General features: G+C 34.4%; 100 protein-coding genes, 1 tRNA gene and 2 riboswitches (1 of these 103 only partly in view). Of the genes, 32 read left to right on the top strand and 69 right to left on the bottom strand.

Annotated features, from left to right (window positions below; translation table 11 throughout):
* Positions 1 to 216: 216 nt before the first annotated feature.
* Together fbaA and accD are read left to right on the top strand one after the other, a co-directional pair.
* Positions 217 to 1,284 carry a class II fructose-bisphosphate aldolase gene (gene fbaA / locus ABW637_RS10400; RefSeq protein ID WP_367584619.1) on the top strand — a complete coding sequence of 356 codons (1,068 nt, stop codon included), beginning with the start codon at positions 217 to 219 and terminating at the stop codon, positions 1,282 to 1,284.
* 61 nt (positions 1,285 to 1,345) lie between these two features.
* On the top strand, positions 1,346 to 2,203 hold the full coding sequence (gene accD / locus ABW637_RS10395) for an acetyl-CoA carboxylase, carboxyltransferase subunit beta (protein ID WP_367584618.1): 858 nt from the start codon (positions 1,346 to 1,348) through the stop codon (positions 2,201 to 2,203).
* A 118-nt stretch (positions 2,204 to 2,321) separates the two neighbouring features.
* On the opposite strand, the gene ABW637_RS10390 is transcribed toward accD, so the two are convergent.
* Complete coding sequence (locus tag ABW637_RS10390) at positions 2,322 to 3,146, bottom strand: hypothetical protein (protein WP_367584617.1); 825 nt, start codon at positions 3,144 to 3,146, stop codon at positions 2,322 to 2,324.
* Between the two features lie 166 nt (positions 3,147 to 3,312).
* Here ABW637_RS10390 and rpsO point away from each other — a divergent pair, with 166 nt between their 5' ends.
* The 8 genes from rpsO (at position 3,313) to ABW637_RS10350 (ending at position 12,766) form a co-directional block, all read left to right on the top strand.
* On the top strand, positions 3,313 to 3,582 hold the full coding sequence (gene rpsO, locus ABW637_RS10385) for a 30S ribosomal protein S15 (protein ID WP_367584616.1): 270 nt from the start codon (positions 3,313 to 3,315) through the stop codon (positions 3,580 to 3,582).
* A gap of 226 nt (positions 3,583 to 3,808) precedes the next feature.
* On the top strand, positions 3,809 to 5,995 hold the full coding sequence (locus ABW637_RS10380) for a polyribonucleotide nucleotidyltransferase (protein WP_367584615.1): 2,187 nt from the start codon (positions 3,809 to 3,811) through the stop codon (positions 5,993 to 5,995).
* Between the two features lie 326 nt (positions 5,996 to 6,321).
* Positions 6,322 to 7,185: a sigma-70 family RNA polymerase sigma factor gene (locus tag ABW637_RS10375; RefSeq protein WP_027395748.1), complete on the top strand. Its 864-nt coding sequence runs from the start codon at positions 6,322 to 6,324 to the stop codon at positions 7,183 to 7,185.
* Between the two features lie 243 nt (positions 7,186 to 7,428).
* On the top strand, positions 7,429 to 7,836 hold the full coding sequence (locus ABW637_RS10370) for a BLUF domain-containing protein (protein WP_367584614.1): 408 nt from the start codon (positions 7,429 to 7,431) through the stop codon (positions 7,834 to 7,836).
* Between the two features lie 153 nt (positions 7,837 to 7,989).
* The gene (gene rpe, locus ABW637_RS10365; protein ID WP_367584613.1) at positions 7,990 to 8,652 is read left to right on the top strand and encodes a ribulose-phosphate 3-epimerase; all 663 of its coding nucleotides are present in this window, start codon (positions 7,990 to 7,992) and stop codon (positions 8,650 to 8,652) included.
* Between the two features lie 7 nt (positions 8,653 to 8,659).
* On the top strand, positions 8,660 to 9,793 hold the full coding sequence (locus ABW637_RS10360; RefSeq protein ID WP_367584612.1) for a helix-turn-helix domain-containing protein: 1,134 nt from the start codon (positions 8,660 to 8,662) through the stop codon (positions 9,791 to 9,793).
* A gap of 79 nt (positions 9,794 to 9,872) precedes the next feature.
* Complete coding sequence (locus ABW637_RS10355; protein WP_367584611.1) at positions 9,873 to 11,642, top strand: T9SS type A sorting domain-containing protein; 1,770 nt, start codon at positions 9,873 to 9,875, stop codon at positions 11,640 to 11,642.
* 143 nt (positions 11,643 to 11,785) lie between these two features.
* Positions 11,786 to 12,766 (top strand): YpdA family putative bacillithiol disulfide reductase, encoded by a 981-nt coding sequence (locus ABW637_RS10350; RefSeq protein WP_367584610.1) that lies wholly within the window; start codon positions 11,786 to 11,788, stop codon positions 12,764 to 12,766.
* Here the strand turns inward: ABW637_RS10350 and ABW637_RS10345 are convergent.
* Positions 12,747 to 13,535: a zinc-dependent peptidase gene (locus tag ABW637_RS10345; RefSeq protein WP_367585292.1), complete on the bottom strand. Its 789-nt coding sequence runs from the start codon at positions 13,533 to 13,535 to the stop codon at positions 12,747 to 12,749. The two genes, ABW637_RS10350 and ABW637_RS10345, sit on opposite strands and share 20 nt — an antisense overlap.
* A 413-nt stretch (positions 13,536 to 13,948) precedes the next feature.
* Here ABW637_RS10345 and ABW637_RS10340 point away from each other — a divergent pair, with 413 nt between their 5' ends.
* From ABW637_RS10340 to ABW637_RS10330, 3 genes are all read left to right on the top strand, one after another.
* Positions 13,949 to 16,168, top strand: coding sequence for a GMC oxidoreductase (locus tag ABW637_RS10340; RefSeq protein WP_367584609.1), 2,220 nt, complete (start codon positions 13,949 to 13,951; stop codon positions 16,166 to 16,168).
* Between the two features lie 226 nt (positions 16,169 to 16,394).
* The gene (locus ABW637_RS10335) at positions 16,395 to 18,611 is read left to right on the top strand and encodes a GMC oxidoreductase (protein WP_367584608.1); all 2,217 of its coding nucleotides are present in this window, start codon (positions 16,395 to 16,397) and stop codon (positions 18,609 to 18,611) included.
* Between the two features lie 713 nt (positions 18,612 to 19,324).
* Positions 19,325 to 20,482 (top strand): N(5)-(carboxyethyl)ornithine synthase, encoded by a 1,158-nt coding sequence (locus tag ABW637_RS10330; protein ID WP_367584607.1) that lies wholly within the window; start codon positions 19,325 to 19,327, stop codon positions 20,480 to 20,482.
* Positions 20,483 to 20,779: 297 nt separating this feature from the next.
* On the opposite strand, the gene ABW637_RS10325 is transcribed toward ABW637_RS10330, so the two are convergent.
* From ABW637_RS10325 to mraZ, 15 genes are all read right to left on the bottom strand, one after another.
* Positions 20,780 to 20,853: transfer RNA gene (locus ABW637_RS10325), tRNA-Arg, on the bottom strand.
* Between the two features lie 12 nt (positions 20,854 to 20,865).
* Complete coding sequence (locus ABW637_RS10320) at positions 20,866 to 21,315, bottom strand: GatB/YqeY domain-containing protein (protein WP_367584606.1); 450 nt, start codon at positions 21,313 to 21,315, stop codon at positions 20,866 to 20,868.
* 100 nt (positions 21,316 to 21,415) lie between these two features.
* The gene (ftsZ, locus tag ABW637_RS10315; protein ID WP_367584605.1) at positions 21,416 to 23,377 is read right to left on the bottom strand and encodes a cell division protein FtsZ; all 1,962 of its coding nucleotides are present in this window, start codon (positions 23,375 to 23,377) and stop codon (positions 21,416 to 21,418) included.
* A gap of 195 nt (positions 23,378 to 23,572) precedes the next feature.
* The gene (gene ftsA / locus ABW637_RS10310; RefSeq protein ID WP_367584604.1) at positions 23,573 to 24,922 is read right to left on the bottom strand and encodes a cell division protein FtsA; all 1,350 of its coding nucleotides are present in this window, start codon (positions 24,920 to 24,922) and stop codon (positions 23,573 to 23,575) included.
* Between the two features lie 7 nt (positions 24,923 to 24,929).
* The gene (locus ABW637_RS10305; protein WP_367584603.1) at positions 24,930 to 25,649 is read right to left on the bottom strand and encodes a hypothetical protein; all 720 of its coding nucleotides are present in this window, start codon (positions 25,647 to 25,649) and stop codon (positions 24,930 to 24,932) included.
* Positions 25,646 to 26,992: a UDP-N-acetylmuramate--L-alanine ligase gene (murC, locus tag ABW637_RS10300; protein ID WP_367584602.1), complete on the bottom strand. Its 1,347-nt coding sequence runs from the start codon at positions 26,990 to 26,992 to the stop codon at positions 25,646 to 25,648. The genes ABW637_RS10305 and murC overlap by 4 nt, the downstream gene beginning before the upstream one ends.
* Positions 26,993 to 27,002: 10 nt before the next feature.
* Positions 27,003 to 28,115, bottom strand: a complete 1,113-nt coding sequence (gene murG, locus ABW637_RS10295) for an undecaprenyldiphospho-muramoylpentapeptide beta-N-acetylglucosaminyltransferase (RefSeq protein ID WP_367584601.1) — start codon at positions 28,113 to 28,115, stop codon at positions 27,003 to 27,005.
* Positions 28,108 to 29,316, bottom strand: a complete 1,209-nt coding sequence (locus ABW637_RS10290; protein ID WP_367584599.1) for an FtsW/RodA/SpoVE family cell cycle protein — start codon at positions 29,314 to 29,316, stop codon at positions 28,108 to 28,110. The genes murG and ABW637_RS10290 overlap by 8 nt, the downstream gene beginning before the upstream one ends.
* Before the next feature lie 47 nt (positions 29,317 to 29,363).
* A complete protein-coding gene (gene murD, locus ABW637_RS10285) occupies positions 29,364 to 30,701 on the bottom strand; it encodes a UDP-N-acetylmuramoyl-L-alanine--D-glutamate ligase (protein ID WP_367585291.1) in 1,338 nt (445 codons plus the stop codon).
* A gap of 95 nt (positions 30,702 to 30,796) precedes the next feature.
* Positions 30,797 to 32,029 carry a phospho-N-acetylmuramoyl-pentapeptide-transferase gene (gene mraY / locus ABW637_RS10280; RefSeq protein WP_367584598.1) on the bottom strand — a complete coding sequence of 411 codons (1,233 nt, stop codon included), beginning with the start codon at positions 32,027 to 32,029 and terminating at the stop codon, positions 30,797 to 30,799.
* A gap of 45 nt (positions 32,030 to 32,074) precedes the next feature.
* On the bottom strand, positions 32,075 to 33,538 hold the full coding sequence (locus ABW637_RS10275; protein WP_367584597.1) for a UDP-N-acetylmuramoyl-L-alanyl-D-glutamate--2,6-diaminopimelate ligase: 1,464 nt from the start codon (positions 33,536 to 33,538) through the stop codon (positions 32,075 to 32,077).
* Positions 33,535 to 35,529 carry a PASTA domain-containing penicillin-binding protein gene (locus ABW637_RS10270; protein ID WP_367584596.1) on the bottom strand — a complete coding sequence of 665 codons (1,995 nt, stop codon included), beginning with the start codon at positions 35,527 to 35,529 and terminating at the stop codon, positions 33,535 to 33,537. Before ABW637_RS10270 ends, ABW637_RS10275 begins: the two co-directional genes overlap by 4 nt.
* 6 nt (positions 35,530 to 35,535) lie before the next feature.
* Entirely contained in the window at positions 35,536 to 35,847 is a 312-nt protein-coding gene (locus ABW637_RS10265; protein ID WP_367584595.1) for an FtsL-like putative cell division protein, read from the bottom strand.
* Positions 35,844 to 36,740, bottom strand: a complete 897-nt coding sequence (gene rsmH, locus ABW637_RS10260) for a 16S rRNA (cytosine(1402)-N(4))-methyltransferase RsmH (RefSeq protein ID WP_367585290.1) — start codon at positions 36,738 to 36,740, stop codon at positions 35,844 to 35,846. Before rsmH ends, ABW637_RS10265 begins: the two co-directional genes overlap by 4 nt.
* 81 nt (positions 36,741 to 36,821) lie before the next feature.
* Complete coding sequence (gene mraZ, locus ABW637_RS10255) at positions 36,822 to 37,289, bottom strand: division/cell wall cluster transcriptional repressor MraZ (protein WP_367584594.1); 468 nt, start codon at positions 37,287 to 37,289, stop codon at positions 36,822 to 36,824.
* A gap of 302 nt (positions 37,290 to 37,591) precedes the next feature.
* Between mraZ and ABW637_RS10250 the strand changes: the two genes are divergently transcribed.
* Positions 37,592 to 38,362 (top strand): alpha/beta fold hydrolase, encoded by a 771-nt coding sequence (locus ABW637_RS10250; RefSeq protein ID WP_367584593.1) that lies wholly within the window; start codon positions 37,592 to 37,594, stop codon positions 38,360 to 38,362.
* A gap of 15 nt (positions 38,363 to 38,377) precedes the next feature.
* On the top strand, positions 38,378 to 38,983 hold the full coding sequence (gene yihA, locus ABW637_RS10245) for a ribosome biogenesis GTP-binding protein YihA/YsxC (RefSeq protein WP_367584592.1): 606 nt from the start codon (positions 38,378 to 38,380) through the stop codon (positions 38,981 to 38,983).
* Here the strand turns inward: yihA and ABW637_RS10240 are convergent.
* The 4 genes from ABW637_RS10240 to gldB form a co-directional block, all read right to left on the bottom strand.
* A complete protein-coding gene (locus ABW637_RS10240; protein WP_367584591.1) occupies positions 38,970 to 39,338 on the bottom strand; it encodes a GTPase in 369 nt (122 codons plus the stop codon). The genes yihA and ABW637_RS10240 overlap by 14 nt on opposite strands.
* 85 nt (positions 39,339 to 39,423) lie before the next feature.
* Positions 39,424 to 41,865, bottom strand: coding sequence for a T9SS type A sorting domain-containing protein (locus ABW637_RS10235; RefSeq protein ID WP_367584590.1), 2,442 nt, complete (start codon positions 41,863 to 41,865; stop codon positions 39,424 to 39,426).
* Positions 41,866 to 41,990: 125 nt separating this feature from the next.
* Positions 41,991 to 42,329 carry a gliding motility protein GldC gene (gldC, locus tag ABW637_RS10230; protein ID WP_367584589.1) on the bottom strand — a complete coding sequence of 113 codons (339 nt, stop codon included), beginning with the start codon at positions 42,327 to 42,329 and terminating at the stop codon, positions 41,991 to 41,993.
* On the bottom strand, positions 42,329 to 43,297 hold the full coding sequence (gene gldB, locus ABW637_RS10225; protein WP_367584588.1) for a gliding motility lipoprotein GldB: 969 nt from the start codon (positions 43,295 to 43,297) through the stop codon (positions 42,329 to 42,331). Before gldB ends, gldC begins: the two co-directional genes overlap by 1 nt.
* Positions 43,298 to 43,409: 112 nt before the next feature.
* Between gldB and nadE the strand changes: the two genes are divergently transcribed.
* On the top strand, positions 43,410 to 44,198 hold the full coding sequence (nadE, locus tag ABW637_RS10220; protein WP_367584587.1) for an NAD(+) synthase: 789 nt from the start codon (positions 43,410 to 43,412) through the stop codon (positions 44,196 to 44,198).
* 129 nt (positions 44,199 to 44,327) lie between these two features.
* Complete coding sequence (locus tag ABW637_RS10215) at positions 44,328 to 44,960, top strand: response regulator (protein WP_367584586.1); 633 nt, start codon at positions 44,328 to 44,330, stop codon at positions 44,958 to 44,960.
* Positions 44,961 to 45,005: 45 nt separating this feature from the next.
* Here ABW637_RS10215 and dnaG read toward each other — a convergent pair whose 3' ends face one another.
* The 16 genes from dnaG to rsgA all read right to left on the bottom strand — a co-directional run bounded on the left by dnaG (position 45,006) and on the right by rsgA (position 65,559).
* Positions 45,006 to 46,967, bottom strand: coding sequence for a DNA primase (gene dnaG, locus ABW637_RS10210; protein WP_367584585.1), 1,962 nt, complete (start codon positions 46,965 to 46,967; stop codon positions 45,006 to 45,008).
* Between the two features lie 149 nt (positions 46,968 to 47,116).
* Entirely contained in the window at positions 47,117 to 50,401 is a 3,285-nt protein-coding gene (locus ABW637_RS10205; RefSeq protein ID WP_367584584.1) for a fibronectin type III domain-containing protein, read from the bottom strand.
* A 541-nt stretch (positions 50,402 to 50,942) separates the two neighbouring features.
* Positions 50,943 to 52,013 (bottom strand): coiled-coil domain-containing protein, encoded by a 1,071-nt coding sequence (locus ABW637_RS10200; protein WP_367584583.1) that lies wholly within the window; start codon positions 52,011 to 52,013, stop codon positions 50,943 to 50,945.
* 75 nt (positions 52,014 to 52,088) lie between these two features.
* Positions 52,089 to 52,925: a hypothetical protein gene (locus ABW637_RS10195; RefSeq protein WP_367584582.1), complete on the bottom strand. Its 837-nt coding sequence runs from the start codon at positions 52,923 to 52,925 to the stop codon at positions 52,089 to 52,091.
* Complete coding sequence (locus ABW637_RS10190) at positions 52,906 to 53,475, bottom strand: RNA polymerase sigma factor (RefSeq protein WP_367584581.1); 570 nt, start codon at positions 53,473 to 53,475, stop codon at positions 52,906 to 52,908. The genes ABW637_RS10195 and ABW637_RS10190 overlap by 20 nt, the downstream gene beginning before the upstream one ends.
* A gap of 168 nt (positions 53,476 to 53,643) precedes the next feature.
* Positions 53,644 to 54,621, bottom strand: a complete 978-nt coding sequence (locus ABW637_RS10185) for a polyprenyl synthetase family protein (RefSeq protein WP_367584580.1) — start codon at positions 54,619 to 54,621, stop codon at positions 53,644 to 53,646.
* Between the two features lie 139 nt (positions 54,622 to 54,760).
* Positions 54,761 to 55,801, bottom strand: coding sequence for a dual-specificity RNA methyltransferase RlmN (gene rlmN, locus ABW637_RS10180; RefSeq protein ID WP_367584579.1), 1,041 nt, complete (start codon positions 55,799 to 55,801; stop codon positions 54,761 to 54,763).
* Positions 55,802 to 55,929: 128 nt separating this feature from the next.
* On the bottom strand, positions 55,930 to 56,862 hold the full coding sequence (locus ABW637_RS10175) for a chalcone isomerase family protein (protein WP_367584578.1): 933 nt from the start codon (positions 56,860 to 56,862) through the stop codon (positions 55,930 to 55,932).
* Positions 56,863 to 57,153: 291 nt separating this feature from the next.
* Positions 57,154 to 58,203, bottom strand: a complete 1,050-nt coding sequence (queA, locus tag ABW637_RS10170; protein WP_367584577.1) for a tRNA preQ1(34) S-adenosylmethionine ribosyltransferase-isomerase QueA — start codon at positions 58,201 to 58,203, stop codon at positions 57,154 to 57,156.
* 77 nt (positions 58,204 to 58,280) lie between these two features.
* On the bottom strand, positions 58,281 to 59,501 hold the full coding sequence (locus tag ABW637_RS10165) for a 3-phosphoshikimate 1-carboxyvinyltransferase (protein ID WP_367584576.1): 1,221 nt from the start codon (positions 59,499 to 59,501) through the stop codon (positions 58,281 to 58,283).
* Between the two features lies 1 nt (position 59,502).
* The gene (locus ABW637_RS10160; protein WP_367584575.1) at positions 59,503 to 59,757 is read right to left on the bottom strand and encodes a hypothetical protein; all 255 of its coding nucleotides are present in this window, start codon (positions 59,755 to 59,757) and stop codon (positions 59,503 to 59,505) included.
* Positions 59,757 to 60,083 (bottom strand): nucleotide pyrophosphohydrolase, encoded by a 327-nt coding sequence (locus tag ABW637_RS10155; RefSeq protein WP_367584574.1) that lies wholly within the window; start codon positions 60,081 to 60,083, stop codon positions 59,757 to 59,759. The genes ABW637_RS10160 and ABW637_RS10155 overlap by 1 nt, the downstream gene beginning before the upstream one ends.
* A gap of 2 nt (positions 60,084 to 60,085) precedes the next feature.
* Entirely contained in the window at positions 60,086 to 62,098 is a 2,013-nt protein-coding gene (locus ABW637_RS10150; protein WP_367584573.1) for a DUF3858 domain-containing protein, read from the bottom strand.
* 21 nt (positions 62,099 to 62,119) lie between these two features.
* Positions 62,120 to 64,036, bottom strand: a complete 1,917-nt coding sequence (locus tag ABW637_RS10145) for a DUF3858 domain-containing protein (RefSeq protein ID WP_367584572.1) — start codon at positions 64,034 to 64,036, stop codon at positions 62,120 to 62,122.
* Between the two features lie 26 nt (positions 64,037 to 64,062).
* Positions 64,063 to 64,515: a D-aminoacyl-tRNA deacylase gene (gene dtd / locus ABW637_RS10140; RefSeq protein ID WP_367584571.1), complete on the bottom strand. Its 453-nt coding sequence runs from the start codon at positions 64,513 to 64,515 to the stop codon at positions 64,063 to 64,065.
* 93 nt (positions 64,516 to 64,608) lie between these two features.
* Positions 64,609 to 65,559 (bottom strand): ribosome small subunit-dependent GTPase A, encoded by a 951-nt coding sequence (rsgA, locus tag ABW637_RS10135; RefSeq protein ID WP_367585289.1) that lies wholly within the window; start codon positions 65,557 to 65,559, stop codon positions 64,609 to 64,611.
* 141 nt (positions 65,560 to 65,700) lie between these two features.
* On the opposite strand from rsgA, the gene ABW637_RS10130 reads away from it, so the two are divergent.
* On the top strand, positions 65,701 to 66,156 hold the full coding sequence (locus ABW637_RS10130; protein WP_367584570.1) for a hypothetical protein: 456 nt from the start codon (positions 65,701 to 65,703) through the stop codon (positions 66,154 to 66,156).
* Positions 66,157 to 66,212: 56 nt separating this feature from the next.
* Here ABW637_RS10130 and ABW637_RS10125 read toward each other — a convergent pair whose 3' ends face one another.
* The 6 genes from ABW637_RS10125 to ABW637_RS10100 form a co-directional block, all read right to left on the bottom strand.
* On the bottom strand, positions 66,213 to 67,295 hold the full coding sequence (locus ABW637_RS10125) for a chorismate mutase (protein WP_367584569.1): 1,083 nt from the start codon (positions 67,293 to 67,295) through the stop codon (positions 66,213 to 66,215).
* Positions 67,296 to 67,317: 22 nt separating this feature from the next.
* A complete protein-coding gene (locus ABW637_RS10120; RefSeq protein ID WP_367584568.1) occupies positions 67,318 to 68,166 on the bottom strand; it encodes a prephenate dehydrogenase in 849 nt (282 codons plus the stop codon).
* Positions 68,163 to 69,320: a pyridoxal phosphate-dependent aminotransferase gene (locus tag ABW637_RS10115; RefSeq protein ID WP_367584567.1), complete on the bottom strand. Its 1,158-nt coding sequence runs from the start codon at positions 69,318 to 69,320 to the stop codon at positions 68,163 to 68,165. Before ABW637_RS10115 ends, ABW637_RS10120 begins: the two co-directional genes overlap by 4 nt.
* Positions 69,317 to 70,147, bottom strand: coding sequence for a prephenate dehydratase (locus ABW637_RS10110; protein WP_367584566.1), 831 nt, complete (start codon positions 70,145 to 70,147; stop codon positions 69,317 to 69,319). Before ABW637_RS10110 ends, ABW637_RS10115 begins: the two co-directional genes overlap by 4 nt.
* A 345-nt stretch (positions 70,148 to 70,492) precedes the next feature.
* Positions 70,493 to 71,680: a glycine C-acetyltransferase gene (gene kbl / locus ABW637_RS10105; RefSeq protein WP_367584565.1), complete on the bottom strand. Its 1,188-nt coding sequence runs from the start codon at positions 71,678 to 71,680 to the stop codon at positions 70,493 to 70,495.
* A gap of 55 nt (positions 71,681 to 71,735) precedes the next feature.
* On the bottom strand, positions 71,736 to 72,710 hold the full coding sequence (locus tag ABW637_RS10100) for an NAD-dependent epimerase/dehydratase family protein (protein ID WP_367584564.1): 975 nt from the start codon (positions 72,708 to 72,710) through the stop codon (positions 71,736 to 71,738).
* 182 nt (positions 72,711 to 72,892) lie between these two features.
* On the opposite strand from ABW637_RS10100, the gene ABW637_RS10095 reads away from it, so the two are divergent.
* Positions 72,893 to 73,354 (top strand): Lrp/AsnC family transcriptional regulator, encoded by a 462-nt coding sequence (locus tag ABW637_RS10095; RefSeq protein ID WP_367584563.1) that lies wholly within the window; start codon positions 72,893 to 72,895, stop codon positions 73,352 to 73,354.
* Between the two features lie 77 nt (positions 73,355 to 73,431).
* On the top strand, positions 73,432 to 74,331 hold the full coding sequence (gene gldA, locus ABW637_RS10090; protein WP_367584562.1) for a gliding motility-associated ABC transporter ATP-binding subunit GldA: 900 nt from the start codon (positions 73,432 to 73,434) through the stop codon (positions 74,329 to 74,331).
* A gap of 56 nt (positions 74,332 to 74,387) precedes the next feature.
* Here gldA and ABW637_RS10085 read toward each other — a convergent pair whose 3' ends face one another.
* The 5 genes from ABW637_RS10085 to ABW637_RS10065 all read right to left on the bottom strand — a co-directional run bounded on the left by ABW637_RS10085 (position 74,388) and on the right by ABW637_RS10065 (position 79,953).
* The gene (locus tag ABW637_RS10085; protein ID WP_367584561.1) at positions 74,388 to 74,798 is read right to left on the bottom strand and encodes a response regulator; all 411 of its coding nucleotides are present in this window, start codon (positions 74,796 to 74,798) and stop codon (positions 74,388 to 74,390) included.
* Entirely contained in the window at positions 74,785 to 76,707 is a 1,923-nt protein-coding gene (locus tag ABW637_RS10080; RefSeq protein WP_367584560.1) for a PAS domain-containing protein, read from the bottom strand. The genes ABW637_RS10085 and ABW637_RS10080 overlap by 14 nt, the downstream gene beginning before the upstream one ends.
* 246 nt (positions 76,708 to 76,953) lie before the next feature.
* A complete protein-coding gene (locus tag ABW637_RS10075) occupies positions 76,954 to 77,700 on the bottom strand; it encodes a head GIN domain-containing protein (RefSeq protein WP_367584559.1) in 747 nt (248 codons plus the stop codon).
* On the bottom strand, positions 77,697 to 78,794 hold the full coding sequence (locus ABW637_RS10070; protein WP_367584558.1) for an acyloxyacyl hydrolase: 1,098 nt from the start codon (positions 78,792 to 78,794) through the stop codon (positions 77,697 to 77,699). The genes ABW637_RS10075 and ABW637_RS10070 overlap by 4 nt, the downstream gene beginning before the upstream one ends.
* 184 nt (positions 78,795 to 78,978) lie before the next feature.
* Positions 78,979 to 79,953, bottom strand: coding sequence for a leucine-rich repeat domain-containing protein (locus tag ABW637_RS10065; protein WP_367584557.1), 975 nt, complete (start codon positions 79,951 to 79,953; stop codon positions 78,979 to 78,981).
* A gap of 342 nt (positions 79,954 to 80,295) precedes the next feature.
* Between ABW637_RS10065 and ABW637_RS10060 the strand changes: the two genes are divergently transcribed.
* On the top strand, positions 80,296 to 80,973 hold the full coding sequence (locus ABW637_RS10060; RefSeq protein ID WP_367584556.1) for a haloacid dehalogenase type II: 678 nt from the start codon (positions 80,296 to 80,298) through the stop codon (positions 80,971 to 80,973).
* A 27-nt stretch (positions 80,974 to 81,000) separates the two neighbouring features.
* Here the strand turns inward: ABW637_RS10060 and metF are convergent, their stop codons facing one another.
* The 3 genes from metF to ABW637_RS10045 form a co-directional block, all read right to left on the bottom strand.
* Positions 81,001 to 81,954 carry a methylenetetrahydrofolate reductase [NAD(P)H] gene (metF, locus tag ABW637_RS10055; RefSeq protein WP_367584555.1) on the bottom strand — a complete coding sequence of 318 codons (954 nt, stop codon included), beginning with the start codon at positions 81,952 to 81,954 and terminating at the stop codon, positions 81,001 to 81,003.
* 443 nt (positions 81,955 to 82,397) lie between these two features.
* Positions 82,398 to 85,088 (bottom strand): methionine synthase, encoded by a 2,691-nt coding sequence (gene metH, locus ABW637_RS10050; RefSeq protein ID WP_367584554.1) that lies wholly within the window; start codon positions 85,086 to 85,088, stop codon positions 82,398 to 82,400.
* 3 nt (positions 85,089 to 85,091) lie between these two features.
* Positions 85,092 to 86,093, bottom strand: a complete 1,002-nt coding sequence (locus ABW637_RS10045; RefSeq protein WP_367584553.1) for a homocysteine S-methyltransferase family protein — start codon at positions 86,091 to 86,093, stop codon at positions 85,092 to 85,094.
* Positions 86,094 to 86,229: 136 nt separating this feature from the next.
* Positions 86,230 to 86,357, bottom strand: a riboswitch (SAM riboswitch).
* A 292-nt stretch (positions 86,358 to 86,649) separates the two neighbouring features.
* Between ABW637_RS10045 and ABW637_RS10040 the strand changes: the two genes are divergently transcribed.
* A complete protein-coding gene (locus tag ABW637_RS10040) occupies positions 86,650 to 87,078 on the top strand; it encodes a cytochrome c oxidase assembly factor Coa1 family protein (RefSeq protein WP_367584552.1) in 429 nt (142 codons plus the stop codon).
* A gap of 5 nt (positions 87,079 to 87,083) precedes the next feature.
* On the opposite strand, the gene ABW637_RS10035 is transcribed toward ABW637_RS10040, so the two are convergent.
* The 9 genes from ABW637_RS10035 to ABW637_RS09995 all read right to left on the bottom strand — a co-directional run bounded on the left by ABW637_RS10035 (position 87,084) and on the right by ABW637_RS09995 (position 95,559).
* Entirely contained in the window at positions 87,084 to 87,404 is a 321-nt protein-coding gene (locus tag ABW637_RS10035) for a 2Fe-2S iron-sulfur cluster-binding protein (RefSeq protein ID WP_367584551.1), read from the bottom strand.
* Positions 87,405 to 87,509: 105 nt separating this feature from the next.
* Complete coding sequence (locus ABW637_RS10030) at positions 87,510 to 88,565, bottom strand: NAD(P)/FAD-dependent oxidoreductase (protein ID WP_367584550.1); 1,056 nt, start codon at positions 88,563 to 88,565, stop codon at positions 87,510 to 87,512.
* Complete coding sequence (locus ABW637_RS10025; RefSeq protein WP_367585288.1) at positions 88,552 to 89,127, bottom strand: precorrin-2 dehydrogenase/sirohydrochlorin ferrochelatase family protein; 576 nt, start codon at positions 89,125 to 89,127, stop codon at positions 88,552 to 88,554. The genes ABW637_RS10030 and ABW637_RS10025 overlap by 14 nt, the downstream gene beginning before the upstream one ends.
* Before the next feature lie 89 nt (positions 89,128 to 89,216).
* On the bottom strand, positions 89,217 to 89,984 hold the full coding sequence (gene cobA, locus ABW637_RS10020) for a uroporphyrinogen-III C-methyltransferase (RefSeq protein WP_367584549.1): 768 nt from the start codon (positions 89,982 to 89,984) through the stop codon (positions 89,217 to 89,219).
* A 53-nt stretch (positions 89,985 to 90,037) separates the two neighbouring features.
* On the bottom strand, positions 90,038 to 92,128 hold the full coding sequence (locus tag ABW637_RS10015; protein ID WP_367584548.1) for a ferredoxin-like domain-containing protein: 2,091 nt from the start codon (positions 92,126 to 92,128) through the stop codon (positions 90,038 to 90,040).
* A gap of 108 nt (positions 92,129 to 92,236) precedes the next feature.
* A complete protein-coding gene (locus ABW637_RS10010; RefSeq protein WP_367584547.1) occupies positions 92,237 to 93,484 on the bottom strand; it encodes a sulfate adenylyltransferase subunit 1 in 1,248 nt (415 codons plus the stop codon).
* Between the two features lie 170 nt (positions 93,485 to 93,654).
* Positions 93,655 to 94,614 (bottom strand): sulfate adenylyltransferase subunit CysD, encoded by a 960-nt coding sequence (gene cysD / locus ABW637_RS10005; protein WP_367584546.1) that lies wholly within the window; start codon positions 94,612 to 94,614, stop codon positions 93,655 to 93,657.
* Positions 94,615 to 94,635: 21 nt separating this feature from the next.
* Positions 94,636 to 95,262, bottom strand: coding sequence for a phosphoadenosine phosphosulfate reductase domain-containing protein (locus tag ABW637_RS10000; RefSeq protein WP_367584545.1), 627 nt, complete (start codon positions 95,260 to 95,262; stop codon positions 94,636 to 94,638).
* 30 nt (positions 95,263 to 95,292) lie between these two features.
* A complete protein-coding gene (locus ABW637_RS09995; RefSeq protein WP_367584544.1) occupies positions 95,293 to 95,559 on the bottom strand; it encodes a DUF2061 domain-containing protein in 267 nt (88 codons plus the stop codon).
* 302 nt (positions 95,560 to 95,861) lie between these two features.
* On the opposite strand from ABW637_RS09995, the gene ABW637_RS09990 reads away from it, so the two are divergent.
* Entirely contained in the window at positions 95,862 to 96,425 is a 564-nt protein-coding gene (locus ABW637_RS09990; protein ID WP_367584543.1) for a hypothetical protein, read from the top strand.
* 72 nt (positions 96,426 to 96,497) lie between these two features.
* Here the strand turns inward: ABW637_RS09990 and ABW637_RS09985 are convergent, their stop codons facing one another.
* The 5 genes from ABW637_RS09985 to ABW637_RS09965 form a co-directional block, all read right to left on the bottom strand.
* Entirely contained in the window at positions 96,498 to 97,676 is a 1,179-nt protein-coding gene (locus tag ABW637_RS09985) for a trans-sulfuration enzyme family protein (protein ID WP_367584542.1), read from the bottom strand.
* Positions 97,673 to 98,098 (bottom strand): OsmC family protein, encoded by a 426-nt coding sequence (locus tag ABW637_RS09980; RefSeq protein WP_367585287.1) that lies wholly within the window; start codon positions 98,096 to 98,098, stop codon positions 97,673 to 97,675. Before ABW637_RS09980 ends, ABW637_RS09985 begins: the two co-directional genes overlap by 4 nt.
* Before the next feature lie 133 nt (positions 98,099 to 98,231).
* Complete coding sequence (thrA, locus tag ABW637_RS09975) at positions 98,232 to 100,652, bottom strand: bifunctional aspartate kinase/homoserine dehydrogenase I (protein WP_367584541.1); 2,421 nt, start codon at positions 100,650 to 100,652, stop codon at positions 98,232 to 98,234.
* A gap of 22 nt (positions 100,653 to 100,674) precedes the next feature.
* On the bottom strand, positions 100,675 to 101,640 hold the full coding sequence (locus tag ABW637_RS09970; protein WP_367584540.1) for an alpha/beta fold hydrolase: 966 nt from the start codon (positions 101,638 to 101,640) through the stop codon (positions 100,675 to 100,677).
* Between the two features lie 84 nt (positions 101,641 to 101,724).
* Complete coding sequence (locus ABW637_RS09965; RefSeq protein ID WP_367584539.1) at positions 101,725 to 103,011, bottom strand: O-acetylhomoserine aminocarboxypropyltransferase/cysteine synthase family protein; 1,287 nt, start codon at positions 103,009 to 103,011, stop codon at positions 101,725 to 101,727.
* A 123-nt stretch (positions 103,012 to 103,134) separates the two neighbouring features.
* Positions 103,135 to 103,267: riboswitch (SAM riboswitch) on the bottom strand.
* 332 nt (positions 103,268 to 103,599) lie between these two features.
* On the opposite strand from ABW637_RS09965, the gene metK reads away from it, so the two are divergent.
* The 3 genes from metK to ABW637_RS09950 all read left to right on the top strand — a co-directional run bounded on the left by metK (position 103,600) and on the right by ABW637_RS09950 (position 106,172).
* On the top strand, positions 103,600 to 104,856 hold the full coding sequence (gene metK / locus ABW637_RS09960; protein WP_367584538.1) for a methionine adenosyltransferase: 1,257 nt from the start codon (positions 103,600 to 103,602) through the stop codon (positions 104,854 to 104,856).
* 236 nt (positions 104,857 to 105,092) lie between these two features.
* Positions 105,093 to 105,458: a hypothetical protein gene (locus tag ABW637_RS09955; protein ID WP_367584537.1), complete on the top strand. Its 366-nt coding sequence runs from the start codon at positions 105,093 to 105,095 to the stop codon at positions 105,456 to 105,458.
* A 417-nt stretch (positions 105,459 to 105,875) separates the two neighbouring features.
* Positions 105,876 to 106,172: a hypothetical protein gene (locus ABW637_RS09950; RefSeq protein ID WP_367584536.1), complete on the top strand. Its 297-nt coding sequence runs from the start codon at positions 105,876 to 105,878 to the stop codon at positions 106,170 to 106,172.
* A 22-nt stretch (positions 106,173 to 106,194) separates the two neighbouring features.
* Here ABW637_RS09950 and ABW637_RS09945 read toward each other — a convergent pair whose 3' ends face one another.
* Complete coding sequence (locus ABW637_RS09945; RefSeq protein WP_367584535.1) at positions 106,195 to 106,617, bottom strand: DoxX family protein; 423 nt, start codon at positions 106,615 to 106,617, stop codon at positions 106,195 to 106,197.
* A gap of 102 nt (positions 106,618 to 106,719) precedes the next feature.
* The gene (locus ABW637_RS09940; RefSeq protein WP_367584534.1) at positions 106,720 to 107,892 is read right to left on the bottom strand and encodes a heparan-alpha-glucosaminide N-acetyltransferase domain-containing protein; all 1,173 of its coding nucleotides are present in this window, start codon (positions 107,890 to 107,892) and stop codon (positions 106,720 to 106,722) included.
* Between the two features lie 293 nt (positions 107,893 to 108,185).
* Here ABW637_RS09940 and ABW637_RS09935 point away from each other — a divergent pair, with 293 nt between their 5' ends.
* The gene (locus ABW637_RS09935; RefSeq protein WP_367584533.1) at positions 108,186 to 108,566 is read left to right on the top strand and encodes a DoxX family protein; all 381 of its coding nucleotides are present in this window, start codon (positions 108,186 to 108,188) and stop codon (positions 108,564 to 108,566) included.
* Between the two features lie 108 nt (positions 108,567 to 108,674).
* Positions 108,675 to 109,016 carry a hypothetical protein gene (locus ABW637_RS09930; RefSeq protein WP_367584532.1) on the top strand — a complete coding sequence of 114 codons (342 nt, stop codon included), beginning with the start codon at positions 108,675 to 108,677 and terminating at the stop codon, positions 109,014 to 109,016.
* A gap of 12 nt (positions 109,017 to 109,028) precedes the next feature.
* Here the strand turns inward: ABW637_RS09930 and ABW637_RS09925 are convergent, their stop codons facing one another.
* Positions 109,029 to 109,433 carry a DUF302 domain-containing protein gene (locus ABW637_RS09925; RefSeq protein ID WP_367584531.1) on the bottom strand — a complete coding sequence of 135 codons (405 nt, stop codon included), beginning with the start codon at positions 109,431 to 109,433 and terminating at the stop codon, positions 109,029 to 109,031.
* Positions 109,434 to 109,773: 340 nt separating this feature from the next.
* Here ABW637_RS09925 and ABW637_RS09920 point away from each other — a divergent pair, with 340 nt between their 5' ends.
* Both ABW637_RS09920 and ABW637_RS09915 read left to right on the top strand, forming a co-directional pair.
* Positions 109,774 to 110,388: a deoxynucleoside kinase gene (locus tag ABW637_RS09920; protein ID WP_367584530.1), complete on the top strand. Its 615-nt coding sequence runs from the start codon at positions 109,774 to 109,776 to the stop codon at positions 110,386 to 110,388.
* Positions 110,389 to 110,414: 26 nt separating this feature from the next.
* A complete protein-coding gene (locus tag ABW637_RS09915; protein WP_367584529.1) occupies positions 110,415 to 111,071 on the top strand; it encodes a DUF2461 domain-containing protein in 657 nt (218 codons plus the stop codon).
* A gap of 38 nt (positions 111,072 to 111,109) precedes the next feature.
* On the opposite strand, the gene ABW637_RS09910 is transcribed toward ABW637_RS09915, so the two are convergent.
* Positions 111,110 to 112,357: a 3-deoxy-D-manno-octulosonic acid transferase gene (locus ABW637_RS09910; protein ID WP_367584528.1), complete on the bottom strand. Its 1,248-nt coding sequence runs from the start codon at positions 112,355 to 112,357 to the stop codon at positions 111,110 to 111,112.
* Between the two features lie 189 nt (positions 112,358 to 112,546).
* Here ABW637_RS09910 and ABW637_RS09905 point away from each other — a divergent pair, with 189 nt between their 5' ends.
* Positions 112,547 to 114,349 carry a T9SS type A sorting domain-containing protein gene (locus ABW637_RS09905; RefSeq protein WP_367584527.1) on the top strand — a complete coding sequence of 601 codons (1,803 nt, stop codon included), beginning with the start codon at positions 112,547 to 112,549 and terminating at the stop codon, positions 114,347 to 114,349.
* Between the two features lie 177 nt (positions 114,350 to 114,526).
* A protein-coding gene (locus ABW637_RS09900; RefSeq protein ID WP_367584526.1) for a DegT/DnrJ/EryC1/StrS family aminotransferase crosses the window boundary here: on the top strand, positions 114,527 to 115,343 show its 5' portion. The gene runs 353 nt beyond the window's last position; 817 of the gene's 1,170 nt are visible here — the first part of the coding sequence; it begins with the start codon at positions 114,527 to 114,529; its stop codon lies beyond the right edge, outside the window.

Here is a 115,343-nt window from a genome sequence, read left to right as displayed (position 1 = left end):
TCATCAAAAACCTACCTCATTAACTTAAACTTTATTTTCTTTCGGCAGTTTCTTCTAATAATTTTATATTAGCCCGCTAAATAATAAATAACCATACCAACAGGCAAGTTTAACAATTAAAATAATCATCATCGGCAATAGTAAAGATTATTTTAATCATGCCGGTTTCGGTATAATTTTACTATTTTTGTAAGCTTATTAAACCAAAACTAAATTATGAGTCACAACATCAAACCAGGAGTTGCAGTAGGAGACGAGGTACAGGCAATTTTTAAGTACGCAAAAGAAAAAGCGTTTGCTTTACCAGCGGTCAATGTAATAGGTTCTAACTCTATTAATGGAGTTCTAGAAACTGCTGCAGAATTAAACGCCCCGGTAATTATTCAATTCTCTAATGGAGGAGCACAATTTAATGCCGGAAAAGGGTTATCTAACGAAAATCAAAAAGCTGCTATCGCAGGAGCCGTTGCTGGTGCCAAACATGTGCATTTGCTAGCCGAAGCTTATGGGGTTCCAGTAATTTTGCATACTGACCACTGTGCAAAAAAACTATTACCTTGGATAGACGGACTATTAGATGCCGGAGAACAATTCTATAAAGAAACAGGAAAGCCTTTATACAGCTCTCATATGATTGATTTATCTGAAGAGCCTCTTGAAGAAAATATTGAAATTTGTAAAGAATATCTAGCTCGCATGAGTAAGATGGGTATGACACTAGAAATAGAACTAGGAATTACTGGAGGTGAAGAAGATGGTGTTGACAACAGTGATGTAGACGATTCTAAATTATATACACAACCTGAAGAAGTTGCCTATGCTTATGAAGAATTAAGCAAAGTGAGTGATAAATTTACAGTTGCTGCTGCTTTTGGAAATGTACATGGTGTATACAAGCCAGGTAATGTGAAATTAACACCAAAAATTCTTAAAAACTCGCAAGAATATATCTCTGAAAAATATGGAGTCGAACATAACCACATCGATTTTGTATTTCATGGAGGAAGCGGATCTTCTTTAGAAGAAATTAGAGAAGCAATTGGATACGGAGTTATTAAAATGAATATCGATACTGATCTTCAATTTGCATTTAATGAAGGAATTCGTGATTACATGAATAATAACATTGAATATTTAAAAACTCAAATTGGTAATCCAGAAGGATCTGAAGAACCTAATAAAAAATATTACGATCCAAGAAAATGGTTACGAGAAGGTGAAGTCACTTTTAAGAACCGTCTTAAAAAGGCATTCGAAGATCTAAATAATGTAAATACATTATAATGACTAAAAACCAAGCTGGAACTCATCCAAAAGAGTTTCAGCTTTTTTAATATAATAATTTATGGCTTGGTTTAAGAGAACACAAAAAGGTATACAAACTGCTACCGAAGACAAAAAAGATGTCCCAAAAGGACTTTGGTATAAGTCACCTACAGGAAAAATTGTAGACGCAGAACAACTCGAAAAGAACTTTTACGTAAGTCCAGAAGATGGATATCATGTAAGAATTGGTAGTAAAGAATATTTCGAAATTTTATTTGACGACAACAAATACAAAGAACTAGATAAGAATCTTAGCTCTAAGGACCCTCTTAAATTTGAAGACAAGAAAAAATATGTCGATCGCCTTAAAGATGCACAAGAAAAAACAAAACTAAAAGATGCCGTTAGAACAGCAGTAGGAAAATCAGGAGGTAATGACTTAGTTATTGCTTGTATGGATTTTTCGTTTATTGGTGGTTCTATGGGAAGTGTTGTCGGTGAGAAAATTGCAAGAGCTGCAGATTATTCACTGAAGCATAAAATCCCATTTATGATTATTTCTAAATCTGGAGGTGCTCGTATGATGGAAGCTGCATTATCATTAATGCAATTAGCTAAAACCTCAGCAAAATTAGCACAATTAGCAGATGCTAATATCCCTTATATTTCTTTATGTACCGATCCAACTACTGGTGGTACCACTGCCTCTTTTGCAATGCTTGGAGACATTAACATTGCAGAACCCGGAGCATTAATTGGATTTGCCGGGCCTAGAGTAGTTAGAGACACAACAGGAAAAGAACTACCCGAAGGTTTTCAAACTTCAGAATTTGTATTAGAACATGGGTTCTTAGATTTTATTACCGCTAGACAACACCTTAAACAAAAGATAAATCTTTATCTGAATCTAATTTTAAATAGACCTTTAGCGAATTAAAATCAGAAGTATTAGTATAAAATTAAAGAAACCCGACTTAACGTCGGGTTTTGTTTTTAATAAAAAAAGCGCCTTTAATTAAAAAGACGCCTTCAAAACTCAATCAATAAACCAAAACCTACAAACTAATCTCTCTTTCTATACCGTCTACACTAGTAAACACAGCCTTATTATCACATTCTCCATCACCATAATCTAAAGAACCACTATAGTTAGTACGTACCAGATCAACAATACCACTCACTAAAAACCTGCAACTAGCCTCCCTACGCAATGGGGTTGTAATGGTAGTACTATGTGTATTACCATTAGCAAAATCAGTTTGCCAGGCTCCTGTAATCAAGAAAACATTATCTCCCCAATTACCACTAAAAGATCCTTCAATCCACTCACGTGTTTTGTTTCCTGTTCTTGTGGCTATAGTACCATCTGCAAACGTAACTATCAAATCCATGTTCATCACATATTGAGGGTTACCTACATCATTAGCTTTTTGCCTTGTCACTGTTTTAGCTCCTTCAAACTGAACATCATCTATAAAAAAGTCTTCCAAATTATAATTGATAACCAATGTTTCTGCAACAATATCTGCCTCATAGGAGATATTAACTTTTCCTTTAATAATATGCCCTCTTACTTCGCAACCCTCGGATCCAAAATCCACTAATACTGTTTTAGAAATATTGGTAATTTCTATGGTTATGATAGCACATTCAGGCAAAAAAGGATGAATCGGACTTTTTACCAAGCTTTCTTCTGCTTCATATATTTGTAAAAAAGTATCGCTTATTACCTCGGTTGCATTATCAACTTTGGCAGTAAGTTCTGCTTCTTCCTGATTGAAAGATTCAATAATTTCACTATCAGATTCATCGCTATTACAACCAATAAAAATCATTGATAAGCATGTAATCAAGCTAAATTTTAAAATGCTGTTTTTCATAATATTTAATTTTAACGTTACTATCCTAAGACCAGCTATTTTGATAAAGGTTTAATCGAAAGATGATTTTTTTTAATATGAAGTATTTCTAAACCAAAAAATACTATATTTGCACGCTCATAGCAAAGAGCTATGTATACATAAAAATCATTTAAATAATATTGGAATGTATTTAACAAAAGAGATTAAAGAAGAAATCTTCGCAAAACACGGTAAAGGAAAGAATGACAGTGGTTCTGCTGAAGGTCAAATTGCACTATTTACGCACAGAATTACTCATTTAACTGAGCATTTAAAAAATAATCGTAAAGATTATAACACTGAGCGTTCTTTGGTAAAGCTTGTAGGTAAGCGTAGAGATTTATTAGATTACCTTATCAAAAAAGATATTTTAAGATATCGTGCAATTGTAAAAGAATTAGGATTAAGAAAATAAAAAAAAGAGGCTGCGCGCCTCTTTTTTTATTGTAATATATTTAAAACGAAAAACATTCATTGCCATAAGGAGTGAATGAATGCCTTAGTTTTTCATTGGTCGCGCAATTTACTACACAACAACACAACCTTGTCCATCCGAGTAAGATGGAAACCAATGTTTAATTAAGCCTGTACTAGGTATGCCGTTATTTGATGGTACCGAACGGGCATGAATCAAAAAAATTATGATTCCACAAGTTTATAAAGAGGTCATAGACCTAGGTGACGGTAGAGAAATTTCTATCGAAACCGGAAAATTAGCAAAACAGGCTCATGGTTCTGTTGTTGTACAATCTGGCAAGTGTATGTTATTATGTACAGTTGTTTCTAATTACAAGCAAAGTGATGTAGATTTTCTACCCTTAACTGTAGATTACAGAGAAAAATTTGCAGCTTCTGGTCGTTATCCAGGTGGTTTTTTCAAAAGAGAAGCCAGACCAAGTGATGGTGAAGTATTAACAATGAGATTGGTAGACCGTGTATTACGTCCACTCTTCCCTAAAGATTACCATGCCGAAACTCAGGTAATGATTCAGTTAATGTCTCATGATGAAGATGTAATGCCCGATGCAATGGCAGGATTGGCAGCATCAGCAGCAATACAATTGTCGGATTTCCCTTTTGAATGTGCAATTTCAGAAGCACGTGTAGGTCGTGTAAATGGTGAATTTGTCATTAATCCAACCAGAGCACAACTAGAAGAATCCGATATCGATATGATGATTGGTGCTTCGGCAGATTCTGTAATGATGGTTGAAGGTGAGATGGATGAAATTTCTGAAGAAGAAATGGTAGAAGCCATTAAATTTGCTCACGAAGCAATCAAAGTGCAGTGTGCTGCGCAACTTAGGTTAGCAGAAGCATTTGGTAAAAAAGAAGTTCGTGAATATGATCCAGAAAGAGAAGACGAAGATTTAGCGAAGAAAATTCACGATATGGCATATGATAAAGTATATGCTGTAGCAAAAGCAGGATCTTCTAAAAAAGAACGTGGTTTAGCATTTTCAGAAATAAAAGAAGAAATAAAAGCTACTTTTTCTGAGGAAGAGCTAGAAGATTTTGGAGACCTAGTTTCTAAATATTACGCTAAAGCAGAAAAATCCGCTATACGTGATTTAACTCTAAATGAAGGACTTCGTCTTGATGGTAGAAAAACTACCGATATACGACCAATCTGGTGTGAAGTAGATTATTTACCATCTACACACGGATCTTCTATTTTCACAAGAGGAGAAACTCAAGCATTAGCTACAGTAACATTAGGAACTTCTAGAGAAGCTAATCAAATCGACATGCCTTCTTATGAAGGAGAAGAAACATTCTACCTTCACTATAACTTCCCTCCTTTCTGTACTGGTGAAGCAAGACCAATACGAGGAACGTCTCGTAGAGAAGTTGGTCATGGTAATTTAGCACAACGTGCACTTAAAGGAATGATTCCTGCAGATTGCCCATATACTGTACGTATTGTATCTGAAGTTTTAGAATCTAACGGTTCTTCTTCTATGGCTACTGTTTGTTCTGGAACTATGGCATTGATGGATGCTGGTGTACAAATGACAAAACCAGTTTCTGGGATTGCTATGGGATTGATTTCTGATGGAGAAACAGGAAAATATGCAGTTTTATCTGATATCTTGGGTGATGAAGATCATTTAGGAGATATGGACTTTAAAGTAACAGGTACTGCAGATGGTATTACTGCTTGCCAGATGGACATTAAAGTAAAAGGTCTTTCTTATGAGATCCTGGTAAATGCATTAAAGCAAGCTGCTGATGGTCGTATCCATATTTTAGGAAAATTAACAGACACTATAGCTGCTCCGAATGCTGATGTAAAAGCTCATGCTCCTAAAATGGTGACTAAAACAATACCAGGAGAATATATTGGTGCTTTGATTGGGCCTGGAGGTAAAGTAATTCAAGAATTACAAAAAACTACAGGTACTACTATTGTAATCAACGAAGATCCGGTTACCGAAGAAGGTAATGTAGAAATTCTGGGTACTAATCAAGATGGAATCGATGCCGTTTTAGCGAAAATTGATTCTATTACCTTCAAACCTCAAGTAGGTAGTGTGTATGAAGTAAAAGTAATCAAAATGTTAGATTTTGGAGCCGTAGTAGAGTATATGGAAGCTCCAGGTAATGAAGTATTACTTCATGTTTCAGAATTAGCATGGGAACGCACAGAGAATGTTAGCGATGTTGTAAACATGGGCGATGTTTTTGATGTGAAGTACTTTGGAGTAGATTCTAGAACGCGTAAAGAAAAAGTTTCAAGAAAAGCTTTATTACCAAGACCTCCTAGACCAGAAGGTGACAAACCAAGAGGTGATAGAAAGCCTAGACCCGACAGAAGAGAAAATTAATCTTTTTTAGTATATAAAAAAATACCTTCAGGATTCTGAAGGTATTTTTTTTACATCAATCCAAACAAGATAAAAATAGAATATATACCTAATACATGTATTATATAAGAACACAAAAACGATTCGCCATTAGAGATATAGATTAAATTTTTGTATTACATCAAAAAAAGCACTGTAATTTATCCCCCAATACATCGACTAATATTCTAAAGTATTTCAGTCGAAACAAAATAAATTTATCTTTTTTGTAACATTTTGATAACATATTACGTATTATTAATAAAAGCCCTAAAATATTCACAAATTAAATTTCAAGGAGAACATAGATGAGACAACTTAAAATTACGAAGCAGGTAACGAATCGTGAAACTGCATCGCTAGACAAGTATTTGCAGGAAATTGGTAAAGTAGATCTTATTACTGCAGATGAAGAAGTAGAATTAGCTCAACGTATTAAGGCAGGTGATGAAAGAGCCCTTGAAAAATTAACAAAAGCTAACCTTAGATTTGTAGTATCGGTAGCTAAACAATACCAAAATCAAGGACTTACCCTTCCAGATTTAATAAACGAGGGTAACTTAGGGTTGATAAAAGCAGCAAAACGTTTTGACGAAACTCGAGGATTTAAATTTATATCCTATGCAGTATGGTGGATTCGTCAATCAATTTTACAGGCGTTGGCAGAACAATCTCGTATTGTGCGTTTACCATTAAATAAGATTGGTTCTATAAACAAAATTAATAAAACATATGCATTCTTAGAGCAATCCCATGAGCGCCCACCAAGTGCCGAAGAGATCGCAAAAGAATTAGATATGACGATCAATGATGTTAAGGAATCTATGAAAAATTCTGGGCGTCACGTAAGTATGGATGCTCCTCTTGTAGAAGGAGAAGATTCTAACCTTTATGATGTATTAAACTCTGGAGAGTCTCCTAATCCTGATAGATCATTATTACATGAATCTTTACGTACAGAAATAGAGCGTGCTTTAGAAACTCTTACACCAAGAGAAGCTGATGTGATCAGGTTATATTTTGGCCTTGGTGATCAACACCCAATGACTCTCGAGGAAATTGGAGAAACATTTGATCTTACTCGTGAACGTGTACGACAAATCAAAGAAAAAGCAATTCGTAGATTAAAACATACATCTAGAAGTAAAATATTGAAGACATATTTAGGATAAATTCCTAAATTGCAGTTACAAACAGTTTTATAACATAACTGTTCGTTTTTTGATTGATGAATGACCTCCGGCTGATTACCGGAGGTTTTTTCTTACCCTAATCCCAACTAACCTATACTGAAAACCATATATTTCATAATAAAACAACAATAAAGATCTAGTTGTTATCAAAAACACAATAAACTAGTAAAAACATTATAAAATTTATACCTTTCCATATCTATTACCCCTAATACTTTACTTATGAGATATACCATAAGTTATGTAAGCACTTCGAATCCAGACTTATCTGATATAGATATTACCCACCTTATGGATTATGTTAGGGCTCATAATTGTTTGTTGGATATTACAGGGATATTAATTTATTCTGACGGTAATTTTTTACAGGTTATAGAAGGTAAGAAAGAAACTGTTACGGGAATATTTGAAAAAATAAAAAAAGATCCACGGCATTATAATATCATTAAGATTTTAGATAAGGAGATTGATGGTGGCTCTTTTTCTGATTATCACTCTTCTTTTACCGTTATCTCAGGTCACAATGGCCCTATTGAACTTCAAAAGTTCCTAGAAAAAGAAAAGTTAAGTAATCCCGAACACTTCAAAAGTATCGCATATTTAACTCAAAAATTTATGAAGCTCTCATAAAAAGATCAACCAAATCTTAATGTTCAGATCCCACTTTACATCTGGATTAGATTGGCTAACCGTTTTTGAATTCTTTACTATCTCAAATTTTCAAAACAGAGTCCCTCTAATTTAAAAGTTAAGTAGTATTTTTGCTTGAAACAACACAACTTTATGACTTCAAAATTAATAGCTCCATCTGTATTAGCAGCCGATTTTGCTAACCTACAACGTGATATAGAAATGATTAACAACAGTAATGCAGATTGGTTTCATATCGATATTATGGATGGCGTATTTGTTCCCAATATCTCTTTTGGTATGCCCGTACTTAGAGATATCGCAAAACATGCAAAAAAAACCATTGATGTGCACCTTATGATTGTTGATCCTGATCGCTATATCAAAACATTTGCAGCACTAGGGAGCAATATTCTAACAGTGCACTATGAGGCTTGTACCCACCTGCATAGAACCCTACAAGCTATAAAGGTAGAAGGAATGAAAGCTGGGGTTGCCATAAATCCACACACCAATGTAAATTTACTAGAAGACACTATTCAGGATATTGATTTAGTATGCATTATGAGTGTTAACCCTGGTTTTGGGGGGCAGTCATTTATTGAAAACACCTATGAAAAAGTAAAACAACTCAGAAAAATTATTGAGAAAAAAGGTGCAAATACCTTAATCGAAATTGATGGCGGTGTAACGAATAAAAATGCAAAACAACTCATCGATGCCGGTGCAGATGTACTCGTTGCCGGAAGTTTTGTCTTTAAAAGTGAAAACCCAACAAAAACCATCGAACAATTAAAAGAGATCATCAAAGTATAAATAGTTTATGGAACAGAATCTTGCGCCATCTTTTGATACCTGGACATCAATGTTCTTACTGGTTAGTTCATTGGGATTCTTTCTAAGCATTATTTTAAGTATCAATAAAAATGGCAGAACGAATAATTTACCCATTATCTTATTGATCTTAGGATTCTCTTTTATACTTATACAATATGTTTTTTTTTGGACCAAGTACGAGTCCCTCTACCCGTATGTCTATTTTTTTGATTCAAGTTGGTATCTGGCATTTGGTCCGTTATTATACAGCTACCTCATACGATTTTACCGTAAATCCTTTAAAATAAAATGGTATCATTTTCTACCAGCGGTTATCTCGTTTTTCTTAAACGGTTATTACCTCATTAAATCAAATGGATTTCAAAATCTTGATGAATATAGAGGAGATATACTATTCTCGATTTTTTGGCCCCTAAGATCTCCTTGGCTTCCAGCTTTATCGATGGTGATTTACTTAATTACAATAAGAGATTTCACCTCTTTTTACAAAAGAGATAAGGACTCCCAGTATGAAGCCATTAGAAAAAAATGGTCCAACTTATTACTAAATTTATTTTCAGTTTTCACTGTTTCTTATATCAGTTATTATGTTCTTGTAAAATTTCCATTTTTTAATGTGGGCTGGGATTATACTATTTCTTTTTCTATGACCATCTCTATATATGCAATAGGATATATGGTATATAAAGAGCCTTCGATTTTTAATGGTGAATTATTATCTAATTTATTTTTAAAAGAAGGAACTAACAATGGAGAATTAACAGAAAACACAAAAGATGAATTTTATGAAAAACTACTCAATTACATAACTCAAAATAAACCTTATTTAGACAACAATTTACGATTGGTTCAGCTTGCCGATAATATCGGCTTTTCTACACATATCCTTTCGAAACTTATCAATGAAAAATCAAGGAAAAATTTTAATCAGTTTATTAATGAATATAGGTTAGAAGAAGCAAAAAAAATGCTCCTTGAAGATGCAGAAATTAGTATTAAAACCATCTATTTTGATGTAGGTTTTAATAATAAAGCTACATTTAATACCGCATTTAAAAGTAAATTTAATTGCACCCCTTCAGAATATAAAAGAAAACATTTAGAGGTTCAGGATAAATAAGTAAAAAATTATAATTCTAAACCCATTCCCACCTGTTTTTGACGAATTTTATTGGTATAAATCTTAAAATCTTGGGCTTATGAGAACTATACTTTTATTCTTTTGTTTTAGTTTTACTTTTTCTGCTTTTTCACAAAAATTCACTTTAATTACAGACGCAAATAATCCAATTGTTTCAGAACCAACAATTGGAGGTACTTACTTTGGTACTGCCTGGACAGATATCGATAATGATGATAAACTTGATTTGTTTTATGGAGGTGCTATTTATAGAAATCTTGGAAATGGAAATTTTGAAGTCGCCGAAGGTGGAGCTGCAATACCCTTTGCCACAGCGTTAGTGGGTTGTAGCTGGGCTGACTACGAAAACGATGGTGATCTGGATTTGATCTATTCTAGGTTTTCTACCCCTGGCACGTTGCAAACCAGAATCTATACCAATACCGGAGGAGGAAAATTTATTGAGGCCAACACTATCTTGAACACTATAAGCTCGGGAACCTGGAGTACACAATGGTGTGATTATAACAATGATAGCTATGTTGATTTTATACTCACTTTCGCGGATGGTTTTTTAAATCCCTTAAGCTTTCCGAACAGGTTATATCGAGGTAATGCCGACGGTACCTTTACCCAAGTTACCGAATCTTATGAATTTCTAACAGAAAAAGAGGCATATACCGTATCTAGTTGGACCGATTATGATGAAGACGGAGATACCGATTTATTTATTGCCAGTGGTCCGGCGGCTGGTCCTGCAGGAATCAAACAAGATTTCTTATTTAAAAACCTACAAATCGAAACAGGAAATGAAGGTTTTCAAAAATTAACGAGTACAGATCTTTCTTTTGCAGAAGACCCACAAGATGGGCAAAACTATAATGTAATTGATTATGACAATGATGGCGATCTCGATATTTGCCTCACCAATTATTCTGGAATTGAAAATAAATTTTATGTTAACAATTCAGGAAATTATGTTAGCACTAATGTTCCTTTTACGACTACTAATGATCAGAATTTATCAAATGCCTGGGGTGATTTTGATAACGATGGTGATTTAGATGTTATTATTACAGCTTCAAGTGCAACTGGTAGTGGTTATTTTATTAATAATGGAGATGGTACATTTACAGAAAGTGGCTCTAATCTTATCAATTCAACCACTTCTGGAAACTCTACAGGAGCAACAATTGGGGACTATGATAATGACGGTGATCTTGATTTTTTTGTAGTTGGGAGAGGCATAAAAGGTCTTTTTAGAAATGATCTTGCCGTAAAAAATCATTTTGTAAACATTAAGCTTATTGGTAATCCATCTAACAAAGCCGGATTGGGTGCTAGATTAGAAATAAACACCAGAATTAAGGGTAAAATAGTAACACTAAAAAGAGAAATCTCTGCCTCTAATACATTTATGGGACACAATAGTTTACGTGCACATTTTGGGCTTGGCAAAGCCCTTAAAATAGATAAATTAACCATTTATTGGCCTTCGGGAAATGTAGACATGTACAAAAATCTTAGAGTTAACAGGTTTTACACTCTTGAAGAAGGCAAAAAAAAGCCCGTATTCCCTCCTATTAAAGAAAGAAAAGACAAAAATATCAAAGTAATTGTATATCCAAATCCTTCAAAAAAACGGGTAAAAGTTAACATCGAAAATATCAAATCAAAAAACGCAATTACAGTTAGTATTAATGATGTTACCGGACTCTTGATTTCAAAAACAACTTTTGCGCATAATCAAGATATAGAACTAAATACATCATCCTTACCTAAAGGCAGTTATTTTTTAAACGTAGCCATAGATGAAAAGAGGATAGTAAAAAAGTTAGTGATTCAATAAATGTTCCCTTTTTCATCTATAAGGGCAAGTTTCTTCTACGAAGCTTGCCTTTTTTAATTATTAAGTATTTTAAAATGATTAGTTTTATAAAACATAAGGTTTCTGTTAGAAATACGACATAAAAAGAAGAACATTATTTATACATGAAGCATATAGATTTAATAATCGTTGGAGGAGGTCCTATCGGAATTGCTTGTGGGATAGAAGCCAAGAAAAATGGTATTAACTATCTAATCATCGAAAAAGGTCCCATTGTCAATTCATTATTTAACTACCCTATAAATATGCAATTTTTTTCTTCGTCAGAGAAGTTAGAAATTGATGATATTCCGTTTATAAGCAAGGAAGCTAAACCAAAACGTAATGAAGCTCTTGAATATTATCGCAGAATCGTTACTTCTAATGATCTAAATATTAATTTATTTGAAAAAGTCAACGCTATAAAGAAACAAGAAGGAATCTTCTATATCGAAACCGAAAAACAACAATATACTGCTTCTTTTATGATAGTTGCCACTGGTTTTTACGATATGCCTAATACCATTGATGTACCAGGAGAGCATTTACCTAAAGTATCTCATTATTATAAAGATCCACATTTTTATGCTAAACAAAAGCTAGCTATAGTAGGAGCTAGTAATTCTGCTGTTGATGCTGCCCTAGAATGCTACCGCAAGGGAGCAGAAGTAACCATGATAGTACGCGGACCAGAGATTGGCGAGCGTGTTAAATACTGGGTGCGCCCCGATATTCTCAATAGAATTGAAGAAGGAAGTATCAAGGCATTTTATAATGCCACGGTTAAAGAAATATTCCCTGATAAAATTGATATCACTGTTCCAGAAGGTGATTTAAGTCTCAAAAACGATTATGTACTTGCATTAACAGGCTATAAACCTAATTTTAAGTTTCTTCAAAAAATAGGAATACAGCTCTCTAATGACCATAAGTTATACCCCAAATATGAAGAAGAAAGTATGGAAACAAATATAAAAAATCTATATCTGGCGGGTGTTATATGTGGTGGAATGGATACTCATGTATGGTTTATCGAAAACTCTAGGATCCATGCTAAAACGATATTAAGATCTATCACCAAAAAAATTAATCTTCAAAATATCTAAAATTTAACATCTGTACCACATACGCGTATATTTCTGGGAATTTTTGCTTTAGCTCATTGGGAGATTCCATAAAAACCTCGATCAATACTGCGATAAATTCGAATTTATCGGTAAAGGCATATTCCCTGAGTATTTTGGCGTTTACAATCTCTTTTCTGATTTCAATTGAACCTAAATATTCTTCCAATTGCAAAAAAGTGTCATAAAATATTTCAGAACTTATGTCATTATTTTTTATAGAATTATAATGAATAGCATGAGTAATCTCATGAATTCCCAGGTTTCTCCCATCATCTTCATGTAAGTTTCCTTTCTGAAAATCTTTCCAGGATAAAGCTAGTGCCTTAGATCTGGGGTTAAATTCTCCTATGTTTTCAGTTTTATTCAAAATCGAATAAAAAGAAGCCGGATACAAAACTATGGTATTAAGATATTCTAAAAGATAATGCCTCATCCCAAAAGTAAGCTGTATTACCATCATGGTAATTTGCATTCTCATAAAATCGTCTACCACCAAGCCTTCTCTACCCACAAAGTGTATGTCATCCAAAAACACCGCTGTTCTGTGTACAAAATATCGTTTCCTTTTTTTATCCAACGTATTATAAAAATCATTTTCATTTATAAACAACTGTAAGTGAGATGGCAGCTTCTTAATCTTTGGGTAAAAATGTATAAAATAAGGTTTCTTATTATATTTAACATACACCGATTCTAAATATCGCAAAACGTAATAAACACAAATGGATACAATACCAACAGTAACCATAACCCCAAGTATATTTTGGAATATTGAGTTAGAAGGCTCCTCGTTTAATGATAATAAATTTGATATATATAAGTTCAAAAAAAAGAAATATGTAGGTTGAGACCTTTAAAAATAGCGTTTTTGAAATAAAAACCTTGTTAATACGGTAATTTAACATTAATTGCTTTTATAGAATAAGTTGATTAACTCCTATTCTCCTTATCAAAGTCACTAAAACTCTTACTAATGGTTGATTCAAAGTTAAGATCTCCTCTTATTGTTAAGGTTTAAACTACTGAATAAAATATCGTCATAGTATACTTCATAGAATAAATTAAAAAGTCCTTCGTTATATAACAGTTTGTTATGCGCGCATAGTACTTGTTGTTTTTTATATTCGCGCTTTGAACTCAACTATTTAACCTAACACCAATATGAGCAATTCTAAAAAATTATCAAGGAGAAAATTTGCCAAAAAATCTGCAGTTTTAGCCGCTGCAGGGGCTGTAGCTCCGCAATTATTAAATTCTAAAACACAACAAAACACCTCAAACATAGACTATGATTATGTTATTGTAGGGTCTGGAGCCGGAGGAGGACCTCTTGCGGCCAACTTGGCAAGACATGGTTTTAAAGTTTTAGTATTAGAAGCAGGAGCTAAAGATGCAAAAACCGACAACTATAAGGTACCCGCCTATCATACATTTGCGTCAGAAGATGAAAATTTGTCCTGGAGTTATTTTGTAAAACATTATTCTGGAGAGCGAGATCAATTAGACAGTAAGTATGTGCCCGGAAAAGGAATTCTATATCCAAGAGGAGCGACCATTGGAGGATCAACAGCCAATAATGCCTTGATCACGGTATATCCACATGCCAATGATTTTGAATATATAGCCGATCTAACAGGTGATGATAGCTGGAGAGCAGAAAACATGCGAGAGTATTTTAAGCACCTGGAAAATTGTGAGTATCTAAAAAGTTGGGAAGCCAGAAGAGAAGATCATGGAACAGATGGATGGCTACCCACCAACTACCAAAATTTAGATATAGGTACTTTGTTGCAAAATATTCCTTTGGCTGGTTTGATCAAAGCGAACCTTGCACATGCCGGCAGAAACATTTTGGATTTACTTTTTAATGAAAAATCTTTTGATGTAAATCAACGATCTTTTGAAAGAGGTGCCGAAGGACCAATACTAGTCCCTCAAACCATGGATAATAAAGCTTCTAGACATTCTGTAAGAGAATATCTTTTGGAAACTCAAGAGCAATTTCCAGAGAATTTGACAATTATCACCGATGCTTTAGTAAGCAAAGTTGTATTTAATGAACAAAAAGAGGCTATAGGTGTTGAATATATTAAGGGTGGCAACTTATATGAAGCTGATCCTTTATACAAAGGTTCATCAAATACAAATACTACGCAATTCGTAAAAGCATCTAAAGAGGTTATCTTATCAGCCGGAACATTTAATACTCCTCAATTACTACAATTATCAGGAATAGGAGAAGCATCTTTATTAGAAGAAAAAGGAATTGATGTACTACAAGACTTACCGGGAGTAGGTAAAAATCTACAAGATCGATACGAATTAGGGCTTACCTATGAATTGAATGGTCGTCTATTAGAAAATTGTACTTTTTCTGAAGGTGATGATGATTGTTTAGATAATTATAATAGAAATGGCGCTGGCCCATATACCAGTAATGGTGCCGTTGCTGCCAACATCATAAGAACAGATCCTAAATTACAAGATCCAGATCTTTTCAATTTTTGCTTGATTAGTGATTTCAAAGGATACTATCCAGGGTATAGCGAAAAGATAAAAGAATCAAAAAATAGAGTAACCTGGGCAATATTAAAAGGGCATACAGAAAATACAGCGGGAGAGGTTAAAATACAAAGTGTTGATCCAACTAAAACTCCGGACATTAATTTTAAGTATTTTAATGATGGTCAGGATCTTAATGGAAAAGATATGCAAGCTCTTGTAAAAGGGGTTGATAACATTAGGGACCTTATGAATAATTGGAAAGTTCGTAATTCTATCAAAAAAGAAGTTTGGCCTGGAGCTGAAGTAGTTACTAATCAAGAAAAACAAGATTTTATAGCCAAAGAAACTTGGGGACACCATGCTTGTGGTACCTGTAAGATTGGAAATGGGGATACAAACGATGTTTTAGATAGTAATTTTAAAGTAAGAGGAGTTAAAAATTTACGTGTGGTTGATGCATCTGTATTCCCTAAGATTCCTGGGTTTTTTATCGCTGTGCCTATCTATTTAATTAGTGAAAAAGCTACCGATGTTATTCTTAAGGATGCAGGTGTAGAAAGAAATCAAAGTCTTTTACGTAGAAAAATCAATCAGTTTACTAAGTCCAGAGCAGAACAGAAATTAGAAGCTGTTAGTGTAAAAACATATCCTAACCCTTGTATTAATGAAATTCATTTTAAAGTGGATCATGATTATGCTTCTTCTGCCGGTTATTTAATCATTGTAGATAATAGCGGGAAAATAGTTTTCAATCAATCCTATTCGGATTTTGAAAATATTACTGTCGATACAAGTAGCTATCAAGCAGGTGTTTACAACTACTTGTTACATTTAGGAAATGTAAAGAAAACCGGAAGATTTGCTAAACATTCTTAGTCCATGACTTTCAGATAGGTTATTTAACCGAAATAAAGAAAAACCACGCTATACTAGCGTGGTTTTTCTTTATATAAAAAATTCATAATCAACACCTTATAAATACTAGAATCATTCCAATATGTTAAAAAAATAGCTTTTAACATTAGTTTTTGTGTGGTATTAACGGAACCCAAACCTCTATTATTTTGGTATATTTAAAACACACAAACTCAAACCAATAACAATGAATAATTCTAAGAAATTATCAAGGAGGAATTTTGCCAAAAAATCCGCTTTGATAGCAGCAGCTGGGGCAGTTGCACCGCAACTTTTAAATTCTAAATCAACAGAAGAAACGCTCAACACCGACTACGATTATATTGTCGTGGGCTCGGGAGCCGGAGGAGGTCCTCTGGCAGCTAATTTGGCACGACACGGCTTTAAAGTATTAGTATTAGAAGCAGGAGCTAAAGACCCTAAAACCGATAATTACAAAATACCGGCATACCATCCTTTAGCATCAGAAGATGAAAAACTGTCATGGAACTATTTTGTAAAACATTATTCTGGAGATCGAGATCAATTAGACAGTAAATATGTCCCCGGAAAAGGAATTCTATATCCAAGAGGAGCTACCATTGGTGGATCTACTGCGGTAAATGCTATGATTACAGTATATCCGCATGCTAATGATTTTGAATACATAGCCGAACTAACCGGAGATGACAGCTGGAGGGCCGAAAATATGCGTGAATATTTCAAACGTTTAGAAAATTGTGAATATCTAAAAACTAATGAAGCGATAAGAGAAGATCATGGACTTGATGGATGGCTCCCAACCAATTATCAAAATCAGGACATTGGTACTTTATTAGAGAACACATCGTTACTAGGAATTATTAAGGCCAACCTTGACTATACCGGTAGAAATATATTAGAGATGTTTTTTAATGAAAAATCTTTTGATGTAAACAAACGATCTTTTGAACGAGGTGGTGAAGGAGCTTTATTAATTCCGCAAACTATGGATAAAAAAGCTTCAAGGCATTCGGTAAGAGAATATCTATTAGAGACACAAGAACTATATCCAGAGAATTTAACCATTATCACCGATGCTTTAGTTAGTAAAGTGGTCTTTAATGAACAAAAAGAAGCTATTGGCGTAGAATATATTAAAGGAAACAACCTTTATGAAGCAGACCGTCTTTATGATGACACGTCGAATCCAGATGCTCCCTTATTCGTAAAAGCCACCAGAGAGGTTATTTTATCAGCTGGAGCATTCAACACTCCTCAAATACTACAATTATCTGGTGTAGGAGAAGCTTCTTTATTAGAAGAAAAAGGAATACATGTAATACAAGATTTACCTGGAGTAGGAAGAAATCTACAAGATCGATATGAAGTAGGTGTTAGTTATAAACTAAAAGAGAAAATATTAGAAACCTGTACCTTTTCTGAAGGTAATGATGTTTGTCTTAATAAATATAACAACAGTGCTGTTGGTCCGTATACTAGTAGCGGTGTTGCAGCGGCTAACATTAAACGATCAGACCCACAGCTACCTGACCCAGATCTTTTCACTTTTTGTGTAACAACAGATTTTATAGGGTATTATCCAGGCTATAGTGAAACGATAAAGACCACTAGAGATAAAATTACTTGGGCATTATTAAAAGGTCATACAGAGAATACTGCCGGAGAAGTTAAAATAAAAAGTGGGGACCCCAGAAAGACTCCAAATATTAATTTTAAAAATTTTACTGATGCCCAGGATTTAGATGGTTCAGATATGAAAGCTTTAATAAAAGGAGTAGATAACATTAGGACCATCATGAAGAGCCGTCATGTGCGTAATATTATCGAAAAAGAAACTTGGCCAGGAAGCGAAGTCGAATCATATGAAGATATGCGAGATTTCATTGCAAGAGAAACATGGGGTCACCATGCCTGCGGTACCTGTAAGATTGGAAATGGGGATACAAATGATGTATTAGATAGTAATTTTAAGGTACAAGGAGTTAAAAATCTACGTGTGGTTGATGCATCCGTATTTCCTAAGATTCCTGGTTTTTTTATTGCCGTGCCTATCTATCTGATTAGTGAAAAAGCCACCGATGTTATTCTAAATGATGCAGGTGTTGAACGTAATCAAAATCTTTTACGCAGAAAAATCAATCAGTTTACTAAATCTAGAGCAGAGCAGAAATTAGATGCGATTAGCGTAAAAGCCTATCCCAACCCTTGTATTGATGAAGTTCACTTTACTGTCGACAAAAATCATGCTACTACAAATGGTTATTTAATCATTGTAGATAATACCGGAAAAATAGTTTTTAATCAATCCTATTCAGGTTTTGAAAAAATTACTGTGGATACAAGCCAATTACCTTCTGGTGTTTATACCTACTTACTACAATTAGGAAACATCAAGAAAACCGAAAGGTTTATAAAGCAATAAAATACAATCTACCCGTTTTGCATTTAGAAAAAATAGTATAACAAAAGCGCCAGTTCGAAATTCTAAATGCACAACGGGTTCATTTAACAATAATTAAAACGAACTGTTTCTTTACTATTATTTATCATATACTATTACAAATCAGTGTTATTCGGATCTTTCCTTTTTCCAATACTCTTTTTTTGCTTTCTTCTGTTTTATAATATGCCACAAAAAATTAATGATACCGGAAAGAATAAAAAATCTAGAAGAAATTACAAAATATACAAAAGAGTATCAAGCCTTATTGATAGACTGCTAAGACCATTATACCATAAAAAGTTAGCTTTATTATAACTTTTGGAAGACAATTAAATAATGGATTATATAGAGCCGCTTTTTTGTGGAGAACGAGTAAATATTGTTGCTTACTTTTCTCTATTTCAAATTGCTAGTGTATGCGGTTTCATGAATTGCATTTATTACGACTTAATAATACAATTATTTAAGGTATCTTTGGTATTGGATTATTTATCCGTTGATATTATCACACTTGTAGGTTCTAGTCTTGGGAACCCAAAAGGTCATTTTTATGTACCTCCTTTCTGATTATTGATGCGCTATCACTTAATGACTGATTTTTAATAAGTAACCATTTATAAGAATCTTATTAAGACGTCTTGTTTATTTCATTAATAGCAGTCGTCGATTTCAATTGAAAAAACAAAAATCATATGACTTTATCAAAAATCGGTGTTATTGGAACTTCAAAAAAAGAAGACGAAAGGCGGGTACCTATTCATCCAGAGCACCTAAAAAGACTTCCAGAAAACATTCGCAGACAGCTCATTTTTGAAAAAGGATATGGAGCACCTTTTAATATTAAAGATGAAGAAATCGCAAATCAGACAGGGGGAATAGCTACACGAAATGAAATATTATCAGATATTGGGTCTGCTATTATAGCTAAACCTGTAGTGTCTGATTTTAAAGCATTGAAAATTGGTGGCGTTCTTTGGGGTTATCCTCACTGCGCTCAGCAAATGGAAGTTACCCAAACTGCTATAGATAGAAAACTAACCTTAATTGCCTTTGAAGATATGTTTATTTGGAAGCCAAATGGAGAAATGGGTAGGCATACTTTCTATAAGAACAATGAAATGGCAGGTTACTGCGCTGTTATACATGCTTTGCAACTTAAAGGAATAGACGGACACTATGGAAATCAAAGAAAAGTGATTATATTTAGTTTTGGTGCCGTTAGCAGAGGGGCTATATACGCATTAAAAGCTCATGGCTTTAGAGATATCACTGTCTGTATTCAAAGACCTGATCATGAGGTCAGAGAAGAAATATTGGATGTAGATTACGTTAGAATTGTAAAAAGCGAAGTAAATGATCCTCGATTGCTTATTGTAGAACATGACGGATCGGAAAAACCCCTATTAGATTTGATAAGTGACTCCGAAATCATAATTAATGGTACATTTCAAGATCCAAATAACCCTCTCGATTTTGTGATAGAAGAAGAAAAGTCTAGATTAAAGCCAGGTACATTGATCATCGATGTTAGTTGTGATGAAGGAATGGGTTTTTATTTTGCTACCCCAACCACATTTAAAAATCCAATTATAGTAGTAGATAATATCGATTACTATGCGGTGGATCATACTCCCAGTTATTTTTGGGAAAGTGCTTCAAGATCAATTTCTGCTGCATTGATTGTACATTTAAGATCTGTGCTTGAAGGTCGAGAGGGTTGGTTAGAAAATACTACGATCAAAAATGCAATAAATATAGATGAAGGGGTTGTAGTAAAAGAAGCCATTCTTAGATTCCAGAATCGCCTAGAAGCTTATCCACATTCAGTGAAATTAAGTAAGGTAATCTAGATATGATTTGTGGTATTATAGGTAACCGTTATATAAACATATTTGGGTTCATTTCTAATAAAAAAAAGTAATAACAATCAACGAAAAAGCCAGGTAGAATTGTCTGGCGCTGGACAATATTGTTGAAAAAGCGACCGCAGAGGAATTAACTAATTTTGATCCCATTGTGCTCCCTTTGCAAATAGAAAACCACGAGCTATCGCTCTAGTTCTTTATTTTATTCCAAAGCTTCAAACTACGTTTGGCTTTTCCATAAAACAAAGAACCACGCCAAATGGCGTGGTTCCTTACTTGATGTGACCGCGGAGGGATTCAAACCCCCAACCCTCAGAGCCGAAATCTGATGCGCTATTCAGTTGCGCCACGCGGCCTAATATTTTGTTTTATGCTAATTTACTTTTTACTATGGTAGAAATTATTTTACCATCTGCTTGTCCGGCCAATTCTTTAGAAACGATTCCCATTACTTTACCCATATCCTTCATACCAGATGCTCCAAGATCATCTATAGTCATCACTACGACTTTCTCTATTTCTTCTTCACTTAATTGCTCTGGTAAAAATTGCTCGATTACCTTAGCCTGATCAATCTCTGGCTGAGCCAGATCATCTCTTCCTTGCTCTGAAAAAATAGTTGCACTATCCTTACGTTGCTTCACCAGCTTTTGAAGTAATTTTAACTCTTGATCCTCGGTTAATTCTTCTTTGGCACCGCTTTCTGTTTGAGCCAACAAAATAGCTGATTTAATAGCGCGCAATGAGGTTAATGCATTGGTATCTTTGGCTTTCATTGCCTCTTTCATTGCAGTCATTACTTCTTGTTGTAAACTCATACCTATTGGTTTTTAATCTTTGGATTGCGAAGATAAAAAATAAACCGATAATCTAAGACTAGATTATCGGTTTATCTATTATTTTGGTTTTATAAAATTCTTAGTCCACATTATCATGAAGAAACGAATTGTTCTTACGCAATTGTATATCATCATTACTATCTGTTCCTAATGACGTTCTGGATAGCCCAGAATCATCTGGTTTAGCATCAACATCTATTCCAGCGCGTTTATATGCTGGTTCTTTTTCAATATCATCAACCTTAGAATTGCTATTTTTAAATTTATAGTTAAATTCTTTCATTTTAGCACGACGTTCTGCCGCTCTTGCCTTTAAAGTTTCAGAAATTGGTTGATTCATCGGATCGGGATCTTCTAATTTCTCAGTCTCGGGAGCAGGGTCCACAGTTTTCTTTTCAAAAACTACCTCTTCTTCTTCAATCACTTCGGTAGGTTGAGCTTCGGTAAGTCGTTTTTCCTCTTCCATATAATCCTCTAGACTATATCTTTGTACTCCTTCAGATACTGTTTCTCCAACTGGTACTACTTCTATAGGGTCATTAACTTCCATATCCAAAATATCATCACTCAAATCAAAAACAATTGGTTGTTCTTCTTCGATTTTTTGTTCTTTTGGAACAGATTGTTGATCGTCTAACTCTTCATTAGTATCACCACTTGCAGGCATATCAAAAGCCAATGCAAATTGATCAGCTTTCTCTTCTTCTTCCTCTTCCTGGTTTACTTCTTTAGCATCATTTACTTCTATTTGTTTAATAATATCCTGTGCATTAATAATCACAAAATCATTATCTGAAGAAAATGGGTCAACCACTTCATACTCTACATTGATATTTTTTAATAAATCTGTTGTAGGTATAAGTAAAGCATCTTCGTCTTCGATCAACTCATGTTTTATAACCGGCTCTTCTACTTTATCCTTCTTTGATAATGGAGAAAAGACAGGAGCAACCTTACCTGTAGATTTAGGTGTTAAATCTTGTACTGCTGCACGTTGTTCATCCTCTAGGGTATGAATTATTTTCTTAGTTTCTGTATTTACAATCTCATCTTGTTGTTCTACATCAAATCCAGTAGCAATTACAGTAACAGAAATTGCATCTTCTAGAGATTCATCTTCTCCAACTCCCATAATTATATTAGCGCCATGACCTGCTTCTTGCTGAATATGATCATTGATTTCACCAATCTCATCAATAGTTATTTCTTCTTTTCCGGATACGATTAGAAGGAGTACATTTTTAGCACCGGTAATCTTATTATCATTAAGTAAAGGAGAATCTAATGCTTTCACAATAGCATCGTGAGCACGTTTATTACCAGAGGCATTAGCAGAGCCCATGATTGCAGTACCACTATTACTAAGAACGGTCTTAGCATCACGTAAATCTATATTTTGTGTATAGTGATGTGTTATTACTTCGGCTATACCACGAGATGCCGTAGCCAGGACTTCGTCTGCTTTAGAGAAACCAGCTTTAAACCCTAGATTACCATAAACTTCTCTTAATTTATTATTATTAATTACAATCAAAGAGTCTACATGTGCTCGAAGTCGCTCTACTCCCAAATGTGCTTGTTCATTACGCATTCGTCCTTCGAACTGAAAAGGGATCGTTACAATACCTACGGTAAGAATATCAAGCTCTTTTGCCATTTTTGCAATAATCGGAGCGGCTCCGGTACCTGTACCTCCACCCATACCAGCTGTGATAAATATCATTTTGGTATTAGTGTCTAGCATTGTTTTTATGTCTTCATAGCTCTCTACAGCAGATTGCTCACCAACTTCTGGGTTTGCTCCAGCACCTAATCCCTCTGTTAATGATACACCTAATTGTATCTTATTGGGAATTGAGCTATTCTCCAGTGCCTGTGCATCTGTATTACAGATTACAAAATCAACTCCTTTAATCCCTTGCTGGAACATGTGGTTAATGGCATTGCTACCTCCTCCACCTACTCCAATGACTTTGATTACATTAGATTGATTTTTAGGCAAATCAAACGAAATATTTTCGAACTCCTCCTTTTTACTCATAATTGCTAATTTTCTGGTTCTCCTACTTTTCTTTATATATTTTTCTGTTCAAAACATGAACATTTTCCTATCCAATCCTTCAGTTCTGGCCCTTTCAACAAAATAGTTTACAGGACAATTTCTTTACTTTTCCAGCCCCTCAACGCTGGCCCCCTCGCTAAAAATGTCCACAGGACATTTTCTTTACACTCGGTCCTATTCTGCATTATCCAAGAATTCCTTGAATTTTTCCGTCCATTTCTCTAGAATATTCTTTCTAGGTTTCATATCTACTCTTGGATTTTCTTCTTCTTCGATAACCGTATTCTCAACTTCAGCTTGCGTTGTTGATTCTGCATTTGCCAAGGTTTCTTTTTTTGCTGTCTTTTTTTGTTTTTTGATATATACCAGACTATCCATTACTAATCCTACCGCTGTGGCATACATAGGACTTGTGGTTTCAGAATCGCTATTACCCGCCAAATGTTCATTTGGGTATCCTATTCTTGTATCCATCCCCGTAATGTATTCTACAAGTTGTTTAAGATGTTTTAATTGTGAACCACCTCCTGTCAATACAATTCCCGCGATTAACTTTTTCTTTGGGGACTCATGTCCATAATTCTTAATTTCTAAGAAGACCTGTTCCACAATCTCCACAACACGGGCATGAATAATTTTGGATAAATTCTTTAATGTAATTTCCTTTGGTTCCCTTCCGCGTAAACCAGGTATCGAAACAATCTCATTATCCTTATTTTCACCTGGCCAGGCAGATCCAAATTTTATTTTTAATAATTCTGCTTGCTTTTCTATAATCGAGCATCCTTCTTTAATATCTTCTGTAATGACATTTCCACCAAAAGGAATCACTGCAGTATGGCGAATAATACCATCTTTAAAAATTGCAAGATCTGTAGTACCACCTCCTATATCTATTAAAGCAACTCCTGCTTCTTTTTCTTCCTGGCTTAATACTGCATTAGCAGAAGCTAAGGGTTCTAATGTTACATCAGACAGCTCTAATCCAGAGCTTTTTACACATCTTCCGATATTACGAATAGAGGTTACTTGCCCTACTACTACATGAAAATTAGCTTCTAACCTTCCTCCATACATTCCTACCGGTTCTTTTATTTCGGCTTGACCGTCTACTTTATATTCTTGCGGCAATACATGTAAAATTTCTTCTCCTGGTAGCATTACCAGTTTATGTACTTGATTACATAACTTATCTATATCATCGTCGTCAATAACTGCATCAGCATTAGGCCTGGTGATATAATCACTATGTTGTAAACTACGAATATGCTGTCCTGCAATACCTACAGTTACATCGTTTATTTTCATTCCCGAAACACTTTCTGCCTCTTGAACCGCTTGTTGTATGGATTGAATCGTTTGTGTTATATTATTTACTACTCCACGGTGTACTCCCAAGCTTTTAGATTTACCAACGCCCAATACTTCCATCTTTCCATATTCATTATACCGTCCAACCATAGCAACAATCTTAGTTGTCCCTATGTCTAATCCCACCGCTATTTCATTTACTTCTCTTTCCATATTGGTATTATTTTATTGTGCATACCACTTGATTACTAAATTGTAAGCTTACTTTTTTATATTTATCAAGGCTTTGATCCTTTAAAGCTTTTTGATAAAATGCCTTAAAATTTCTGACCTTACTCTCCAAATTTTCAACTTTTCCTACCACTACTCTAAAAGGATACACTCTAAACTCAAGTTCATAGTGTCCTTTAAATGTCCTGTACACTCCAACCACATGTTTTTTTAAAAATTCATCATCCTGAATTTTCTTCAACAAGGGAAAAACCTCAGGAACTTCTCTCTCTGATACATTATGCACCAAAGGCACATGTGCTGAATAACTATCGGATAAAGGCATCGTACTACCGGTAACATCTACATAAAAAGAAGTAACCGCGTTAACCCTAGCAATGGGGGAGCGTTGCTTGATTCGTGCCTTAAGTTCTCCATTTACAGTTAGATACACATCAGAATGTTCAATCATTTTGTGTGCATCCAGCCCCTTCTCTACAGTATTCAAAACTAAAATTTCTTTGCCCACGTTCGTAACCCTCTCCTGATTTTGTATTAACAATTTATTAACCGCCCTTTCATTTACATAAGGATCTTGTTCTTCAATAAATTCTACAAGTACTTTATTAATTTTTCGTTGCTTATTACGATTGCTCGTAAAAGCAAAAAGAACAATGATCAAAATAGCAAGACCACTAAACTTTACATATGTATACATTCTTTTTTTCATACCAATAATGCTTCTTTTATACGCCCCACTTCTTCCCCAATATCTCCAGCACCAATAGTTAGAACAACTTGAGCACCACTATCTGTTATTTCTTTAATCAGTTTATCTTTGAATGTTATTTTCTTGTTTGTATTATCTATCATTTCTAACAACCAGCTTGAGGTTATTCCTTCTATCGGTAATTCTCTTGCCGGATATATATCCAAAAGCAAAAGTTGATCAAACTGACTAAGGCTTTTTGCAAAATCGGAAGCAAAATCTCTGGTTCTACTAAATAGATGCGGTTGAAAAATGGCTAACACATTTTTTCCAGGGTGCATTTCTCTAACGGCTTGATGCAAAGCATTAATCTCTGTTGGATGATGTGCATAATCATCTATATATACCAGATCATCTGTTTTAATTTGGTAACTAAATCTACGTTGCACACCTTTAAAAGAAAATAAAGCCTTTGCTAAAGATCCGGTTGGGGAGCCGTAAAGCAAAGCTATAGCAAAGGCCGTAACAACATTTAATAAATTATGTCTTCCAGGTAGATTTACACGTAAATCTTTAATTAATTTACCTGGTGTTTTTAAATCAAAAACATAAGTGCCATTATCAATTCTTATGTTTTTGGCACAATAATCAGAACTATCCTCTATCCCGAAGGTAATACCAGAAAGTGGCAACCCATTACGCACTAACAGATGGTCTTTTGCTCTGGATGAAAACTCAACAAAAGAATCCTCTAAAGCATTAGCTTTTTCATAAATATCTAAATGATCAGCATCCATTGATGTTATAGCAACAATATCAGGGTAAAGTTGCAAGAACGATCTATCAAACTCATCTGCTTCAACCACTACCACTTCATTTCCTTCTAAAATTAGGTTAGAGTTGTAATTCTCGCTTATCCCTCCTAAAAAGGCAGTCACTTTTGCCCCGCTCTCTTTTAACAAATGAGCAAGGATAGCCGTTGTAGTGGTTTTTCCATGGGTTCCCGCTACTGCCAGCGTATATACATTCTTGGTTATTATCCCTAATACTTCTGCTCTTTTTTTAATTGTAAAACCATTATTCTGAAAATATTCAAATTCTTTATGACCTTTAGGAATTGCAGGTGTATATACAACTACACTTTCTTCTTTATTTAAAAATTGATCAGGAATAGCATTTATATCATCTTCAAAATGAATATCGATACCTAATTCGGACAAATCCAAGGTAATTTGAGTTGGCGTTTTATCATAACCAGCGACATTTTTTCCTAAAAACTTAAAATATCGAGCAAGCGCACTCATTCCGATACCGCCAATACCGATAAAATAAATATTCTTTATGTTCTCTAAATTGTTATTCATTTATACACTACTAGTTCTTTAAAGAACCTTCTTCTATTAATTTTTCTATTTCATCAACTATATCTGATGTAGCATTGGGCAATGCCAGTTTTTTTATTGCCGCTCCCAACTTCAACTGCTCATCTTCTGATTTCAGTAATTCTGAAATCGTATATTGAAAACTCTCATCCAATTCACTTTCTCTAAGCATTTTGGCTCCACCCTGATCTACGATAGCCTTAGCATTTTTGGTCTGATGATCTTCGGCTACGTTTGGAGAAGGAATAAACAATACTGGTTTTGCCACAATACACAATTCTGAAACCGAACTTGCCCCGGCTCTCGAAATAATAATATCTGCTGCGGCATATGCTTGATCCATAGTATCCAAAAACTGATGAACCTGAACATATTCTTGATCAGAATATTTTTTATATGCTGAGTAATACAACTTACCACATTGCCAAATCACTTGGACTCCCTTCTCGATAAAGAAACTGAGTTCTTTCTCAATCAATTGATTAATTCTTCTGGCACCAAGGCTTCCACCAAGAATCAAAACCGTCTTTTTTTCTTTATCCAGTTTATATTTGGATATCCCTAAGTCTCTTTTACCGGTTATTTCTAACAAATCCTGCCGAACCGGATTACCAGTTTTAATAATTTTATTTTTCGGAAAAAATCGCTCCATATCATCATATGCAACACAAATTTTACCTGCATCTTTTGATAACCATTTATTGGTGATTCCGGGAAAAGAATTTTGTTCTTGAAGCACAGTTGGGATCTTTTTTGCATTTGCCATTTTTAATAATGGTCCACTTGCAAACCCTCCGGTTCCTATAACCACATCAGGTTTAAATTTTTTGATCACCTTTCTCGATTTCCAAAGACTACTTAGTAATTTTATAGGAAACAACAGATTACTGAGTGTTAGTTTTCTTTGAATACCACTAATCCACAGTCCTATAATTTCATACCCTGCTTGAGGAACTTTTTGCATTTCCATTCGATCTTTGGCTCCCACAAACAAAACTGAAGCCTCTGGATATCTATTACGCAATTCGTTTGCAATAGCGATAGCAGGATAGATATGCCCTCCTGTTCCTCCACCGGATAATATGACTTTCAGTTTTTTACTCATATACTTCTCTCAAAACCTCAAGTGGGTTTTCTTCTTTCTCTCTTGTTAATTCTTCTTCAATTATTTCTTCTCTTCTACTGCTTACACTTAATACTATTCCTATTGCTAAACAGGTCATCCAAATGGATGTCCCTCCGCTACTTATAAGTGGTAATGTTTGTCCCGTAACCGGAAATAATTCAACGGCTACTGCCATGTTAATTAAAGCCTGAAATACTATCGGAAGCCCTACACCAATCACTAATAATTTCCCAAACATATCAGAGCTTTTATGGGCAGCAATCACTAATCGAAATAATAACAACATATATAACAGCATTAGAAAAACACCTCCCAAAAACCCCCATTCTTCAATGATAATGGCGTAAATGAAATCTGAAGACGATTGCGGTAAAAAGTTCCTTTGTACACTCTTACCTGGCCCTGTACCGATAACTCCGCCTCTTGCAATTGCGATTTTTGCTCGCTCGATCTGATAATCTTCTTGCGTATCTTTCTTATCTGTAAAATTCTCTATTCTACTCACCCAGGTATCTACTCTATTTGGAAACATCCCAGGAAATGCCTTAGCAAATAATATAAAAAAGATCAGCACCATAAGTCCTGTCCCTAAAACAACTGTGATATATTTTAAAGGATATCCACCAAGAAATACCAGCATAATTACCATACAAAATATAATTGCTGCTGTAGAAAAATTAGCCGGTAGAATTAACATCAAAATCAAAGACACTGGTAACCAAAGTGGCAATAAAGATTCTTTAAAAGAAACAACTTCATTTTTTATTTTAGAAAGATACCTTGCAACATAAGCCATTAAAACAACAGCCGCCAATGTAGAAGGTTGAAAACCAACTCCAACAAATGGCAAACGAATCCACCTACTGGCATTAGCGCCTCCTGCTGTAGTATTTTGAGCCAATGTGACCAACAACAATATGATCACAATAGGTATCATAATAATAGACAAGCCTTTGAAATAGTGATACGGTATTTTATGTACACCATACATAATCAAAAACCCTAAAATCAAATGTGCAAAATGCTTTACCAAAAAGCTAAATGTATCTCCATCCCCCCCATATAGATATGCTAAATTACTACTTGCACTATATACCGGAAGAAATGAAAACAATGCCAACAACGCAGCCACGGCCCATATCACTTTATCTCCTTTTATATTTGATAGTACTTTAGTCATTTAAATCGTTTTATAATCTATCGTAATTCTTTATTCATCATATACTATTATAATTCTCTTACTGCTTCTTTAAACTGTCTGCCTCTCTCCTCATAATTTTTAAACAAATCAAAACTTGCACATGCGGGAGACAACAATACATTCTCATTTCTCTCTGCAATCTTATATGCTATATTTACAGCTTCTTTCATAGATTGTGTTTCTATAATATTATCAACACAATTCCCAAATGCGTTAATAATTTTTGAATTATCTACTCCTAAGCAGATGATTGCTTTTACTTTTTCGTTAACCAAAGGATACAACTCGGTATAGTCATTACCTTTATCTACACCTCCAACAATCCATACGGTGGCAGATTTCATAGCATCCAACGCATAAAAGGTTGCATTAACATTGGTAGCTTTAGAATCGTTGATGTACTGCACATTATTTATTTTCAGCACATTTTCTAATCTATGTTCTACCCCATGGAAATTCTCCAGGCATTCCCTGATAGTGGTTTTCCTGATTTTTAACAATTGTGCTGCAGTAGACGCGGCCATTGCATTTTTCACATTGTGATTCCCCTTTAATGATAAATTTGTTGTTGGCATGATTAGTTCGTTGTTATCTATTATTATTTTTATATTTCCATCTTCTAAATACGCGCCGTTTTTCACTTTTTTTGTCAATGAAAAAGGCAATAATCTTGAGCGAATGGGATGTTGTTCTAAATATTCTACTATTACTTTATCATCTTGATCATAGATGAAATAATCTTCTTCTGTTTGATTCATTGCTATTCTGAATTTTGAAGCGATATAATTTTCAAATTTATAATCATATCGATCCAAATGATCAGGTGTAATATTGGTTAGAATTGCAATATGTGGAGCAAAGTCTAGTATGCCATCTAACTGAAAACTACTAAGCTCTAGCGCATAATAAGGGGCATCATTTTCTGCTACTTGTTTTGCAAAGCTATCTCCTATATTACCCGCCATATTTACATCCAGTCCTCCTTGCTGAAGTAGATAATGCATTAACATAGTGGTAGTCGTTTTTCCGTTACTACCTGTTATACCCACTATTTTTGCATTCGTATACTTTGACGCAAATTCTATCTCAGAAATTACCGGAATTCCTTTTTCATTTAACTGTGCAATCAATTCAATTTTATCCGGAATTCCAGGACTTTTCATGACCACATCAGCATCCAAAATTTTAGCAACTGTATGTTTTTGCTCTTCCCATTCGATTTCAAAATTTCTAAGAACGTCTTTATAATCCTTTGCAATCGCCCCTTTATCAGAAACAAAAACATCAAATCCTTCTTTTTTACCTAAAATAGCAGTCCCTACTCCACTTTCTCCTGCGCCTAAAACGACAAGTCGTTTTTTTATTTTAGAATTATAATTCACGATTCTAATCTTTATGAGGATTTAACATCCCCCTAACCCCCTTCAAAGGGGGAATAGTTATTACTTATATAATCTTATCATCTAACCTTTAATGTTAGTACAGCAATGATTGCCAGAAAAATCCCTACAATCCAAAACCTTGCAACTATCTTACTTTCATGTATTCCTTTCTTTTGATAATGATGGTGTAATGGAGACATAAGAAATATCCTTCTTCCTTCTCCGTGTTTTTTCTTAGTATACTTAAACCAGCTTACCTGCATCATAACCGATAAAGTCTCAATAAAAAAGATTCCACATAGGATAGGTATCAAAAACTCTTTACGAATAGCAATCGCTATTACCGCGATTATCCCTCCTATAGTAAGACTACCGGTATCCCCCATAAATACTTGAGCGGGATATGTATTATACCACAAAAACCCTACTAAAGCTCCAGCGAATGCAGTGATAAAAATGGTTGTCTCTCCAGAATTAGGGATGTACATCACATTGAGATAATCTGAGAAAATGATATTACCCGAAACCCAGGCAAACAAAGCCAAAGTCAATACTATAATAGCAGAGGAACCTGCTGCCAACCCATCAATTCCATCAGTGAGATTAGCACCATTTGATACCGCAGTGACTATAAAAATCACTATTGGAATAAAAATCAACCAAGCATACTTGGCTAGCTCGGGACTTATCCAGGTAATCAAATCTGCATAATCAAATTCATTGTTCTTAAAAAACGGCAACGTGGTTTTGGTAGACTTTACTGCCGGATTGAAATCTGATTTTTCTTCTCCTATATTTGAAACTTGCTCTATTTCAGACTTTGCTTTTTCTTCTCTAACTGTAATATCATTATGAAAATACATGGTACACCCAACAATAAGCCCAAGTCCAACCTGGCCGATTATTTTAAACTTTCCTGCTAAACCTTCTTTATCTTTTCTTTTAATCTTTAAGAAGTCATCTGTAAAACCAATCGCCCCCATCCAAAGTGTAGTTACAATGAGCAGGATTACATATATATTATCAAGTTTTGCAAATAACAGTACAGGAACAAGTGTTGCCAAAATAATAATGACTCCTCCCATAGTAGGTGTTCCCGCTTTTTCGGCTTGACCTTCTAATCCCAACTCACGAATACTTTCACCCATTTGTTGTCTACTTAAAAAGCGTATGATTCGTTTACCATAAATTGTAGAGATCAATAGCGACAGTATAATTGCCATTGCAGCTCTAAACGTGATAAACTGAAACAACGTGGCCCCGGGGAATTGGTACTCGCTTTCCAAATATTCAAATAGATAATACAACATAAGTTAATACCTTTATTACACTCTTAAATAAGTGCTTTTAGGATTTTATTTATTTAGTTTCTTCAGTTCCTCTTTTACGATTTCAAAATCATTAAAATCAATTCGTTCTCCATTAATTTCCTGATAGGTTTCATGTCCTTTTCCTGCTATCAGAATAATATCATCCTTCTCTGCCAATTGGCATGCCGTTTTAATTGCCTGCTTTCTATCTGTTATTGCAAGTGTTTTTTTATAGTCTTGCGGCTCTACTCCTTTTTCAATATCCTCTATAATCTGATCTGGATTTTCTGTTCTTGGATTGTCACTTGTGAAAATTGACTTATTACTTAATTTTGCAGCTATATTACCCATCACAGGCCGCTTCATTTTATCACGATCTCCACCACATCCGACCACAGTAATAAGAACTTCATTATTGGTTCTGATATCATTAATAGTTTCAAGTACATTTTTTAATGCATCTGGTGTATGAGCATAATCTACGATTGCTGTAATTTTCTCATCAGAAATCATGTATTGAAATCTACCACTCACACTTTGTAAATCGCTTAATAAGCGTAGGGTTTCAAGGGTTTCGAGGCCTAATAACTCAGCAGTACCGAAAATTGCCAGTAAATTGTACGCATTAAAGCTACCGATAAGCTTGGCCCACACTTCATGATCATTAAGCTTAAGCAATAATCCCTCGAGGCTGCTTTCAAGGATCTGCCCTCTAAAATCTGCATACGACTTCAACGCATAACCATATTGTTTGGCATTTGTATTTTGAAGCATGAAAGCCCCATTTTTGTCATCTCTATTGATTAATGCAAAAGCATTAGACGACAGTCCATCGAAAAATACTTTTTTCACATCACGATACTCTTTAAATGTATTGTGATAATCCAGGTGATCATGAGATAAATTTGTAAAAATTCCTCCTGTAAACTCTAATCCTTCAGTTCGTTTTTGGTGGATACCGTGAGAGCTCACTTCCATAAAACAATACTCAACACCTTCGGCATTCATTTCTTTGAGATAATAATTAATTGCCAAAGAATCAGGTGTCGTATGGGTAGCTTTATACTCTTTATTATCCACCAGGACTTTAACCGTTGATAGTAATCCAACTTTAAACCCTGCTTTCTTAAATAGTTGATACAACAAAGTGGCTATGGTAGTTTTACCATTGGTACCCGTTACTCCTACTAGTTTTAAGTTTCCTGAAGGGTTATCATAATAATTTGAAGCCATTATAGCCAATGCAGATTGAGTGTCCTCTACCACTACATAGATTACATCATCAACCTTAAGTCCTGGCAATTCTTCGCAAACTACAACCACAGCTCCTTGATCAATAGATTTTTGTATAAAACTATGGCCATCAGAAACGGAACCACGAATAGCTACAAACACATCTCCTTTATCAATCTTCCTGGAATCAAATTCGATCTTATTGACACCGATTGTTGTATTACCAACTACAGCATTAATAGCAACTTTATATAGAATGTCTTTTAACTCGATCACGATAATTCTAGTCTAATGGTTTGGTTAATTTTTACTTTAGTTCCAGGTTCTATTGATTGTGTTTTAACTGTTCCCGATCCTACTAATTCAACTTTGAGTCCCATATTCTCTAAAAGTGAAATAACATCCATTGCGGGCATACCTTTTACATTAGGCATGATTGTTTTATATTTTTGAGCTTTTTGATAATATTCCTCATAGCTTTTAACCACAGGATTACTTTCGACTACAGCGTAAGACACTTCATCAATGACAGGTATGTCGTTATATATTTTTGTTGCTATGGTTTTAAACACAGGTGCGGCAACTTCACTACCATAATATCCTTTTTCCTTGTTAGGCTTATGAATCACAACTATACTAGAATATATTGGCTTATCAGCAGGAAAATAACCCGCAAAAGACGATATATACTCCCTCTCTCTATCTTTCCCATAGTTACCCCAACAAGTCCCTGTTTTACCTGCGATAAGGAAATTATCGGTATGAATATTATCAGCCGTACCTCTTTTCACCACATTAAGCATCATTTCCTGAACCACCTTTGCTGTTTGTTTAGAACATATTGTAGGATTCAGAACCTCTTTATCAAAACTTTCTCGGGTTTTATCCCAGGTTTTTACTTCTTTAATAAATCTTGGTTTCACCATTTCTCCATCATTAGCAATAGCATTATAAAACGCAAGTGTTTGCAAAGGCGTGAGTGCAACACCATAGCCATGAGCCATCCAAGGTAAAGTAGTACCATACCAATCATCATCGCCTGGATATGGGATTTTAGGTTTTCCTTCTCCTCTAATTGACAATCCCAATGTTTCTGCCAATCCCATATTAATCAATCGATCAACAAATTTTCGAGGATTGTCTTTATACTTTTCATTAATCATTTTAGCAAAGGCTGTATTCGAGGATACTTCGAAAGCTTTTGCTGCAGATATTTTACCATATCCCCCCCAGCGAGAGTCCTTTACCACTCTATCATAGAATTTTACACGTCCGTTTTCGGTATCTATTACATAACTAGAATCGATTGCCCTATCTTCTAAAGCCGCTACGATTGTCATTAATTTAAATGTAGAACCAGGTTCATGAGATTCACCCACCGCATAATTGAGTTTTTCATAGTATTTACCCGCCTTGGTCCGACCCAGGTTAGAAATTGCTTTAATCTCTCCGGTTTTGGTTTCCATGACAACCACCGTACCATGTTCTGCTTCAAATCTTTCTAATTGCCCTAAAAGTGCATGATGCGCAATATCCTGGATATTCACATCTATGGTAGACACCACATCATAACCATCTTGAGGCTCTACCTCATTATCATCACCAATAGGTTTCCATTGGTTTTTTGCAATTTTTTGTTTCTTACGCTTTCCTTCTTTACCTCTTAAAAAAGGACCATATGCACCCTCTAATCCAACCCTGGTATAATATCCTTGTTCATCTCTTCTTTCGTACCCAACAGTACGCTCGGCTATCTTGCCGATAGGATGTTCTCTCACTGTACGTTGTTCTACAATTAACCCTCCTCTATTGGCACCAAAAACAAATAAAGGAAACTCTTTAACCTTCATGTATTGAGAATATCCCAAGTTCCTACAAACCAATAAATATCGATTTTTATTTGCCCTAGCAGTTCTTATATTCTTGTCATAGTATGAAATCGGTTTTCCAAATTCTTTGGATAATGCTTCACACAAAGGCTTAACATACTCCCTAAAATCTTTATCAGAGACTGTTAGTGCGTCAAATCGTATATCATACTTTGGAACAGATGTAGCCAATAGATTACCCTTACTATCATAAAGATTACCTCTATTAGCTGGAATATCAAAAGTTTTAAAAACTCGTTCCTGAGCTTTTTTACGATACATATCCCCTTCTACAAACTGTATATTTACCAATTTCACCATTACAGCAACAGCAAAAACGAACATACATGCTGCTATAAAATACAACCTGTTTAATATGTTTTTTTCTTTTATCGCCAAAGCAGTTTAGTTTTTTACAATTATTTTCCTTGGTGGCTTGGTAGGCCTCTTTAATCCTTTTTGAGTCATCTTTTTGATTATTGAAGACTCCATTTTTAACCTCATCAATTCGGTTTTTCCATCGACAAATTGCGTTCTTAACTCTCTTACTTCATTATTCAACCCTGCAATTTTATGTACCTTACGTTCTGCATTATGAGAGCTTGCAATCATTATTATTGCCAAAAAAGACAGAAACAACAACATTCTCCAATTCTTCATTGCATCATCTGCAATAAGAAACTTCCCTTTTAATATGTCATAAATTGTTTGTTTCAAATCCTTTCTGCTATTCTTAGTTTAGCACTTCGTGCTCTATTATTCTCTCTAATCTCATCTGCTTCGGGAATAATCAATCCTCCTACCTTTTTAAATGGCACCGAAACATTACCGTATAAATCCTTCTCGGGCTCTCCTTCAAACATTCCATTTCGGATGAATCTTTTAACCAACCGATCTTCTAAAGAATGATAAGAAATCAAACTAATTCTACCTCCAGCATCTAAAAGCTCTTCGGTTTGAATTAGAAACTCCTTAAGTACTTGGATCTCCTGATTTACTTCAATCCTAATTGCCTGATAAATCTGAGCCAGTATTTTATGTTCTTTATGTTTAGGCAAAAACGGCTTTAACACCTCTTTTAATTGAACACTTGTTTTTATCGGATCTGTTTTTCTGGCCCCCACGATGGTTCTTGCCAGCTTAGGAGCATTTCGTAATTCGCCATACTCTAAAAACATCGTTCTCAAATCTGATTCCTCATATTCATTAATCACGTTATATGCAGACAACCCTCCACTCTGATTCATTCTCATATCCAAATCAGCTTCAAATCTTGTAGAAAACCCTCTTTCTGCCACATCAAATTGATGAGAAGAAACTCCAAAATCCCCAAGGATCCCATCTACTTTTTTCACCCCATGAAACCGAAGAAAACGTTTAATAAACCTGAAATTTTCATTGATAAGCGTAAATCGCTCATCATTAATTGAATTCTTGAGAGCATCTTGATCCTGATCAAAGGCAAATAGCCTTCCTTCTTTCCCTAATCTTTTAAGAATTTCTTTAGAATGCCCTCCTCCTCCAAACGTAACATCTACATATATTCCGTTAGGCTTAATCGCAAGGCCATCTACAGTTTCTTTTAATAAAACCGGGTTATGATATTCCATTTGTTTCATCTGTTCTTCTTCATTGAATTTTAAGAGTCAGATGGAATCGCCAATACACCATTTAACTCACATCAATTTTCATTAATCATGGCTTATTTCATCATCAAATCCCATTACTTCTTCAGCTAAATCTGCAAAATCAACCGCTACGTCATCAATTGCTTTTTCATACTTATCCTTATCCCAAATCTCTATGATATTAACCGCTGACGACAATACCAATTCCTTGGTTATTCCCGCAAAACCAATTAAATCTTTTGGAATTAACAAACGACCAGCTGAATCAATTTCTACTATCTTCACACCAGCAGTAAACTTTCTTATAAAATCATTATTCTTTTTCTTAAAGCGGTTGAGTTTGTTTATTTTTTGCATAAGCAGATTCCATTCCGCAATTGGATACAACTCTAAACACGACTGAAACACCGATCTCTTTAACACAAAACCATCTTGTAACACTGGTGATAATTGCTTCTTAAAAGCAACAGGCATCATGAGACGTCCCTTAGCGTCTGCCTTACACTCATATGTACCGATTAGATTTACCACTTTACTTCACTAAACGTTTAATTAGTCAAATATATTGAAAAAATTACCACATTTTACCACATTTTACCACATTGTTAATAAGTTACCTTATACATAATGCTTATATATTGACTAAAAACTTTAAGAATTTGTCTATCAAGACTCTACAGCAAAGCTTATAAAATATTGGCCTTAACGACTTTAGAATAGAAATAAATGAGTAGTAAAAAAAATTATAAAATTCATTCGGTAGTATTAACAAAAAAACTTAAAACTAATTATGAAAATGCTATATTTGCGTTTAATTCTTGTAAGGAGTATTAATGAAGCACGAATTAAAAAAAGACGGAAAATTTAGTTATCTAGATTTAGGAGAAGGCACACCAATTATCATTTTGCATGGATTAATGGGTGGGTTGAGCAACTTTGAAGGAGTAGGCTCATACTTCCCTAAACAAGGATACAAAGTACTGATCCCAGAACTCCCCGTCTACACACTACCTCTAATAAAAACTAAGGTAAGCACCTATGCCAAATACCTAAAAGATTTTATTGATCATTTGGGATATGGTAATAAAGAGGTCATCTTACTAGGTAATTCTCTAGGAGGTCACATTGGACTTTTATGCACCAAAATGTTTCCGGAAAAAGTAAAAGCTCTTGTGATCACAGGAAGTTCGGGACTTTATGAAAGTGCGATGGGTGAAAGTTATCCTAAACGAGGTGATTATGAATACATCAAAGCCAAAGCTGAAAACGTTTTTTATGATCCTGCCATTGCCACAAAAGAGATTGTAGACGAAGTTTATGAAACGGTTAATGATCGTAACAGACTAATAAGAACACTGGCAATTGCCAAAAGTGCCATACGTCATAACATGGCAAAAGATTTACCTCAAATGAATACTCCTACATGTATTATTTGGGGAAAAAATGATAATGTAACTCCACCTGAAGTAGCAGATGATTTTTATAGACTGTTACCAGACTCTGATCTGTATTGGATTGACAAATGTGGCCATGCCGCTATGATGGAGCACCCTGATGAATTTAATCGATTATTATATAACTGGTTACAAGAACGTAATTTCTAATCATTATTAAACGCTATGAAGATTAACAGCGCTGAATTTGTGATAAGTAATAGCGATGTTGCCAAATGTCCAAAAGACAAACTCCCTGAGTATGCTTTTATTGGTAGATCCAACGTAGGTAAGTCATCATTGATCAATATGATAACCGATCGAAAAAGCCTTGCCAAAACATCTGGAAGACCTGGAAAAACTCAATTAATCAATCACTTTATCATCAATAAAAATTGGTTTTTGGTTGATTTACCTGGTTATGGATACGCCAGGGTATCTAAATCTGCAAAAAAAGTATTTCAAAAATTTATTACATCGTACTTTTCTAAACGCACTCAGCTGGTTAGCGCTTTTGTATTGGTTGATTGCAGACATGAACCACAAAAGATAGATCTCGAGTTTATGCAGTGGTTAGGGGAAAATCAGATTCCTTTTTCTATCATCTTCACCAAGGCAGACAAACTTTCTAAAAACAAACTTCCGGCCCAAATTAATAGTTATATAGAAGAAATGCTTAAGTATTGGGAAGAAATGCCTAATTACTTTATTACCTCCTCTTCTTCTGGACTAGGAAAAGAAGAGGTCCTTAATTATATTAAAGAAATTAATTCTCAACTCAAGATGTCTTAGGCAACATCTTTTTCTGTAATTTTTTAATCAACTCTTCTGTTGATTCTAAAGAAGCTATTTTTTTCGAATCAAACAATACCTCAATAGTGTTTTTATCTTTCTGAAGAATCATAGGAAAATCAAATTCTTTTATATTAGGATATGCATCCTCGAATTCATTTTTATACATAAACTCAATCTCCAGACCTGAGTTTTGTTTAAAATCCTTCCATATTTTCTTTTCAGAAAAATTACCATGGGTTAAACTACACAAATCACAAGAATATGTACTAGGACTAATAATTTTATGAATACCGTCTAATTGTTTATTCCAATAATCTGATTTTGCATTATATACAAAAGTTAGTGTTTTCATCTTAAAAAAATACAAAAAAAAGAGCTGTAATAGTTAGTTACAACTCTTTTTACATAATTAATATATTATTCCCAATCTTACAACATTAAAACCTACCCCTTACTACAATTTGCCTCGTAGTTGAAGCTCCTGTTAAGTCATCTCTTACAGAAAGCAGATACACTCCAGGCTGTAAGTTACTCACATTAATTCTTATAAAATTTCTTCTTTGGAACGTTTGTACATCAACAGGGTTACCCGACATATCATAAAGCTGTATGCTTGGGCTACTATTAATAACACCTCTTAAAATCACATTTACAAACCTAGATGCAGGTATAGGAAAAACAATAACATTCAACTCTACCTGCTCATTACGAACTACTGCTATAGAATTGGATAAATCATAACAACCCGATAAATCAGTCAATGCATTATTCCCTGGATCCAATCCTTCTAAACCATCTTCATAACGGATATACCAGATCAAACATGTACCTACTCCTGCTCCATCAAAATCAACACCCTCTAAAGCTTCAACTGTGGGTGGCAAGCCCAATATCGTACCCCGATCATCGGTAATTACCCAACTGGCATTACTACCCGAACTACCCGATACTGAAACTCCACTAACAAAATCCGGAGAACCATCTACCGTAAAACTAAAAGGACCTCCTGTAATTTCTCCACCATCAGGAGCATTACGTGTTACACTAATAGAATTCGACAAATCATAGGTCCCTGATAAATCGGTCAAGGCATTATTACCCGGTTCTAAGCCTTCTAGACCATCGGCATAGCTCAGATGCCAAATCAAACATACTCCCGCTCCGGCACCATCAAAATCAACACCTTCTACGGCAGCTATTGTTGGAGGTAACCCTAAAATCGTACCTTGATCATCGGTAATCACCCACGTCGTATTACTTCCTATGTTACCAGATAATGATATATCGCTCACATTATCTGCTTCGCCATCGACACAAAATACGAATGGACCGCCAGTAATCTCTCCACCATCCACGGCTTCATTACGAACTACTGCTATAGAATTGGATAAATCATAACAACCCGATAAATCAGTCAAAGCATTGTTCCCTGGATCTAATCCTTCTAGACCATCTTCATAACGGATATACCAGATCAAACATGTACCTACTCCTGCTCCATCAAAATCAACACCCTCTAAAGCTTCAACTGTGGGTGGCAAGCCCAATATCGTACCCCGATCATCGGTAATTACCCAACTGGCATTGCTACCCGAACTACCTGATACCGAAACTCCACTAACAAAATCCGGAGAACCATCTACCGTAAAACTAAAAGGACCTCCTGTAATTTCTCCACCATCAGGAGCATTACGTGTTACACTAATAGAATTCGACAAATCATAGGTCCCTGATAAATCGGTCAAGGCATTATTACCCGGTTCTAAGCCTTCTAGACCATCGGCATAGCTCAGATGCCAAATCAAACATACTCCCGCTCCGGCACCATCAAAATCAACGCCTTCGACGGCAGCTATTGTTGGAGGTAATCCTAATATCGTACCCTGATCATCGGTAATCACCCACGTCGTATTACTTCCTATGGCACCTGATAGTGATATGTCGCTTACATTATCTGCTTCACCATCGACACAAAATACGAATGGACCGCCTGTAATCTCTCCACCATCCACGGCTTCATTACGAACTACTGCTATAGAATTTGACAGATCATAACAACCCGATAAATCAGTCAATGCATTGTTTCCTGGATCTAATCCTTCTAAACCATCTTCATAACGGATATACCAGATCAAACATGTACCTACTCCTGCTCCATCAAAATCAACACCCTCTAAAGCTTCAACTGTTGGGGGCAAACCTAATATCGTACCCCGATCATCGGTAATTACCCAACTGGCATTGCTGCCCGAACTACCCGATACCGAAACTCCACTAACAAAATCCGGAGAACCATCCACCGTAAAATTAAAAGGACCTCCGGTAATCTCTCCGCCATTTGCTGCACATGCACTCCAAAAACTTAATCCATTCTGTGCACCATTTCCAACATACGTATAAGGAGCAGGTCCTGAAATAAAATCGCCTGCTATCCATAATCCTTGAGCTACCGCTAAAGCCTCTCTAATATTCCCAGCTGCACCCCACTGAACAAAATCAATTAAATTGGTAGCTTCTCCAAACCCTCCATTAGAAGTTGTATCAGGAAGATACAAGGACAGCCCGTCACTTTCTACGCCTACAGCAACATTGTAAGAAACCGTTATTGAACCTGAGGGCATAACATTTAAATCACCACTAGGATTTAGGGAATTTAACTGTCTATACGTACCTGGACGTAGACATAGCCAATAATCACTGAGATCAACAGAGACATCACCAAAATTAGTTATTGTAACTGTTGCTAAATTAGTTACAGGATCGACTACAGTTAAACGAGGGTTTGCCTGGGAAAATCCGTTGTGTATTGTCCCTATTAAGAAGATAAGAACAGAAATTGTCTTTATAAATGAGTTTTGATCAAGGAATTGTGTTTTCATTTGAGTATGGTTAAAGGTTAAGAATTTGTGTAATTCTTCAAAGAAGAATTACAAATATATTACTCGGAAAACACAAAAAGTGTTAGCTACCTAACACTTTAATTATCAAATATTTACTATATATACTATTTTTTTACAAGTTCTAATTTCTCTGCAAAGTAATCACAAAAATCTTTCATAGTTGCCGACATTTTTTCATCTTGGGTTGCACGCTGGAAAGTGTCACTCATAGCAACCAGTGTTTGATGAAAAAACACCTTCATTTCATCAACCGGCATATCTTTTGTCCATAAGTCAATACGCAGGCTTTCTTTATTTTTACTATCCCATACAGACAAAAGCAATGCCTTGGTCTCTTCATTTTCTACGCCACCGTCTTTTGCTGTCCATTTTAATTGTTCAGGAATACGGTTTTCGTCTAATTCTATATCTATTTTGATTTCTGATTTATGCTTGCTTGCCATTATTTCGAGGGTTTATATTTTGAAGTATTAAAAATTGTTTCGGCATCTGCCAATATTAATTGTCGCAAAGATACATTGTTATTCTTCATATACGAAGCAACAATTCTCCAACCTATAAATTGACCTACTCTATCCGGAGCTTCTTTATCAATTTCTTCTAGATAAAATTTTGAAAAAGGTGCAGGATATAGAAATCTAGGCATCAGCTCACTATCTGTACTATACAACAATTTTCTGTCTATAAAATATCTCCAAATCTCTTCTTCGTTTGCCTGCACCCAGGCATACTGATCATCTGTATACTTCATTTTTTGAGCATTGCTATAATCTGGCAAAAATAAATCCATAAGATATAGTTCTTTCCCAATCGATATGAGGTTTCCTAAAAAAGTTCTATCCCTAATTGGCCCTACCAGATTTTTGGCATATATAGAAGCTACATCTGGTAATATTTGTTGTCTTTTAAAATTTCGCTTCAGATATTGCTGAATTCCTTCGTAAAAATGATGATCTCCACCTAAATAGGTGTCGAGCGAAATAATAAGCAACCCTTTATCCACAACAATTCTATTTCTGTAATTCACATCAGAAGTAATAGTAATCACTCTAGGCTCTTTGATCTCTGGAAAGTAAAATTTAATATGTCGAAAAAATGCCTCAAGCTCCTCTTTTTCTTTAGAGAGATCAGAAAAAGTCTTTTCTACTTCTGTATTTATTTCTAGCTGTATCGTATCCTTAATTTTATTTAACCAAATGCTATCTGCATATTTTTCTGGAAACAAAAAGGGATAATTTTCTTTAAGACCAGGCAGGTTTTGCGGTGTTAATTCTGCAAATGATTGATCAAAACGTTCAATATTAACCTCAACAGGGATTTTGGCGATTTCTTTTTCATTTTTGCTTTCTTTGCCACAGGATAGTACTAAGCAAAAAAGGATAGAAAATTTTAAAAATTTAATACTATTCATTCCTAAACTATAATATCTCTTCAAATAATTCTTATTACTACAGAACGCCATCTTTTTTTATTAATTTTATAACCACAAAGTTAAAGTAAAGAATCTATTAAAAATAAAAAATATGCAGGTAGAAAAAGTAATTGATCATATCGTGAATTGGCTAAAAGATTATGCCACTAAAGCTAATATTGAAGGTTTTGTGGTAGGAGTTAGTGGAGGAATTGATAGTGCCGTTACTTCTTCTTTATGTGCAAGGACTGGTTTAAAGACGCTGTGTGTAGAAATGCCTATTCATCAAGCCGAAAGCCAAGTGAACAGAGCTCAGGAGCATATTGCTCAACTAAAAGAGAGGTTTCAAAATGTATCAGACACCAGAGTTGATCTTACCCCTGTTTTTGAAGAACTAAAATCAGCAGTCCCTAATGTTGAATCCAGTGCACAACTCGATCTTTCTTTAGCGAACACAAGAGCTCGTTTAAGAATGTCAACACTCTACTACTTTGCGGGTTTGCATAAATATCTGGTTGCAGGCACTGGTAACAAGGTAGAGGATTTTGGGGTTGGATTTTATACCAAATATGGAGACGGTGGTGTAGATTTAAGCCCTATTGCTGATTTATTAAAAAGTGAGGTTTATGCCTTAGCGAAAGCCTTAAAAATACCAGAATCTATACAAGTGGCAGCTCCAACTGATGGTTTGTTTGGTGACAGCCGAAGCGACGAAGATCAAATTGGGGCAAGTTACGATGAATTAGAATGGGCTATGAAAATGAAAGATAAGGGAAAAATTCCTGATGATTTTGAAGGCCGAAAGCAGGAAGTTTTTAAAATTTTCATAAGGCTAAATACCGTAAATCAACACAAAATGAATCCCATACCTGTCTGTAATATACCCATTAGTCTATTATAATCAACACTTTATCGATAAATCGGAAAAAAAAAGTTTACTAGGACTAGTTCTTATTAATTTTGCATAAAGATTACAAAATTACCCCTAGCCTAACATGTTAATTAATAAACCAACATTAAGTAAACTAGAATGACAACCGTACTAATCGCTGATCATCATCCTATTACCAGGAAAGGGATCGTTTCTTTATTTCGTAATTCGGAAGAATACGAAATTACCGGTAAGGTAAGTAATGGAAACGAAATGTATGACGTTTTGAAAGCCAATACGCCAGATGTGCTTATCATGGAATTAGACCTTCCACAAATTAATGGGATAATGGCACTAAGAACTATCAAAAAAGAATTTTCTGGAATTAAAGTTATTATCTTTAGCTCCCACCCTGAAGAAATGTATGCATTAAGCGCTATAAAAGCTGGTGCATCTGCATATTTATCAAAAACAGTTCCTACAAAAACACTAAAAAAAGCAATTGAACGCGTAGCTAGAGGAGGAATATATTTAAATGACAACCTTACACAACAATTGGCAAATGGAAATGCCAGTGAAAATAATATGGTTGTAAAATACAAGAAATTATCTTCTAGAGAAATAGAGGTGCTTAACCTACTATCCTCTGGAAAACGTAATAAGGATATCGCAACAACATTATCTATTAATGAAAAAACAGTGAGCACCTATAAAACCAGGCTGCTTAAAAAATTAAAAGTAGATAATCTTGCTGACTTGATTCACCAATCCCGATTATTACACATTAGCTAACATTAGGAGTTTATAATCGATGGCTCATTATCGATGAGCTATCGATTAAACCACTCGGTTAAGTTTTACAGACAATATTTTCTTAAGAGATTGATAATCCATGATATTCTGAATGGTTTCTTGATTATCGTTAGTGCTTTGCGCTTTCACTTCTTGTGATAGTTCTTCTACTTTTTGGCTAATTAAAAACCTGCGCAAGTTTAAGATAGTATCACTTACATATTGAGGCACTGTATAATCCTTTTGTTTTACATGAATCTCCATATCATGCCAACGATGTAATGCGTATCGCTCTTCATGCATCATAATAGCTGTAATCTCAGAAGCAATTTCGGGAGGAGTATGATTAATAAAATTTTCTATTTTAAAATCATCTTCTTGGTGTAATTGTTCTATCAAAATAGAATATACTTCTTTAAAATTATCATTAGTAAATTCTATTTCATCATCCTGAAGATCCAGATATATCTTCTCGAACACCTTTACGGTATGTACTTCTGGTTCTAATACGAGTTCACCATCTTCATTTTCTTTTAAAACAAGGTCCTCAAACTCTTCTTCACGTTTTCCATACAGCAATAGTATCTCGATGATTTTACGCTCTAATTCATATTGCTCATTTACTTTAGGAGCTTTTGCTGTATCTGGTTTTACAACCTCTAGAGATTTTTGTTGTTGTTTTTGCTGCTTTCGCTGATCTTTTATATCTGTATTTCGAAGCTGAGCCAGGGTATTAAATAAAACATCTTCAGAAATATCCATAATCCGAGAACACTCTTGTACATAGATCTCTCGTTTGATCACATCCGGAATTTTAGAGATACTGGTTACCATATCTCGAACTAATTCTGCTTTTTTTATAGGGTCATTCTTAGATTCTTTTTGTAACAATGATGCTTTAAAACTTATAAAATCCTGAACATTTTCTTCAAGGTATAATGTAAGCTCTTCTAAGGTATTTTGTTTTGCAAAACTATCCGGGTCTTCGCCTTCTGGGAAGCTGCATACTTTTACATTCATTCCTTGTTCAAGAATGAGATCTATACCTCTTAGAGAAGCTCTCATTCCTGCAGCATCACTATCAAACAACACAGTAATATTCTTAGTGAGCCTACTTATTAAACGAATCTGATCTGAAGTTAATGCCGTTCCTGATGATGAAACCACATTTTTTACTCCCGTTTGATTAAATTGGATAACATCGGTATATCCTTCTACCAAATAGCAGTTATCTTCTTTGGCAATAGCTTGCTTAGCATGATAAATCCCATAAAGCACTTTACTTTTATGATAGATATCACTTTCGGGAGAGTTTAAGTATTTAGCAGCCTTCTTCTCATTCGTTAAAATTCTACCTCCAAATCCCAATACCCTTCCAGACATGGATTGAATAGGAAACATCACTCTGCCTTTAAACCGATCAAACTGTTTTTCTTCTTTTACAATGGTAAGTCCGGTTTTCTCAAGATACTTCAGCTGATAACTTTTTTTTATAGCTTCAGTGGTAAATGCATCCCAGGAATCGGGAGAATACCCTAATCCAAAATTTCTTATCGTTTCTTCTGTAAACCCTCTCTCTTTAAAATAAGTTAATCCTATAGCCTTACCTTGCTCTGTTTTGTGTAGTGAATTCTGAAAAAAAGTATTAGCAAATTCGCTAACCAGATACATGCTTTCCCGCTCATCTGCTTGTTCTTTTTGTTCATCTGTTTGCTCGGTTTCCTCTACTTCTATATTGTACTTTTTAGCTAAATATTTTATAGCTTCGGGATAGGTGAAATGCTCATGCTCCATTAAAAAAGCTACCACATTGCCTCCTTTACCACTAGAGAAGTCTTTCCAGATTTGTTTTACTGGCGAAACCATAAAAGAAGGTGTTTTCTCATCACTAAAAGGACTTAAGCCCTTAAAGTTACTCCCAGCCTTTTTTAATAGTACAAAGTCACCTATTACCTCTTCTAATCGAGAGGCATCAAAAACGGCATCTATGGTAGACTTATGGATCATGTAACAGTTTTAACTAATTATCTGAAACAAAAATAGCATAATTCCTGAGACACATTTCTAAACTGTATAGAATAAAAAAAACCTGATAGGTACACGGACCTATCAGGTTTAAATTAACTATTACTTAAATCTTTAAGTTTAGTATATAATTATTGCTTAATAGCTTTTCTTGTATATATTTTCTCATCTACTGTAATTCGAACGAAATATGTTCCTCGAGCGTAATTACTTATATCTATACTACTACTAGTACCTTGATATACACGTTGCCCATACATCGAAAACATTTCTACATTTTGAATAGGTGCTGATGATTTACCTACAAAAATATTTAAGGTGTTTGTTGCAGGGTTTGGAGACAATCTATATGCTCCATCATCACTTTTATCAAGATCAGTTAGTTGATAGGTATCTATTGCTCTAGCACTTGATCCAGAAACACAGAAATCTGTTGCCTCAGAGTTTGTAAACTCTCCTCCAGATACTATAGTTCCTGCACTACTAGATAATGCGTATGAACCATTACCAAATCCACAGCAAATACCATCTCCAAAAGAATCAGAAATTGTGAAGGTGTAGTTTCCATTAGCCAATCCACTAATCGTTTCATTAACAGTAGATCCATCAGGGTTAGCAGTAGAATAGCTTTCTGAAGCCACTACGGTACCTGTCGAATCTGTTACTGCCCAAGAAGTTTCTTGTGGATAGTTATCAAATGTAATACTTAGGGTTAAGTCTCCAGAAGCACAATCTCCTCCTGGACCACCATCGCCAGCTGTCAATGAAACATTATCTATTGCAGCATCTGCTCTCCAAGTATTTCCTGTTAAACGGTTAAATCGTAATTGCACTCCTGTACCTACATAAGCCGCAAGATCAACTGTTGCTGTTTGCCACGAGTTTCCTTGATTTCCACTTCTATTCCAGATGCTAGTCCATGTAGCACCCTCATCATTACTTGCTTCAAGATCTAGTGATCCAAAATTACTTGCTCCAAACATATGATAGCTAAAAGAGAACGTAGCAGAAGTCGCTGCACCAAGATCAAAACAAGGAGAATTAATAATTGCACGCTTATTTGGGAACCCAGTACCATTTCCTGAAGCTTCTACATATAAATAGAATGTTCCGTCATCTGCACTTGATGGCCCTGTATTTCTAGATGGTGTACCATTGGCATCACGTGTCCAATCTAAATCATCTCCAGAATCCTGAGTCCAAGATCCTAATCCTGCTTCAAAACTTTCGCTATAAGGAGCTGCCACACCATTTAAACATCCTGTTGCTCCTGGCGTAGTTACACTAAGTGGGCTACTAGCAGCTGATGCATTTCCAGCTGCATCTTTTGCAACTACTGTAAACTCATAGGTAGTTTCTGGAGTTAAACCTGTTACAGCTACTGTAGTCTCTGTAACTGTGTCGACAACAACCCCATCTTGTAAAACGTCATATTCTGCAACCCCAACATTATCTGTAGATGCATCCCAGCTTATAGTAACCTGGTTAGCAGAAAGGTTTGATTCTACCAGGTTAGCAGGTACTGATGGTGCTTCTGTATCAGGAGCTAAAGTAGTTACATTTAAAGTAGCACTTGCTGCTGATTCGTTCCCCGCAGCATCTTTTGCCACCACAGTGAAATCATATGATGTATTGGCAGTTAGTCCTGATACATCAAAAGTAGTAATAGTACCGGCAACAGTTCCTATCACGGCTCCATCCTGAAGTACATCATACCCAGTAACTCCTATATTATCTGTTGATGCATCCCAGCTAATCGTCGTAGAAACATCAGTAGTATTAGATGCTACTAGATTTGCAGGCACTGTAGGCGCTTCGGTATCAGGAGTATCTGGTTCTAATTTAAATGCAACTACGTGACTTCTTCTTACATTAGGAGAAGGCCCCTTCATATACTCGGCAATATGCCAGAAGGTCATATCATCTAATGGATCTATAGTCATTTGCCCATAATCTCCATAACGACCATCAGAACGATTGTTTTGAGCATCTCCATTTGCAGAAACTTGTTCTACTGCTGTCATCGTACCAAGAGGATCACTTGCCAATCTTCCTGTGTAACGTAAAGAAGTAAATACACTACTACTAACTACAGTATATCCTAATCCGATATTACCTTGTGCATCTTGTGCTATACTACCACAAAAAGCACTAAGTCCATCTGGCTGAACATAGGTACCTTCCTGGAAAATTGTCCAAGGAGCACCATCACCGGTTTGTCTTAGCTCGTACCAACGAATACCAGCTAAACTATCTGTGCCATCTAAATCAACTACGAAATTTAGTACTATAGAATTATGAGTACCAAAACGACGGTATTGAGTCATATACATCATCGTTGCTTGTAATGCATCTATATCTGGACCATTACCTGGTTCATCAAGGTTTTGGAAAGACCCTCCGTCAAATACACTATCAAAAGGTGTTGTAGAAATTTCTTGAGGAGCAGAAATTGTAGAACTACCAGGGTTTGTCCAATTCACATCTGTTGTCCATACTTTTATATGATCATTAGATACTCCAGACCAACCATCATCCTGAAGATATAATATAGAATGACCAGTACCAACCGGAGGAAGCGTCGTTCCTGTTGCGTTTGATCCACCTGGGCTATAAAAACCACTTGTCACTGCCGCCGGAAGTGGAAAACCTATCAATCCAGCAGAAGCATCACCTACCAGCATTTTATCTCTCTCAACTGCAAACACTACATCATTAGTTGTTGGTGCATTTTGATCCTTATTAGCAGTGATATAATATCCATCACTCCAAATAGATAGTTTTTCATAATCTGGAAATGAACCTGTATTAAATCTATAGGTAAACCATCCATCATTAACTGGATCTGGTCCCTGACCTACAGCGATCAAAAATCCGTTTGGAGTATTACTAAACTCCATAATGATAAATCGATCCGCAAAATTGTCATACACCACAACTGGGTCTCCTAAAGTTTCACCTGGGAAAAGTGTTCCTAATGACGCTTCTGGCACTAAAACGTTACCATTTCTGTCTAGAATACCAAAACCAGAATTAAATGCATATACATAATGATTCGGTCCTATTGCACCCGTTGCATCATTTAGTACAGTACCAATATGAGCATCAAAAGAAGCTACTTCATTAGTAATAGCCATTCTAGACGTGCTCTTTTGTTGAACTGCCATAAGTGGATCCATACCATTTTCTGGCATAAAACCTTTACCAGGAACAAACTTGTTAGTACCTTTTCGTTTAGGTGGAGCTACAGTCGCGAAAGCCTTTGCAGAAATAATGTTGTCCATGTCTGCCAAAGCAGGAATTATTCGAAGATACTCTGCTTCGCCAATAGTACTGGGGCCCATTTTACCGGTTTGTGCGAACAAACCGAAGCCGCAAAACATAAATAATGTTAGATAAAAGAATTTTGTTTTCATTTTGTGTGAAGTTTAATTAATTGTTTGTATTAGTATTAATTGTATTAGTATAAGTTTCAAAATTAGATACTATAATACGTCATACTTACGATCAAAAAAGTAAGCCCTTTTTTATGATCATATTTTGAGAAGAACAACTTCAATTATGACGAGGCTAAATATAGAATAATTCATCAAGAAACAAAAAAAATATTCGTCATAAAATACTTACAACCAACAGGTTACGTTAAAACCGTAATACACCTAAGGGTTTTGTTTCTATTTATATATTTAACAAATTAGTAATTTTAGTATACTATTTAACACAAAAATTTAGCTTTATTGATGGTACAATTTTAGTAGAACATGAGTCATACCAAGGCTTGAAAAAGATAACCCAGGCGGGCTTTTTCTTCATAAAAAACAAAAAGAGTGGCCTAATAATGCCCCTCTTTTTTAAAACAATCAGTAAATATTTTATTTATAAATTGAAAGCTATTGCACCCTTAATAACTCCCTAATTCACAGAAACTTGCAATTAATTCAAAATTTTAATTATCGATTAAAGGTCAAAACGTAATCCTAACGACACATTATTTTGATCTACCTCTGCATTTCTGAATATTGGAGATATATCATATTTAGCATATATAGACATGTCTCCAAAACCGATGTAACTACTTAATCCATAGATCAAATCACTAGTATTGTAATCTCTCTTGATTTTATCCTTAATATTATCTCCATTTTCATTATACTTCAGTTTTTGGCGAGTACTAATATTAGCACCTACATACCCTCCTAATCCAATTCTGAATTTTCGGGCAGTAGAATATCGAATTGTATTTTCGGTTTCTTTTACAGTAGACGGGCCAAATTCAAAATACAAAGGAGCTACAATATTATCCATTCTAAACTTAGATTTGTCCAACTCTAATCCAAATTCTTCGAGTTCGGTTTGATTTCCGTTCTCGACAAAGTACCGATTATCTGTAGGCTTAAGACCATTGGATTGGTATGATATCCCGTACTTTACTCTTAAAAAATTCGAATTTTTAAAAACTCTTGTGCTCCAGGTCCATCCAAGTTCGAAAAACCTGCTTCCTAAAATTTTGTAATCAGAATCATCTAATGATTGTCCGTCAACAATCGAATTGTTTAACCCAAAAGCAACAACCAAACTAGAATATGTACGTCTATCATATTTGGCTTTTCGTTTTTTCCCCGTGTTTACTTCAACTCCAAATAAAATATCTCCGCTATCTTTATTTTCTGCACCTAGCCCTATTTCAATTTTACCATCTGGGGAAGTAGAATACTCAGAACCATTTCGTTCTAAAAGAGCTATTTTGTTATCAATAATCGCTATTAAGTTTTCTATATTTAGTGCTCGCTTTTTTGCAACTGCTTCTTTTTGTTGTTGTGCTTCTTCAACTGTTATCTCTGCTCTAGCTAATTTTTCATTAATCGCTTCAACTTCTTTTTTTAATGCTTCTTTTTCTGAAATAATGATACTTTCTTTTTCCTCGGTGAGTTGTTCTATTGCATCACTGTTATTTATTTCTTGAGCTTTTAATAATTGCGCACAGAGCGTTAGGGTCACAAGTGTGACAATTGTAATTATTGTTTTCATTGTTATTGAAATTTGTTTCCCTGCATTACCCCTCTTAACAACGAGGGGATCTGCAGGTTTGATTGATGAATGAATTTAATTTTTCCTTTCGGCGACAGTAGTTTTTACTTTTTGAAAACCTGTTTTAAGCGCTTCATAAACACGTTCTTTAAAAGTTTCATCAAGCTCTTCTTCTATATCTTGTAAAAGAGCTGATGCACTCACCGTATTTTGTTTCATTATTTTTTTTGTTGTAATCTCTCGCTGTGCCTGAAGCAATAGCGCATTAATTTCGTCTTCGGTGACTTCTACATTGTTATTCTGCATATCCTGAATCTTAGCAACCACGTTCGCTACTTTGTCTTCGATCGTATTAGCATTAAGCAATAAAACATCTTCTTGTTTCTTATCGTCTACTCTATTTTCATCATTCCTAGCTATACTTGAGTCATAATCTTTTGCTTTTAAAACAGCATCAGACTCTAAGCTTTTAGGGTTCAATGTATTTGATGAAACATTATTTTTCGGTGATATCACTTCTTTTTCCTTAGGAAAGGATGTTACTAGTTGATCTGAATCTATGCTGTTATCAATAGTAAGTATTTCTTTTTCTTTTATTGATTTCTGCTCTATATTCTTATCTAAAGTACGATCATCATTTTGTTTCTCTATACTCTCTTTACTATTAGTATCTACAAACTGTGTATTCATTTGATCAGAAGCCGAATTATTATTCTTCACTACTGAAGTAACTACTATAACTCCAATAAATACAGCCGCAACACTGTACCACCAGACAGTTTTAAATCCTTTTTTTTGATTTTGCGCATTATCTAATTGAGCAGATAATTTCTCCCAAGAATTTTCTGAAGGCCTTATAGAGCGATGCTCTAACTTTTCTTTAATTTTTTCTTCAAATTTTAATGGAGCCATTACTTATTTTATTTTGTTCATTTAATTTTTGCTGCAGCATCTTTCTCGCTTTAAATAATTGAGATTTTGAGGTACTTTCAGAAATCCCCAACATCTTAGCTATTTCAATATGTTTATACCCCTCTACAGCATATAGTACAAACACCATTTTATACCCTTCTGGTAGACTATCAATTAAATCCTGAATTTGTTCTACTTCTAATTCTGTATTGATATTATTCCAGGATTCTTCCTTATAACTTTTTATTTCTTCTGTAAAAAAGATTTGTTTTTCCTTTCTTAAAAATGAAATAGATTCATTAATCATAATTCTACGCATCCATCCTTCAAAACTACCATCAAATTTGAAGCTCTTCAGGTTTGTAAACACTTTAAGAAATCCATTTAACATCACTTCTTCGGCAAAATGAAGATCTCTAACATATCGCCTACAAATACTCAACATTTTGGGCGCATGCATTTCATATAACTGATACTGAGCATCACGTTGATGTTTTGCCGCTTCCTTAATGAGTTGTGTTTCGTTTTTATAAAACTGAATTACCTTCAATGCGAAATCAATTAAATTAGATCTTCTATTTACATAGACGAGATTAAAAATAAAAAGGTTGCCTGGGGTTTTAAATTTTTAAATTCTGAAGTTTCAAAAATACTATAAAACCCTATTGTAAAGAGAAATAACCTTTTTTAAAGGTATTTATTTTTTTGTTATTAAGGCTTATTTTTTTCGATCAATAACATAATCTACCATTAACATTAAAGAAGATTTGTAATCTGAATCCGGATATTCTGATAAAATTGAAAGTGCTTCTTCTTTGAACTGGTGCATTATCTTAATAGCATACTCCAATCCTCCACTTTTTTTAACGAAATCAATAACTTCTTTAACTCTTCTTTTATCTTTATTATGGTTCTTTACAGAATTAATAAGCCACTTCTTTTTTTCTTTAGTGCAATGATTGAGTGTATATATTAGCGGAAGTGTCATTTTCTGCTCTTTGATATCAATCCCGGTGGGTTTACCTATAGCTGCATCACCATAATCAAAAAGGTCATCCTTTATCTGAAATGCCATACCAATAAGTTCTCCAAATTTTTTCATTCGTTGAACATTATCCGATTCCGGATCTACAGAACATGCGCCTAAACTACAGCATGCTGCAATTAATGTTGCCGTTTTTTGTCGTATGATTTCGTAATAGATTTCTTCTGTAATATCTAAATTTCTGGCTTTTTCGATTTGTAGTAACTCACCTTCACTCATTTCTCGTACTGCTACAGAAATAATTCTTAAAAGATCAAAATCCCCATAATCTATAGATAGTAATAAGCCCTTAGACAATAAATAATCCCCTACCAGCACTGCGATCTTATTCTTCCAGAGTGCATTTATTGAAAAAAAACCTCTTCGACGATTTGAGTCATCTACTACATCATCATGTACGAGGGTAGCTGTATGAATTAACTCAATAACCGAAGCTCCACGATATGTTCTTTCATTTACTTCGCCTCCCGAAACCATTTTGGCAACAAGAAAAACAAACATAGGTCGCATTTGTTTACCCTTTCTATTCACTATGTAGTGGGTAATTCTATTGAATAAGGCTACTTTTGAAGACATTGATTCTGAAAACTTTTGTTCAAAAAGTTCCATTTCATCAATTATTGGTAGTTTTATTTGTTCTACTACTTTCAATTATTATACAGGTACTAGGTTTTCTTTTCTTATGAGCTACGAAGATAATGTAAATAGTTATTTCTCAGAAGGCGATACTATTATATTAGACATTACAATTAAATAAAAATTATTTATTCACTAGTATAAAGACAAAGCTTTACGACTTATTTGCCAGTTGACCACATGCTGCATCAATATCTTTTCCTCGGCTACGTCTTACATTCACTACTATCCCCCTTGATTCTAATGCGTTAATGTAGTTTTCAATTGCACTACTGGATGCTTGCTGAAATTCTCCATCATCAATTGGATTATACTCTATCAAATTTACTTTGCTAGGAACATACATACAAAACCTGATCAGTGCATCAATATCTTTTTTTCTGTCGTTTATACCCTTCCAAACCACATATTCATACGTTATTCTACTATTGGTCTTTTCATACCAATACTCAAGAGCTTCTTTTAGGTCTGAAAGTGGAAATGTTTCATTAAACGGCATTATTGATGTTCGTAATTCATCTATAGCCGAATGTAATGATACCGCTAATTTAAACTTTACCTGATCATCAGCCATTTTTTTAATCATTTTGGGTACTCCCGAAGTAGATACTGTAATTCTTTTGGGAGACATCCCCAACCCTTCTGGCGAGGTAATTTTATCAATTGCTTTAAGTACATTATTATAGTTCATTAACGGCTCTCCCATACCCATAAAAACAATATTAGATAAGGGTCTATCATGATATAACCTACTTTCTTTGTCTATAGCAACTACTTGATCATATATTTCATCTGGATTAAGGTTTCTCATCCTTTTTAATCGTGCAGTAGCACAAAACTTACAATCTAAGCTACATCCTACCTGGGATGACACACAAGCCGTTGTTCTTGTTGGTGTTGGAATCAAGACTGATTCTACAATTAACCCATCATGTAGTTTAACTGCATTTTTTATGGTCCCATCTGTGCTACGCTGCATTTGATCAACTCGAATATGGTTGATTACAAAATTTTCTTCAAGCATTTTTCGGGTCTCTTTAGAGATATTGGTCATATCTTCAAAACTATGCGCCCCTTTACTCCATAACCATTCATAGACCTGATTCCCTCTAAACGATTTATCTCCATTTTCTTCGAAGAATTCTCGTAACTGGTCTTTTGTTAATGTTCTTATATCTTTTTTCTTAACACTCATAACTTCTGCAAAAGTAAAAAGATAAAATGGTACTCTATTAGATATCTTTTATTTATTGTAGTTGATAAATTAAAAATCCCCTGATGTGCCATCAGGGGATTTTTAATTATCTATTCTTTAGCGTAAAATTATTTTTTTACTTTTCTCCATTCATAAACACCTTTACCACCTTTATGCTTCATTTTAAGTATATCAGGGTTATCAGCATCAATCCAAATTTGGCAATCAGAAACACTACCATCTTTTATATTAGTGTATGTTCCTCCTGTATATTTGTTATCTCCTTTAGCGACAAGATTTTTTAAAATAACCAAACCTTCAACTTTTTGGTTTTTATCATCACCTTGACAATCGTAGCAAATATTATCTCTTTCTGATTGTCTCAGCATTTGTTCTATAGTACCAAATACTTTATTTTCTATCATATACACTTGCACAATATTGATGGCTACACCTGTATTGATATCATACGTTTTCCATTTTCCTAAAACAGGATTAGGGTCTATAGATGAAAGCAAATCATCTTTTAATTCTAATCCAACAGGGTTTTCTCCCAGCCATATTTTAAATAAAGCTTTTTTGAAATCCAGACTGTTAAGGCTTCCTAAAAGTGTTTTATTTTTGAACACAGAAATCTCTCCTCCTTTTTTATAAAGAATTCTAAAGATGTCGAATTTTTTCACCTCATTCGGAATAAGGTTTATAAAATCTCTTATCTGATCTTCTAAAACATAACTATTACCATCGGTTGCTCTTTCTAATCCATTTCTAATAATCTTTTTTAGATCATCACCAGCCATTGAGGAGGTAAGCTTAAGAGTGATTGCCATAGTAGCATCTTTATCGGCTACTTTGTTACCATCTTCTAAATCATCGAGATCAAAATCAAGATCCAGGTACAATGCCATAGCATATAGCCTATCTCTTGTTCCTGCGCCATTAAGCATAAGTTCTGTATCACCAAAAACATCTTCATTATTGAAGTAAACAGTTCCAACTTTAGTTTGTGCAAAAGAGCACACAGTGATAAAAAATGTTACGTAATAAATTACTTTTTTCATTATATAATAATTAGGTTTTGTTCTTATTAAAAATTTGGATTGCAAAAAACGCTCCAAATTAGATAAAAAGTACGATTACAGTCTTTATATACTCTATTTTTTCGATAAAAAACTATTTTTATCGCCATAATACACAGTATGCAAATTACGGTAAAACCATAATTTCTAGCAAGTTAAATGCCAATAATTCCTATATAAAGAAGAGTTTAACAAATTAATTTTGATGAAAAATAAAAAAAACCTGCCTAATTTAAGATTAAACAGGTTTTTTAATAATTTGTTGCTTTATCCTTAAATTATTAACATTGCGTCTCCGTAAGAATAAAATTTATACTTTTCTTTAACAGCTTCTTCGTATGCTTCTTTGATGAAATCATGCCCTGCAAATGCAGAAACCATCATTAGTAATGTTGATTTTGGTGTATGAAAGTTAGTAATCATACAATTAGCTATGCTAAAATCATACGGTGGAAAAATAAATTTATTTGTCCATCCTCTAAACTCATTCAAAGTTTTCTCTGAAGACACAGAGCTTTCTAATGCTCTCATTACAGTAGTTCCTACCGCACAAACTCTTTGTTTATTAGCTATACCGCTATTAATAGTTTCTGCTGCTTTTGCAGTCACGTATGCTTCTTCACTATCCATCTTATGCTTGGACAAATCTTCAACCTCTACGGGGTTAAATGTTCCTAAGCCCACGTGTAAAGTCACCTCTGCAAAATCAACTCCTTTAATTTCTAAGCGTTTCATTAAATGCTTAGAAAAATGAAGCCCTGCAGTTGGAGCCGCAACAGCTCCTTCATTTTTAGCATATATCGTTTGATATCTTTCCTCATCTTCGGGTTCGGTATCTCTTTTGATATATTTTGGTAGCGGAGTTTCTCCTAAATCTGTGAGTTTTTGCCTAAACTCATCATAAGAACCATCGTACAAAAATCTCAATGTACGACCTCTAGAGGTCGTATTATCTATAACTTCTGCAACTAGACTTTCATCATCGCCAAAATAAAGTTTATTCCCTATACGTATTTTTCTGGCTGGATCTACAAGTACATCCCAAAGACGGGTTTCAGAATTTAACTCACGTAATAAGAACACTTCAATTCTGGCTCCTGTCTTCTCCTTATTACCATATAATCTGGCAGGAAAGACTTTAGTGTTATTGACAACCATTACATCATTTGGCTCAAAATAATTAATAAGATCCTTAAATTGTTTGTGTTCAATTGTTTGATCTTTTCGATTGAGAACCATAAGACGTGCTTCGTCTCTGTTTTCTGCCGGATACTCAGCTAATAATTCCTGTGGAAGGTTAAAATTGAAATGTGATAACTTCATTCGTATTTATTTTATAAAGGTGCAAATATACAATCTCACAATAGGCGTTGTCAAGTAAATTGAGATATATTTAGAATTTATAAAATTTTAAACCCCAATTTCTTTACATCTGCCCAAAAATCCGGGTACGATTTCGACACCACATCGGCGTCTTCAATAGACAAAAATGTCCTAAGAGCTAATGGTGCGAATGCCATTGCCATACGATGATCATTATATGTTGAAATAGAAATATCTTTTTTGATAACCGATGAAGGTTCTAATCGCAATGTATCATCTGTAATATGAACTTTGCCTCCTAATTTCTCTATTTCAGTTTTTAATGCTTCTAATCGATCGGTTTCTTTAATTTTTAATGTATGAAGCCCCGTTAGGTAACAACCAATACCTAATCCAAAACATGTTACGGCAATGGTTTGTGCTATGTCTGGAGAATTCGACAAATCTAATCCATCTGGTAATGCATACTTTGGATCAGACACCTTTTTTAGAGTAATAGTATTTTCTCCAAATACAGTTTCTACTCCAAGATATTTATATATTTCTACCAAAGACGAATCTCCTTGATAACTTTCTTTTTTATAACTCCCTAATGTAACTGTAGTATTATCAGACAATGCAACTATACTATAAAAATAAGAAGCAGAGCTCCAATCTGATTCTACTACAACACTTTTTGATTCAACACTTTTAGTAGGGTTAATTGTAATTAGATTGTTATTATAAGAACCTTCAACACCAATATCACTCAATAAACTTAAGGTCATTTTGATGTATGGAACTGAAGTAACTTTACCTTCTAATAAGATTTCTAAACCATTAGGTAATGATGAAGCGATTAGCATTAAAGCAGAAATATACTGACTACTAACATTAGCTTGCAAGGAAACCTTATTCATAACAGGTTGTTTACCTTGAATTCGTATAGGAGGGTAACCTTCTTCTTTTTCATAAGTGATTGTACAGCCCAACTGTTCTAATGCATCTACTAATATTTTAATAGGTCGTTCTTGCATTCTTTTACTCCCTGTAAGAACTGTTTCTCTTCCTTCTTTAACAGCAAAATATGCAGTAAGAAAACGCATGGCTGTTCCTGCATGATGTATATCAACCACCATATCATCACTGGCTAATGCTTTTTGCATTAATCCAGAATCATCACTATTGGAGACGTTCTCGATTTCTATATTTGGGTATAATGCTTGCAGAATTAATAATCTGTTGGTTTCACTTTTAGAACCTGTTATTTGTAATGTGCTATTTTCTATGTTAGAAATGTGTTGAAGTTTCAAATTCATGTTATCGATTTGATTTTCGTTTTTTTAGTTCAAAATAGTATCCCATGATCATTCCGTATAATAATCCGCCTACTACTCGGGAAATTAAATATCTCACCCATTGCCCATTATTAATTTTTTCTTTTACAAAAGAGTCTAATGCAATCCCACCATGCTGCATTATGTGCTCTATAACGCTAAAAATAATTACAAAGCCCAAACCTACATAAATTACCGTAAGCCAATATCTTTTTGATGAAATTATTGCTCTAAGCATTATTTTAATTTTTCGTTATTATGGTGACGATCATGATCTCTTTTGGTTTTAATATCTAATTTTTTATCAAAAGCCTCTTGAAGATCAACCCCTGTTTGGTTTGCTAAACATAAAACCACAAAGAGAACATCTGCTAACTCTTCGCCAAGGTCCTTATCCTTATCACTCTCTTTTTCGCTTTGTTCACCATAACGCCGAGCTATTATTCTTGCCACCTCTCCAACTTCTTCAGTTAACTGGGCCATATTGGTTAACTCATTAAAATACCGTACTCCGTGATTTTTTATCCAATCATCTACGGCTTGCTGTGCATTTTGGATGTTCATAATTATATTTTTTTAAGCACTACTTGTTCTCCTTCTTTTTGAATTATCTGACTATAAAATTGTTTTAGTACTGGATAATAATTAGCAGGAATAAAAGGAGTATTTAACGTTTCTGTTACAGATATCTGAATAGAATTACCCTTTATACTTGATCTATAAGCAAAGTTACCCATATTTTCTGGTAGTTTAAAAGCTGAACTTTTAGGAGCTTCAACTATTTCATAACCTTCTGGAGTTGTTATATTTAGAATTACACTTCGTGAATACCCGTATCCAAAATCTACAGGATATTCACGCTCATTAGATTTAAAGATATTTTCTCTATTTCTTAAAAACAACAACGGAGAAAAAAACATTTCCCCCTCTATAGCCTCCACTTCTTCTTTTAAAACAAATTCAAAACGTTCATTAATAGCCTTTCCAATATTCTTATTGCCTTTTAACTCATAGGATGTAACATCATTTAACCCATATCTTTTTTGAACCCTCTCAACCTGAGCTTCTTTCTCTTTAACATTATTTTTTACTCTAAAATCATGAGCTAAATAGGATGATCTATTTGTAACTTGCTTCCCCTTAATAATTCCTTCTGTATCAAGTTCACATAAGACAGAATGATGTACCCTAGAAGGTTTATTCGGCCGAAAGTTCACTAATTGAGATGTCCCGTTTTCGGCTATCACTCTACCCGAACCATGAATAACTCTATCACTAAGAACATTAGGCTCTCCATACTTGTCTGTAGCATCCAAATAAAGTACTCCCTTATCGAGTTTAACTCGTGCAACCACATAGTCAAATCCATCTAAAGTAGGAAATAAAGATATCGTCTTTTTACTTGAACTTACTAATACAGGTTTCACACTTACACCAGCATAGTCAAGCATAGAAATGAGCATGATATTAATTTCTGCAGCATTACCTACTCCATCCTTGTAAGCGCTCTTAACTCCTTTAGCAGTAATAACCGCATGCTTACCATTCCACGTCATCTTATCCTTTACAAAATTATACAGCAAAGCTGTTCTTCTTGCCGGGTCACTTGTTTTTCCTATTAGTTGATCCACTTCTTCTTTATAATAGCTGTTCTTTTTTAATTCACTACCAAATTTTGAGTGATTAAAGACAGATTTAGCTACCGCTTCCCATGTGGTAGAATAATGTTTGATTGGACTATTGGGATATTTTTCGAATTGCAGTTCATACGTTATTGAAGATAAATAATTACTAGCGTTACCCGAATAAGGTTCTTTTTTAAACGCAGGCACATTAGAAGCTGTGATCGTATTTTTATTTATCGTATAATCAATTTCGTGTCTTTGCACTGTATTCACACCATAATGTCTCCCGGCACCGGATTTAGAATTAAATGCTATTTTACCAGTCCCTCTGGATTCTTTTAAATCAATTGGTAAATACCCTGTCATATTTTTCTTAAAGTTTAAATATTCTGGCATTGCAACTTTAACATCCAATTTCTTGATTGGGATACTGTATTGCAAATATATTTTATCAATATTATAAATAAACGGAGATATAATCTTGTATTTATATTCTGCAACAGATCCTTCTTTTAATGCTGGCATTGTAAATTTTAATTGATTATATCGTTCAGAATATTCATTTTCGAAAATCCCTTCTTTCTTTAATTTAGTTTCTACTATTTTACCACCTATCAATGTATAAGTAACCCCTTTCAAAGAACTCACTTCCTCTTTTGTTCCTCCTTTTTGGTACAAAAAAACTTCTTCGCTAGCATTCTCAAAGCCATTTTTATTATAAAACTTTATTCTTTTAAACACCTCGGTTATTACCCTAAATCCTTCCGATTGATTATAATCAAAATACACTTTCTTTTTCTCATACAAAACAGCAGCATTAGCAGAACTATCTGAAGGATATGAAGATTCTAATAATTCTTCTTTAGAAACTTTCCCAAATTTATATTCCTGCGCAAAACTGCTTACAGATAGTATTAAGGCGATACTTAGTATTAATTTATTAAAATTTTTCATTATAACTATTGGTTAATGTTTTTATAGTTGGTTAAGTACTATTTTTGTTTTGTCTATTTTCTTAATTTCGGCTCTAAATTTCCTGTACTCCTCATATCTCTCTTTAGGAAAAGTACCATCAATAATTTTCAAGAATCGTTTGAATTTAATCTGTGATTCACTCACTTTTTCCAATTCATAAGTATAGATCCCAAACTCGGTTTCGATAGATTTTTTTCCTGGTAAATTTGTAATGCTATATTCTTGAGGAATATTAATAGTGTATTCATCTGTATTTATATAGCCTCTTGATATAACCAAAGAAGTATATCTATTTTTGTATTTAGGTAAATTACTTTGATCACAACTAAAGAGATTAGGAGATACTAACAAACGACTTCCTGCTTTTTTACCATAAGATCTACAAGATACTTTTAGATCTTCAGTAAATACAATAGCATCTTTATCATCTGTATGCTTCATGGTATTAACTTCTAAATTATTAATGTAACCCCATTTTTCTTTGTAGTAAACTTTCTGGTCCTTCGGAGCTTCAAGCTGAACTCTATTGTTCCAGTCATATTCTAATCCTTCAGAGGTTCTTTGAATATTAGCGGTCATAGATTTATCAGCAACTAAGTTCACCATAGCGGTAGTTCGCAGAGTATTTTCTTCGGGTTTATATTTTTTAGTTTTTTTGATTTTACCTCCCTCCGGAGTAACAATCAATACATCTCTATTATCAGTAAAATCTCCTATAAAATTAAAAGGCATTGTTTGACTGGTACACTCTAACCAAATATCTTCTTCTACATCCGGAATATTTAATATCACATGGTTACCTTGCATAGAAGCAAACTCTGAATCTATATCTCTTTTATCTCTATCCCCATATACAACTGCGTAAAAAGAGGGTATATTCTGACTATCTAGAAGAGCCTTTGTATAATTCGTAAGAGCTTTACAATCTCCATATCCTAACCGATCTACATCACTTGCTAAAAAAGGCATCCAACCCCCTATTCCTAATTGCACACTAACATATCTAGTTTTATCCTGCACATATTGATAAATCAATTTTGCTTTCTCTTTTTTGGTTTCTGCTCCTGCAACTAATTCATTAATTTTTTGAATTGTTCCTTCTGATAATTGATCACGTCCAGATAATAATTTATCATATTGCCATTTTCCTAATGATTTCCAATCGGTGGCCGAACCCTGCACTCCTTCTAAAGAAAAATCATTTAAAGCCACCTTAGCCATTGGAACCAGGTCATAATATGAAGGACTGTAAGCTTCTTTTAGTCGAGCAGGAACATTAGTCATGGAATATGAAACTTCTTGATCCGTTTTATTAGATACTATAGGACAACCCTCAAAGTTTGTTTCTTTTAGTCTTAATGAAATACCCTTTAGATTTAAAATTTTGAAGCTTGATTTTTCAACACTTAAGCGATATGTTAAAATCGGTATCCAAGGTCTAATAAAAGCAGTAGATTCACTTTCAACCTCGCTTTCAAAAATAAGTGTATACGGATATCCCAAAGGCGTATATTCAAGAAATTTTACACGATCATCATTCATTAATGAAAAACCATCGTAGGCACTTACATCATAAAAGTCATTCTTTTTATACTTTTTTATTTCTTTTCCCGAAGCATCATAAACAATAGCCTCTAACTTTTTAATTTTTATTGATGGGCTATATGATTCATACCAATTTGCATATCCTCTACCCTCTTTATTAAGCACTGTGACTATCCTCTTAGTTCTTGTCGTTACAGAATTAACCGAGTTAATTTCAATGATTACCTCTTCTGATCTAACAACGGCATTTGCATTCTTAATAAGTGTAGAATCAATAAGCGAAGTTTGTAAATCTAGTTTGTCTTGGGCAGTACCTTTAAAAAAACTCAATAAAGCAACTACCACAATACAATGTAGTGTTCTATTTTTCATATCAATTTATTTTGGGGGGAATAGGGCTATTCTTTACTTTTTGTATCGACGATTATGGTAACTGGCCCATCGTTAAGTAATGATATTTTCATATCGGCACCAAATATACCAGTTCCAACTTTTTTACCCAAATCCTTTTCGAATTGTTTTATAAACTTTTCATACATAGGTATAGCTACATCTGGTTTTGCTGCTTTAATATAACTAGGACGATTTCCTTTTTTAGTACTTGCGTGAAGTGTAAATTGACTTACTACTAAAGCTTCTCCATCAACATCAAGTAGACTTTTGTTCATAACACCATTTTCATCTCCAAATATCCTCAACCGTGTGATCTTTCCCGATAGCCAATTAATATCATCCAAGTTATCTTCATTTTCAACTCCAATTAGGAGTAATAACCCATTACTTATATTCGAAATAATCTTACCACCAACGGTTACAGAAGCCTCAGAAACTCTTTGAATTACTGCTCTCATTTATTCGTTAATTCCTTTTAAAATGCAAGTTTACATTGTTTGAGTTTCATTTTTTGAAACTGGGAAGTATTTTTTTTCTAAATATTAAAAAAATTAATCTTCATCATACGTGTTTTTCCGATAATGTTCTTCTTCGCCTTCTAGTATTTGAAGATAGCTCTTATACCTGGACCAGGCAATTTCTTCATTATCCAGAGCTTCTTTCACAGCACATCTAGGTTCATTAATATGAAGGCAATTATTGAACTTGCACTTCGATTTTAACTCAAAAAACTCTGGAAAATAATCTCCCAACTCTTCTTTATCCATATCAACTACACCAAAGCCTTTTATACCAGGAGTATCAATTATTCGAGCATCAAAACTAAGATCGAACATTTCTGCAAACGTTGTTGTGTGCAGTCCTTGTTGGTGCTGATCACTTATCTCGGCGGTTCTCAAAGACAAACCCGGCTCTATGGTGTTGATCAAGGTAGATTTTCCTACTCCACTATGACCAGAAAACATACTTACCTTATCAACCATAATCTCCTTTACTTTATCTACATTTTTACCCTTCTTAGCAGAGATCCCTATACATTCATAACCAATTTTTCGATATAAAGCAGCTAAATACTTAATCTCTAACAATTCATCTTCAGTATACGTATCGACCTTATTAAAAAGTAACACAGCTCTAATTCCGTATGCTTCAGCAGTAACCAAAAATCGATCTATAAATGCAGTAAATGTAGGTGGGTTATTAAGAGTAATCAATAAAAAAACCACATCAATATTTGCCGCAATAATATGGGTTTGTTTGGATAGCTTTACTGATTTTCTAACAATATAATTTTGACGCTCATGTATATACTCGATAACCCCTGTAACCTGGTCGCTTTTTGTCTCTAGCTTAAAATCTACACGATCTCCCACAGCAACAGGATTGGTACTTTTTATACCCTGAATTCTAAATTTACCTTTTATACGACATTCGTATATCGTTCCGTTATCTGCTTTTACAGTATACCAGCTCCCAGTAGATTTATATACTATACCTGTTATCATAAACACAAAGATGCAAATATTAAAATTTTTTGATGCTTTTTTTCTTAATTAAAAAAAATAACGTATTCTTGGCGAATTGTTTTTATGGCATGAATATTGAATTATGCCCTACTTTAAACCTTAAAAATTCAATCTATTATGAAAAAAAGTTTATTATTTATCGCCTTAATTCTTGCTGGATTAAACACTACTTTCGCTCAAGACAAGTATGAATATCAACTAGTCACTGTAGTAGAATCTATAGTTCCTAATGGTTTAGGAAGATCTAGAATGATCACTACCAATGACAAGCGTGACTACAAAGAATTTACTTCTACTCGTTCTGAAGAGAACAATGACAGAAACAAATCCGACCGTGGGGATATTCGTGTAAAAGGTTTTGACGAAACTAAACTTTTAAACTTCTTTAATATTGGAGGAATTCGTTTTCAAAACATCGCTGCAAATGATGCAATCGTAACCTCAAAAATTAACACCATGGCCTCTGAAGGATGGGAGTTAGCTTTTGTAAATAGCGGTGTTGAAGGATATGCAGGAAAAGGTGACAAAAACGGAATCTATATTACTCGTTATACATTCAGAAAAAAAATCTAAAAATATTACCTTTTATAAAATCCGCCTTTTAATTCAAATTAAAAGGCGGATTTTTTTTATCCTCTTGCAACTTTTTCTTGGTGGTTAATAGACTCCTGGTGAATTGCTTTGTAAATACGCAATATAAACTCTTCACTCAATCCTTTTTCTTCACCTTCAAGGATCATTTTTCCTAATATTTCATTCCAACGTTTAGACTGAAGAATCGCTACATTCTGTTTTGCTTTTACCGCCCCAATCTCGTCAGAAATTTTCATTCTTTTTGATAAAGTCTCTAACAATTGATTATCAGCTATATCAATTTTGGCACGCAACTCGCCTAATGCTTTTTGATATGCTTCATCAACACCAACTTCTTTTCGAATTTTCAAATCTTTCATATGCTGAATTAATGTTTTTGGTGTAATTTGTTGCTTAGCATCACTCCATGCATTATCAGGATCATAGTGTGTCTCTACAATCAATCCATCAAAATTAAGATCCAATGCGGTTTGTGACAGATCAAAAATCAATTCTCTATTTCCTGCAATATGAGACGGATCTAATATCAATGGTAAATCTGGAAAACGATTTTGTAGATCAATAGGTATTTGCCACTCTGGGATATTACGATATTTTGTTTTCTCATAGGTTGAGAATCCTCTATGAATAACTCCCAAATTTTTTACATCACAAGTATAGAAACGCTCTACTGCACCTAACCAAAGAGAAAGATCTGGGTTAATTGGGTTTTTAATCAATACCGGGTTATCGATCCCTTTACAAGCTTCTGCTATATCCTGAACAATAAATGGAGACACAGTACTCCTAGCGCCAATCCACAATACATCAACTCCGTGCTCTAACGCTAATTCTACATGGTGTGGGTTTGCAACCTCAGTAGCAATTTTTAATCCCGTTTCTTCTTTCGCTCTTTGAAGCCATTTTAATCCTAATGCTCCAACTCCTTCAAAATTACCAGGCCTGGTTCTTGGTTTCCAGATTCCGGCTCGCAATACTGTAGCATCAGAATCTTTAAGTTGATGTGCTATTTTTAATACCTGGTCTTCAGTTTCTGCACTGCACGGACCCCCAATCACTAAAGGGTGGTCTAGATTGTAAGCATCTAGCCAGTTTCTAAGTTCTTTCTTATTCTCCATCTCTATTTTATTCTTTAATTTATTATGAAATTCCTTTTAATATGGTTTTTATATGATTTGTATCCTTCATCTCTTTATATATTGTATCAAAATCATCATTTTCTATTAACTCTTTAAATCGAGTAAGGTTAGTAATATATTCTTCTAAGGTCTCTATAACATTATCTTTGTTGTGCTTAAAAATTGGTGTCCACATCGCAGGGGAGCTCTTTGCCAAACGAACAGTGGATGCAAAACCACTACCCGCCATATCAAAAATATCTCTTTCGTTCTTCTCTTTTTCGATTACTGTTTTTCCTAACATAAAAGAACTGATATGCGATAAATGCGAAACATATGCAATATGTTTATCATGAGAAGCCGGATCCATATATCTAATTCTCATCCCAAGTCTTGAAAAAATCTCCATCCCCTTCTCTTGCAATTTAAAAGCTGTTTTCTCTACCTCACAAATAATATTGGTTTTACCCCTGTATAAATTTGCAATCGCCGCTTCTGGTCCAGAGAATTCTGTACCTGCTATAGGGTGCATTGCGAGATAATTTCTTCGTTTTGGGTGATTAGCCACAATGTCACAAAGTTTTTTCTTGGTAGAACCTACATCAAAAACCAAACAATCATCACCTATTTTATCCAAAATAAGAGGCAACAATTCTACAGTAGCGTCTACAGGAATTGCCACAATAACAACATCTGCCTGATCAAGTTCTTCTATTTTAGATTTGTTGTCTATCAAACCAAGCGATAAGGCTTTCTCTAAATTTTCTTCATTAGTATCAATACCATATACCTTAGCTTCATTAAAAGAAGCTTTGATATCTATTGTAAATGATCCACCGATTAATCCGATCCCGATTACGAATACTTTCATACTTTTACCTGTAATCTGTTTATAGCCTCTCTTATATTCTCCTTAGTAACGCATAATGAAAAACGAATATATCCTTTACCATTACTTCCAAAGATATCTCCTGGAGCAATAAATATATCATTCTGATAAAGAATAGTATCGATAAAATCTATAGCATCTATACCATCTGGCAATTTTGCCCAAACAAACATTCCTTTAGCAGTTTTATCATAGGTACATTCTAAGAGATTTGCTAATTCCCATATCAGCTCTCTTCTTTCTTTATAGATTACATTCATTTTATGAAACCAGTCATCAGAAATCTGCAATGCAGCAATCGCTCCTTTTTGTATACCCTGAAACATACCACTATCCATATTACTTTTCACCTTTAGAACGGCTTCAATTTTATCAGCACTACCGCTTACCATACCTACTCTCCAGCCAGCCATATTAAAAGTTTTACTTAGAGAGTTTAACTCCAGCGCTACTTCTTTTGCACCTTCAATCGACAAAATACTTAACGGGCTATCATTAAGGATAAAACTGTATGGATTATCTTTTACCAATAGAATACTATGTTTTTTTGCAAAATCGATTGTTTTTTTAAACATGTCAATATTACCAGAGGCTCCCGTTGGCATATTAGGATAGTTAATCCACATAATCTTTACCTTGCTTAGATCTTTTTTTGAAAGACTATGAAAATCAGGTTCCCATCCATTATTTTCTACCAAATCATAAAAAACTGGTTTTGCTCCAACCAAATTGGTTACCGATGTGTACGTGGGATACCCTGGATTAGGCACCAAAACCTCATCACCGGGATTAAGATACGCCAACGAAATGTGCATAATACCTTCTTTAGACCCCATTAAAGGTAAAACTTCATTATCAGGATTTAAAGACACTTTGTACTTATCATTATAAAAATCTGATATCGCTAAACGAAGCTCTGGAATCCCTTGATAGCTTTGATATTTATGTGCTCCATCAACTACCACGGCATCTTGAATGGCCTGAACCACTTCTTTTGGGGGGTCTAAGTCGGGGCTCCCTATAGCCATATTAAGGACCGGTTTTCCTGAAGCAACAAGAGCTCTAACCTCTCTCAACTTTTTTGAGAAGTAATATTCTTCTATCGTCTCTAATCTTTTAGCTGTCTGAATGCTCATCCGTTTTGATTTTTATATTCTCCCAATACTTTTAATTCTAAGGCCATTATTTTTAAAATAGACATTGCTTTTGTATAATTTTCATAGTCATTAAAAGTAACATCAACAAAAAAAGAATACTTCCATGGCATATCAATAATTGGTAAGGACTGTATCTTGGTTAAATTTAAATTACAATCACTCATTACATTAAGCACCGTTGCCAAACTTCCTCTTTTATGATCTGAAAGAAATTTCAAAGATGCTTTATTAATCTGTTTTTTATCAACCCCAGAATCTTCCCTGGTATTTAAAATAAAAAACCTAGTACTGTTTGATTTAATGGTTTGGATTTCTCTAGCCAAAATATTTAATTGGTAAATATTTGCAGCGGTCTCCCCAGCCACAGCGGCTACTCCTTTTATTTGATTCTCATGAATTCTTTTAGCCACATCTGCTGTATCTGCATCTTCTACCAGCTTAATATGAGAATGCTCTCTAAAAAACTCTTTACATTGCAACAAGGCCATTGGATGAGAATACACCTCTTTGATATCAGAAATATTTTGCCCTTCTAAAGCCATCAAACAATGGTGGATAGGCAAGAAATATTCACCGCTAATCGTTAGATCATGCTCATCAATATATGCATAATTAGGAATAATCGACCCGGCTATAGAATTTTCAATAGCCATTACTGCATCTGTACTTTTTTGATTCTCAAGACTATGCACCAGTTCCTGAAATGACATACATTCATCGACATCCACATTTTCTCCGAAGTATGCCTGTGCAACTCCGTGATGATAAGAACCTTTTATTCCTTGTATGGCAACTTTTTCACTCAAACGTTTTATATTTTATTATCAAAAAAAAATCCCGACTTTTCATCGGGATTCTAACTATATTTTTAAACTATTATCTACATAGCAATCCCGATCTTACTTTTAAAATAAAAGAAGAAAAAATAAAATCGGTTCCAAGTAAATAAGGTATTCATTATTGTCTCTGTATTACATTGCTAAAGTATATAAAACCGCTAACATTCAAAATATTTTTTCATTTTTTTCACCTCTCTTGATACATTATCATCAAATTCTGAAAATAAATCTAATATCAATGAAGTTTCTTAAATAAAACCAAACATCTTTTATTAATACGTTAGGATTATCCACACTAACAAACGTTCGTATCTATATCACTCCCAGATCTTTACCTACTTTAGTAAAAGCGCTAACCGCCTTTTCTAAATGATTTCGTTCATGTCCCGCTGATAACTGAACTCTAATTCGGGCTTTTCCTTGGGGTACAACTGGATAAAAGAACCCTATTACATAGACTCCTTCATCCAATAGTCGTGATGCAAATTCTTGAGCAAGTTTTGCATCATACAACATTACGGGTACTATTGGATGATCTCCAGGAATAATATCAAATCCAGCCTTTGTCATTTCTGACCTAAAATACTTTGTGTTCTCTTCTAATTTATCCCTAAGCTCGGTAGATGAACTTAGTATATCTAAAACTCGTATTGAAGCACCTACTATTGATGGTGCTACTGTGTTAGAAAACAAATAAGGTCGAGAACGTTGTCTAAGCATATCAACAATTTCTTTTCTGGCTGCGGTAAATCCTCCTGATGCTCCTCCTAATGCTTTTCCGTATGTCCCAGTAATAATGTCTATACGCCCCATTACATCACGATATTCATGAGTACCCCTACCTGTTTTACCTAGAAATCCAGTAGAATGACATTCATCTATCATTACCATGGCTCCATACTTGTCGGCCAGATCGCAAATTTTGTCTAATTGTGCAATCGTTCCATCCATTGAGAATGACCCATCTGTTACGATAAGCTTTCTTCGAGCATCCTCTGCATGCATCAATTGCTTTTCGAGATCTACCATATTATTATGCTCATATCTAAAACGTCTGGCTTTGCATAACCGAATTCCATCAATAATAGAAGCATGATTTAATGCGTCTGAAATAATGGCATCATCAGGACCCAAAATAGGTTCAAATAACCCACCATTAGCATCAAAGGCGGCTGCATATAAAATACAATCTTCCATGCCCAAAAATTCTGCTGTCTTACGTTCTAGCTCTTTATGTATATCTTGAGTACCACAAATAAAACGAACAGAAGACAAACCATACCCATGAGAGTCAATTGCTTTTTTACCCGCCTCTATTACTTCGGGGTGTGATGAAAGCCCTAAATAGTTATTAGCACAAAAATTTAATACATCATTTACTTTGGTAGTATTTATTTCGGCCCCTTGCGGAGTAGTGATAATACGTTCTGACTTATACAATCCAGCAGCTTTTATATCATCGATCTCTTTTTGTATCTCTTCTTTTATATTTGAAAACATGTGCTTTATTTTTTTCTTAAACAGTAATTTTTATAATTCGTACGTTGATGAAGCATCAAAATAGTAAAGTCTCCAGGTTTTTTGACCCTGTTTTATATTGTTCTTTTAATTTTTTCACCATAGTTTTAGTAATCATCTCAAGATCAAATTCTGGTTTCCACCCCCAATCTTTTGCTGCAACAGAGTCATCAATTGTTTTTGGCCATCGCGAAGCAATATCTTGTCTAAAGTCAGGTTGATATTGTACTTTAAAATCTGGATATAATTTACGAATTTCTGCAACTACTTCTGCAGGAGAAAAGCTTATTCCTGCAATATTATAAGAAGTTCTTATAGAGATATCTTCTTTAGGAGCATCCATAACCTCAAGAGTAGCTCGTATAGCATCATCCATAAATATCATCGGTAGCGTAGCATCTTCTTTTAGGAAACAATTAAAATCTTCTTTAAGAACTGCCTTATGATAAATATCTACGGCATAATCGGTTGTTCCTCCACCAGGTAATGATTGATACCCAATAACACCTGGATAGCGTATGGATCGAACATCTAATCCATATCTTAAATAATAATACTGAGCCCAATTTTCGCCAGCAGCCTTACTAATCCCATATACAGTAGCCGGATCTAAATATGCATTATTAGGCGTGTTTTCTAATGACGCCCCTTCTCCAAATACCGCTATAGAACTTGGAAAAAATACTTTATCAATATGCTGTGTTCTTGAAACTTCTAAAACATTAAATAATGTTTTCATATTAATATCCCAGGTTTTTAATGGCGTTTCTTCTCCTTTGGCAGAAAGTATAGCTGCCAAATGATATATCTGGGTTATTTTATATTTATGCACTACCTCCTCAATCCTATCTTTATCGGTAGCATCGATCCGTTCGAAAATCCCTTCAAACTTATCTCTTGCCCTAAGATCCGACGCAATTACATTATCTTTTCCATATTTATGCTGAAGAGATGCTGTTAAAACAGATCCAAGTTGACCATTTGCCCCAATTACTAATACAATCGTTCCCATACTTTATTCTAAAATTTAAGTATCATTAAGCATTATTTACTTACTAAAGTACAAAATGTGAATTTTATATTCGAATATTTAAAATAATTAAGTAATTATTACTTTATATAAGCACAAAAAAAGGTATTTTTACTTTTAAAAACTCATAACTATTACTTCTAAAGTAATTTTTAAATCTTACTATGGAACAACTAGATCAGATTGACATCACTATTCTTAGAATCTTACAGAAGGACTCTAAGAAAACTGCTAAAGAAATCGCCAAAACTCTCAATCTCACAATTTCGCCAGTTTATGAACGCATTCGAAGACTCGAAAAACAAGGGTTTATCAAAAAATATGTTGCCATTTTAGATAAAAAACTTATTGATCGCTCTATAACCACAATTTGCCAGGTTTCTATGCGCTATCATAATGAAGCTTTTATAGAAAAATTTGAGGAGCAAATACAAGCATTAGAAGAAGTACAAGAATGTTACCATATGGCCGGACAAGTAGATTTTATTCTAAAAATAAATACCAAAAGCTTAGAGGGGTATCATGATTTCGTGAAATACAAGCTTTCGAAAATTGAAAACATAGGTGTATTAAACAGCACTTTTGTATTAAAAGACATCAAACATACATCAGAGTTTTATATTTGATTTAGAAATCATAATATCTAATAAGACTCGTTAGTATAAGAGATCTAATTTCCTATTTTTGATAAAAATAAGCCTATATGTCAATTTCAGTATCAAACATTTCAAAATCCTATAACGAGCAAGAAGCATTGAGCAGTATTTCTTTTGAAATAAAGCAAGGAGAAATTGTAGGCTTTTTAGGACCAAATGGGGCTGGAAAATCTACTATGATGAAAATTCTAACCACTTACCTTAGTCCTTCTGAAGGAAAAGCTCTGGTAAATGGGTTTGATATTGGTTCGCAAATTATAGATGTACAAAAGAGTGTAGGGTATCTCCCCGAGCACAATCCTTTATATCTAGAAATGTATGTGAGAGAATATCTATTGTTTAATGCTGGGGTGTATAAAATTTCGAAATCCAGAATTGAAGACGTTATTAATTTAACTGGATTAGCGACAGAGTCTAATAAAAAAATAGGACAGCTCTCTAAGGGATATCGTCAACGCGTTGGATTGGCTTGTGCATTACTTCACGATCCCCAGGTTTTAATTTTGGATGAACCTACAACAGGTTTAGACCCAAATCAACTATTAGAAATTAGAGAACTAATCAAATCTATAGGTAAAGAAAAAACTGTTTTCCTGTCCACTCATATAATGCAAGAGGTAGAAGCTATGTGTGATCGAGTAATTATCATAAACAAAGGAAAAATTGTAGCAGACAAAAATCTTAGTGACATAGTAGATGAAACCGAGCAAATTATCGAGGTAGAATTCGACTATCGAGTAGAAGATGCTTTTTTATTAAAATTACCCCATGTTTCAACGGTAAAAAACACACATGGATTTGTTTACCACATAACTTTTGAGACGGCGACTGATATGCGTCCTGTTGTTTTTGATTTTGCACATGATAACAAGTTAAAAATACTACAACTATCTCGAAAGAATAAAAACCTTGAGAATTTGTTTATTGAATTAACCAATCCTTCTTAAAGATCTTCATGAAACGTCGATGAATCTAAAAAGACATAATTTTGGACACCATAATATCATTGTTGGTTTGCATGCTCAATATCTTTTAAAATTTCTTTGAGTTTTTTAACAGAAATAGGTTTCACAATATAATCACTAACACTTTTAAAGGATTTAGCACGTAGAATATCTTCTGGATCAACAGATGAAGAAACTACATAAATAATAATTTTCTTTTTACAGGGGATCTCGATAAACTCCTCAAGAAATTGAATACCATCAAGTATTGGCATATTTAGATCTAGTAAAATGACATCTGGCAACTTTTCATTTGCCGAGATAATAGCTTTTAAATTGTTTAGCGCTTCTTGTCCATTACCAAAAACCATAAAACCGTTGCAAAAACCGACAAGATCCATTATTTTCTTAATCCCAAATACAAAAATTGGGTCATCATCAATTATACAGGCAATATCAATCTTTTTCATATTTCAAATATATTTTAAAAGTAGTTCCCTTATTAACTTCACTTTGCGTTTCAATCCTACCTCCCATTGCTTCGACTTGGTTTTTTGTAATAAAGAGCCCTATACCTCTTGCATCTTTGTTATGATGAAAAGTTTTGTACATCCCAAAAAGTTTGGAGCCATGTTTTCGTAAATCAATTCCTAATCCGTTGTCTGCAATCTTAAGAACGACATAATCTCCTTCCAAATCAGCGCTTAAAGAAACATAGCTATCCCTTTCTTTAGAGCTGTATTTAATCCCATTGGTAATAAAATTTAATAAGATACTGTCCAAATATGCCGGAATACTTAAAACATAAACATCAGACTTCACCAAATTATTAATTATGACTTCTTTTTCGATAGCAATGGCTGAGACACTTTCTAAAGTTTTATGTATTGCATCTCTCAGATTCAACCTTCCCAAATTATCATCAACCAATGTATTAATTAAGACAACTTCATTTAAATGAACAATTGTTTCTGTTAGATTTTCTGAGGCTGTCTTAAATAGTTTTATAATTTCGTTATTTTTAATTTCCGGATTTTCCCCAATAAACAAATCTAATAGCATCTCAAAATTTCCAGAATGCGACTTTAAATTATGAGAAACAATATGAGCAAAATTTCTAAGTCTTTTATTTTGATCCTCTGCAACGGCAAGTAGTGATTTTAATTCTTCTTCCTGTTTTATTTTTGTAATATCAGACATGTGAATAATAATTCCACCTACTTTATTTTCGTCTGTAAGCCAGGGACAAAATTCCCATGATAGCCATTGCACTGAACCATCGGCTTTCTTAACACGCTCTTCTCTATTTTTAATTACCTTTCCTTTTAAGCATTCATGGTGACTGACCTTCCACTTATTCGCTATTTCTGGTAACACTTCATAATGAGATTTACCTACAATTCTTTTGTTTTTAATATCAAATACACCAAACCACTCCTGAGAGGCTGCCAGGTATCTCATATCCCCATCAAACATTGCTATAGCAGTGGGAGCTTGTTGTATAAACAATCTATTTCGCTCGTAAGCTTTCTTCTTGTCATTGATTTCTTGGTGAGATCCAACCATCCATTCTGGATTACCTTCTTCATCCCAGCTAACCACTTTTCCTTTATCTAAAACCCATATATAACTACCATTTTTATGCACCATTCTAGCCTCACATTCATACACTGATGTTTTTTTAGCAAAATGATCTTGAAGCAATTTATTTGATTTCACTAGGTCCTTAGAAACCGTATAAGCCATCCAAGTCTTTATTGAAACAGGCTCCAACTCTTCTAATGTATAACCAATAATCTCGGCCCAGCGTTCATTAAAAATTGTTTCTCCGGTTTTTACATTCCATTGCCAAGTCCCTAAATCTGTGCTGTCTATTACTTGCTTGAAAAAAGCAGACTGCAACCTAAGCTCTTCCTCTTTTTCCTTAATTTCGGTAATATCCGTATGGGCCCCTAGCATCCTTATAGGTTTACCATAATCATCTCTTATAATAACACCTCTACAACGAATCCAAACCGTGTGCCCTAATTTATGCTTGTACCTTACAATTTGATCATAAGGATAAGAAGGATCCTTAGAATGTTTAGCAAAATTTGCATATACATATTTTAAATCTTCTTGGTTAATAATATGCTGCCAGGCAGAAGACTTATGAGGCATTTTATCTGGATTATACCCTAAAGTAGTCCAAAACCTGGAGTTCATCCATTCATTTTCTGGTTGATTTAGATCCCAAAACCACAACCCGTCTAAAGCTGCCTCTTGCAAAAAATCGAATAATGCGCTATCTTCTTTTATCAGAGCATATAATTCTTTTTTTAAATAATTTTCGTTTTCCTCTGCGACTGAGTTTTCTTTTTTGTTCTGATCATTTTTCATACATCATTCTTAACGTTACAATTGGGACATACACACTTGACGAGAGGTATTTAAATTTATGAATAATCACAAACATTCAGAGCACATAAAGCCTCAATATATTTATGGTTATACCATTTAAGTGAAGTAAATCGAATAAAAAACGGGGTTAGATGGCTAGCTATAAAGATGATTCACAACAGAAAAGAATAACTTCTACATTCGGAATGAATATATAAGTACATATTATAAAAGATTGTACGTTTTTTACAAGAAAATCAATTCCCCGGTAAAAAATTGCTCTACTTCTATAATTGCTGGCCTGTTTATAGAAATCACATCACCTGTACTTCTAATTTCACCGGTAATTGATTGTTGGGGGTTTACTATAATTTTATTTGTTCCTCGGTGAAAAATCTTTACATTATCGGCTACTAAATTGGCCCCTTCAAATCTTCCGGTGCCAGAGGCAAAATTAACATTCAATGTTCCCGTAGCACCTTCAATAAAGAAAGAAGCAATATTATTTCCTACTACAGTAATAGAATTAGTATTTACTTCAAGGTTGAAAATCCCATTGGTATTGCCTCCTGTTTCATTGAAATCTTCAGATAAAATACTTAATGATGGGTAATTTAATATGCCATCAGATGATATATCAAATTGTGTTGCACTACGTATTTCTGTAATATTTGGTGCGCTAACAAAAATTTTAGTTTGATTAAAATCCCTAAAAAAAGCACAATCATTAGCATCACTTAATACCAATTGCTCATCTATAACTACTACTGACACTTCATTTATAAGATTGTCTCCTGTTTCAATAATTACTGAAGTTGTTTCTCCTTCTTTTAGAATCAACTCCACATTTGGATTTACTAAAATTTGAGTAAAATCTGAAACTTCGATTTCCTTTCTAATGATATTACCTGTTCTTTGAAAACAATCCGAAGCATCTTCAGAATTACATCCAAGAATTAAAATCGGTATTAGTATGTAGTATAGTTTTTTCATAATCTATATCCTATCGAAAACTCCATAGCTTCTGCTTTCGCCGCATGAGATCGCACCGTAAAAGCTCCAAATATATTCTTGGTAAAATAGTATTGTACCCCAGCTCTAAGATACGTCTGTCCTTCAAAATCATAGGGATAATATACATAATACCCAAACTGAGTTAAGACCGAGATTCTATTAACTCGCAATTCATGACCCAGATACATTCCTACTCGTTTTGCATCTTCATCTCCGGTGACCCCATCATTAAAACCACCCGACGCCCTAAAATCAATAAAACGCTCTAATGCTTTCGAAAAAAACAACTCTCCACCTAACTGAATCGCACTCTTTTTATTTAATCTTTTATCAATAAATCCTCCTAGAGTATAAAACGGAAATCTTCCCGATCCAACAACATCACTTTCGTTAACACCACTTCTAAGAATAAATCCATACCCAAAAGGCTCTCCCCCTTTAGCCAACCCTTTTTCTTTATCTATGCGTTCTGGAATATCTTGATCCATTGTGTATGTTATTCCGGCATTTAAAAACAACGTGTTTGTACTTTTATTAGGAGCTTTAGAGTTTCCGTTAGAATAATGCACTATCCCTAAACCAGCTTGCAATCCCAATCCCTTAATAATATTTTCTTTTTTAAAATTTAGTAATGCATAGGATCCACTTACTAAATGAGTACCATATGCTATATTTCTAAAATTATCATCTTCATCATAAGGAGTAGTATTATAGGATCCTCCTTGGCCAATTCTTAACATTAAAAGGCGATTAAAAAAATAAAAATTATAATGTACAAAGAGTCCGTAATGCTCTCCTAAGAATTGATTATTAAGATTCTGATATAAAAAAGACACCCCATAATCAGGACTATTATATAGTCGTTGCCATTCTTCTTTTCCAAAGGTTTTTTTCTGAAAAGATAGAATCACACCAAACGGGTGACCTGTAATTAAATGAGCTATATCGGGGTTATGTTTTAAGATCGTACCATTATAATGATTGACATCCAAAGTATAATATGACTTACTTTCATCCTGAGAGTAAGCGCTGTAGGAAATAATAAATAACGTGAGGCAAATCCGTTTTAACATCCGGCAAAAGTATGATAGACCTTCGAAGTTTCCAAACACTAATGGATTTGGTTTTATTTTGACAGGTTTTTTTCCAATAAAGTCATACTAAATCGAATCCCTTGGTGATGAAAACCTATACTAATTAAAGGGCCAAAAAGTTATATAACTTTTTAGCCCCCTTCTTTATATTGAGGTAATCTGATTATCTATTATCGAATGGTGTACAATCACCAGAATAACTGGCCCTAGCATCTTTTTTCCATTTACTTAAATAAAAAGCCGTAGGATCATCTACTTCTATACAGGCAAGACGAGGATTGTTTTCTAACTCGGATCGTACTAGTCTAGCGTTGGATCCATTCTTTATATTTAGGGTGGTGAGTTGATTTTTGCTACATTTAAGATAGCGTAAAACATTATTTTTTCTTACATCCAACCTAGTAAGCCTATTATTATCGCAATATAATCCGCGTAAGGCTGTATTTTTACTTACATCTAGCACCGTAAGTTGATTGTCATCACAATGAAAACTTCCTAAGGCAGTATTTTTGCTTACATCTAAAGTAGTAAGTTGATTGTTAGAACAAGACAGTACACCCAATGCTGTATTTTTATGTACATCTAACGTAGTTAGTGGATTATTAGAACAAATCAGGTAGGTCAAGCCTGTGTTTTTATGCAGATTTAATGTCCTGATATTATTCATAGAGCAATTGAGGTGTTTTAAACGTGTATTTTCGCTTACATCCAATGCGGTGAGTTGATTGTTATGGCAATAAAAATACTTCAATACTGCATTTTTACTTACATTAAGCGTAGTAATTTGATTATTATAACAATCCAGATAGGTTAAATTCGTAAAATATTGGATTCCCGAAAGGTTAGAAATGTTTTTTCTTTGTAGGTAAAGATGTGTCACGTTTCTGGCTTCTTCTAAAGTAATTTCCCCATTATCATCTTCATCTATTTTTGGGTCATGCTCCAGAAGCGCTTTTTTAAAATTAGGGTCGGGAAATACAATATTACCATTAATAATTCCTGCTATTGCCCTAGTTTTTTCGCTTATTTGCCCATCTATTCCAATTGCAGTTTCTTGAGTTAGGATATCATCATCACTGGAGCATGAAATAACGATGGCACCGATAAACAGAGTAACAAATAGTTTTAAATTTTTCATGAGTTTAATTTTTCAGATTTTAGAATGTTTTCTTACTGCAGTAGTCGAAGTGCAAAATCCACTTTATATGATATAAAAAACACCCTGTAAACAGTGAATTTGATAAAAAAGAGTGAAGTTTCTGTTCAGTTTCTTTTTAAAAAATTCTTCCTGCTACATTTTAAGGCAACAGAGTTTTGTTAAAAATGAATACTTAGGAGCAATGTTGTGGTTCTTCATATTTTAGAAAACAAGGTTTCTTAAAACTGTCAACTAAAGACCATTTTAACCCATATTAACTTTTTACATCCCTTAAGATGACATATCTTTAAAACACTGATAATCAAATCAAACTTCACAAAAATGACCTCTTATACTCTGGCATTTGATATCTACGGAACCTTAATTGACACCTCTGGCGTATTAGATTCTCTTAAAAAAATGATCGGCGATAGAGCCCGCTTATTTATAAACATTTGGCGAAACAAACAATTAGAATACTCATTTAGGCGGGGGTTAATGGATGCATATGTCGATTTTTCATTGTGCACAAAAGAAGCTTTAGAGTATACTTGTTTAAACCTAGATATCAAATTAACCCAAGATCAGAAAAGCAGTTTACTGCACGAATATAAAAGACTCCCTGCATTTCCCGATGTATTAGAAGGCATAGAAAGATTGAAGCACACAAAGCATAAAGTGTATGCTTTTTCTAACGGAAGTTATCAAGCTATTAAAGAACTATTACATAATGCAAATATTGAGTATTTTTTTGATGGGATTGTAAGTGTAGAAGATATCAAGATGTTTAAACCTAGTCCTTTGGTCTATCAACATTTTAACACTAAAACAAATTCAACAAAAGATACCGCATGGCTTATCTCCAGCAATCCCTTTGATGTTATAGGAGCAATATCTTATGGTATGAAATCTGCATGGGTTCAACGTTCTTCAACCTCAATTTTTGATCCTTGGGGCATTGATCCAACAGAAACCATTAATTCTATCACAGAATTACAACATATTTTAGAAAAATACTAGCCCCCATGCTGCATAAAAACATTAAGATTAGAAAACTTCGGCAGCTATCCTTTTAATATTATCAGATTTTCCCATAGAATAATAATGTAAAACCGGCACACCATACTCCATTAACTCTTTAGACTGCTGGATAGCAAATTCAACACCTACTTCTCTAACTTCTTTATTTGTCTTACACTTCTCTACAGCTCTCACCAATTCATCAGGCATATCCAGTTTAAATACTTGAGGTAATAACTGCAAATGTCTTTTTACAGCAACTGGCTTAATACCAGGAATTATTGGCACATTGATTCCGGCTGCCTTAGCTTTTTCTACAAAGTCAAAATATTTTTTATTATCAAAAAACATTTGAGTTACCACATAATCAGCGCCAGCATCAACCTTATGTTTAAGCCATCGGATATCAGAATCCATTGACGGAGCTTCCATATGTTTTTCTGGATAGCCTGCGACCCCTACACAAAAATCTGATCGATTATCACTTTCTATCACTTCATGAAGAAATTGCCCTTTATTCATATTCACAATTTGCCCAACCAACTCATTAGCATAGCAATGTCCTCCCTTGGTGGCATTAAAATACTTTTCTTCTTTCATAGCATCACCACGTAGTGCCATGATATTATCTATCCCAAGATAGTGGCAATCTACTAGCAAGTATTCGGTTTCTTCTTTAGTAAATCCTCCACACAGTACATGGGGTATGGTATCGACATTATACTTATGCTTAATAGAAGCACAAATACCTACAGTACCCGGACGCATACGGGTCAATTTTTTATCCAACAACCCATCTTTATCAATATAAATAAACTCTTCTCTAGATGTAGTTACATCTATAAAAGGCGGGTTAAACTCCATTAAAGGATCAATATTATCATATAATTCCTGGATACTTCTTCCTTTTTGTGGTGGTATTAATTCAAAAGAGAATAAGGTTTTTCCTTTTGCGTGTTTTATGTGATCTGTTACTTTCATTAACTATTTATTTCTGTCGTTTCCGTATTATCGGAAATCTATTCTTTAATTTTTTAGATATGTTGGGCGTTCGGGCGGGCTTTCTGCTCTATCTTTTCTATAACCGTCGCCCTTCGACTACGCTCGGGGCTCTCAGTTTTAGAAAAGGATGCCGCTTCAATCCCTAACGCATTTATTTTTTCATCAGACCTCACAGATCCTGAAAAACCCTGAGCTTTCTTTCAATCATGCATTCCTTCCGACCGATCACGTGTTCCTTCCAACCGATCATGCATTCCTTCCGACCGATCACGCGTTCCTTCCAACCGATCATGCATTCCTTCCGACCGATCATGCATTCCTTCCGACCGATCATGCACTCCTTCCCACTAATCATGCGTTCCTTCCGACCGATCATGTGTCCTTCATTATTTGTGCCTGCAAGCAGACACTGTATCGTATCATTAGTCTTGTAGATTAGGATTCAACCATTTTTTCGCATCTTCGAAATCTATATTTTTTCTTTCCGCAAAATCTTTCACTTGATCTTCTTTAATTTTTCCTAATCCGAAATATCGTGCTTCTGGGTTTCCAAAGTAATATCCTGATACCGATGCTGCTGGCCACATCGCCAAACTCTCTGTCAATTCTACTCCAATATTTTCTTTTACCTTTAGTATTTCCCAAATCGTTAGTTTTTCAAGGTGATCGGGGCATGCAGGATATCCAGGTGCAGGTCGAATTCCTTTATATTCTTCTTTAATCAACTCTTCATTAGTTAGGTGCTCTTCACTTGCATATCCCCAATCGTCTTTACGCACTTTTTTGTGTAAATACTCTGCAAAGGCTTCGGCTAAACGATCTGCCAGTGCTTTAATCATAATCGAATTATAATCATCATGATCAGCTTCAAAGGCTTCTGCAAGCTCTTTGGTCCCAAAACCAGTGGTCACACAAAAACACCCCATATAATCTTGCACACCACTTTCTTTTGGTGCTACAAAATCAGACAATGCAAAATTGGGTTTATTAGCGTGTTTTTTTAATTGCTGACGTAATGTTCTAAATGAATACTCTCCATTTTTAGTACTCACCTCAATATCATCATCATGTACCGTATTAGCTTCAAATAGGCCATAAATAGCCTTCGCGCCTAATAATTTTTCATCAAATATTCGTTGTAATAATTCTTGCGCATCTTTAAACAAGGAAGTGGCTTGCTCTCCAACCACTTCATCGGTTAAAATAGCCGGGTATTTACCATGCAAATCCCAGGACCTGAAAAACGGTGTCCAATCAATAAAAGATTCTAATTTTCTTACATCAAAATCTTCAATAACCTTTATACCCAGTGTATTTGGTTTTTTAATCTCTGAAGTTTGCCAATCAATCGAATATTTATTCTTCCTCGCTTCATCTATGGTAAGGTATTCTTTCTGCTTTGTTCTTTTCAGAAAACCTTGCCTGAACTTCTCATAATCCTCTTTAAGATCTCCTACATATTTTTGGTTACTTCTCTTATTCAGCAAATCTCCCACTACAGTAACTGCCCGTGAAGCATCATTAACATGAACTACTGCATTTTTGTATTGAGGATCAATTTTGACTGCAGTATGAGCTTTAGAGGTTGTTGCCCCACCAATAAGTAGCGGAACTTTAAAATTTCTACGTTCCATCTCCTTTGCCAGATACACCATCTCATCCAAAGAAGGAGTAATCAATCCACTCAATCCTATAACATCTACCTGTTCATCAATTGCAGTTTGGATGATCTTTTCGGGGGGTACCATTACTCCCATATCAACAATTTCGTAATTGTTACATCCCAAAACTACCGATACAATATTTTTACCAATATCATGAACATCTCCTTTTACAGTAGCCATAAGTACTTTACCTGCTGATCCATTTCCTTGAGCCAATTGGGGATTTTTCTTTTTCTCTTCTTCAATATAGGGTAATAAATGAGCCACCGCTTTTTTCATTACACGTGCAGACTTAACCACTTGTGGCAAGAACATTTTACCAGATCCAAACAGATCCCCTACCACATTCATACCCGTCATTAGGTTTCCTTCTATCACTTCGATAGGTTTGTCTGCTTTTTGTCGCGCTTCTTCTACATCTTCTACAATATATTGATCGATCCCTTTTACAAGAGCTCTGGTTATTCTATTCTGTAATGGCTCTTCTCTCCAGGAAAGATCTACAGTTTTCTCTTTACTTGTTCCTACCACTGTTTCTGCAAAATCCAATAATCTTTCGGTAGCATCATCTCTACGATCCAGGATCACATCTTCTACATGTTCTAATAAATCTTTAGGAATATCGTCATACACCTCTAGCATTGCAGGGTTAACAATTCCCATATTCATACCTGCTTTAATTGCATGGTATAAAAAGACAGAATGCATGGCTTCACGCACTGTATTATTTCCTCTAAAAGAAAATGATACATTACTTACCCCGCCACTTACACTACAATGTGGAAGATGCTCACGAACCCACCGTGTAGCTTCTATAAAATCGATGGCATTTTTTCGATGTTCCTCCATTCCTGTAGCCACCGGAAAAATATTAAGATCAAAGATGATATCTTCTGGAGGAAATTTAACTTTATGAACTAAAACATCATACGATCTTTTGGCGATTTCTAATCGTCTTTCATAATTATCGGCTTGCCCTACTTCATCAAATGCCATTACGATAACCGCGGCACCATATCTTTTAATCGCTTTTGCATGTGCAATAAATTCTTCTTCGCCTTCTTTAAGACTAATTGAGTTTACTACACATTTTCCTTGTACAACCTGTAATCCTGCTTCGATGATTTCCCACTTAGAGCTATCGATCATAATAGGCACTCTGGCAATATCTGGCTCTGCCATAATGAGATTCAAGAATCTAACCATAGCCTCTTTACCATCAATCAAACCGTCATCCATATTAATATCGATAACTTGTGCTCCTCCCTCTACTTGATGTCTTGCTATATCTAAAGCTTCGTCAAATTTTTCTTCTTTTACCAGGCGTAAAAACTTACGTGATCCAGCAACATTCGTTCGCTCTCCTACATTGATGAAATTCGTTTCGGCAGAAACGATCATTGGTTCAAGACCAGAGAGTTTAAGGTATTTTCTTTTTTCTTTGTTCATATATTATACTGAAACTCCTACAACTCGTGGTTTATAATTCTTAGCTAACTCTGCAATAGCATTGATATGTTCTGGAGTTGTTCCACAACAACCTCCAATGATATTCACTAAGTTTTTATCCATATATTCTTTGATTTGCTCTGCCATTTGCTCTGGGGTTTCATCATACTCTCCAAATGCATTAGGCAATCCTGCATTAGGATGCGCTGATACTCCAAAATTTGCTTTCTGAGCTAATATTTCTAAATGCGGTGTTAATTGATTTGCTCCTAATGCGCAATTAAACCCTATGGATAACATTGGGATATGAGAAACTGATATCAAAAATGCTTCTGCGGTTTGACCAGAAAGAGTTCTTCCACTAGCATCTGTAATCGTACCACTTACCATAATCGGAATGTCTATATTTCTTTCATCTTTTACTTCTTCAATCGCAAAAAGTGCTGCTTTAGCATTAAGGGTATCAAAAATTGTCTCGACTAGTAAAATATCAGATCCTCCGTCGACTAATGCTTCTACTTGCTGCTTATATGCAATCCTTAATTCATCAAAAGTTACCGCTCTATATCCAGGATCATTAACATCGGGAGACATACTTGCTGTTCTATTTGTAGGACCAATAGATCCAGCCACAAATCTAGGTTTGTGAGGTTCTTTTGCCGTAATCTCGTCTGCCACTTCTTTAGCAATCTTAGCCGATTGATAATTTAGTTCATATACCAACTCCTCCATCTCATAATCAGCCATAGCTATAGTTGTTCCCGAAAATGTATTGGTTTCAACGATATCTGCACCTGCTTCAAAATACAACCGATGTACTTCTTTAATTGCTTCGGGTTGCGTAATACTCAACAAATCATTATTGCCTTGCACTGGGGTTGGCCAATCTTTAAATCGTTCTCCTCTAAAATCTTCTTCAGTAAACTTATGGCGCTGTAACATCGTACCCATAGCCCCATCAAGCACAAGAATTCTTTCTTCTAATATTTTCTGTATGTCTTTCATCTAACGATCTAATATTAATTACAGATTCCAACCTACGTTGGACTAACAAAAACCTTATTAATTCTATATTGAAATAAAGAATAATAAAATATGTATCAGGAAAATAATGGAAAAAATATAGCAAAGCTATGAGTCTTCGTTATCTAGTCCCAACGAATCAGGATAGAATGTAGCACCTTCTTTAAGACCCCGATAGTCATCGGGACACGAAAAGGGTTGCTAAGGTATCATAGGGTCTATTCCCTCCGCCTTTCTTGATAACATTATAAATAAATTTATGAACAACAACAGTACTAAGACTGCTAATTTGATTACAAAGTAATAGTATACCTGCTTCTTATGCAAATTAAATTTAAAAATAAGGCAAAATCTGTCGTTAATGCAAAATACAAGCATCTAAAGGCTTACATTATTGGATATTCACATTGAAGTGGTTTATTTTTTTTCAATTCGTTATAAAAATGTTCTTTTTTTATTATCGCTTATCCATACCTAATCTGCAACACATCTATTTGATCAACAGTTTATATCATATAATCAATACTTCAAAAACTATATGAACGAGACAATACTTAAAAAAAGCTGGTGGAAAACAAATTGGAAATGGTTACTTCCGGTTTCTGTAATACTTTGCTGTATCACCTTCTTCTTTTTAATGACAGGTAATGCAACTCTTAGATATGGATCGGTCTTGGCACAACCAGACCTCATAAATAATGCACATGAAAAGGCCAAAGTGAATGAAAAAGTTATTGAAAAATTAGGAGAACTATCACCTCATGATTTTTTTCGTTTATTAGAAGGAGAGGTCATGTATTCAAACAACGATAAAACCCTTGCTATAACCGTAGGAATCATAGGATCTAGAGGTAGGGGTAAATTAGATATTATTGCCCAGAGAAATAAGAAAACATGGGAATATCAGAAAATCACGGTTAGAATAAAAAAACCGAAAAAAGAAACTATAAAAATCTTCGAAAAATGATTTGATTATGACTCTGGAGCCAATTCAACCTCTAACCCATCCAATTCTGGAGTAATCGGAATCTGACATCCTAATCTACTATTATCTTCTACATAAAAAGCTTCGGCTAACATCAAATCTTCATCTTGACTCATTTCTGGTAATTCATGATCCGATAGCACATAACACTGACAAGAAGCACACATTGCCATACCACCGCAAGTACCTTCAACAGGTAGTTCGTAGGCTTTACATACTTCCATTAAGTTCATTGCCATATCTGTTGGCGCCTGTACTTCGTGCACTACATTTTCTCTATCCTTTATCTTTATAGTAACGTCTGACATAGTATTGTTATTTCTACAAATAAATATAATCAAAGGCCTCACAGATTGGATTACCAAAGTACATTTGGCACAAGCCTGTGAGGCCCAAAAACAAAATATTTTATTTTAAATTATAGCTTTTACAACTTCTTTTTTAGCTTCTTTTTTTGTACCATCAAATCCTTCAACACCACCAACGGTAGTATATTTCATCATATATTTCTTATCTGGGTGAATTCTTTGATAAGCACTCTGACACATAATAGCCGCTTCATGAAAACCAGAAAGAATCAATTTTAGCTTTCCTTTATAGGTATTTACATCTCCGATCGCATATATACCAGGTATATTGGTTTGATAATCATATGAGTTATCAACTTTGATGGCATTTTTCTCAATTTCTAATCCCCAATCTCCGATAGGACCTAATTTTGGAGACAAACCAAATAAAGGAATAAAATAATCGGTATCTACATGAATATCACCTTGGGTTTTGTGTTTGATACCTACACCCGTAACGTGATCATCTCCTTTTAGTTCTTTAACCTCTGCTTCGGTAATCAGAATTACTTTTCCTAATTTAGTTAATTCGGCAACCCTCTCTACAGAATCTAATGCTCCACGAAACTCATTTCTTCTATGCACCAAAGTTACTTCGCTTGCCACATCGGCTAAGAAAATTGTCCAGTCTAGTGCAGAATCTCCTCCTCCTGCTATTACAACACGCTTATCTCTATACACCTCTGGATCACGAATAATATATGCTACCCCTTTATCTTCGAAATCAATTATATTAGGAATGGGTGGTTTACGTGGTTCAAAAGAACCCAATCCACCAGCAATTGCTACTACAGGAGCATTATGTTGGGTACCTTTATTGGTTGTTACTAAAAACGTATCATCTTCTAATTTCTCGATAGTTTCTGCTCGCTCACCTAAAGTAAATCCTGGATTAAAAGGCTTAATTTGTTCCATTAGGTTATCTACTAACTGACCAGCCATAATCTCCGGAAATCCTGGAATGTCATATATTGGCTTTTTAGGATAAATCTCTGAACACTGACCTCCTGGTTGCGGTAAGGCATCAATAAGATGCGTTTTTAACTTTAGTAACCCTGCTTCAAAAACAGTGAATAACCCTGTTGGTCCTGCTCCAATTATTAAAATATCAGTCTTTATCATTTGCTGCTTCTTTTTTCCCTATTAATCCTTTGGTAAATTCATTAAGTGTTTCCACTTTTTCTTCGAAATCACCTTTTATTGTTTTTCTATACTCGTTTAAATTTTTGACCAAATCATCAATATTTTCAGGAATTACTTCTTCAAAAAATTGACGTAATCGTTTGGCTGTTGTAGGTGACTTTCCGTTAGTCGAAATAGCCACTTTCACATTACCTTTGGTCACAATACCTCCCATATAAAAATCGCAATATGGCGGATTGTCTGCTACATTAACCAATTTACTTCGTTTCCTACAGTCTTTATATACTTGAATATTAACTTCGGGAACATCTGTGGTAGCGATCACAATATGTTTTCTTTTGAGAAAACGTCTGTGATATTTTTTATGTATCATTTCTACTCCAAACTTCTGTGCCAATTTCACTGTACCTTCTCTAAACATTGGGGATACTATGGTTACTTTGGCATCTGGACTGGATTTTAATAAGAACGTTAGTTTTTCTTCGGCTACATTTCCTCCCCCTACAATTAGGATTTCGAGGTTTTTAACCTTCAAAAAAATTGGATATAAATTATTTCTGTCTTCACCCTCGGCCCCTCTCCCAGAGGAAGAAGGGAGCTGTTCTGTACTTGTATTTATATCTTTGCTATTCAATTTATAATTTCTTCTTGAACCTCTTTATGAATCGAAGTTAGTTTAGCACGTTGATTCACCACTTCTCCGATCACAATAATTGCTGGAGATGATAATTTTTTCTCTAAAACCACCTTCTCGATAGTCTGTATAGTCCCAAATCCAAACTGTTCCTTTTTGGTTGTTCCATTTTGGATAATTGCTACCGGAATATCGTCCTTATTTTCGGCAGAAAAGATACGTACTATTTCAGGCAACTTACCCATTCCCATTAAAATTACCACGGTTGCATTTGATTTTGCAGCTTGTTTAACATCTTGTGATAATTTATGAGATTTTGTAGTTCCTGTAATTACCCAAAAACTTTCTGACGACCCTCTCTTGGTTAATGGAATCCCTTGATATGCCGGAACAGCATAGGATGATGATATTCCTGGAACCATGTTGGTTTCTACACCAAATTGTTGCACGTAATCGATTTCTTCTGCTCCACGACCAAAAATAAACGGGTCTCCTCCTTTTAACCGTACTACATGTCCGTGAGTTTTTGCACGACTTACAATTAGCTCATTGATTTGTTCTTGCTGGTACGCATAACATCCTTTTCGCTTACCCACGAAAATTTTCTCTGCTTTTGGTGCATATCCCAACAATGATTCATTAATGAGTGCATCATACAACACCACGTCTGCCGACTCTAAAGCCTTAACGGCCTTGAGTGTAATCAAGTCCGGATCTCCCGGGCCTGCTCCTACTACTGTTAGTTTTGGTGTTTTAGTACTCATTTTTATTAATTTATCTATGATTCTAAGACTACTGTCTTGAGATAACAAAGGTATTATACATTTTCTATTTCAAGAGCTCTAAACGCTTGCACTTTTTGTAAAAATTGCCCTGCTTTTTTGATATAATCAACCGCAAAATCCCTGCTTGGTGCGTTTTTCTGAAGTTGATATATTAAATCTGCAAATGTACCCTCTAGATCTATCTTTCCACTTGCCACAAATTCTTCGTCAAACTGACTAATAATACCCGCATGTGTATTGGTCTTTTTATTCTCGGCAAGTAATAACGCTTTAGCTGAATTCACCAAAGAACTATAGGCGTGATATACAGCATCAGAATAGATACCGTTCTCGAAAGAAGTTTTGGCGTTTTCTATCTTCTCTTCACTTTCTAAAAATAGTGTAGCTATCAAATCAATAACAACTCCAGCACATTCTCCTACACCAATAGCTTTAACATATTCCTCTTCGGTTCCCCAATCGATGAAATCTTCTTGAGTAAGATTATCTACATTAGATAAATCGGTTAGAAAATCATAGAAGTATTTTTCTCCCTTATCTTTATAATATTCGACAAAAAGTTTTCCATTTGCATTCGCTTCGAAATCGTTAAGGATTCTACGTAATGCTTCTGGCCCTCTTCTGCTTGGTATTTTTACTACTTTATCTGCAAAACGACCATTTCCATCACCTAGATTTCCTCCACCTAATAATACTTGTAATGCTGGCGCCACTAATTTATCTTTAGTACGAACAGACATTCCCTGAAAACCAATATTTGCCATATTGTGTTGACCACATGCGTTCATACATCCACTAATTTTGATCACCAGATCTTCTTTTTGAAGATACTGCGGATATTCGGTTTTGATCACTCTTTCTAACTCTTCGGCAATACCAGTACTGCTGGCGATCCCTAAGTTACAAGTATCTGTTCCTGGGCAAGCCGTGATATCCACAGCTTTATTATATCCTGCTTCTACAAATCCAAGTGTAGATAATTCTTGATAGAAAAATGGAACTAAATCTTCTTTTACAAAAGGAATTAAAATGTTCTGACGTAATGATAATCTAATCTCTCCTGCAGCATATTTTTCAACCAAATCAGCTAATAATCTTGCTTTATCTGTGTAAAAATCACCTAGTAACACTTTGATACCAATAGCAACATATCCCTCTTGCTTTTGAGCAATCACATTGGTAGATTTCCATAGATCAAAACCTTCTTGATTTTTGATTTCTACCTGTGGTGCCTCTATAACTACAGGAACTGATGGTTTATAAGCTTCGGCATCAATTGCAACCGTTTTTTGAGCAATTGCATCTTGTTCTGCCTCTACTAATTCTTTGAACGCTTCTACACCAATATCTTTGACTAAGAATTTCATTCTCGCTTTGGCTCTACTTTTACGTTCACCATGACGATCAAATATTCTTAGTACGCCTTCCATTAAAGGAATAATTTTATCTGAAGGTAAAAAACTATATAACTCGTCTGCATGTCTTGGTTGAGAACCTAATCCACCAGCCAACATTACTTTAAACCCTCTAACGCCATTTTCGATTTTCGCTATAAAACCTAAATCGTGCATATAAGATAATCCTGTATCCTCCTCAGTTCCTGAAAAAGAAACTTTGAATTTACGGCCCATTTCCTGGCAAATTGGATTTCTTAAAAAGAAACGAAACAATGCATCTGCATATGGTGATACATCAAAAGGTTCTTTAGGATCAATTCCTGCCGTTTCTGAAGCGGTAACATTACGCACTGTATTACCACATGCTTCTCTTAGCGTTACATCATCTCTTTCTAGCTCTGCCCAAAGTTCTGGTGTTCTATTAAGATCTACATAATGAATCTGAATATCTTGTCTTGTGGTGATATGTAATCTTCCTCTAGAATATTCATCAGACACTTCACAGATACGTCTTAATTGATTGCTCAATACTTTACCATATGGTAACTTGATACGAATCATCTGCACTCCTTCTTGCCTCTGGCCGTATACACCACGTGCCAAACGAAGGCTACGAAATTTCTCTTCATCAATCTTACCCTTATGAAACTGCTCAATTTTATTGGCTAATTCTATAACGTCCTTTTGAACAATTGGGTTTTCTATTTCGGTTCTAAAACTTTGCATTTTTTTTCGTATTTCATCCTTTAAAAAAGGACATAGTTATGACTTTTGTATTGCAGTTTTTTTAATTCTAAAAATCCTTGTTTTTTCCTCTCAGTTAAAGACTTTTATTTATTCTATAAAGCCTACTCCTGAAGTATTGTTGGTTTGAGAATCTATTAATATAAATGACCCAGAAGCTTTATTCTTGCTATAAGAATCAATAGCTAATGGTTTACTTAATTGTATCTGAACTTTTCCAATCTCATTTAGACTTAATGAGTTTTTAGAAGTATCCTCTCCAGAAAAATCAGTTGCAACGGTACCGCTTATACTTTTTACTTTTGCCAAAATTCGGCTGCTTCCGCTTTGTATAAAATAATTCGTTCCGGGATTTAAATCTCGGCTATCCATCCAGCATACTGTAGCCGTTAATTGTTTTTCTACACTAGGTTTTTCTGAAGATTTTACAATCATATCTCCTCTACTCACATTTACATCATCTTCTAATGTAATGGTACAAGAGCTTCCTCTACCTGCGGTATCAAATTTCTGATCAAAAAAGAGAATCTCTTTTACTTTTGATGTCGTTAATGATGGTAAAATAGTTACCTCATCTCCAACCGAAAGGTCTCCTCCATACAATTTACCTGCATATCCTCTAAAATCATGAAACTCATCTTTTTTAGGACGAATTACTGTTTGAATCGGGAAACGAACCTGCGCTTTTTCATACACATCCCGAGCATCTAACTCTTCTAAATGCTCCAGCAGTGTTTGACCACTATACCAAGGTGTATTTTCGGATTTATCGACAACATTATCTCCTTGCAAAGCACTTACCGGAATGAAGGTAATATTTTGCTCTTTATAATCACTCTTTTCAATTAGTGTTTCAAAATCTGCTTTTATTGCCTCATATTTCTCTTGAGAAAAATCTACAAGATCCATTTTATTAACCGCTACAATAACATCTTTTACACGCAACAAATTATTAATAAAAAAGTGACGATAAGTCTGTTCTATTACTCCTTTACGAGCATCCACCAAAATGATCGAAGCTTGCGAAGTTGATGCCCCGGTAACCATATTTCGGGTATACTCTATATGCCCTGGGGTGTCAGCAATGATATAACTTTTAGTTTTTGTAGAAAAGTAAATATGTGCTACATCAATGGTTATTCCTTGTTCACGCTCTGCTACCAATCCATCTGTAGCCAATGAAAAATCAAGATAATCAAAACCATTAGCTTTACTTCTAGTCTCTATAGCTTCTAATTTATCTGTAGTTAATGATTTTGTATCATATAAAATACGACCAATCAAGGTACTTTTACCATCATCTACACTTCCTGCTGTTGCTATTTTTAATACTTCCATCTTATTTTGGTTGATGGTTGATAGTTTTTTGTTAATGGTTATCGATTTAAATTCCCAAAAACTTTAATAATAACTACCTCCAATTACTACTTTTTTTTATTTATACTCTAATCTCTGTCGGTTTATTGAATAAAAGCGATCAACTTTCAACTATTAACCAACAACTAATTTTAGAAATACCCTTGTTGTTTACGTTTTTCCATGGCTGCTTCTGATCGTTTATCATCGATACGAGCACCGCGTTCTGAAATTGTTGATTCTCTAATTTCTGCCACTACTTTATCAATAGTTACAGCATCAGATAATACAGCTGCGGTACAAGACATATCTCCTACCGTACGAAAACGTACCATTCTTTCTTCGACAACCTCATCATCTTCTCTGTACACAACATTATCTTCTGCCGACCAGATCATACTATCTCTGATAAATGTTTTACGTTTATGAGCAAAATAGATTGAAGGGATTTCGATTTTTTCTTTCTCGATATAGCTCCACACATCAAGCTCTGTCCAGTTACTAATCGGAAATACACGCACATTTTGTCCCAGGTCAATTTTACCATTAAGGTGATCAAATAACTCTGGCCGTTGGTTTTTTTCGTCCCATTGTCCAAAATCATCTCTTACAGAGAAAATACGTTCTTTAGCTCTTGCTTTTTCCTCATCTCTACGAGCACCACCAATTGCAGCATCGAATTTAAATTCTTCTAGAGCATCTAAAAGAGTAGTCGTTTGTAAGCTATTTCGGCTTGCATATTTCCCCTTCTCTTCTATTACCTTACCTTGATCAATAGAATCCTGAACATTACGTACTATGAGTTCGACACCAAGTTCTTCAACTAATTTATCTCTAAATTCGATAGTTTCAGGAAAATTATGTCCTGTATCTATATGCAATAATGGAAAAGGGATTTTACCCGGATAAAATGCTTTTTGCGCTAATCTCACCAAAGTAATAGAGTCCTTACCTCCAGAAAAAAGCAATACAGGCTTTTCAAACTGTGCAGCTACTTCTCTAAATATATAAATAGCTTCACTCTCTAAAGGATTTACATTAAGAACTGACGTTTCTGCCAAATTTCCGACAGATCCATTCAATTGTTCTATTTTCTTTTCTAATATTTCCATGCTAGTCTTTTTCGTCATTTATTAGTTAGTATGCAACCCACATTCTCTATTTTCTAACACCTTAGTCGGGTCAAAATATTTGAATTCGTTTGGCAACTTATTCTCTTCTAAGTATATATCTAATTCTGCATCGCTATAATAATAGAAAGGACTCACTTTTAAAACTCCATCTTTACCCAAACTTAAAATATCAAGTGAGTCTCTAAGAGCCGTTTGTCCTTTTCTAAGGTTTGTAAACCAAACATCTGGAGTAAAATCACTCATCGCTCTTTTGAACGGTTCTAATTTTACCTGTTCGGTAAACACTTTGTGCATAGGGTCGTCTATATCTGGAATACCCATTACTGAATCTCTATGCGCGGTGGTCTGCTTAGGTACATAAAGCTTGACATTTAATCCCAATTGTTCTATTACCTGCTCTGCATGGCGATATGTATTAGGTGTATTATACCCAGAGTCACACCAAATAACCGGGATTTCACTTTGTGCTTCTACACAAACATTAAGAATTGCCGCTTCATAGGGTCTGAAATTGGTAGTCACTACAGGCTTTTTTGCATTAGCAATAGCCCATTGAGCAACCTCTAATGGAGTTTTATCCTTTAACTCTCTATTTAAATCTTCAATTTGTTTTTCAGTAAAACTCATTTGTCAATACTTCTTTTTCTAATTCAGCAATTATTTTCCCCATTTGATACGATTCCATAATCTTTCATGAAAGAAATATAGAACCATTTTGGTTACAAAATCAATAGACGCAATAGAGGTGGCCAAAACTATTTCTCCTGTAAGGATATAAGATACTATTAAGGTATCCAGAGTTCCTATAACTCTCCAGCTAACAGCCTTTGCAATACTACGTAATGGTTTCTCAGAAGACTTATCATCGTGATACGTTGTTTTCTGCGTAGCTACTTTATCTAATATCATTTGATCTACAATCATTTTTTTTGAAATTCTATTACCCTATCGGAATAGTAGATTATTAAACAAATGTATATATAAAAATTTATTTCTTAGTCTAAATGATTCTAAAATCTTACTCGAATTCTAAGAATTGTGATATTATTAATAAATAACCCAGTAATTTAGTAGATTATTAAGGTAAGCTCAAAATATCGTATTAATTCATCATATCAACACTTCCTAATTACCTCTAAAAGCAGCTCTAGAAGGGACTTTTTATCAAAAAACATCTTGTTTCATTATACGTTTACTATCTTAGTATAGTATCAAAATCATGAATTATGAAAAAATGTGTCCTATTTTTATTTGTCATATCCACTACTTTATTTACATCTTGTAGTAGTGATGATGATGCCGTCGCTCCATTTGTAGCTGATGCATCCCTTATTCCTGGAGAATGGAATTTGGTAGATGTTAAATCTGAAAACGGAACCTTTACCACAACAGTACAAGGCCTTCCCATTAGCGGTACTTATACTATTTCTGGCAAAGATTATAATGCTTCTGTTACACTTACAGAAGCAACTGTAGAGAATGAGCCCAGTACCTTATCCAGTAACGGAGGTTTTACACTAGTGGCAACTTTTAGTATTCCCTTACAAGAACCGATTACGGTTGAAGAAGTTGTTCCAGAATTTCTCGGAACTGGAGAGTGGACTGTAAATAATAACACACTCACCACAACTGTACAAGGAGAAATCCAATCCTTCGAAATCATAGCACTAAGCGCGCAGGCAATGACCCTAAAATTGATAATTAATGAAGAAACTACGGTAGAAACCGCATTAGGAACACTTACTCTTACAATAACTGGAGATCAGTTTATTGAACTCATTAAACAATAAGAGAATTAGGATATAAATATTTTAATTATGAAACCAAAAGGGCAGTGCATATAATTTGCACTGCTCTTTTGTTTATAGATTTTCTAGAGCTTGATTGATATCACTAATAATATCATCAATATGTTCTAATCCAACAGAACAACGTACCATCCCATCAGTAATACCAACAACTAATTTATCGTCATCGGCTAGCTTACTATGGGTTGTTGATGCTGGATGAGTAACTATTGTTCTTGTATCCCCTAAGTTTGCAGAAAGCGAACACATTTTTACAGTATCAAAGAAAGTTTTCCCTGCCTCTACTCCCCCTTTTACCTCGAATGCTACTATATTACCACCAAGTTTCATTTGTTTTTTAGCCACCTCATATTGCGGATGAGATTTCAAAAATGGATACTTCACCCAATTCACTTTAGGGTGTGTTTCTAAGAATGTAGCTAATTTTAATGCATTTTCACAATGGCGATCTACTCTAACCGCTAAGGTCTCTAAACTTTTAGACAATACCCAAGCATTAAACGGCGACAAAGCAGGACCTGTATTACGAGAAAACAAATAAATTTCTCTAATTAATTCTTTTTTACCAACGGTAACACCACCCAATACTCTTCCTTGTCCATCTATCAATTTGGTAGCCGAATGGATTACTAAATCTGCCCCAAACTTGATTGGGTTTTGCAGGTACGGAGTTGCGAAACAGTTGTCAATAACCAACAATACATTATGTTTTTTTGCAATCTTACCTAACCTTTCTAAATCCAGTACATCAACTCCAGGATTTGTTGGAGACTCTGCATAAATTATTTTCGTATTAGGGGTAATCAAGTCTTCTACTTTTTCTACTTCATCTACTTTAAAATAAGAAGTTTCTATATTCCATTTTGGGAAATACTTAGTAAATAATGTATGTGTCGAACCAAATACAGATCGTGCCGATACAATATGATCCCCTGCATCTAATAATGCAGCAAATGTCGAAAACACTGCTGCCATTCCTGTTGCAAATGCATACCCATCCTCGGCTCCTTCTAATGCGCAAATCTTATCTACAAACTCGGTAGTATTGGGATTACTAAAACGACTATAAAGATTCCGCTCTTTTTCTTCTGCGAAAGCAGCTCTCATTTCTTCAGAATCCTCGAAAACAAAGCCCGAAGTAAGATACATAGGAGTAGAATGCTCTAAAAATTGCGTCTTATCTGTCTGTGTTCTTACAGCTTGTGTTTCAAAATTTTTATGTTCTAAACTCATACTTCTTTATTATTAACCACTACTTTATATTCTATTTTAGCAGTAGGCTCTAAGGTTTTAGATACCGAGCAATATTTTTCGAATGATAATTGTGCCGCTCTTTTAGCTTTTTCGGGTGCAATATCTCCTTCTAAATAAACAGTTACCGCAATATTTTTAAATGGAGATGCTCCATCTATCTTTTCTCTTGTACCGTCTACTTCGGCTCTGTAATCTTTAACCTCTTGTCGTTGTTTTTTTAAAATAGAAATCACATCAATAGCACTACATCCTGCTACCCCCATCAGCACATATTCCATTGGGCTTGGGGCTAGGTCGTGCCCCCCTACTTCGGCCTTGCTATCTATATGTGTGATATGCCCTCTTTCATTTTTTAGTTCGAAATGATAATCGCTGTCTATTCTTTTAAGTTCTATTTTCATCATTATTTATTTGGGCGTTCCCTTGATTTGATCAAGGTCGGGCTTTCCACTGTATCTTTTATCTTCTATTCACTCCTTCGACTCCGCTCAGGAGACAGATGATAAAAGGATGCCGTTGCAATCCCTAACGCAATTAATTATTTCCTTTATCTGCCAGTCGTAACACATCACCAAAAACTCCTCTTGCAGTGACTGCTGCACCAGCACCAGCACCTTGGATTACTATCGGTTGATCTCCATACGACTCTGTGTAAATCTCGAATATAGAGTCGGATCCTTTTACTTGTCCTAACGCACTACTTTGAGGAACCGACACTAATTTTACATCCAGGTTTCCTTTTTCCTGAGACAAATCCCCCCAAAGATCACCAATATATCTCAATACATGACCTGGTTTTTGATCTTCTTTAACGTTTTGATACACCAAATCTAATTCTTGCAACTTTTCTAAAAATGCAGAAGCTTCTCCTTCTCTAAGATGCTCTGGAATAAGATTATGAATATTAATATCCTCAAACTCGTTACTCAAATCCAATTCTCTAGCAAGGATCAATAACTTTCTACCCACATCATTACCACACAAATCTTCTCTTGGATCTGGCTCTGTATATCCATTATCGATTGCTTCTTGTAGTACATCGCTAAATAATCTTTCTTTAACAGAGAATGTATTGAACAAATAACTTAATGATCCAGAAAAAACTCCTTTGATCCTCGTAATATTTTCTCCTGATAAATGCAATAGTTTGATCGTATCAATCAAAGGAAGACCCGCTCCAACATTAGTTTCGTACAAATACTGTTTTTGATTCTCTTGAAGCTTTGCTCGTAATTCTTTATAAAATTTAAAACTTAATGTATTTGCTACCTTATTAGAAGAAACGATATCAAAACCATGTTCTATTAAACGTATATAATGGCTGGTAAATTCCTGACTTGCTGTATTATCGATTGCAATGAGGTTTTCTAGATGATTCTCATCTGCATATTTGATGATATCTTCAATAGTATATGATATTCCTTCTCTTTCTATATTAGATCTCCAATCAGAATCTACACCGTTACTGACTAATACAGCTTTTCTAGAGTTTGTAATAGCAAAAACATTAAGTTTTATCTTTTTCCGTTTTTCGATTAGTTGAGACGATTGCAAAATCTGATCGATTAGGGTCCCTCCAACTAATCCATGGCCAAATATGGCAATATTTATTTTTTTTGAAATTTCAAAAATCTCTCCATGGATCACATTTAATGCCTTATTCAGTTGTGACTTTCGCACTACCAGACTCACATTCCTACCTGTAACCGTATTATTAAACAATAAAGGAATTACCTGATTTTTAATTAACGCATTATACGGCTTATGAAATGTGCTAAGATCCTGACCTATGATCGAAATTACAGATACATCTTGCTCTATTGAAATCGCACTTACATCCCGTTTATAAAAGTCTATTTCAAACTCTTCTTCCAGAATAGACTTCGCTTCTTCTGCCTGATGAGCATTAACTACAAATCCAATTCCTCGTTCTGAAGATCCCTGAGAAATAATACTCACATTTATATTTTTATACGCTAAAGCTTTAAAAATTCTGGCATCTATACCTACTTTCCCTAAGAGGCCTCTTCCTTCTAGATTAATCAAAGCCACATGCTCTAAAACCGATAGCGACTTGATGCCTTGCTCATTAGCTTTAGAAGTGATTAAAGTTCCTTTGCTTTTATGATCAAAAGTATTTAGGATTCTTATTGGAATATTTTTTTCAATTAACGGAATAATAGTTTTTGCATGAAGAATGTTAGCTCCAAAATGCGCTAACTCATTCGCCTCGGCATAGGACAATTTTTCAATTTTTTTTGCACTCGGCACTAAACTGGGATTAGCCGTATATATTCCGTCTACATGAGTGAAATTTTGCAATTCTTCGGCTTCTAGATAATTAGCCAACAGCGAAGCCGTATAATTACTACCATTCCTACCGAGTGTGGTAGTTTCATTTTTGGTATTAGATCCAATAAACCCGGTAACAACATTTACAGTAGAGCCATTGTATTTTTGAAAATGATTAATCACATTCTCTTTTGATAATGCATCCAGGGGATGTGCATCACCAAATTGGCCATCGGTAATAATCAACTTTCTACTATCTGTAAAATGTGCATTTATATTTTCTTTTTTAAGAATTTGAGTCACCAATTTAGCCGAGATGATTTCTCCCTGAGACAAAACCAGATCTTTTATTCTCTTGCTATAATCCCCAAGCAGCGATACACCTTCAAAAAGTTTATCCAAGGTTTCGAACTCCTGAGTGATATCCACACTTTTAAAATCTGAAAGCTGATATTTTTTAAAAGCCTCCAGTTGTTCCCGATAATTTTCGCTTTTATGGGCTTTTTCAAGAATGTCTTCTAATTCATCTGTTGTATTTCCTCTGGCAGAGAGCACTACGGTAACTTTTTCTCCTTTATTAACTTTGCTTTTGATAATATCCACTACCGTTTGGATTCCTTTACCATTAGCCAGTGATTTTCCTCCAAATTTTAAAATTTTCATCTCTTCGAAATTTTATTTTCCTTTAAAATACATCTTTCAACAACTCACTTAATTGTTCAAACTCTATCAAAAAGGCATCATGACCATGAACAGAATTGATCACCTTGTGAGTAACATTTTGCTTTACCTTTTTTACTTCTTCGAATGTGATGGTATCTTCTGAAATTGTAAAAAACACATCAGAATCAACGCTAACAATATGAATATTTGATTCTATTGCGCTTATAATCTCAAGAAAACCTTCATCTCTATCACAGGTAATATCAATATTAGCAAGAATATGGTTTAGCTCTTTGTATGCCGAAAGTGTAAATCTTTCGTTCAGTTTTTTACCGTGATGCATTAACCAACTTTCAATATTAAACATATCGCTTTCGTCGTTGTACGTACGATTAAATTTTTGTTTAAACGACTCTGGTGATCTGTAAATGAGCATAGCATGAAGTCTGGCATCGTGAACAGGGTTCTCAGAATTTAATAAGATTTGCTCCTGCACAAGACAATTAGCTTTCAACCAATCCGTAGATTTCCAATCGGTTGCGATCGGAATAAGATGTTTTATTAATCGGGGTTGTAAAGCAGCTAATTCCCAAGCGATACCACCTCCTACCGATCCGCCAATTACAGCATATAATGTATCGATCTTAAGTAATTTTAAACCTTCAGCAAAAATAGCAGCAACATCTCTGGCATTAAATATTTTATAGTCTTCATGTAAATACTCGTCATTCTGGTGATATCCATTCCCCGGGATATTAAAAGAAAGTACAGTATATGTATTTGTATCGATACATTTTCCTTTTCCAATCAAACCATTCCACCACCCATGGTCTCCACAAACTGTAGAATTACCAGTCAATGCATGATTAACTAAAACAATCGGAGCGGTATGCAATGATTTACCAAAAATCTCATAAGTCAATGAAATTGAACTTAGTGACTTCCCATTGATCGTAGTATAATCAGATATTTGAATTTTATGGAGCATATTTTAAATAATTTTTCCCATTCATCCCCAAAATACATCCAGGAACTAATTCTCGCTTTCTCTATAGTAAGAAAGCCTTAGCAATTATATATTAACTTTTACTTTTTCGAAAGCTTCTTTTAAATCGGTTTTAAGATCTTCAATATCCTCAAGTCCTACAGAAAGCCTGATTAAATCACTAGTTACCCCTGTTGATTCTTGTTGTTCCTCATTAAGTTGCTGATGTGTAGTGCTGGCAGGATGAATGATTAAAGATTTAGAATCTCCAATATTAGCTAACAGAGAAAAAATCTTGGTTTCGTCTGATACTGTTTTTGCCGAGTCAAATCCACCTTTTACTCCAAACGTAATTATACCACTTTGTCCCTTCGGAAGATATTGTTTTGCTAATTCATGGTAAACATCATCTTCAAGACCTGGATATTTTACCCAAGCCACCTCATCTCGTTGTTGCAACCATTTTGCTAGCGACAATGCATTCTCGCTATGTTTTTTGATTCTAATTTCTAAAGTTTCTAATCCTTGTAAAATTTGAAATGCATTAAACGGACTCAAAGCTGCTCCATGATCTCGCAATCCCTCTATCCTTACTTTAGCAATAAAAGCTGCCGGACCTAAAGCTTCATGATACACTAAACCATGATATCCAGGAGAGGGTTCTGTAAACTCTGGAAACTTACCACTTGACCAATCAAAAGTACCTGCATCTATAATAGCTCCTCCTAAAGAGGTACCATTACCGCTGATATATTTGGTAAGAGAATGAATCACGATATTGGCACCATGCGCTATAGGGTTTAATAATGCAGGTGTAGCAACTGTATTATCTACAATTAGTGGTACTTTATGCATTTTTGCATGGGTTGCTATTGCTTTTAAATCCAGAACATCAAGCTTTGGATTTCCTAAAGATTCAACAAAAAAGGCACGTGTATTTTCTTTTACCGCTTCACCAAAGTTTTTAGCATCAGACGGATCTACAAAAGTTGTTGTAATACCAAATCTAGGTAATGTAACACTTAAAAGATTATAGGTTCCGCCATACAAACTACTAGATGCTACAATATGGTCTCCTGCTTTTAACAGGGTTAGTAATGTCGTATTAATAGCCGCTGTACCAGATGCAGTAACGACCCCAGCAATACCTCCCTCGAGTGTTGCCAATCGTTGTTCTAAGATATCGTTTGTTGGGTTATTTAATCTTGTATAAATAAATCCTGGTTCAGATAAATTAAACAGGTTTGCTGCATGATCAGCATTATTAAACACATAGGACGTAGTTTGATAAATAGGAACGGCTCTAGTTCCTCCATTTGCAGTTACATCATGACCTGAGTGCAAAGCTTCTGTCGCAAATTTTTGTGTGCTCATAATTTTCTAAATTTAAATTTTATGGTTTAATAAAATTCAAATACATCATACATCTTTACTTAGTGTATGTTATAGAAAATTAAAAAGAAAGGAAATGCAATCGCAATGAAAAGCAATTGTATCGAGTTATCTTCTCCTGATTAATCAATGCAGGATAGAATTTAGCACCTTCTTTATGATCCCGATGGTTGTCGGAACGCTTAAAGGGTTGCTAAGGTTTCATAGGGTCTATTCCCTCCACCTTTCTTAATAACTTACTAAAATGTATAAGAAACTTGAAAACAAAACTAGTAATAATTTTTAAACTGAATGATTATAATTGAAAAAAAATATTTTATTTAAAAACTACCCTTTAACACATTGCCAGAATAAAGAAAAATTAATCATACGTTAAATACTTTCGAATGTTATCATTTTTTTTACCTTTGCCGAAATATTTTCAGGGATAAATTTGACTGATTGCAACCCAAAATGTTGAAATAATTCTCAACATAATAAAAAATGCTAAAACAGCTTGATTCAAAAAACATTCTGTCAAAAGCTTTTATTGTAATCACGTCTCGGTGTTCCCTACAAAACAAATAACGAATGGCATATTTATTTACTTCAGAAAGTGTATCTGAAGGGCACCCAGATAAGGTTGCAGATCAGATTAGTGATGCATTATTAGATAATTTTTTAGCTTTTGACCCCGACTCTAAGGTAGCATGTGAGACTTTAGTAACTACAGGTCAGGTAGTATTAGCTGGTGAAGTAAAATCCAAAACTTATCTTGATGTACAACATATCGCAAGAGAAGTAATTAATAAAATTGGATATACAAAAGGCGCATATCAATTTAGTGGTGATTCTTGTGGTGTAATCTCTTTAATTCATGAACAATCACAAGATATAAACCAAGGTGTTGATAGAGAATCTAAAGAAGAGCAAGGTGCTGGAGATCAAGGAATGATGTTTGGGTATGCAACTAAAGAAACCGCTAATTACATGCCTTTGGCACTTGATATATCTCATAAAATCCTGATCGAATTGGCAAAGCTAAGACGTGAAGGTACAGAAATACCGTATCTGCGACCAGATTCTAAAAGTCAGGTTACCATTGAATATAGTGATGACAATATTCCACAACGAATTGTAGCTATTGTAGTATCTACGCAACACGATGATTTTGATGATAATGATGATATCATGTTGTCGAAAATAAAAAATGACATCATTTCAATTTTGATACCAAGAGTAGTTGCTCAATTACCAGAATATGTTCAGCAGCTTTTTAATGGTGAAATTGAATATCATATTAACCCAACAGGGAAATTCGTAATCGGAGGACCTCATGGAGATACTGGTCTTACCGGAAGAAAAATTATTGTTGATACTTATGGCGGTAAAGGCGCTCATGGTGGTGGAGCTTTTTCTGGAAAAGATCCAAGTAAAGTAGATAGATCAGCAGCATATGCTTCAAGGCATATCGCAAAGAATTTAGTGGCTGCAGGAGTGGCAAACGAAGTATTAGTTCAGGTTTCATACGCAATAGGTGTAGTAGAACCTACTTCAATTTTTGTTGACACCTATGGTACCAGTTCTTTAGGATTAACTGATGGTGAAATTGCGAAAAAAGTAGGAGTAATTTTTGATATGCGACCAGCCGCAATAGAAAAACGCCTTAAACTACGCAACCCAATCTATCAAGAGACTGCTGCATATGGTCACATGGGTAAAGAACCAAAAATTATTAACAAAGTTTTTGAAAGTCCATATTCTGGGAAAATAGAAAAAGAAGTAGAGCTTTTTACTTGGGAGAAACTTGATCACGTAGAAGCTGTTAAAAAAGCATTTGAAATATAGTGTACAACCGGTTTTAAACGCTCTTTATCGATTTTTTTGAAACATCCGAAAAAATGTGGTTTTTCCGTATTAAGAAACTGGTAGAATATCATTACATTTACCCCTTAATACTTAAGGTATTTATTGTATCATTCGGGAATATAGTATCGATGTGACTTTATAGATATTTATCTTGATTATTTAATTCACGCTTGATAAAAAAGATAAGAGCAAGAATGTTATTAAAATTTAGGGGAATGAAATTAAAATTGCTAATTACTTTTTCTTTGTTGTGGGTTTGTTCTACCTCATTTAGTCAGGAGTTTATAAATGATTTAACTCCTGTTAGAACTATTGATGATCAAATCCAAGAGGAACAGTATAGCACCGATAAAATCCCTATGGTAGATCGTTTGGTATTAAGAGCTCCTATTAAAAACATTTCTCGTAGAGACAAACAATTCTACAGTAAAAAAGAGTGGAGAAAAATCAAAAAACAGCTCCAAAAAAACAAAAAAAGATTTTCAGAACTTAATAACGAGATCCATACTTTTAAAACGATAGATACTATATATATGGATATTCCTATCAATAGAAAGGAATCTCGTTTATCAGGATGGTAATTAGAACATAGTAGTACTAAGGGAGATTTTTTATTACCACTACATTCTATATAAGCAAGCTTTTAATTACAGACTTACTTAATTAATACACACAAAATTTCTTAAAAAACGTTTACATTCTCGCCCTATATCTACTAAGTCGAAACACAATCTAGTGCCTGTACCCATTTCATCAAAACCCTTCAAAAGAAATTAGTATTCTATTGAAGAAGAACTAAATAACAATAGTACCTCTATTTATCAAATGGGGGAAAAAACCCCATGCATTTCTATTGTTTTTCCCCTACCAAAATCGAAATAGCAAGATTATATTTGTAATTGAATATCAGAGAATTACCTCTTTATTCCTAATTATAAATAACGCAATATGGATTGCCTGCTTTATGTTAGTCATTTAATCTCTAAAAAGTTAAAAAAATGAAATTAAAAACCCCTATAACCATTGCGTTACTATGGATATCTTTTTCATCTATAGGACAGATTAATACGGATAGTCAATTCTCTAACACTTCTACCTATGAAGTGTTACAAAATCAAAAACCAAAAGATTCTATCCATAAAGCAAAGAAGTGGAAAAAAACAAAAAGGCAAATTCGAAGAAATAAAAAAAGGTTCTCTAGTTATAAAAATGTAATTAAAACTTCAAAACTCATAGATACTATATATATTAACATTCCTACCAACATCAAAGAATCACGTTTGTCAGATTGGTAAGAAAAAAGAGTATAAGAAATATTTACTGTTGCATCTTTAAATAATAATCAACAGAATGTTTTCCTGATCCATAAAACAAGAAGAAAACACATAATACTAAAATGATACTGGCAATAATAAGATTTGCCACATTCATTTCTCCTAAAAAGTTAATAACAACAGCACCAATTAATAACGGAAGTTGAGCGGCAGTAGACCATCGCGTTAGTAATCCAAAAGCAATCAATATCCCTCCTATTAAATGTGCCGGAGCAACATAGTGAATCATAATCATACCCCCTGCAAGATTTTGTACTGGCTTAATTAAATCTACAAGAATCTGACTATCACTTACAAAATTTATTCCTTTTATAAATAAGAATACACCAAGAGCAATTCTTAACAAATCTAATGGGTAATATGAATGTGCATTAGCCCATTTGTTTAATGATTTTATAGTTGGCATGACAAAATATATATTGATTAGACCACTATAAGATACTGATTTTTAATATAATAAAAAAAACATTAACTCATATCCAAATGCTTCAGATTAATAAGCTCTTGTTTATCTACTATTTTTATATCTGCGAATTACATCATTTTTGATCACTCTAAAGATTTCAAATAAAGTAATTCTAACTTTTTTATGGACAGCATCTATTAGGATGTGTAATTGAAACTTTAATCGTTCTTCATATTTATAATAATACAAAACTAAAGCACAAATACCTGATACGAACAACAAAGCACCAATCACAACTTGAGTAGGGGTTAAATCATGATAGAAGAATCTACTAAGACCCAAACCAAACCAACTTCCGTAAAGCACAAAAAAATGAATGATATAGATAGACAATGTTTTTCCGCCAATTTTAGTTAAAATTGGACTAGTTAAATAGTTCTTTAGTAGCATAAAAACAGCAAAAAGTATACATACGTTTCCTAATCGTATAAACAAGAAATTATTATATGCCACAGATTTAAAAACAGCCAGATTAGTTATACTATGTAGAAACATTAATATACCTGAAGAAGCAAATACTAGTAACACCCCAATTGACAAAAGACTCATAACTGCATACGAATAAAACATCTTTTGTTTTCCATATTTCAAGAACAGGGTTGCCATAAAACTTCCAAAGCACACATAACCAAACCAAGGAAACAAAGTAAAAACAGATCCATTTCGGCTTGTAAAGTAATTGGCCACAGTTTTTGGTAAAAATTCTAATATACAATTACCATATACAGGTTGTAAAATAAAAACTACGACTCCTGCTATAAGTACTGCATTTTGAAACAATGCACCATTATATCTACAAAAAACAAGATATACGCCTATTAGCAATAATAATGAGGTGCCTATGCATTGCAAAACATCTACATAAAAAAATGATGGATTTACAGTTCCACTAAAAACTGCATACAGGCTTAAACGAAGTAAATACCCCCAAAAAATAACCTTAATTGCCCTTTTTATCCCCTTTAACACTCTCGGATTCTCTAATCCCGTTGTACCTTGTTTTAATAATAAATAGGTAAAAATAAAACCGGTAATAGTAAAAAAAGTAGGAGCCGTCATCCCCCTAAAATATTCCCAAATAGTATATATGGTGTTGTTTCGATCGCGATATAAATCGCCCAAAAGTGCATGTACGAAATGCCCTTGAAGCATCATCATGATAGCAAAGGCGCGTATTGCATCCAGAAAATGCAATCGACTGGTTGGTTTAGTCATTTTTGAGGTCTTTGGTTAGTTATGCCTCAAAACGAGTTTTGAGGTCTTATATTGCTTTTAAAAATGCAAAACTAACCTTTTTTATTTGTTTTTCTTGCTGATTTTAAGGCACATATACGGTTATAGCTGCTTTTTGTAGGATTTTACGTTAAAAAATATAGCCAAATAGCAGATTCAATGCATGTTTTAGCAACTTACAACCCAAAAATTGTACGATAATCATTTATCACCCGGCAATTTAAGAAAACTTGTTACGTTACCTATAGGTATGAATAACCAAAAATTTAATCACTATGAATGCAAAAGTAATCCTGGGAATTAAGATAGTCTTTGGCCTTGCCATTCTATTTTTTGGATGCAACAAATTGTTTTATTTTATGGATCCACCCGCTCCTTCAACAAAAATCGCTTCAAGTTTTTTAAGGGCTTTAGTGTCATCAAAAACTATGATGCTAGTTGCTATTGTAGAAATTTGTGCTGGAATCGCATTATTAGCAAATAGATTTGCTCCCTTAATGATGGTTATATTAATGAGCGTATCGGTCAATGCTTTTTTATACCACATTAAGCTAGACACTAAACATTGGTATATTGGTGTAGCATTTTTAGCATTAAATATTCTTATGCTATATATCTACAAAGACAGATACAAAGAACTACTCAAAGCACAATAACAATATTAAAGATGCCTTATGGGCATCTTTTTTTATATCCCAAAAGCAAGACATACGGGATTTTGGCACCTTTATTGGTATCTTTATATAAACATAAAATCTTACGTTATGAAAACTGACAAGTACACCCAATTTATTTTTACCGTTATTGCTGTATGCCTGGTTATTATTGTGATAAGAGATATTGAAGTCATCCCTAAAGCACATGCTAATAATACTTCTGAAACTAATTATGGGATAGTACCTATAAATAATGACGGAAGCATAACAGTAAGACTCAGCAGTGCAGATGAAATCGATGTAAATATTAAAAACATTGACACCTATGACAAACTTAAGGTCGATCTTAACGCTATTAGCACTAGAGACGAGTTAGATGTCAATATTGACGAAATAGGTGGGACTTATGTGTCTAGCGGAGGGCCTATTAAAGTAAAACTTCAAAATTAACACATATTTACATTAAAAATTGCCAATAGCTTTATTGGTAAGTCCATCTAAGGCACTACTTATCTTTTGTAGCACATCACTTTTTCCTTCTATCGCATGTCTATTTTGCACATAGGCTGGATCATTGTAGGATACCTTTACCTTGCCATGATCATCTTGCCACACTAGTATCTTTTGAGGCAAATCTAATCCGGTTATTTGTGAACTTTGCATCAATGGTGTGCCCAAATTAGGATTACCAAACATGATAATTCTTGTCGAGTTTAACTTTAATCCAACCGATGCAGCATTAGCCTGATGATCAAGCTCTGCTACAATTTTCAAATTAGGGTTATTTGTAATATTTTTAACCAAAGTAGTATACGTATCTTCAAAGTTTTGAACACTTACTTTTGTAATTACACCCTGATTTTTCATAATTTTTTGTTTTAAATTAATTTGTTCTTTATTAGCTATATCTATTCGATCAGAATTACAAGATGTAATTGTTAATAGAAACGACACTATGAATATTTTATAAATCTTCATGCTTATACTTTTTTAGTATTTTAATATAGTCGTCATACTACCTATTATAATTACAGATATTAACCTGGTTAGTCCAATTTTTAATAAATTCATAACACTAATCAAGCACACTCAAAGCATTCAAAATAAATGTCTTTATTAAATTCTTATCTATCCTTTTCAAGTTACTCATAAAATCCACTATATTTACCACCGAACTTTAATTCCCCCCAAGAAAAAACAATCGAATATGCATATAGCAATAGCTGGAAATATCGGTGCCGGAAAAACCACATTAACCCGATTACTTGCTAAACATTACAAATGGGAAGCCCATTTTGAAGATGTATTAGAGAATCCCTATTTAGAGGATTTCTATAACAAAATGGAACGATGGTCTTTCAATCTTCAGATTTATTTTCTTAATAGTCGTTTTAGACAAATTCTTGACATTAGAGAAAGCGGAAAAGATATCATACAAGATAGAACCATTTATGAGGATGCTTATATTTTTGCTCCAAACTTACATGCAATGGGGTTAATGACTAATCGTGACTTCGAAAATTATAAATCTCTTTTTGACCTTATGGAGAATGTTGTAGAAGGTCCTGATTTACTGATTTATCTTAGAAGTAGTATTCCCAATCTTGTAGCGCAAATACACAAACGTGGCCGAGAGTATGAAAATACTATAAGTATTGATTATTTAAGTAGACTTAATGAACGGTATGAGGCTTGGGCTCATGACTATGATAAAGGAAATCTTCTGATTGTAGATGTAGATAACCTCAATTTTGTTGATAATCCCGAGGATCTTGGAAACATTATTAATCGTATTGATGCAGAACTTAACGGTTTATTCTAAGCACCTAAACTCTATCAACACTACTTATGGATTTCGAAACATTATTTCAATTTCTGAATGATTTACAAAACAATAATCATAAGGAATGGATGGATGCTAATAGAAAGCGTTATCAAACCACAAGAAATTCGTTCGTTACATGGTTAGATGAATTAGATTTAAAATTGGCAGCTATAGATGCTGATTATTTTCCGACTCCAGGTAAAAAGGGAATCAATCGTATAAACAACAACCTTCTTTTTCATCCTAATAAGCCGGTCTATAAAGATCATTTTGGTGCTGGGTTAGATCAACGCACCAAACAAGGAGATTTTTATGTACATATTGGTCTATCTGAATGTTTACTAGCCGGTGGATATTGGAAACCAGACCATAAAATCCTAAGTAGCATTCGAGAGGCAATCGATTATAATGGTGAGGAATTGATGAAAATTTTAAACAAAAAGAGCTTCAAATCAACTTTTGGAACTCTTTATCCCGATGAGAATAAACTAAAAACAACACCAAAAGGATATAATTCTGATCACGAATTCATTGATTTACTTCGACATAAAACCTTTGCCGTTGTTCATCCGCTTACCAAAGAAGAGGTTCTAAAAGATGATTTTATGGAAAAAGTGATTACTGTATATAAAGAAATGCTTCCGTTTAGACGATATTTTAACGAGGCAGTAACGGTATAATAGACTAGAGAAATTTAAAAAGATTACTTTTTCTACCTTTAAACCTTCTTTATTTTCTCTTCCAAATACGCTACAATCAAACCGGTAGCCCCGGTATTACTATTAATAAAATGCCCCGCAATCATTCCTGTTTTTTCTCTAAACTTTTTATCATCAATCAGTTTATTGAGGGTTCTAGAAAATTCTTCGGCATTGGATACAGAAAATAATCCAGCTAATTTCTGAAGTTGTTTTGCTTCTCTAAATTTTTCAAAATTCTTACCTATAATTATGGGAATTCCAAATGTGGCAGGCTCTAAAATATTATGCAAACCACCGGTTCCCATAGCTCCTCCAACATACGCAAGATCGCCATAGCTGTATACTCTGGATAAATATCCAATCGTATTCATGATAAACACCTGGTAATCTTTCATTTGCTTTCCTTCTTTTTCAGAATATAAAACAGTCTTCTTTTTGATTTTTTGCTGTAATGAAATCATACTATGTTCTTTGAATTCATGTGGTGCAATAATAAAGCATATTTCTTCTGAAGCTGTATTAACAAAATCGATAAAGACCTCCTCGTCTTCTGGCCAAGAGCTTCCGATTACTACACACAATCTTTCATCAATAAATTCTGAAATAAAATCAACATGATTGTTCATTTCGATTTGGTGCGACACACGATCAAAACGTGTATCTCCACTCAAGGTTACATTTTTAAAACCTAGTCCCTCTATCAATACTTTAGAAGCAGTATCCTGCACAAAAAAGTGATCTATAGTTAGCAAGGCCTTTTTCATAAATCCCCCATACCACTTAAAAAACACTTGATCTTCTCTAAATGTTGTAGAAATAAATACTGTCGGAATATTTTTAGACTGTAATGTTTTAAGATAATTGGGCCAAAACTCGTATTTAACGAATATTGCCAATTCTGGATGTACAAGTTGGATAAACCGCTTGGCATTTGCCTTTGTATCTATAGGAAGATAAACAATTATATCGGCCAACGTACTATTTTTCTTTGCTTCATAGCCCGATGGTGAGAAAAAAGTTACTACTAATTTATGGTTAGGGTATTTCTTTTTTAATGCTTCCATTACAGGAACACCTTGTTCATATTCTCCCAAAGATGCACAATGAAACCACAAAGTACGACCTTGAGCGGGGAAATGTTTCTCTAGTGTTTGAAAGGTTAACTTTCTTCCAGTGGCAAATAATTTGAGCTTGGGAGTAAACAATCCAACAACCGGAAGTATTCGATTAAATAATGAACTGAAGATGTTATATAAAATATTCAAGAATATGTTTTTTTATGAGTTGCTAAAAATACAGCTCTTTGTTGTAAAAAAATAGATAAAAACTCTAAAAGGAGTTTTTACTAAATATTATCAATTTTTCAATTAAAAAATATATTTTATGTATAAAAATCATTATTTATCTTAAATATTTAATAAATTCATAGTCCTTTTCACACAAACTCAACAACTATGAAATTAAAAACTACTTTAATTGCATTTTTTTCCTGTGCATTACTATTTTCTCAGAACTTTTTAGAAGTACAACTTCCAACTCCCGAAAAATTAAGTCCTTTATTCATTGGTCCATTAGTTAAATCTACAATTCACTATGGTACCACACCTTCAAATTATAATGGAAAAGTAATTATATTCAATCATGGATATATTGATCTTAACCAGGGACAATTTTTATTTGATAATTCCTTTTACCAAGACACGTATGATGAAGGGTATCAAGCTGTCTTTGTTGCCACTACCCGAGGGAAAGGAATCTGGGTTAATGGTGAACTCTTAGCCGAAGCGATTGATATCGTGACCAACAAATATAATGTACCGCAGGTGTACCTCGTTGGGCATAGTAATGGCGGCAAAGCTTCAGAGGCTGCCATGTTTAGATATGGAAAAAATAACAAAATCACCAAGGCCTTTGCTCTAGGAACTCCTTTTTGGGGTACATATTTAGCCAATATTTCGCAGTTCCCTCCTTTACGATGGGCATGGAGTCTTACTGGATTAAATGAAGGTGCACGCACATCAACCACTTATTATTGTAGAGATGTGGTAAGACCATATCTTGATAATCACCCTGATAACGATCCCGAAAAATTTGTTGTACTTGGTGCATCAGGTTTTTATAAAGGGTCTACTATTGCAGCCGCGGCATTTTTATTAACCGGGGGAGTTTTACTCCCCGTGCAAGGAGCTAATGACGGTGTTGCCCCATATAGAAGCACCCTTAGGCCAGGTGCAGAATATGTTTTCAGAAAAAATGATCCTAGAGCCATTATTGACCATCTTGATGTAGGATTAGGGCAATTTAGTTGGTCCTATGTAAAACAATACATAGAAAACCCGACGCTTAGAACCAGCTTAAATAAACAAAATGAAATTACCAATCACTCTATTACAGAGAGCAATTATTATCTTTTATTTTCTGATAATGAATATGACCAAGTCACCTTAGATAAGGGATCGAAAAGTGCAGTAGTGCATGTTTTACATGAAAAAAAAGGTGCTAATTTTCAAGGCTATACTACCGCCATAAAAAAAGAAGCCCCTTTAAAAAAGTATCATACTCAAGACCATCAAACCAGTATCCCCATTACAAAGGGAGGAATTCGAATAAAAAGTGATTCTAAATATGTTGCCTTTGTAAGACAATCGACAGATTTAAAAATGTATTTAGAAAAAACCGGAACACTAAAAACTCCTATTTTAAGAGTCAAATTGTTAGAAAAAAACACTGCCATAAATTATCCAACACAGGTAAGAGGTATTATTACTAAAACAGCAGAAATTGATGGAACTTCAACAGGTAACGAGTATACCGATGTCATTGAATTTGAGCAAAAAGAAAATTATTTCGAATTCAATACTAGCACTTTAACACCCGGAGTCTACAACCTTTTTCTTAATGCAGAAAGCGAAGGAAACTTTAAGAGGTCTATTATTTCTGGATTTGTTGTAGGCGATATTAAAGAAGCTCTGGCGGCTTCAGAAAACGAAAATCCTGATATAAAAACGAATAAAATATTCTCTATAACACCTTCTCTAGTGAAAAATAAAGCCCAACTCAACATTAACAGATATTCTTTAGCAGGCGAGCTTTTGCTCAATATCTATGATCTTACAGGAAAAAAGGTGAAAAACTTCACCATTGTACCAAAATATCAAAAGCAATTTGATATTTCTAATCAATTACAAACCTTAAGCAAAGGCATGTATCTTTTGAAGGTTAATGATTTTCAAACTATAAAATTTGTAAAAAATTAATTCTTAAAACCTAAATTCTTTAATTCCCCCTCCTGAAGCGAAGTATCTTAAAAGCATCCTGCATAAGATACTTCGCTTTATAATAATTAGAGCCACAAATTATTCGTCAAAACCTTATATAACATTGGCTATAGTATCAATATTTTGTACTTTCGTGAGGTTACAATAAACACATCCATGAAGAAAATACAAATGGTTGACCTTAAGGGTCAATATGCGCACATTAAAGAACAAGTAGATTCATCCATCCTTAATGTAATACACTCAACTGCTTTTATTAATGGCCCAGAGGTTCATAGTTTTCAAAAAGAGCTTGAAGAATATTTAGACGTAAAACATGTTATACCCTGTGCTAACGGAACCGATGCACTACAGATTGCAATGATGGGATTAGGCTTAGAGCCTGGCGATGAAGTAATCACGGCAGATTTCACATTTGCCGCAACAGTAGAAGTAATCGCATTATTACGATTGACTCCAGTATTAGTAGATGTAGAACTCGACTCATTTAATATTGATCCCGAAGCCATTAGAAAAGCAATCACTCCAAAAACAAAAGCCATAGTACCGGTTCATCTTTTTGGTCAGAGTGCCAATATGGATGAAATTATGGCTATTGCCAAAGAACATAACCTATATGTTATCGAAGATAATGCACAAGGTATTGGTGCTGATTACAAATTTACTAATGGTAAATTAGCTAAAACAGGAGCTATTGGTCATGTGGCCTCTACTTCATTTTTTCCATCTAAAAATCTAGGATGCTATGGAGATGGAGGAGCAATTTTTACCAATGATGATGATTTGGCGCACACCATTCGTGGGGTTGTAAATCATGGGATGTACAAAAGATATCACCATGATGTTGTGGGCGTTAATTCACGTTTAGATTCTATACAAGCAGCAGTGCTAAGAGCTAAGCTTCCTAATTTAGATACTTATAATAACGCTAGAAGAGCAGCTGCACGAAAGTACAATAAAGCTTTCGAAAAGG

Origin of the sequence: Aquimarina penaris (assembly GCF_040786285.1) — a bacterium.
Taxonomy (GTDB): domain Bacteria; phylum Bacteroidota; class Bacteroidia; order Flavobacteriales; family Flavobacteriaceae; genus Aquimarina.
This window is presented reverse-complemented; position numbering and strand designations above follow the sequence as displayed.

What these genes read in the sequence shown, in the direction of transcription:
- fbaA (WP_367584619.1), top strand. Translation starts at nt 217, where the DNA reads ATGAGTCACAACATCAAACCAGGAGTTGCAGTAGGAGACGAGGTACAG.
- accD (WP_367584618.1), top strand. Translation starts at nt 1,346, where the DNA reads ATGGCTTGGTTTAAGAGAACACAAAAAGGTATACAAACTGCTACCGAA.
- ABW637_RS10390 (WP_367584617.1), bottom strand. Translation starts at nt 3,146, where the DNA reads ATGAAAAACAGCATTTTAAAATTTAGCTTGATTACATGCTTATCAATG.
- rpsO (WP_367584616.1), top strand. Translation starts at nt 3,313, where the DNA reads ATGTATTTAACAAAAGAGATTAAAGAAGAAATCTTCGCAAAACACGGT.
- ABW637_RS10380 (WP_367584615.1), top strand. Translation starts at nt 3,809, where the DNA reads ATGATTCCACAAGTTTATAAAGAGGTCATAGACCTAGGTGACGGTAGA.
- ABW637_RS10375 (WP_027395748.1), top strand. Translation starts at nt 6,322, where the DNA reads ATGAGACAACTTAAAATTACGAAGCAGGTAACGAATCGTGAAACTGCA.
- ABW637_RS10370 (WP_367584614.1), top strand. Translation starts at nt 7,429, where the DNA reads ATGAGATATACCATAAGTTATGTAAGCACTTCGAATCCAGACTTATCT.
- rpe (WP_367584613.1), top strand. Translation starts at nt 7,990, where the DNA reads ATGACTTCAAAATTAATAGCTCCATCTGTATTAGCAGCCGATTTTGCT.
- ABW637_RS10360 (WP_367584612.1), top strand. Translation starts at nt 8,660, where the DNA reads ATGGAACAGAATCTTGCGCCATCTTTTGATACCTGGACATCAATGTTC.
- ABW637_RS10355 (WP_367584611.1), top strand. Translation starts at nt 9,873, where the DNA reads ATGAGAACTATACTTTTATTCTTTTGTTTTAGTTTTACTTTTTCTGCT.
- ABW637_RS10350 (WP_367584610.1), top strand. Translation starts at nt 11,786, where the DNA reads ATGAAGCATATAGATTTAATAATCGTTGGAGGAGGTCCTATCGGAATT.
- ABW637_RS10345 (WP_367585292.1), bottom strand. Translation starts at nt 13,535, where the DNA reads ATGGTTACTGTTGGTATTGTATCCATTTGTGTTTATTACGTTTTGCGA.
- ABW637_RS10340 (WP_367584609.1), top strand. Translation starts at nt 13,949, where the DNA reads ATGAGCAATTCTAAAAAATTATCAAGGAGAAAATTTGCCAAAAAATCT.
- ABW637_RS10335 (WP_367584608.1), top strand. Translation starts at nt 16,395, where the DNA reads ATGAATAATTCTAAGAAATTATCAAGGAGGAATTTTGCCAAAAAATCC.
- ABW637_RS10330 (WP_367584607.1), top strand. Translation starts at nt 19,325, where the DNA reads ATGACTTTATCAAAAATCGGTGTTATTGGAACTTCAAAAAAAGAAGAC.
- ABW637_RS10320 (WP_367584606.1), bottom strand. Translation starts at nt 21,315, where the DNA reads ATGAGTTTACAACAAGAAGTAATGACTGCAATGAAAGAGGCAATGAAA.
- ftsZ (WP_367584605.1), bottom strand. Translation starts at nt 23,377, where the DNA reads ATGAGTAAAAAGGAGGAGTTCGAAAATATTTCGTTTGATTTGCCTAAA.
- ftsA (WP_367584604.1), bottom strand. Translation starts at nt 24,922, where the DNA reads ATGGAAAGAGAAGTAAATGAAATAGCGGTGGGATTAGACATAGGGACA.
- ABW637_RS10305 (WP_367584603.1), bottom strand. Translation starts at nt 25,649, where the DNA reads ATGAAAAAAAGAATGTATACATATGTAAAGTTTAGTGGTCTTGCTATT.
- murC (WP_367584602.1), bottom strand. Translation starts at nt 26,992, where the DNA reads ATGAATAACAATTTAGAGAACATAAAGAATATTTATTTTATCGGTATT.
- murG (WP_367584601.1), bottom strand. Translation starts at nt 28,115, where the DNA reads ATGAGTAAAAAACTGAAAGTCATATTATCCGGTGGAGGAACAGGAGGG.
- ABW637_RS10290 (WP_367584599.1), bottom strand. Translation starts at nt 29,316, where the DNA reads ATGACTAAAGTACTATCAAATATAAAAGGAGATAAAGTGATATGGGCC.
- mraY (WP_367584598.1), bottom strand. Translation starts at nt 32,029, where the DNA reads ATGTTGTATTATCTATTTGAATATTTGGAAAGCGAGTACCAATTCCCC.
- rsmH (WP_367585290.1), bottom strand. Translation starts at nt 36,740, where the DNA reads ATGGAATATCATAACCCGGTTTTATTAAAAGAAACTGTAGATGGCCTT.
- ABW637_RS10250 (WP_367584593.1), top strand. Translation starts at nt 37,592, where the DNA reads ATGAAGCACGAATTAAAAAAAGACGGAAAATTTAGTTATCTAGATTTA.
- yihA (WP_367584592.1), top strand. Translation starts at nt 38,378, where the DNA reads ATGAAGATTAACAGCGCTGAATTTGTGATAAGTAATAGCGATGTTGCC.
- ABW637_RS10240 (WP_367584591.1), bottom strand. Translation starts at nt 39,338, where the DNA reads ATGAAAACACTAACTTTTGTATATAATGCAAAATCAGATTATTGGAAT.
- ABW637_RS10235 (WP_367584590.1), bottom strand. Translation starts at nt 41,865, where the DNA reads ATGAAAACACAATTCCTTGATCAAAACTCATTTATAAAGACAATTTCT.
- gldC (WP_367584589.1), bottom strand. Translation starts at nt 42,329, where the DNA reads ATGGCAAGCAAGCATAAATCAGAAATCAAAATAGATATAGAATTAGAC.
- gldB (WP_367584588.1), bottom strand. Translation starts at nt 43,297, where the DNA reads ATGAATAGTATTAAATTTTTAAAATTTTCTATCCTTTTTTGCTTAGTA.
- nadE (WP_367584587.1), top strand. Translation starts at nt 43,410, where the DNA reads ATGCAGGTAGAAAAAGTAATTGATCATATCGTGAATTGGCTAAAAGAT.
- ABW637_RS10215 (WP_367584586.1), top strand. Translation starts at nt 44,328, where the DNA reads ATGACAACCGTACTAATCGCTGATCATCATCCTATTACCAGGAAAGGG.
- dnaG (WP_367584585.1), bottom strand. Translation starts at nt 46,967, where the DNA reads ATGATCCATAAGTCTACCATAGATGCCGTTTTTGATGCCTCTCGATTA.
- ABW637_RS10205 (WP_367584584.1), bottom strand. Translation starts at nt 50,401, where the DNA reads ATGAAAACAAAATTCTTTTATCTAACATTATTTATGTTTTGCGGCTTC.
- ABW637_RS10200 (WP_367584583.1), bottom strand. Translation starts at nt 52,013, where the DNA reads ATGAAAACAATAATTACAATTGTCACACTTGTGACCCTAACGCTCTGT.
- ABW637_RS10195 (WP_367584582.1), bottom strand. Translation starts at nt 52,925, where the DNA reads ATGGCTCCATTAAAATTTGAAGAAAAAATTAAAGAAAAGTTAGAGCAT.
- rlmN (WP_367584579.1), bottom strand. Translation starts at nt 55,801, where the DNA reads ATGAGTGTTAAGAAAAAAGATATAAGAACATTAACAAAAGACCAGTTA.
- ABW637_RS10175 (WP_367584578.1), bottom strand. Translation starts at nt 56,862, where the DNA reads ATGAAAAAAGTAATTTATTACGTAACATTTTTTATCACTGTGTGCTCT.
- queA (WP_367584577.1), bottom strand. Translation starts at nt 58,203, where the DNA reads ATGAAGTTATCACATTTCAATTTTAACCTTCCACAGGAATTATTAGCT.
- ABW637_RS10165 (WP_367584576.1), bottom strand. Translation starts at nt 59,501, where the DNA reads ATGAATTTGAAACTTCAACACATTTCTAACATAGAAAATAGCACATTA.
- ABW637_RS10160 (WP_367584575.1), bottom strand. Translation starts at nt 59,757, where the DNA reads ATGCTTAGAGCAATAATTTCATCAAAAAGATATTGGCTTACGGTAATT.
- ABW637_RS10155 (WP_367584574.1), bottom strand. Translation starts at nt 60,083, where the DNA reads ATGAACATCCAAAATGCACAGCAAGCCGTAGATGATTGGATAAAAAAT.
- ABW637_RS10150 (WP_367584573.1), bottom strand. Translation starts at nt 62,098, where the DNA reads ATGAAAAATTTTAATAAATTAATACTAAGTATCGCCTTAATACTATCT.
- ABW637_RS10145 (WP_367584572.1), bottom strand. Translation starts at nt 64,036, where the DNA reads ATGAAAAATAGAACACTACATTGTATTGTGGTAGTTGCTTTATTGAGT.
- dtd (WP_367584571.1), bottom strand. Translation starts at nt 64,515, where the DNA reads ATGAGAGCAGTAATTCAAAGAGTTTCTGAGGCTTCTGTAACCGTTGGT.
- ABW637_RS10130 (WP_367584570.1), top strand. Translation starts at nt 65,701, where the DNA reads ATGAAAAAAAGTTTATTATTTATCGCCTTAATTCTTGCTGGATTAAAC.
- ABW637_RS10125 (WP_367584569.1), bottom strand. Translation starts at nt 67,295, where the DNA reads ATGGAGAATAAGAAAGAACTTAGAAACTGGCTAGATGCTTACAATCTA.
- ABW637_RS10120 (WP_367584568.1), bottom strand. Translation starts at nt 68,166, where the DNA reads ATGAAAGTATTCGTAATCGGGATCGGATTAATCGGTGGATCATTTACA.
- ABW637_RS10115 (WP_367584567.1), bottom strand. Translation starts at nt 69,320, where the DNA reads ATGAGCATTCAGACAGCTAAAAGATTAGAGACGATAGAAGAATATTAC.
- kbl (WP_367584565.1), bottom strand. Translation starts at nt 71,680, where the DNA reads ATGTTTTCAAATATAAAAGAAGAGATACAAAAAGAGATCGATGATATA.
- ABW637_RS10100 (WP_367584564.1), bottom strand. Translation starts at nt 72,710, where the DNA reads ATGGGAACGATTGTATTAGTAATTGGGGCAAATGGTCAACTTGGATCT.
- ABW637_RS10095 (WP_367584563.1), top strand. Translation starts at nt 72,893, where the DNA reads ATGGAACAACTAGATCAGATTGACATCACTATTCTTAGAATCTTACAG.
- gldA (WP_367584562.1), top strand. Translation starts at nt 73,432, where the DNA reads ATGTCAATTTCAGTATCAAACATTTCAAAATCCTATAACGAGCAAGAA.
- ABW637_RS10085 (WP_367584561.1), bottom strand. Translation starts at nt 74,798, where the DNA reads ATGAAAAAGATTGATATTGCCTGTATAATTGATGATGACCCAATTTTT.
- ABW637_RS10080 (WP_367584560.1), bottom strand. Translation starts at nt 76,707, where the DNA reads ATGAAAAATGATCAGAACAAAAAAGAAAACTCAGTCGCAGAGGAAAAC.
- ABW637_RS10075 (WP_367584559.1), bottom strand. Translation starts at nt 77,700, where the DNA reads ATGAAAAAACTATACTACATACTAATACCGATTTTAATTCTTGGATGT.
- ABW637_RS10070 (WP_367584558.1), bottom strand. Translation starts at nt 78,794, where the DNA reads ATGTTAAAACGGATTTGCCTCACGTTATTTATTATTTCCTACAGCGCT.
- ABW637_RS10065 (WP_367584557.1), bottom strand. Translation starts at nt 79,953, where the DNA reads ATGAAAAATTTAAAACTATTTGTTACTCTGTTTATCGGTGCCATCGTT.
- ABW637_RS10060 (WP_367584556.1), top strand. Translation starts at nt 80,296, where the DNA reads ATGACCTCTTATACTCTGGCATTTGATATCTACGGAACCTTAATTGAC.
- metF (WP_367584555.1), bottom strand. Translation starts at nt 81,954, where the DNA reads ATGAAAGTAACAGATCACATAAAACACGCAAAAGGAAAAACCTTATTC.
- metH (WP_367584554.1), bottom strand. Translation starts at nt 85,088, where the DNA reads ATGAACAAAGAAAAAAGAAAATACCTTAAACTCTCTGGTCTTGAACCA.
- ABW637_RS10045 (WP_367584553.1), bottom strand. Translation starts at nt 86,093, where the DNA reads ATGAAAGACATACAGAAAATATTAGAAGAAAGAATTCTTGTGCTTGAT.
- ABW637_RS10040 (WP_367584552.1), top strand. Translation starts at nt 86,650, where the DNA reads ATGAACGAGACAATACTTAAAAAAAGCTGGTGGAAAACAAATTGGAAA.
- ABW637_RS10035 (WP_367584551.1), bottom strand. Translation starts at nt 87,404, where the DNA reads ATGTCAGACGTTACTATAAAGATAAAGGATAGAGAAAATGTAGTGCAC.
- ABW637_RS10030 (WP_367584550.1), bottom strand. Translation starts at nt 88,565, where the DNA reads ATGATAAAGACTGATATTTTAATAATTGGAGCAGGACCAACAGGGTTA.
- cobA (WP_367584549.1), bottom strand. Translation starts at nt 89,984, where the DNA reads ATGAGTACTAAAACACCAAAACTAACAGTAGTAGGAGCAGGCCCGGGA.
- ABW637_RS10015 (WP_367584548.1), bottom strand. Translation starts at nt 92,128, where the DNA reads ATGCAAAGTTTTAGAACCGAAATAGAAAACCCAATTGTTCAAAAGGAC.
- ABW637_RS10010 (WP_367584547.1), bottom strand. Translation starts at nt 93,484, where the DNA reads ATGGAAGTATTAAAAATAGCAACAGCAGGAAGTGTAGATGATGGTAAA.
- cysD (WP_367584546.1), bottom strand. Translation starts at nt 94,614, where the DNA reads ATGGAAATATTAGAAAAGAAAATAGAACAATTGAATGGATCTGTCGGA.
- ABW637_RS10000 (WP_367584545.1), bottom strand. Translation starts at nt 95,262, where the DNA reads ATGAGTTTTACTGAAAAACAAATTGAAGATTTAAATAGAGAGTTAAAG.
- ABW637_RS09995 (WP_367584544.1), bottom strand. Translation starts at nt 95,559, where the DNA reads ATGATTGTAGATCAAATGATATTAGATAAAGTAGCTACGCAGAAAACA.
- ABW637_RS09990 (WP_367584543.1), top strand. Translation starts at nt 95,862, where the DNA reads ATGAAAAAATGTGTCCTATTTTTATTTGTCATATCCACTACTTTATTT.
- ABW637_RS09985 (WP_367584542.1), bottom strand. Translation starts at nt 97,676, where the DNA reads ATGAGTTTAGAACATAAAAATTTTGAAACACAAGCTGTAAGAACACAG.
- ABW637_RS09980 (WP_367585287.1), bottom strand. Translation starts at nt 98,098, where the DNA reads ATGAAAATAGAACTTAAAAGAATAGACAGCGATTATCATTTCGAACTA.
- thrA (WP_367584541.1), bottom strand. Translation starts at nt 100,652, where the DNA reads ATGAAAATTTTAAAATTTGGAGGAAAATCACTGGCTAATGGTAAAGGA.
- ABW637_RS09970 (WP_367584540.1), bottom strand. Translation starts at nt 101,640, where the DNA reads ATGCTCCATAAAATTCAAATATCTGATTATACTACGATCAATGGGAAG.
- ABW637_RS09965 (WP_367584539.1), bottom strand. Translation starts at nt 103,011, where the DNA reads ATGAGCACACAAAAATTTGCGACAGAAGCTTTGCACTCAGGTCATGAT.
- metK (WP_367584538.1), top strand. Translation starts at nt 103,600, where the DNA reads ATGGCATATTTATTTACTTCAGAAAGTGTATCTGAAGGGCACCCAGAT.
- ABW637_RS09955 (WP_367584537.1), top strand. Translation starts at nt 105,093, where the DNA reads ATGAAATTAAAATTGCTAATTACTTTTTCTTTGTTGTGGGTTTGTTCT.
- ABW637_RS09950 (WP_367584536.1), top strand. Translation starts at nt 105,876, where the DNA reads ATGAAATTAAAAACCCCTATAACCATTGCGTTACTATGGATATCTTTT.
- ABW637_RS09945 (WP_367584535.1), bottom strand. Translation starts at nt 106,617, where the DNA reads ATGCCAACTATAAAATCATTAAACAAATGGGCTAATGCACATTCATAT.
- ABW637_RS09940 (WP_367584534.1), bottom strand. Translation starts at nt 107,892, where the DNA reads ATGACTAAACCAACCAGTCGATTGCATTTTCTGGATGCAATACGCGCC.
- ABW637_RS09935 (WP_367584533.1), top strand. Translation starts at nt 108,186, where the DNA reads ATGAATGCAAAAGTAATCCTGGGAATTAAGATAGTCTTTGGCCTTGCC.
- ABW637_RS09930 (WP_367584532.1), top strand. Translation starts at nt 108,675, where the DNA reads ATGAAAACTGACAAGTACACCCAATTTATTTTTACCGTTATTGCTGTA.
- ABW637_RS09925 (WP_367584531.1), bottom strand. Translation starts at nt 109,433, where the DNA reads ATGAAAAATCAGGGTGTAATTACAAAAGTAAGTGTTCAAAACTTTGAA.
- ABW637_RS09920 (WP_367584530.1), top strand. Translation starts at nt 109,774, where the DNA reads ATGCATATAGCAATAGCTGGAAATATCGGTGCCGGAAAAACCACATTA.
- ABW637_RS09915 (WP_367584529.1), top strand. Translation starts at nt 110,415, where the DNA reads ATGGATTTCGAAACATTATTTCAATTTCTGAATGATTTACAAAACAAT.
- ABW637_RS09905 (WP_367584527.1), top strand. Translation starts at nt 112,547, where the DNA reads ATGAAATTAAAAACTACTTTAATTGCATTTTTTTCCTGTGCATTACTA.